General features: G+C 57.7%; 102 protein-coding genes and 1 tRNA gene (2 of these 103 running past the window's edge). 61 read left to right on the top strand and 42 right to left on the bottom strand.

The genetic code is table 11. The features are described 5' to 3' along the window. The 4 genes from pcrA to sucD all read left to right on the top strand — a co-directional run. Window positions 1-1,988, top strand: the 3' portion of a protein-coding gene (pcrA, locus tag ACN085_RS05655) for a DNA helicase PcrA (protein ID WP_419110862.1). It extends 724 nt beyond the left edge of the window; only the last 1,988 of its 2,712 coding nucleotides appear in the window; its start codon lies beyond the left edge, outside the window; it ends in the stop codon at window positions 1,986-1,988. 73 nt (window positions 1,989-2,061) lie between these two features. After that, complete coding sequence (locus ACN085_RS05650) at window positions 2,062-2,670, top strand: hypothetical protein (RefSeq protein ID WP_419099128.1); 609 nt, start codon at window positions 2,062-2,064, stop codon at window positions 2,668-2,670. A gap of 209 nt (window positions 2,671-2,879) precedes the next feature. Next, window positions 2,880-4,046, top strand: coding sequence for an ADP-forming succinate--CoA ligase subunit beta (sucC, locus tag ACN085_RS05645; protein WP_419099129.1), 1,167 nt, complete (start codon window positions 2,880-2,882; stop codon window positions 4,044-4,046). Window positions 4,047-4,082: 36 nt separating this feature from the next. Further along, window positions 4,083-5,006: a succinate--CoA ligase subunit alpha gene (gene sucD, locus ACN085_RS05640; protein WP_419110861.1), complete on the top strand. Its 924-nt coding sequence runs from the start codon at window positions 4,083-4,085 to the stop codon at window positions 5,004-5,006. A 1,391-nt stretch (window positions 5,007-6,397) separates the two neighbouring features. On the opposite strand, the gene ACN085_RS05635 is transcribed toward sucD, so the two are convergent. Further along, on the bottom strand, window positions 6,398-7,519 hold the full coding sequence (locus ACN085_RS05635; protein ID WP_419110860.1) for a VIT1/CCC1 transporter family protein: 1,122 nt from the start codon (window positions 7,517-7,519) through the stop codon (window positions 6,398-6,400). 400 nt (window positions 7,520-7,919) lie between these two features. On the opposite strand from ACN085_RS05635, the gene ACN085_RS05630 reads away from it, so the two are divergent. The 7 genes from ACN085_RS05630 to ACN085_RS05600 all read left to right on the top strand — a co-directional run bounded on the left by ACN085_RS05630 (window position 7,920) and on the right by ACN085_RS05600 (window position 16,777). Continuing rightward, window positions 7,920-8,423 (top strand): Dps family protein, encoded by a 504-nt coding sequence (locus tag ACN085_RS05630; RefSeq protein WP_419099132.1) that lies wholly within the window; start codon window positions 7,920-7,922, stop codon window positions 8,421-8,423. A gap of 125 nt (window positions 8,424-8,548) precedes the next feature. Next, a complete protein-coding gene (locus ACN085_RS05625) occupies window positions 8,549-9,169 on the top strand; it encodes a hypothetical protein (protein WP_419110859.1) in 621 nt (206 codons plus the stop codon). Window positions 9,170-9,328: 159 nt separating this feature from the next. Continuing rightward, window positions 9,329-11,917: an ATP-dependent chaperone ClpB gene (gene clpB / locus ACN085_RS05620; protein WP_419110858.1), complete on the top strand. Its 2,589-nt coding sequence runs from the start codon at window positions 9,329-9,331 to the stop codon at window positions 11,915-11,917. 225 nt (window positions 11,918-12,142) lie between these two features. Then, complete coding sequence (locus ACN085_RS05615; RefSeq protein WP_419111048.1) at window positions 12,143-13,078, top strand: Sir2 family NAD-dependent protein deacetylase; 936 nt, start codon at window positions 12,143-12,145, stop codon at window positions 13,076-13,078. 240 nt (window positions 13,079-13,318) lie between these two features. Next, window positions 13,319-13,525, top strand: coding sequence for a DUF3073 domain-containing protein (locus ACN085_RS05610; RefSeq protein WP_419099135.1), 207 nt, complete (start codon window positions 13,319-13,321; stop codon window positions 13,523-13,525). Window positions 13,526-13,610: 85 nt separating this feature from the next. Beyond that, window positions 13,611-15,011 carry a glycosyltransferase family 4 protein gene (locus tag ACN085_RS05605; protein ID WP_419110857.1) on the top strand — a complete coding sequence of 467 codons (1,401 nt, stop codon included), beginning with the start codon at window positions 13,611-13,613 and terminating at the stop codon, window positions 15,009-15,011. Continuing rightward, window positions 15,008-16,777: a glycosyltransferase family 4 protein gene (locus ACN085_RS05600; protein WP_419099137.1), complete on the top strand. Its 1,770-nt coding sequence runs from the start codon at window positions 15,008-15,010 to the stop codon at window positions 16,775-16,777. The genes ACN085_RS05605 and ACN085_RS05600 overlap by 4 nt, the downstream gene beginning before the upstream one ends. 57 nt (window positions 16,778-16,834) lie before the next feature. Here the strand turns inward: ACN085_RS05600 and purM are convergent, their stop codons facing one another. From purM to ACN085_RS05575, 5 genes are all read right to left on the bottom strand, one after another. Further along, window positions 16,835-17,977: a phosphoribosylformylglycinamidine cyclo-ligase gene (gene purM / locus ACN085_RS05595; protein WP_419099138.1), complete on the bottom strand. Its 1,143-nt coding sequence runs from the start codon at window positions 17,975-17,977 to the stop codon at window positions 16,835-16,837. After that, a complete protein-coding gene (purF, locus tag ACN085_RS05590) occupies window positions 17,977-19,707 on the bottom strand; it encodes an amidophosphoribosyltransferase (RefSeq protein ID WP_419104784.1) in 1,731 nt (576 codons plus the stop codon). Before purF ends, purM begins: the two co-directional genes overlap by 1 nt. Before the next feature lie 146 nt (window positions 19,708-19,853). Continuing rightward, window positions 19,854-20,225 (bottom strand): hypothetical protein, encoded by a 372-nt coding sequence (locus tag ACN085_RS05585; protein WP_419099140.1) that lies wholly within the window; start codon window positions 20,223-20,225, stop codon window positions 19,854-19,856. Between the two features lie 41 nt (window positions 20,226-20,266). Next, window positions 20,267-20,662, bottom strand: a complete 396-nt coding sequence (locus tag ACN085_RS05580) for a sterol carrier family protein (protein WP_419110856.1) — start codon at window positions 20,660-20,662, stop codon at window positions 20,267-20,269. Then, window positions 20,662-21,660 carry an asparaginase gene (locus ACN085_RS05575; protein ID WP_419110855.1) on the bottom strand — a complete coding sequence of 333 codons (999 nt, stop codon included), beginning with the start codon at window positions 21,658-21,660 and terminating at the stop codon, window positions 20,662-20,664. Before ACN085_RS05575 ends, ACN085_RS05580 begins: the two co-directional genes overlap by 1 nt. A gap of 124 nt (window positions 21,661-21,784) precedes the next feature. On the opposite strand from ACN085_RS05575, the gene purD reads away from it, so the two are divergent. Continuing rightward, window positions 21,785-23,062, top strand: coding sequence for a phosphoribosylamine--glycine ligase (purD, locus tag ACN085_RS05570; protein WP_419110854.1), 1,278 nt, complete (start codon window positions 21,785-21,787; stop codon window positions 23,060-23,062). A gap of 93 nt (window positions 23,063-23,155) precedes the next feature. After that, window positions 23,156-24,082, top strand: a complete 927-nt coding sequence (locus ACN085_RS05565) for a phosphoribosylaminoimidazolesuccinocarboxamide synthase (protein ID WP_419110853.1) — start codon at window positions 23,156-23,158, stop codon at window positions 24,080-24,082. A 70-nt stretch (window positions 24,083-24,152) separates the two neighbouring features. Here the strand turns inward: ACN085_RS05565 and ACN085_RS05560 are convergent, their stop codons facing one another. Next, complete coding sequence (locus ACN085_RS05560; protein WP_419099145.1) at window positions 24,153-24,908, bottom strand: FadR/GntR family transcriptional regulator; 756 nt, start codon at window positions 24,906-24,908, stop codon at window positions 24,153-24,155. Window positions 24,909-25,035: 127 nt separating this feature from the next. Then, window positions 25,036-26,733 carry an L-lactate permease gene (locus ACN085_RS05555; protein ID WP_419110852.1) on the bottom strand — a complete coding sequence of 566 codons (1,698 nt, stop codon included), beginning with the start codon at window positions 26,731-26,733 and terminating at the stop codon, window positions 25,036-25,038. Between the two features lie 509 nt (window positions 26,734-27,242). Between ACN085_RS05555 and ACN085_RS05550 the strand changes: the two genes are divergently transcribed. Genes ACN085_RS05550 through ACN085_RS05540 form a run of 3 tightly spaced genes read left to right on the top strand, consistent with a single transcriptional unit; the run spans window position 27,243 to window position 30,310 of the window. Beyond that, entirely contained in the window at window positions 27,243-28,040 is a 798-nt protein-coding gene (locus tag ACN085_RS05550; RefSeq protein ID WP_419104778.1) for a (Fe-S)-binding protein, read from the top strand. A gap of 3 nt (window positions 28,041-28,043) precedes the next feature. Beyond that, entirely contained in the window at window positions 28,044-29,669 is a 1,626-nt protein-coding gene (locus tag ACN085_RS05545; protein ID WP_419099148.1) for a LutB/LldF family L-lactate oxidation iron-sulfur protein, read from the top strand. After that, entirely contained in the window at window positions 29,669-30,310 is a 642-nt protein-coding gene (locus ACN085_RS05540; protein ID WP_419099149.1) for a LutC/YkgG family protein, read from the top strand. Before ACN085_RS05545 ends, ACN085_RS05540 begins: the two co-directional genes overlap by 1 nt. A gap of 49 nt (window positions 30,311-30,359) precedes the next feature. Here the strand turns inward: ACN085_RS05540 and ACN085_RS05535 are convergent, their stop codons facing one another. After that, entirely contained in the window at window positions 30,360-31,718 is a 1,359-nt protein-coding gene (locus tag ACN085_RS05535; RefSeq protein ID WP_419104776.1) for a cation:proton antiporter, read from the bottom strand. Between the two features lie 106 nt (window positions 31,719-31,824). On the opposite strand from ACN085_RS05535, the gene ACN085_RS05530 reads away from it, so the two are divergent. Together ACN085_RS05530 and ACN085_RS05525 are read left to right on the top strand one after the other, a co-directional pair. Beyond that, window positions 31,825-32,838 (top strand): hypothetical protein, encoded by a 1,014-nt coding sequence (locus ACN085_RS05530; RefSeq protein WP_419104775.1) that lies wholly within the window; start codon window positions 31,825-31,827, stop codon window positions 32,836-32,838. Window positions 32,839-32,955: 117 nt separating this feature from the next. Then, window positions 32,956-35,121: an MMPL family transporter gene (locus ACN085_RS05525; RefSeq protein WP_419110851.1), complete on the top strand. Its 2,166-nt coding sequence runs from the start codon at window positions 32,956-32,958 to the stop codon at window positions 35,119-35,121. A gap of 116 nt (window positions 35,122-35,237) precedes the next feature. Here ACN085_RS05525 and ACN085_RS05520 read toward each other — a convergent pair whose 3' ends face one another. Continuing rightward, a complete protein-coding gene (locus ACN085_RS05520) occupies window positions 35,238-35,801 on the bottom strand; it encodes an NADPH-dependent FMN reductase (protein ID WP_419110850.1) in 564 nt (187 codons plus the stop codon). 174 nt (window positions 35,802-35,975) lie between these two features. On the opposite strand from ACN085_RS05520, the gene ACN085_RS05515 reads away from it, so the two are divergent. Beyond that, window positions 35,976-36,587 (top strand): DNA-3-methyladenine glycosylase I, encoded by a 612-nt coding sequence (locus ACN085_RS05515; protein WP_419110849.1) that lies wholly within the window; start codon window positions 35,976-35,978, stop codon window positions 36,585-36,587. A 3-nt stretch (window positions 36,588-36,590) separates the two neighbouring features. Here ACN085_RS05515 and ACN085_RS05510 read toward each other — a convergent pair. From ACN085_RS05510 to ACN085_RS05485, 6 genes are all read right to left on the bottom strand, one after another. After that, a tRNA-Pro gene (locus tag ACN085_RS05510) sits at window positions 36,591-36,664 on the bottom strand. An 84-nt stretch (window positions 36,665-36,748) separates the two neighbouring features. After that, window positions 36,749-39,631, bottom strand: a complete 2,883-nt coding sequence (locus ACN085_RS05505; protein ID WP_419110848.1) for an FAD-binding and (Fe-S)-binding domain-containing protein — start codon at window positions 39,629-39,631, stop codon at window positions 36,749-36,751. Window positions 39,632-39,866: 235 nt separating this feature from the next. After that, a complete protein-coding gene (locus ACN085_RS05500; RefSeq protein WP_419110847.1) occupies window positions 39,867-41,687 on the bottom strand; it encodes an ABC transporter ATP-binding protein in 1,821 nt (606 codons plus the stop codon). Beyond that, complete coding sequence (locus tag ACN085_RS05495; RefSeq protein ID WP_419110846.1) at window positions 41,684-43,516, bottom strand: ABC transporter ATP-binding protein; 1,833 nt, start codon at window positions 43,514-43,516, stop codon at window positions 41,684-41,686. Before ACN085_RS05495 ends, ACN085_RS05500 begins: the two co-directional genes overlap by 4 nt. 54 nt (window positions 43,517-43,570) lie before the next feature. Next, on the bottom strand, window positions 43,571-44,500 hold the full coding sequence (locus tag ACN085_RS05490; RefSeq protein WP_419111047.1) for a metallophosphoesterase: 930 nt from the start codon (window positions 44,498-44,500) through the stop codon (window positions 43,571-43,573). Between the two features lie 32 nt (window positions 44,501-44,532). Further along, window positions 44,533-46,662, bottom strand: a complete 2,130-nt coding sequence (locus ACN085_RS05485; protein ID WP_419110845.1) for a transglycosylase domain-containing protein — start codon at window positions 46,660-46,662, stop codon at window positions 44,533-44,535. A gap of 244 nt (window positions 46,663-46,906) precedes the next feature. Here ACN085_RS05485 and ACN085_RS05480 point away from each other — a divergent pair, with 244 nt between their 5' ends. From ACN085_RS05480 to ACN085_RS05470, 3 genes are all read left to right on the top strand, one after another. Beyond that, the gene (locus ACN085_RS05480) at window positions 46,907-47,110 is read left to right on the top strand and encodes a hypothetical protein (protein ID WP_419110844.1); all 204 of its coding nucleotides are present in this window, start codon (window positions 46,907-46,909) and stop codon (window positions 47,108-47,110) included. 83 nt (window positions 47,111-47,193) lie between these two features. Next, window positions 47,194-47,670 carry a RidA family protein gene (locus ACN085_RS05475; RefSeq protein ID WP_419104768.1) on the top strand — a complete coding sequence of 159 codons (477 nt, stop codon included), beginning with the start codon at window positions 47,194-47,196 and terminating at the stop codon, window positions 47,668-47,670. Continuing rightward, entirely contained in the window at window positions 47,663-48,637 is a 975-nt protein-coding gene (locus tag ACN085_RS05470) for an NUDIX hydrolase (RefSeq protein WP_419110843.1), read from the top strand. Before ACN085_RS05475 ends, ACN085_RS05470 begins: the two co-directional genes overlap by 8 nt. A gap of 326 nt (window positions 48,638-48,963) precedes the next feature. Here ACN085_RS05470 and ACN085_RS05465 read toward each other — a convergent pair whose 3' ends face one another. Then, window positions 48,964-49,641 carry a Crp/Fnr family transcriptional regulator gene (locus ACN085_RS05465; RefSeq protein ID WP_083091991.1) on the bottom strand — a complete coding sequence of 226 codons (678 nt, stop codon included), beginning with the start codon at window positions 49,639-49,641 and terminating at the stop codon, window positions 48,964-48,966. A gap of 328 nt (window positions 49,642-49,969) precedes the next feature. On the opposite strand from ACN085_RS05465, the gene ACN085_RS05460 reads away from it, so the two are divergent. Beyond that, complete coding sequence (locus ACN085_RS05460; RefSeq protein WP_419104766.1) at window positions 49,970-51,139, top strand: MarP family serine protease; 1,170 nt, start codon at window positions 49,970-49,972, stop codon at window positions 51,137-51,139. A gap of 54 nt (window positions 51,140-51,193) precedes the next feature. On the opposite strand, the gene aroQ is transcribed toward ACN085_RS05460, so the two are convergent. Beyond that, window positions 51,194-51,652, bottom strand: a complete 459-nt coding sequence (gene aroQ, locus ACN085_RS05455) for a type II 3-dehydroquinate dehydratase (protein WP_419110842.1) — start codon at window positions 51,650-51,652, stop codon at window positions 51,194-51,196. 162 nt (window positions 51,653-51,814) lie between these two features. Next, complete coding sequence (gene acs, locus ACN085_RS05450) at window positions 51,815-53,752, bottom strand: acetate--CoA ligase (RefSeq protein ID WP_419110841.1); 1,938 nt, start codon at window positions 53,750-53,752, stop codon at window positions 51,815-51,817. Window positions 53,753-53,912: 160 nt separating this feature from the next. Here acs and nth point away from each other — a divergent pair, with 160 nt between their 5' ends. Beyond that, complete coding sequence (gene nth, locus ACN085_RS05445; protein WP_419110840.1) at window positions 53,913-54,851, top strand: endonuclease III; 939 nt, start codon at window positions 53,913-53,915, stop codon at window positions 54,849-54,851. Further along, entirely contained in the window at window positions 54,844-55,614 is a 771-nt protein-coding gene (locus ACN085_RS05440; RefSeq protein ID WP_419110839.1) for an NUDIX hydrolase, read from the top strand. The genes nth and ACN085_RS05440 overlap by 8 nt, the downstream gene beginning before the upstream one ends. A gap of 321 nt (window positions 55,615-55,935) precedes the next feature. On the opposite strand, the gene ACN085_RS05435 is transcribed toward ACN085_RS05440, so the two are convergent. After that, complete coding sequence (locus tag ACN085_RS05435) at window positions 55,936-57,708, bottom strand: bifunctional 3'-5' exonuclease/DNA polymerase (RefSeq protein ID WP_419110838.1); 1,773 nt, start codon at window positions 57,706-57,708, stop codon at window positions 55,936-55,938. 339 nt (window positions 57,709-58,047) lie between these two features. Here ACN085_RS05435 and ACN085_RS05430 point away from each other — a divergent pair, with 339 nt between their 5' ends. The 6 genes from ACN085_RS05430 (at window position 58,048) to ACN085_RS05405 (ending at window position 62,166) form a co-directional block, all read left to right on the top strand. Further along, on the top strand, window positions 58,048-59,442 hold the full coding sequence (locus ACN085_RS05430) for a TadA family conjugal transfer-associated ATPase (RefSeq protein ID WP_419110837.1): 1,395 nt from the start codon (window positions 58,048-58,050) through the stop codon (window positions 59,440-59,442). Next, the gene (locus ACN085_RS05425) at window positions 59,439-60,200 is read left to right on the top strand and encodes a type II secretion system F family protein (protein WP_419110836.1); all 762 of its coding nucleotides are present in this window, start codon (window positions 59,439-59,441) and stop codon (window positions 60,198-60,200) included. The genes ACN085_RS05430 and ACN085_RS05425 overlap by 4 nt, the downstream gene beginning before the upstream one ends. Then, window positions 60,200-60,775 carry a type II secretion system F family protein gene (locus ACN085_RS05420; protein WP_419110835.1) on the top strand — a complete coding sequence of 192 codons (576 nt, stop codon included), beginning with the start codon at window positions 60,200-60,202 and terminating at the stop codon, window positions 60,773-60,775. The genes ACN085_RS05425 and ACN085_RS05420 overlap by 1 nt, the downstream gene beginning before the upstream one ends. A 332-nt stretch (window positions 60,776-61,107) precedes the next feature. Further along, window positions 61,108-61,371 (top strand): DUF4244 domain-containing protein, encoded by a 264-nt coding sequence (locus ACN085_RS05415; RefSeq protein WP_419110834.1) that lies wholly within the window; start codon window positions 61,108-61,110, stop codon window positions 61,369-61,371. 4 nt (window positions 61,372-61,375) lie between these two features. Further along, the gene (locus tag ACN085_RS05410) at window positions 61,376-61,756 is read left to right on the top strand and encodes a TadE family type IV pilus minor pilin (protein ID WP_419099173.1); all 381 of its coding nucleotides are present in this window, start codon (window positions 61,376-61,378) and stop codon (window positions 61,754-61,756) included. Continuing rightward, window positions 61,753-62,166 carry an Rv3654c family TadE-like protein gene (locus ACN085_RS05405; protein ID WP_419110833.1) on the top strand — a complete coding sequence of 138 codons (414 nt, stop codon included), beginning with the start codon at window positions 61,753-61,755 and terminating at the stop codon, window positions 62,164-62,166. Before ACN085_RS05410 ends, ACN085_RS05405 begins: the two co-directional genes overlap by 4 nt. Window positions 62,167-62,205: 39 nt before the next feature. Here the strand turns inward: ACN085_RS05405 and ACN085_RS05400 are convergent, their stop codons facing one another. Then, window positions 62,206-64,833: a DEAD/DEAH box helicase gene (locus tag ACN085_RS05400; protein WP_419111046.1), complete on the bottom strand. Its 2,628-nt coding sequence runs from the start codon at window positions 64,831-64,833 to the stop codon at window positions 62,206-62,208. A 305-nt stretch (window positions 64,834-65,138) separates the two neighbouring features. On the opposite strand from ACN085_RS05400, the gene ACN085_RS05395 reads away from it, so the two are divergent. The 3 genes from ACN085_RS05395 to ACN085_RS05385 all read left to right on the top strand — a co-directional run bounded on the left by ACN085_RS05395 (window position 65,139) and on the right by ACN085_RS05385 (window position 67,173). Next, window positions 65,139-65,582: a pyridoxamine 5'-phosphate oxidase family protein gene (locus ACN085_RS05395; RefSeq protein ID WP_419110832.1), complete on the top strand. Its 444-nt coding sequence runs from the start codon at window positions 65,139-65,141 to the stop codon at window positions 65,580-65,582. Window positions 65,583-65,651: 69 nt separating this feature from the next. Next, entirely contained in the window at window positions 65,652-66,530 is an 879-nt protein-coding gene (locus ACN085_RS05390) for a rhodanese-related sulfurtransferase (RefSeq protein WP_419099177.1), read from the top strand. Between the two features lie 106 nt (window positions 66,531-66,636). Beyond that, a complete protein-coding gene (locus tag ACN085_RS05385) occupies window positions 66,637-67,173 on the top strand; it encodes a GyrI-like domain-containing protein (RefSeq protein WP_419110831.1) in 537 nt (178 codons plus the stop codon). 144 nt (window positions 67,174-67,317) lie between these two features. Here ACN085_RS05385 and ACN085_RS05380 read toward each other — a convergent pair whose 3' ends face one another. Genes ACN085_RS05380 through ACN085_RS05370 form a run of 3 tightly spaced genes read right to left on the bottom strand, consistent with a single transcriptional unit; the run spans window position 67,318 to window position 68,264 of the window. Continuing rightward, window positions 67,318-67,458 (bottom strand): hypothetical protein, encoded by a 141-nt coding sequence (locus ACN085_RS05380; RefSeq protein ID WP_419099179.1) that lies wholly within the window; start codon window positions 67,456-67,458, stop codon window positions 67,318-67,320. A 15-nt stretch (window positions 67,459-67,473) separates the two neighbouring features. Continuing rightward, on the bottom strand, window positions 67,474-67,944 hold the full coding sequence (locus ACN085_RS05375) for a pyrimidine dimer DNA glycosylase/endonuclease V (RefSeq protein ID WP_419104754.1): 471 nt from the start codon (window positions 67,942-67,944) through the stop codon (window positions 67,474-67,476). 2 nt (window positions 67,945-67,946) lie between these two features. Next, on the bottom strand, window positions 67,947-68,264 hold the full coding sequence (locus ACN085_RS05370) for a thiamine-binding protein (protein ID WP_419099181.1): 318 nt from the start codon (window positions 68,262-68,264) through the stop codon (window positions 67,947-67,949). A 137-nt stretch (window positions 68,265-68,401) separates the two neighbouring features. Between ACN085_RS05370 and ACN085_RS05365 the strand changes: the two genes are divergently transcribed. The 6 genes from ACN085_RS05365 to proC all read left to right on the top strand — a co-directional run bounded on the left by ACN085_RS05365 (window position 68,402) and on the right by proC (window position 76,410). Continuing rightward, the gene (locus ACN085_RS05365) at window positions 68,402-70,042 is read left to right on the top strand and encodes a DUF7059 domain-containing protein (protein WP_419110830.1); all 1,641 of its coding nucleotides are present in this window, start codon (window positions 68,402-68,404) and stop codon (window positions 70,040-70,042) included. Between the two features lie 9 nt (window positions 70,043-70,051). Beyond that, window positions 70,052-70,471 (top strand): pyridoxamine 5'-phosphate oxidase family protein, encoded by a 420-nt coding sequence (locus tag ACN085_RS05360; RefSeq protein ID WP_419099183.1) that lies wholly within the window; start codon window positions 70,052-70,054, stop codon window positions 70,469-70,471. A 150-nt stretch (window positions 70,472-70,621) separates the two neighbouring features. Continuing rightward, complete coding sequence (gene topA / locus ACN085_RS05355) at window positions 70,622-73,441, top strand: type I DNA topoisomerase (RefSeq protein WP_419110829.1); 2,820 nt, start codon at window positions 70,622-70,624, stop codon at window positions 73,439-73,441. 146 nt (window positions 73,442-73,587) lie between these two features. Continuing rightward, window positions 73,588-74,574, top strand: a complete 987-nt coding sequence (locus ACN085_RS05350) for a Ppx/GppA family phosphatase (protein ID WP_419099185.1) — start codon at window positions 73,588-73,590, stop codon at window positions 74,572-74,574. 73 nt (window positions 74,575-74,647) lie between these two features. Further along, window positions 74,648-75,499: a sugar phosphate isomerase/epimerase family protein gene (locus ACN085_RS05345; RefSeq protein ID WP_419110828.1), complete on the top strand. Its 852-nt coding sequence runs from the start codon at window positions 74,648-74,650 to the stop codon at window positions 75,497-75,499. Window positions 75,500-75,552: 53 nt separating this feature from the next. Continuing rightward, window positions 75,553-76,410 (top strand): pyrroline-5-carboxylate reductase, encoded by an 858-nt coding sequence (proC, locus tag ACN085_RS05340; RefSeq protein WP_419110827.1) that lies wholly within the window; start codon window positions 75,553-75,555, stop codon window positions 76,408-76,410. Between the two features lie 423 nt (window positions 76,411-76,833). Here proC and ACN085_RS05335 read toward each other — a convergent pair whose 3' ends face one another. After that, on the bottom strand, window positions 76,834-77,511 hold the full coding sequence (locus tag ACN085_RS05335) for a potassium channel family protein (protein WP_419099188.1): 678 nt from the start codon (window positions 77,509-77,511) through the stop codon (window positions 76,834-76,836). Continuing rightward, window positions 77,504-78,979 (bottom strand): TrkH family potassium uptake protein, encoded by a 1,476-nt coding sequence (locus ACN085_RS05330; RefSeq protein WP_419110826.1) that lies wholly within the window; start codon window positions 78,977-78,979, stop codon window positions 77,504-77,506. Before ACN085_RS05330 ends, ACN085_RS05335 begins: the two co-directional genes overlap by 8 nt. A gap of 174 nt (window positions 78,980-79,153) precedes the next feature. Between ACN085_RS05330 and ACN085_RS05325 the strand changes: the two genes are divergently transcribed. From ACN085_RS05325 to ACN085_RS05270, 12 genes are all read left to right on the top strand, one after another. Continuing rightward, window positions 79,154-80,305, top strand: coding sequence for an acetoin utilization protein AcuC (locus ACN085_RS05325; protein WP_419099190.1), 1,152 nt, complete (start codon window positions 79,154-79,156; stop codon window positions 80,303-80,305). A gap of 149 nt (window positions 80,306-80,454) precedes the next feature. After that, a complete protein-coding gene (locus ACN085_RS05320; protein WP_419110825.1) occupies window positions 80,455-81,393 on the top strand; it encodes an ArsR/SmtB family transcription factor in 939 nt (312 codons plus the stop codon). A 41-nt stretch (window positions 81,394-81,434) separates the two neighbouring features. Then, complete coding sequence (locus ACN085_RS05315) at window positions 81,435-83,492, top strand: FCD domain-containing protein (protein WP_419110824.1); 2,058 nt, start codon at window positions 81,435-81,437, stop codon at window positions 83,490-83,492. Between the two features lie 248 nt (window positions 83,493-83,740). Further along, window positions 83,741-83,839, top strand: coding sequence for a 30S ribosomal protein bS22 (locus ACN085_RS05310; RefSeq protein WP_005504750.1), 99 nt, complete (start codon window positions 83,741-83,743; stop codon window positions 83,837-83,839). A gap of 89 nt (window positions 83,840-83,928) precedes the next feature. Further along, window positions 83,929-84,183: a glutaredoxin family protein gene (locus tag ACN085_RS05305; protein ID WP_419099193.1), complete on the top strand. Its 255-nt coding sequence runs from the start codon at window positions 83,929-83,931 to the stop codon at window positions 84,181-84,183. 108 nt (window positions 84,184-84,291) lie between these two features. Then, a complete protein-coding gene (locus tag ACN085_RS05300; RefSeq protein WP_419099194.1) occupies window positions 84,292-84,981 on the top strand; it encodes a histidine phosphatase family protein in 690 nt (229 codons plus the stop codon). Window positions 84,982-85,028: 47 nt separating this feature from the next. Next, window positions 85,029-85,637 carry a TlpA family protein disulfide reductase gene (locus tag ACN085_RS05295; protein WP_419104745.1) on the top strand — a complete coding sequence of 203 codons (609 nt, stop codon included), beginning with the start codon at window positions 85,029-85,031 and terminating at the stop codon, window positions 85,635-85,637. Beyond that, window positions 85,630-86,382, top strand: coding sequence for a cytochrome c biogenesis CcdA family protein (locus ACN085_RS05290; protein ID WP_419099196.1), 753 nt, complete (start codon window positions 85,630-85,632; stop codon window positions 86,380-86,382). Before ACN085_RS05295 ends, ACN085_RS05290 begins: the two co-directional genes overlap by 8 nt. 52 nt (window positions 86,383-86,434) lie before the next feature. After that, window positions 86,435-88,036 carry a cytochrome c biogenesis protein ResB gene (resB, locus tag ACN085_RS05285; protein ID WP_419104744.1) on the top strand — a complete coding sequence of 534 codons (1,602 nt, stop codon included), beginning with the start codon at window positions 86,435-86,437 and terminating at the stop codon, window positions 88,034-88,036. A 92-nt stretch (window positions 88,037-88,128) separates the two neighbouring features. After that, window positions 88,129-89,220 carry a c-type cytochrome biogenesis protein CcsB gene (ccsB, locus tag ACN085_RS05280; RefSeq protein ID WP_419110823.1) on the top strand — a complete coding sequence of 364 codons (1,092 nt, stop codon included), beginning with the start codon at window positions 88,129-88,131 and terminating at the stop codon, window positions 89,218-89,220. Window positions 89,221-89,362: 142 nt separating this feature from the next. Continuing rightward, complete coding sequence (locus tag ACN085_RS05275; RefSeq protein ID WP_419110822.1) at window positions 89,363-89,707, top strand: PadR family transcriptional regulator; 345 nt, start codon at window positions 89,363-89,365, stop codon at window positions 89,705-89,707. A 19-nt stretch (window positions 89,708-89,726) separates the two neighbouring features. Continuing rightward, the gene (locus ACN085_RS05270; RefSeq protein WP_419110821.1) at window positions 89,727-90,791 is read left to right on the top strand and encodes a hypothetical protein; all 1,065 of its coding nucleotides are present in this window, start codon (window positions 89,727-89,729) and stop codon (window positions 90,789-90,791) included. A gap of 64 nt (window positions 90,792-90,855) precedes the next feature. Here the strand turns inward: ACN085_RS05270 and ACN085_RS05265 are convergent, their stop codons facing one another. Beyond that, on the bottom strand, window positions 90,856-91,260 hold the full coding sequence (locus ACN085_RS05265) for a PLD nuclease N-terminal domain-containing protein (protein ID WP_419110820.1): 405 nt from the start codon (window positions 91,258-91,260) through the stop codon (window positions 90,856-90,858). An 87-nt stretch (window positions 91,261-91,347) separates the two neighbouring features. Between ACN085_RS05265 and ACN085_RS05260 the strand changes: the two genes are divergently transcribed. Then, window positions 91,348-91,629, top strand: coding sequence for a hypothetical protein (locus ACN085_RS05260; protein WP_419104740.1), 282 nt, complete (start codon window positions 91,348-91,350; stop codon window positions 91,627-91,629). A gap of 86 nt (window positions 91,630-91,715) precedes the next feature. Here the strand turns inward: ACN085_RS05260 and ACN085_RS05255 are convergent, their stop codons facing one another. Further along, window positions 91,716-92,633: a 1,4-dihydroxy-2-naphthoate polyprenyltransferase gene (locus tag ACN085_RS05255; protein ID WP_419104739.1), complete on the bottom strand. Its 918-nt coding sequence runs from the start codon at window positions 92,631-92,633 to the stop codon at window positions 91,716-91,718. Window positions 92,634-92,720: 87 nt separating this feature from the next. Then, a complete protein-coding gene (locus ACN085_RS05250) occupies window positions 92,721-93,974 on the bottom strand; it encodes an AMP-binding protein (protein WP_419110819.1) in 1,254 nt (417 codons plus the stop codon). A 112-nt stretch (window positions 93,975-94,086) separates the two neighbouring features. Here ACN085_RS05250 and ACN085_RS05245 point away from each other — a divergent pair, with 112 nt between their 5' ends. Next, window positions 94,087-94,257: a hypothetical protein gene (locus tag ACN085_RS05245; protein WP_419104737.1), complete on the top strand. Its 171-nt coding sequence runs from the start codon at window positions 94,087-94,089 to the stop codon at window positions 94,255-94,257. Between the two features lie 2 nt (window positions 94,258-94,259). Then, a complete protein-coding gene (locus tag ACN085_RS05240) occupies window positions 94,260-94,490 on the top strand; it encodes a hypothetical protein (protein ID WP_419110818.1) in 231 nt (76 codons plus the stop codon). A gap of 960 nt (window positions 94,491-95,450) precedes the next feature. Here the strand turns inward: ACN085_RS05240 and ACN085_RS05235 are convergent. The 6 genes from ACN085_RS05235 to gluQRS form a co-directional block, all read right to left on the bottom strand. Continuing rightward, window positions 95,451-95,708, bottom strand: a complete 258-nt coding sequence (locus tag ACN085_RS05235; RefSeq protein WP_419104735.1) for a Txe/YoeB family addiction module toxin — start codon at window positions 95,706-95,708, stop codon at window positions 95,451-95,453. Between the two features lie 7 nt (window positions 95,709-95,715). After that, window positions 95,716-95,970, bottom strand: coding sequence for a type II toxin-antitoxin system Phd/YefM family antitoxin (locus ACN085_RS05230; protein ID WP_419099209.1), 255 nt, complete (start codon window positions 95,968-95,970; stop codon window positions 95,716-95,718). A gap of 154 nt (window positions 95,971-96,124) precedes the next feature. Next, window positions 96,125-97,078, bottom strand: coding sequence for a 1,4-dihydroxy-2-naphthoyl-CoA synthase (locus tag ACN085_RS05225; protein WP_419110817.1), 954 nt, complete (start codon window positions 97,076-97,078; stop codon window positions 96,125-96,127). Between the two features lie 216 nt (window positions 97,079-97,294). Then, window positions 97,295-98,794: a sodium/proline symporter PutP gene (putP, locus tag ACN085_RS05220; protein ID WP_419099211.1), complete on the bottom strand. Its 1,500-nt coding sequence runs from the start codon at window positions 98,792-98,794 to the stop codon at window positions 97,295-97,297. Between the two features lie 261 nt (window positions 98,795-99,055). Then, window positions 99,056-99,997 carry an EamA family transporter gene (locus tag ACN085_RS05215; RefSeq protein WP_419104731.1) on the bottom strand — a complete coding sequence of 314 codons (942 nt, stop codon included), beginning with the start codon at window positions 99,995-99,997 and terminating at the stop codon, window positions 99,056-99,058. Window positions 99,998-100,002: 5 nt separating this feature from the next. Beyond that, complete coding sequence (gene gluQRS / locus ACN085_RS05210; RefSeq protein WP_419110816.1) at window positions 100,003-100,974, bottom strand: tRNA glutamyl-Q(34) synthetase GluQRS; 972 nt, start codon at window positions 100,972-100,974, stop codon at window positions 100,003-100,005. 227 nt (window positions 100,975-101,201) lie between these two features. Between gluQRS and ACN085_RS05205 the strand changes: the two genes are divergently transcribed. Beyond that, window positions 101,202-102,116: an MBL fold metallo-hydrolase gene (locus ACN085_RS05205; RefSeq protein ID WP_419099214.1), complete on the top strand. Its 915-nt coding sequence runs from the start codon at window positions 101,202-101,204 to the stop codon at window positions 102,114-102,116. Between the two features lie 101 nt (window positions 102,117-102,217). On the opposite strand, the gene ACN085_RS05200 is transcribed toward ACN085_RS05205, so the two are convergent. After that, a complete protein-coding gene (locus ACN085_RS05200; protein WP_419110815.1) occupies window positions 102,218-103,816 on the bottom strand; it encodes a phosphatase PAP2 family protein in 1,599 nt (532 codons plus the stop codon). 249 nt (window positions 103,817-104,065) lie between these two features. Between ACN085_RS05200 and ACN085_RS05195 the strand changes: the two genes are divergently transcribed. Continuing rightward, window positions 104,066-105,106 (top strand): o-succinylbenzoate synthase, encoded by a 1,041-nt coding sequence (locus ACN085_RS05195; protein ID WP_419110814.1) that lies wholly within the window; start codon window positions 104,066-104,068, stop codon window positions 105,104-105,106. A 29-nt stretch (window positions 105,107-105,135) separates the two neighbouring features. Next, on the top strand, window positions 105,136-106,812 hold the full coding sequence (menD, locus tag ACN085_RS05190) for a 2-succinyl-5-enolpyruvyl-6-hydroxy-3-cyclohexene-1-carboxylic-acid synthase (RefSeq protein ID WP_419110813.1): 1,677 nt from the start codon (window positions 105,136-105,138) through the stop codon (window positions 106,810-106,812). An 84-nt stretch (window positions 106,813-106,896) separates the two neighbouring features. On the opposite strand, the gene ACN085_RS05185 is transcribed toward menD, so the two are convergent. The 4 genes from ACN085_RS05185 to ACN085_RS05170 all read right to left on the bottom strand — a co-directional run bounded on the left by ACN085_RS05185 (window position 106,897) and on the right by ACN085_RS05170 (window position 110,837). Further along, window positions 106,897-107,052 (bottom strand): methionine/alanine import family NSS transporter small subunit, encoded by a 156-nt coding sequence (locus tag ACN085_RS05185; RefSeq protein WP_419099218.1) that lies wholly within the window; start codon window positions 107,050-107,052, stop codon window positions 106,897-106,899. Between the two features lie 2 nt (window positions 107,053-107,054). After that, window positions 107,055-108,659 carry a sodium-dependent transporter gene (locus tag ACN085_RS05180; protein ID WP_419110812.1) on the bottom strand — a complete coding sequence of 535 codons (1,605 nt, stop codon included), beginning with the start codon at window positions 108,657-108,659 and terminating at the stop codon, window positions 107,055-107,057. Window positions 108,660-108,962: 303 nt separating this feature from the next. Further along, window positions 108,963-109,985, bottom strand: coding sequence for a polyprenyl synthetase family protein (locus ACN085_RS05175; protein WP_419099448.1), 1,023 nt, complete (start codon window positions 109,983-109,985; stop codon window positions 108,963-108,965). A gap of 117 nt (window positions 109,986-110,102) precedes the next feature. After that, window positions 110,103-110,837, bottom strand: coding sequence for a demethylmenaquinone methyltransferase (locus ACN085_RS05170; RefSeq protein WP_419104874.1), 735 nt, complete (start codon window positions 110,835-110,837; stop codon window positions 110,103-110,105). 123 nt (window positions 110,838-110,960) lie between these two features. On the opposite strand from ACN085_RS05170, the gene ACN085_RS05165 reads away from it, so the two are divergent. The 3 genes from ACN085_RS05165 (at window position 110,961) to ACN085_RS05155 (ending at window position 113,408) form a co-directional block, all read left to right on the top strand. After that, window positions 110,961-111,731, top strand: coding sequence for an ABC transporter substrate-binding protein (locus ACN085_RS05165; protein ID WP_419099220.1), 771 nt, complete (start codon window positions 110,961-110,963; stop codon window positions 111,729-111,731). Between the two features lie 88 nt (window positions 111,732-111,819). Beyond that, the gene (locus ACN085_RS05160; protein WP_419104815.1) at window positions 111,820-112,614 is read left to right on the top strand and encodes an amino acid ABC transporter permease; all 795 of its coding nucleotides are present in this window, start codon (window positions 111,820-111,822) and stop codon (window positions 112,612-112,614) included. Between the two features lie 29 nt (window positions 112,615-112,643). Further along, entirely contained in the window at window positions 112,644-113,408 is a 765-nt protein-coding gene (locus ACN085_RS05155) for an amino acid ABC transporter ATP-binding protein (protein WP_419110811.1), read from the top strand. Window positions 113,409-113,411: 3 nt separating this feature from the next. Here ACN085_RS05155 and rarD read toward each other — a convergent pair whose 3' ends face one another. Both rarD and ACN085_RS05145 read right to left on the bottom strand, forming a co-directional pair. Then, the gene (gene rarD, locus ACN085_RS05150) at window positions 113,412-114,308 is read right to left on the bottom strand and encodes an EamA family transporter RarD (RefSeq protein ID WP_419104817.1); all 897 of its coding nucleotides are present in this window, start codon (window positions 114,306-114,308) and stop codon (window positions 113,412-113,414) included. A gap of 174 nt (window positions 114,309-114,482) precedes the next feature. Continuing rightward, window positions 114,483-115,343 carry the 3' portion of a DUF6882 domain-containing protein gene (locus ACN085_RS05145; RefSeq protein WP_419104818.1) on the bottom strand. The gene runs 444 nt beyond the window's last position, so 861 of the gene's 1,305 nt are visible here — the last part of the coding sequence; its start codon lies off the right edge, out of view; its stop codon occupies window positions 114,483-114,485.

Raw genomic sequence — 115,343 nt, 5'->3', positions numbered from 1 at the left:
TTGCCCAGGAAACCTCCCCCAGCGACCCCTGGGAAGCTGCCATCTCTAAGGTTTACAGCATCTATACCGAACGTCTCAAAGCGGCCCACTCACTTGACTTTGATGACCTGATCTTGGAAACCGTCAACCTGCTTCGGAATCACCCGCAGGTAGCCGAATACTACCGCCGCCGCTTCCGCCATATCCTGGTGGATGAGTACCAGGACACCAACCATGCCCAGTATCAGCTCGTTCGCCAGCTGGTGGGGGCTCCCGCTCAAGGCCCGGAACCCGGTGCGCCAGGGCCCTACCCCGATGCCTACCCTCCGGCAGAGCTGACCGTTGTGGGCGACTCTGACCAGTCCATCTATGCCTTCCGCGGTGCTGATATTCGCAATATCACCGATTTTGAGCAGGATTACCCCACTGCTCGCACCATTTTGCTGGAACAGAACTACCGCTCAACCCAGAACATCCTGAGCGCGGCTAATGCCGTGATTGAACGCAACCCCGGCCGCAGGCCCAAGAAACTCTGGACAGCCAGCGGTGATGGCGCAAAAATTACCGGCTATGTGGCCGAATCTGAGCAGGCCGAAGCACGGTATATCGCCCAGGAGATTGACCGCCTGCGTGACGAGTACGGAACCGCGCCGGGTGATATTGCGGTCTTCTACCGGACCAACGCCCAATCCCGTACCCTGGAAGAAATGCTCATGCGAGTTGGTCTGCCCTACCGGGTGGTGGGCGGCACTCGCTTCTACGAACGCAAAGAAATTAAAGACGCCCTGAGCTACCTGCGAGTTCTCGTCAACCCCGATGATGATATCAACCTGCGCCGGATTCTCAACGAGCCTAAGCGCGGTATCGGAACTAAATCGGAGAGTGTGGTTGCCGACTACGCACGAGTCAACCGCATCTCTTTCATGGCAGCCCTGCGCCAGGGTACCGAAGTTCCGGGGCTGGGCTCTGCCGCGGTTAAGAAGCTGGCCGTTTTTTCCCAGCTCATCGACGACCTGGCCCAGATCGCACAGACCGAGTCTGCCGCTACCTGCCTAGAAGCCGTCCTGGAACAGAGCGGCTACCTGGCTGCCCTGCGTGAATCCAAGGATATTCAGGACGAGTCCCGGGTAGAAAACCTATCGGAACTGGTAGATGCTGTCCGCGAGTTTGAGATTGATAACCCCGGTGCAAGCCTCGAGGACTTCTTGGAGCACGTTGCCCTGGTCGCTGACGCTGACCAGATTCCCAACAAGCCAAAGCAGGACCAGGAAGGCGGCCCCAGCGCTGCTCAGATTGCGGCAGAGGTTGCCGAGGCTCGTTCTCAGGGCGTAGTTACCCTCATGACCCTACACACGGCTAAGGGCCTAGAGTTTCCGGTGGTCTTCCTCACCGGTATGGAGCACGGACTCTTCCCTCACCAGCGTGCCCTGACCGATGACTCGGAGATGAGTGAGGAACGCCGACTGGCTTACGTTGGCCTGACTCGCGCGATGGAACGGCTTTACCTGACTCGTGCCGAGAACCGGTCTATGTGGGGCCAGAGCCAGTTCAACCCACCCTCTCCTTTCCTTGAAGAGATTCCCGAGGAACTTATCGAATGGAAACGTACCGGCTCCACTTATTCGATGGGTGGCCTTAGCTACGGCGGTGCCTACGCTGGCGGCAGGGGCGCTTGGCGGTCAGAAACTGGCACACCGGCTTACGGAAGTTCTAGCTACTCTGCTCGCTTCGATCAACCTCAGCGCAGGTCTTCCCCCTCGATAGCTGAAGTGAACGGTTCTGCCTCCTACGGCTATGCCGCCGCAGCAGGCAAGGTCTCGCGGGTACAGCAGAATAAGGAAATTCCCCTACTCTCCGTCGGCGATACTGTAGAGCACACAACTTTCGGTGAGGGTAAGGTTCTGGCACTTGAAGGGGCAGGAGACAAAACGGTGGCTAAAGTTCGTTTTGCCCGTGAAGAAAAGCGACTGCTTCTGCGCTATGCGCCATTGACCAAGAAAGATAGCTAATCGTGGCCGCTAGCGCCCTAAGGGGGTATCATGCCTTTGCCGGTTCTCTATCATGCCACAATGAGGTAGCTCGATGAACAATGACAGTAGTTTGCCCTCGGTTGCTGAGGAGTTCGCTCATGCCATGGACGAGGTCACCGATACCCGTATCCAGCTTCAGGAAATATCTGACCTGTCGCTCTTCCGGCTTGAAGTGGACCCTGCTAGCTCCGCCGCTCACCGTTTAGAAAAGGTACTGGGAGTTTCCCTCCCCGAATTACCCGGCCAGGTCAGCGGTGACGCATTAGCCCGCTACATGCTCTACGGTACCCGACAGGTCGTAGCCTGCCTTTATGTCGAAGCAGGGGTCTACCTGGTCGTGACCCGCGTTGATCCGGTGAAACTAGGGCGAGCTTTAGCTACTGCCCTAGGGAATGATGAGGGTCTGGTTCTTGATGTATCAGTTAACCGCACCGTCCTTAACCTTAGCGGGCAAGCAGCTGCGCAGGTGATTGACCAAGTTGTAGCTTTTGACTTCCCACCCGATGTCTTTAAACCGGGGCAGGCCATGAGCTGCCGGGTTTCTGAAGCCAGGATTATGCTATGGCGTATTGATGAGATGGAGTACCTCATGGTTCCGAGGGCTTCAGACACAGCACCGTTCTTGGTCAATATCTTGGATGCCTGTGCCCTCCTTAAGTAGCTGAGCCTAGCTCTGCTAACTCGATCGTACTTAACTGGGTCGCTCAATATAACTTGATAAGTTAGCTCCCTTGCTGTGAAGTGCGCTAAAGTTGCTCATGGAGAGGCTTCTGTGTGCTCTGGCTCTCGCTGGGGGCACGTGGAGGCTTCGCATTTGTAAAGGCCTGGCCCACACGGCCCGGCACGACTTCGACGAAGAAGGACACTCCTGTGGACCTGTTTGAATACCAGGCACGAGATCTCTTTGAGAAGCACGGTGTACCCGTGCTCCAGGGCATCGTAGCTACCACCCCAGAAGAAGCAAAAGCCGCTGCCGAAAAAATTGGTGGCGTCACCGTTGTCAAAGCACAGGTCAAGGTAGGCGGCCGCGGTAAAGCGGGCGGCGTTAAGGTTGCTAAGACCGCCGATGAAGCCTACGAGTATGCTCAGCAGATTCTGGGCATGGACATTAAAGGCCACACCGTTCACCGCGTGATGATTGCTCAGGGCGCTGACATTGCCGAAGAGTACTATTTCTCTATGCTGCTTGACCGGGCTAACCGCTCCTACCTGGCTATGTGTTCGGTGGAAGGCGGCGTGGATATTGAAACTCTGGCCGTTGAGCGCCCCGAGGCTCTGGCCAAGGTAGACATCAACCCCATTGAGGGAATTAGCCCCGCTAAGGCCGCTGAAATCGTTGAGACAGCTGGCTTTGCCGAGGACACCCGCCAGGCTGTAGCCGCTGTACTGGTCAAGCTGGGCGAGGTCTACAAGAAGGAAGATGCCACCCTGGTGGAGGTCAACCCGCTGGTCAAGACCGGTGACGGCAAGATTCTGGCACTGGATGGCAAGGTCTCCCTGGACGATAACGCAGAGTTCCGCCAGCCCGATCACGAGGCCCTGGTCGATAAGAGCGCAGAGAACCCCCTCGAAGCCAAGGCCAAGGAAAACGAACTGAACTACGTCAAGCTCGATGGTCAGGTCGGCATCATCGGTAACGGTGCGGGCCTGGTTATGTCCACCCTGGACGTTGTAGCCTACGCTGGCGAGAACCACGGCAAGGTCAAGCCCGCTAACTTCCTGGATATCGGTGGCGGCGCTTCTGCTGAGGTTATGGCCGCTGGTCTGGATATCATCCTCAACGATGAGCAGGTCAAGTCTGTCTTCGTCAATGTCTTTGGTGGTATTACCTCCTGTGACGCTGTTGCTAACGGTATTGTTCAGGCTCTTGAGATCCTGGGCGATAAGGCAACCAAGCCCCTGGTCGTTCGCCTTGACGGTAACAACGTGGAAGAAGGCCGCCGCATTCTTTCTGAGGCCAACCACCCGCTTGTACACCTGGCCGAGACCATGGACTCCGGTGCCGATAAGGCCGCCGAGCTGGCTTACAACGCTTAATTCACCGCGAAAACACAGATTTAGAAGGTTTTTATTATGTCTATCTTTTTGAACAAGGACTCTAAGGTCATCGTTCAGGGCATCACCGGCGGTGAAGGTACTAAGCACACCGCCCGTATGCTGGCCGCTGGTACCCAGATTGTGGGCGGCGTTAACGCCCGCAAGGCTGGCACCACCGTTACTCACAAGGACGCTTCGGGCCAGGACATCGAGCTGAAGGTTTTTGGCTCTGTGGCTGAAGCTATCCAGGAGACCGGCGCAGACGTTTCAATCGTCTTTGTACCCCCGGCCTTTACCAAGGACGCTGTTATTGAAGCGATTGACGCTGAGGTTCCCCTGGTGGTTGTCATCACCGAGGGCGTGCCCGTAGGTGATACTGCCGAATTCTGGGCCTACGCCAAGAGCAAGGTCAATGCTGAGGGCAAGCAGGTCACCCGCATCATTGGCCCCAACTGCCCCGGTATCATTACCCCCGGTGAATCCCTGGTGGGTATTACCCCCGCCAACATCACCGGCAAGGGCAAAATCGGTCTGGTATCTAAGTCAGGCACCCTGACCTACCAGATGATGTTTGAGCTGCGCGATATTGGCTTTACCACCGCTATCGGTATTGGCGGTGATCCCATTATTGGCACCACCCACATTGACGCTCTGGAGGCTTTTGAAGCTGACCCTGAGACCGAAGCGATTGTGATGATTGGTGAGATTGGTGGTGACGCTGAGGAGCGTGCCGCTGAGTTTATCAAGGCTCATGTGACCAAGCCTGTTGTTGGCTATGTGGCTGGTTTTACCGCTCCTGAGGGTAAGACTATGGGCCATGCTGGTGCGATTGTCTCCGGTTCTTCGGGTACCGCTCAGGCTAAGAAGGAGGCCTTGGAAGCTGCTGGTGTGAAGGTGGGTAAGACTCCTTCTGAGGCTGCTCAGCTCATGCGTGAGATTTTTGCCCGAGGGAATCTGTAAATATTCAGTTTCTAGGGTAAAACTTTACCGCCTGCTATTTCTCGCAGGCAAACCACGGGCGGAGTCTCAAGATATTTTGAGCCTCCGCCTCTTTTTCGCACCCTAATATTTTTTCTTTAAGCACAAAAGCTAGCCTTAGGGCTATCGGTGCCTAGCCATTAAGGTGAGGGTTATTTTCAATTGCCAGGAAACTTTTGGTGCAAATTATCCGCTTAATTAATCTCACTCAGGTGGACCTGGTAAAATCTTTCATTTGGTGCTAGATTGAAATTCTAGCACCAATATGAAAGTATTTAGGGGAAATGTATTATGAGTCAGCCTATATCTCGACGTTCTCTCACAAAGGGTACTGCATGGGCAGCGCCAGTAGCTCTTGCAACCTCGACTATTCCTGCTTATGCAGCATCGACTTCAACGCTTAATTACCAGCTCACTGCATCTTGGTTTGCAAATTACAGATACTTTACTTCCTGGTCATGCCCTTCATCCGAGGGGATACTTACGGGGTTTAGCTTTTACACTAACAAGAGCTACCGGGGTGCTTCGCCCGGTTTTGGGGTCATTGAGCGTGATGGATCACCTGCAACTGAGGTGACCTTAAATGGCCTTCAGTTAAGGGTGGCTTTCCCCGTTGGGGCCATTAGGAGCATAACTGTAACGGGGGGTGCCTACATTGTTTCTGGTCCCGTGGCGATGAGTGTTCCCGGTGGGCGGGAGTCTCAGTACGATGTATTTACTTTTACCTATATTGGTGTAAATAGAGGTAGGACTGCTTCCACTGAACTGGCAAGCACTTGGCCCAATTCTCAGATTACTACCAGGGTCAATTACAACAGCAACATTTGTGTGCCCCGGGATCTAGGAAGTTACTATGTTAGCTTCAAGGGTAGTTTTACCACTGCCAATGGGTATACTAAAGATTTCGCTGACTACGGCTGGATGCAGACCCGATACATGTAGGATCCCACGTAAAGTATAATTTTCCGGGAGGGCACTCAAGCATTAGTAGGTATATGTAGAACAGGTATAGCCCCCCTTATGCCCCGTAAGTACTTGTGGCTCACTGTGTATTATTACTGTTAGGTATATTGAGTCGTTCAAACTACTGTATGGCCTTGCTTTGGTTCTCAGGGTGGAGCGAGATGATTTGTCAGTGTAGCTTCTTCGGGTATTATTGGCCTATCAAGTCCAGGAATGAGTTATTCCAGTTATCACAAGTCCAAATCGGGTGGGCGCCCAGGGACAGAAATATACATCTGGAATGAATTTTTAATAATTCTTTGGTTGATACAAAATTACGGTTTGAATTTAAGGCACAAAACATCAGGCACAGTTAATAACTGTGAGATTAAATTAAATTCATCAAGGAACTTGGGCTGCAATATTTTCGATTATACGATTGTTGCGTTAAATAAAGCACCCAGCAAGTAGGTAGCCAGGGCAGCTCCGTAGCCAATAGCTAGCTGACGTAAGCCACGTTTGAAAGGTGAAGCACCGGAGAGTAGGCCCACCACGCCACCGGTTAGCATGAGGGCAAGGCCTACCAGCAACATGGCTAGCAACATAGCGAATGGACCCTGTACCCCAAAGATGTAGGGCAGGATCGGAATGAGAGCGCCGGAGGCAAAGAAGCAGAAGCTTGAGGCGGCAGCTCCCACATCGCTACCCAGCGCACCGTGTTCTACCCCCGCTTCCTGATCCTCCTCAAGGTCGCGGAAAGAGAGTGAGGGGTCGCAGTCGCAGGTGAAGTGCCCAAAGCGTTCCATGGCACGGTGGCGGGCTGCCTCCTCGCTCATACCGCGGGCCTTGTAAATCAGCTCTAACTCATTCTGGTTAATATCGAGCTGGTGGGCTACATCGAGGGTGACCTGGGTGGGGCGGGAGGCGTCGAGTAGCTCGCGCTGGGAACGGACCGATACAAACTCACCGGCAGCCATAGAAAGCGCGCCTGCCAACAGGCCTGCGACACCAGAAAGAAGAATCATAGAGTTGCTGACCCCGCTAGCGCCAACACCCATGATGAGCGCAGCATTAGAGACAAGGCCGTCATTTGCGCCAAAGACAGCGGCGCGGAAGTTGCCAGAAAGCTTTTCTCGGCCAGCGGTAGAAAGGGCTCGAATGATTTCCTCATGGATAGCCTCATCGGCTGCCATAGCCTCAGTTGCATCGGGATCCTCCGCGTAGGGGGAGCGTCCCTCGGCTCTTTGGGCTAGGGCAAGAACGAAGACTGAGCCAAAATTTTTGGCTAGAAGTTCAAGAATACGGGCCGAGACCGAAGGTTTGGGCTCAGGAAAAGCGTGTTCTCCAAGAAGCTGGCGCCAGTGATTCTGGTGGCGGTATTCGGCCTGGGCTACTTGGCCTAAGATTTCTGCCTCTTTACCGTGGGTGCGTTCAGCCAGCGCAGCGTAAATGCGAGCTTCGGAGATTTCTTCTGCTAAATAACGCCGCCAGCGGCGAATTTGGGCCTTGCTGGGTATTGTGCAGGGGGCAGTATATGGGGTGGGTGCTGTCACGATCTTTTACTCTTAGGTCTGGAGCTGGTAGCGCTGGGGCGAGCCCCCTGTGGCTGACTCTTACTCTAGTCATAGACTGGGACCGGTGGCAACGGTCAGCTAGAGCCCCGGGGGATATGTTGTAAATCACATAAATGGTTTATGGTCTTTGGTGGGTAGAGCAGGGGCTGGCTAAGATCCCTTTGGGGGGAGTGTTGTACCCAGTCAGTTGCGCTGAGGTTAGCCTTGCTTACCTTCTGTTTTAGGCAGAATACCTTGTCAAATCAGGGTTTCCTTATTATGATTTACTCAGAATAAGCCTTGAAATGGCGGCAGGGACAGCGTAAGGTTGGAACTACACAGCAGGCCGAAACCCACAGCTTGGGATCGACCTGATTACCTAACAGGAAGTTTAAGAATCATGAGCAAATACGCATCATTTACCGTACCGGGCCTCACCGAAGAGTCTGGCCACCACGTAGCTGACGTCCTCCAGCTCCGCCTGCACGCCCTCAATGACCTGCACCTGGTCCTCAAGCATGCTCACTGGAATGTCGTTGGCCCCAACTTCATCGCAGTCCATGAAATGCTGGACCCCCAGGTAGACCAGGTGCGCGGCTTTGTTGATGCCATCGCAGAGCGCATGGCTACCATGGGTGTTTCCCCCAACGGTCTCTCAGGCGACCTGGTAGAAAAGCGCACCTGGGCCGGATATGATGTTGACCGTGCTGACGCTATGACCCATATTCGTGCTCTTAATGACGTCTATAGCGCTGTTATCGAAGACCACCGTGCTGCTATTGCTAAGGTGGGCGATATTGACCCTATTACCGAAGATTTGCTGATCGGTCAGACTGCCGAACTGGAGCTCTTCCAGTGGTTCCTGCGCAGTCACCTCGAAGATGGGCAGGGTAACCTCAGCTAGCAGGTAACCCTCGCAACTCAAAAGCCGGGGTGGCTCACCGTCAAGAGGTGGGCCACCCCGGCTTTGTGGTACCTGCTTCTTGTGAGGACTAAGAAGGGTGGGCCTAAAATGGGGGAGTGAGCCAAATGCAAAAAACCTCAGCCAATCACCTACCTCCGCAGGGCCCTCAGTCGGGTGCTCCTGGTGAGGCCCGGTCACACCCCTACTTGATGAGACAGGGCGGGCTCCTGACCAGGGCTATTTTCTACCTGGCTGTTCCCTGGGCACTTCTCTCGGCCCTGTGGGTGGTTGCTGGGCGCTCCCTGTTTGGTGCCGGTGGTAGCCTGCTGCCAATTTTCGCCATCTCACTAGGGCCGATCCTGGCGGGTCTGATGCTAGCGGCAGCCTACTTCTCGGGCAAAGAAATGAAATTACAAAAAGCTGGTAAACGGGCAGGTCTACCGCCGACGACCGCGCTTGTCTGGGGTGCCACCTGGCTGATGGCCCTCATCTTCGGTTTTTTGGTCCCCGACCGCCTGGATGGAACTGTTGTTTCGGCGGCATCGTCACTACTGGGGGGTGACTTTATTGGGCTCTCAGCCGGTTTCGGCAACCCAGCCGGTATCCTCACTTACGCCTTTGCAACTGCCTCCCTGCTCCTTTCCCTGAGCAACTGGCGGCGAGCTGAATCGGTCTCCCGCGGTGTCGATGATGCTGTCAAGGAAGAATTGGAGCGGGCAGAATCCATATATGATTTCTTGGATTGAGCTAGCCTGACTCGGTGGGTTGGCCTTCTTGCTCGGTGGGTCAAGGGTGGGGAAGGCCTCAGCTACCTGGTGTATATAAGTTGAGTGTAGTAGACTCAATTATGAGTTGAGTGAAGTACACTCAACCTTAAGGAAAAGACCTACTAGCTCAGGAGAAAAATGTCAGCTCAATTCACCAGTAAAAGCCAAGAGGCCTTATCGGCCGCCAACCTTAACGCCCAAACCGCAGGCAACCCCACCCTCGATACACCCCACCTGCTCAAAGCCTTGCTTGACCAGCGCCAGGGCGTAGCGGTTGCGGTCCTCAAAGCCGCAGGGATCGATGTTGATGCACTCTCAGTTGCGGCATCCACTGAAATCTCCAAGCTCCCCAAAGCATCAGGAGAATCCACCGCCCAAGCACAGCCCTCACGGGCCCTGCTGAGCGCCATTCAAACAGCCCAGGCTAAAGCCGGAACATTCGGGGACACCTACATCTCCACCGAAATCCTCCTGCTCGCCCTAGCTGCAGGTAACGACGCAACCGCCCGTGCCCTCACCGCCGCAGGTGCCAGCGAAAAAACCCTAGAAGAAACCATCCCCCCAGTCCGAGGAGACCGCACCGTGAGCACCCCCGACCCTGAAGGCACTTTCGGTGCCCTCGAACAGTACGGCACCGACCTCACTGCCATCGCCCGCGAAGGCAAACTCGATCCCGTCATCGGCCGAGACAGCGAGATCCGCCGCGTCATACAGGTACTTTCCCGCCGCACCAAGAACAACCCCGTACTGATCGGGCAACCCGGTGTCGGTAAGACCGCCGTCGTCGAAGGCCTAGCCCAACGCATGGTCTCCGGCGACGTACCTGAAACCCTGCGCGGCAAAACCCTTATTTCCCTGGATCTGGGTGCCATGGTCGCCGGTGCCAAATACCGTGGTGAATTCGAAGAACGCCTTAAAACCGTACTCGAAGACATCAAAAAATCCGAAGGCCAAATCGTCACCTTCATTGACGAAATCCACACCGTCGTCGGTGCCGGTGCCAGTGAGGGCTCCATGGATGCGGGCAATATGCTCAAGCCCATGCTAGCCCGCGGCGAACTACGCCTGATCGGTGCCACCACCCTGGACGAATACCGCGAAAACATCGAAAAAGACGCCGCCCTGGAACGCCGCTTCCAGCAAGTCTTTGTCGGTGAGCCTTCTGTGGAAGACACCATCGGCATTCTACGCGGCCTCAAAGAACGCTACGAAGCCCACCACAAGGTAGCCATCGCAGACTCCGCCCTGGTTGCCGCCGCCAACCTTTCTAACCGTTACATTCCCTCCCGCCAGCTCCCCGACAAGGCCATCGACCTGATCGACGAGGCCGCCTCGCGCCTGCGCATGGAAATCGACTCGGCACCCGAAGAAATCGACGTCCTCCGCCGTGCCGTAGACCGCCTCACCATGGAAGAACTGGCGCTCGCCAACGAAACCGACCCCGCTTCCCTCGAACGCCTAGATGCCCTACGTGCAGATATGGCCGACAAGAAGGAAGAACTCGACGCCCTCAACGCCCGCTGGGAAGCTGAGAAAGCCGGACTCAACCGAGTGGGCGACCTCAAAACCCAAATCGACGAGCTGCGTTCCAAAGCAGAAGTAGCCCAACGCGAAGGCAACCTGGCAGAAGCCTCCCGGATCCTTTACGGCGAAATCCCCGCCCTTGAAGCGCAACTGGCCGAAGCTCAGCGGGCAGAGAGCAGCGCCCAGCAAGAATCCATGGTCTCCGAAGAAGTCACAGCTGACGAAATCGCCGAAGTTATCTCCGCCTGGACCGGTATCCCCGCTGGTCGTATGCTCCAAGGCGAATCCGAAAAGCTCCTGCACATGGAAGAAGAACTCGGCAAACGGCTGATCGGCCAGAAGAAAGCTGTCGCCGCCGTAGCCGATGCCGTGCGCCGCTCCCGCGCCGGTATCTCCGACCCCGACCGGCCCATCGGTTCCTTCCTCTTCCTGGGCCCCACCGGTGTCGGTAAAACCGAGCTGGCCAAGGCTCTGGCTGAGTTCCAGTTCGACGATGAGCGTGCCCTCGTCCGTATTGACATGAGCGAATACGCCGAAAAGCACGCCGTCGCCCGCCTAGTCGGGGCCCCTCCCGGATACGTCGGCTACGAAGAAGGCGGTCAGCTCACCGAAGCAGTCCGCCGCCGCCCCTACTCCGTCCTTCTACTCGACGAGGTCGAAAAAGCCCACCCCGAAGTCTTCGATATCCTGCTCCAGGTTCTTGACGACGGCCGCCTCACTGACGGCCAGGGCCGCACCGTTGACTTCCGTAACGTCATCCTCATCCTGACCTCCAACCTGGGCTCTCAGTTCCTGATTGACCAGAACCTGGACGATGAGAGCCGCAAGAGCGCAGTTATGAACACGGTCAACGCCGCCTTCAAACCGGAGTTCCTCAACCGCCTGGACGAGCTCATCATCTTTGAGCCACTGAGCGCAGAGGACCTGTCCTCCATCGTGGCCTTGCAAATCAAGTCCATGGCCCGCCGCTTGGAGGACCGCCGACTGACCCTGGATGTCACCCCCGCCGCCACCGAGTGGCTGGGACTAGCAGGCTACGACCCCGCCTACGGCGCCCGTCCCCTGCGCCGCCTGGTTCAGCGAGAAATCGGTGACCGCCTGGCACGAGGAATCCTTGCAGGGACTATCAAGGACGGCGACACCGTCCGGGTGGATATTAACCCCGATGTAGCCGTGGAAGGCCTGGTCCTTACAGCCAGCTAACCCTCCTTCACCGCAGGTGCAAGGTCGGTCGGCAAGCTTCCTTCCTGCCCGGCTCGCTGGCGCTCGCTGAACAATTCATGTCAGCCCCAGCCAGCTTGCCTCCCCCTTGCACCTGCCAGGGCTGATGCTGCGGAGATACTCACCTACACTGGAAGAGTGAGAGAGAACCAACCGCATCACCGGGGAGAAGGATTCGATACCCGCTACGCGGGCGAGCCCACCCACCTGACCGAGCAGGCTCACATCGCTGCCACCCACGCCGCCGCCCTGCGCTCTATCGAACGGGTCGTCCACGAAACTACCCCGCCCACCGACCCCGAAGTTGCCTGCCTGGGCATCCAGGAACTCCTTACCGACGGGGCAGTGCTGGCCCTGACCGGGGCAGGCATATCTACCGGCTCAGGAATACCCGACTACCGGGGCCCCGCCGGATCACTGCGCAACCACCGGCCCATGACCTACCAAGAATTTCTCTACGACCCCCAAGCCCGCCACCGCTACTGGGCCCGCTCCTTCGTCGGCTGGCGGCAGATGAGCCGCGCCCACCCCAACACCGCCCACTACCTACTGGCCGAGCTCGAAAACAGCGGGCACCTCACCGGCATCATCACCCAAAACGTAGACGGCCTGCACACCGCTGCCGGGAGCCGCACCGTGCTCCCGCTCCACGGAGACCTCTCCACCATCCAATGCCTCGAATGCGGCGCCCAAGAAGCCCGCACCAGCCTTGATGTTCGCATTAACGACGCTAACCCAGGCTACCTTGAGCGGGTCACCGGCCCTTCCCTACAGGTCAACCCCGACGGTGATGTAGACCTAGACGCTACCTTTATCCGCGACTTTCAGATGGTCGGCTGCCTTGCCTGCGGCTCTACCCGCCTCAAACCTGCCGTGGTCTACTTTGGCGAACCCGTCCCCGCCACCAGAAAAACCCGTGTCCAAGACCTCCTAGAGCAATCCCGCTCCCTGCTCGTACTCGGATCGTCCCTGGCTGTCATGAGTAGCTACAAGATAGCCCTCGATGCCGTCCGCGCAGGAAAGCCCCTGGCCATCATTAACCGCGGACCGGGCCGCGCTGATCGCCGCGCAACCTATCTTTGGCGCGAAGACCTTGCAGAAGCGCTTTATCTGCTCAGGGGCAATTCCTCAAGACTCACTTAACTCTGGAGACTAAATCTCTGAATCTAGAGCGTAAAAGGGTGAGCTTCCTGGGTGGAAGTAGCTCGTAATATGAGGGCTCTTCCCTATTTTTTATGCTTCTTACATCTCACTGGGCGAACAGACAAGCAAATATGCTTAAAACAAGGTACCCTTGTATACGGAAAAGACTGAAAGATTTTCTGGTTCTCCCTTGAGCACGGATGGGTAGCCAGATACGAGCGATAAAGAGGGGGTCTCGCCATGGGGCGCGGCCGTCAAAAGGCTAAAGCAACTCGGCAGGCTCGGGAGATGAAATATTTCAGCCCCGATACTGATTACACGGCACTCGAACGTGAACTGAGAACAAGTGGCAAATCCAAGCCTAAGGCGTCTGCTCATCACTACGATGATGAGGACGACTACTCGGATTATGTGGATAAGTACGCCGATGAATACCTGGAGAAGTAAGACCGCCTCCTTATGATGCGGGTTCTTACCTCACCCAGCCCTAAAGGGCCTGCTGGCAGCAAATGCTAGCAGGCCCTTTTATTTTATGCCCCCAGGAATACTGTCCCAAGGAGAAGAGGCAAGACGAGGGTTTTTGACAGGCATAGGAGGGCTTAAAAGGGGTACAGTTGAGGTAGTTACAGACCCAATAATCGCCCTTGGCCAACCACACCCAGCACACATCATCTCAATGAAAATACTTGTCGTTACGCACTACTATCCGCCCGAAATTGGTGCGCCTCAGCGCCGTTGGTCGGCTCTGGTAAAACGCTGGCAGAAATCAGGACACCAGGTGACCGTTTTCTGTCCGCCGCCCCACTACCCGGATGCGGAGGCCAGCCGATTCCTGCGTGAAAAGCACCGGGATACTCCGCGTATTCACCGGGGTAAGTATGGGGAGCGCGTCTTACGTCTTCCCTATCTTCTCCACGGTCCTTCCGGAGTAACCCGGTTGGCTGATCAGATTATTACCGCTACCAGCTCGGTGGGTAAAGCCTTGATCCTGGCTCTCGGCGGGGATCGCTTCGATGTTGTTGTTGCAACCGTCCCGGGGCTGCCTTCGGCCTACGCCGGTATCGCTATTAAAAAGCTTCTGCGTGTGCCCCTGGTTCTTGAACTGCGCGATGCCTGGCCCGATATTGTGGCCAGACCCAGCCAAGAAATCAGTGGTATCGCCCTGCGTGAGCGGGTAAAGCGCCGCTTCTCACGGTCCTTTACCCGAGCGCAGCGGCAGGCCGACGTACTGGTTACCGTTACTCACCGCTTCGCCCGAAAACTGCGTGGGCGCAACATGCAGGAGGTCGTAACTATCACTAACGGGGTCACCCCAACTATGTTTCACAGCAGGATAGATCCGGCCCCCCAACGCCCAGGGCAACTCCGTCTGCTCTATTCTGGGACGGTTGGTCGTTCCCAGGGGCTTATCACCCTCTTGCAGGCTCTAGAACTGGCCCAAAAAGCCCAACCCGAGACCCGCTTTAAACTCCGTATTGTGGGGGAGGGAGCAGAACGGCAGATGCTCCAGGACTACGCCAGGGCAAGGAACCTACCCGTCAAGTTCCAGCCTTTACAGCCCCGCTCGCAGGTCCGTAAAAACTATAAATGGTGTGATGCCACGATTGTTTCGCTCAAAAATACCCCGGCTTTTGAACGCACCGTACCCTCCAAACTGTATGAACTGCTGACCGTGCCCCGTTTTCCCATAGCCCTGGTCACCGGCGAAGCTGCTGACATTATGCAAGCGGCGGGGGTAGGTGCCCTGGTAGAGCCTGAGAACCCTCAGGAACTGGCCGACCTGTGGTGCCGCCTGGCAACCGATCGTTCACTGCTCCAGGTGGGTCATGCAGGTCGTGACTTTATCTTCAAGAACTATAACTACGACCAGCTAGCCCAGCGCTACCTCACGGTGCTCGAAAAGGCGGTAGAGACAGGCAGGACACACTCATGAGCCTGCCACAAGGAGCATCACAGCTAGCCTACCTGGCAAAGAATGCGACTCTTGCCGTCCGTATTAGTGTGGGTGCCCTGGGCACAGACCCCGCCGTTTTTGCGGTTCAAGCCTCGCGGCGGCTCCCCGCTGGCCCCCGTCAGCTTCTGGGTACCGGTCTGAGCCGTACACCCTGGGTAGGAACCCAAGCCATGGGCGCACTGATGACCGGGGATAAGGAAGCACTGGCGCTTTCAGAACAGCGCCTTCGGGCAGGGCAAAGACGCGCAGATAGTATCAGCACCCGGCTGGGTTGGGAGGTACTGGCTGCTGCCAACCTGGTTGACCTGGAACACGACAAGAACCTGCCCCCGGTTACCCTGGCGCGGGCGCTGTGGTCGGCTGGTCGCCTGACCGAAGCATGCGCGATAGCAAACACCAGCGGAAAGAAAAGACTGGCTAAAAAACTCGCAGCTGAGGCCACCCTCCTGCAAGAAACATGGTTTCCCCAGCTGAACGAAAACTCACCGGCTACCGGCGCCGCTCGGCCCGGTCGTAGACCCTTTGCCCTGCACCTGATTACTAACTCTCTACCTGCAACCCAGTCTGGCTACACCCTACGAACCCACCGCCTACTGACCGCCCTGGCTCAGCGCGGGGTAAACCTGCGGGCAGAGACCCGCACCGGCTACCCCGTGACCGTCGGTAAGCTCGATGCCCTCCCCACCGCAAGGGTCGAAGGTATTACCTACCGGCGTCACCTACCCTGGAAACTGGCGTCGTATCAGCCCCAGAAAATCGAGCAGTGGGTCAGGCACCTAGCTTACAGCTACGCGGATAACCCGCCAGCCCTCATCCATACCACCACCCATTTCCATAACGGGCTGGTGGCTCGATCCCTGGCCCGGTACTGGAATATCCCCTGGGTCTACGAGGTACGCGGTATCTTGGAAGAAACCTGGCTTTCCCACCAGCCTGAGGCGCGCCGCGAGAGCGCCGCCGCCAGCGAACGGTTCGCTCTCACCCGCGCCCGGGAAACCCAGATCATGCAGGCCGCTGACCACCTCATTACTCTCTCCGAGACCATGAAGCGTACCCTGGTGGAACGGGGCCTGGAGCCTCAAAAAATCACGGTGGTTCCCAACAGCGTTGATGAGAGCCTCTTTGACCTTGACCTGACCCCGGCTCAGGCCCGCCAGAAACTGGGGCTGAGCGCTGAGGGCTTCTGGTACGGCTCGGTTAGCTCACTGGTGCCTTATGAGGGCTTCGATACCCTCATCCGGGCGCTAGCGGTGGTGCGCCAGCAGGGTATTGACGCGCGGCTGATGCTGGCCGGTGACGGTAGTGACCGGGTGCGTCTTGAAGCTCTGACCCGCTCCCTGGGCCTAGAAGAATACACCGTCTTTTTGGGTAAAGTAGACCCACACACCGCCTACACAGCCCACCAGGCTCTCGACGTTTTTACTGTGCCCCGAACCCGCGATAGGGTCTGCCAGAGTGTCACCCCGCTCAAACCCATTGAAGCTATGGCGCTGAACCGGCCTCTGCTTGTGAGCGACCTAGCCCCGCTGACCGAACTTGTTGAGAACCGGGTGACCGGACCCACCGGCCTAATCGCCAGTGCAGGGGACCCCGGCTCTTTTGCCCGGCAACTGTGCGCTCTGGCAACTGATGAGGACCTGCGCCGGGGTATGTCCCAGCAGGGGCGTATTTTTGCTCGAACCCGCACCTGGGCACAGAACGCCCGTACCGTCCAAGGAATCTATAATCGGCTGACTGACTCCTAAAAATGCTCACAATGGCCCGGAGGTTGAACACAAGCTCCGGGCCATTTCATTCTGTGTTTAGCGGTAGGAACCAAGGAGCACGGCGGCACCGCCGTCTACGCCCTTAGCGCCCTGCACATAGTCGGGGTTATCCCTGTGCTGGCCGGTGTCGGCCTCAACGGTGCCCAGCACCCAGCTAGGCAGACCCCGCTGGTTGAGTCGGGCAAGAGCGGCATCAGCCACCGAGGGGTCAACCACGGCAATCATGCCCACACCCAGGTTGAGGGTGCGCTCAAGGTCGGCCCGGGGCACAGATCCTAGTTCCCCGATCAGGCGGAAGATAGCCGGAATCTCCCAGGTGGAGCGGTCTACCATACCCACGGTACCTACCGGCAGAACGCGTGCCAGGTTAGCGGCTAAGCCGCCACCGGTCACATGCGAGAAACCACGGATACCGGAACCGGTCTGGCCGTCCTCACCGTTGACGGGGAAAGCCTCAATCAGATCCAGGCAGTCAGCAGTGTAAATGCGGGTAGGCTCCAGAAGTTCCTCACCTAGGGTACGGCCCAGCTCGGGGACCTGCCGCTGGTACTCCCAGCCCGCAAGAGAGAGCACCTTACGCACCAGTGAATAGCCGTTGGAGTGAATACCGGAAGACGCCATAGCAATCAGGACGTCGCCCTCGCGCACCCGGTCGGGGCCCAAGAGCTCATCGGCTTCAAGGATGCCGGTCGCAGCACCGGCAAGATCGTATTCGTCCTCAGCCAGCAAGCCGGGGTGCTCAGCGGTTTCACCACCTACCAGGGCAGTACCCGCCAAAGAACAGCCCTCAGCCACACCGCGCACAATATCGGCAATACGCTCGGGCACAACCTTGCCGGTTGCGATGTAGTCGGTCATAAAGAGCGGCCTGGCACCGGTTACCACGATGTCATCAACCACCATGCCCACCAGGTCATGCCCAATGGTGTGGTGGATATCGAGCTTCTGCGCAATAGCAACCTTGGTACCCACACCGTCGGTGGAGGTTGCCAGATAGGGCTTCTTATAGCCCTTGAGCACCGAGAGATCGAACAGGCCAGCAAAGCCACCCACTCCGCCTACTACACCGGCACCGTGGGTTGCTTTAACAGCGTCTTTCATGAGTTCAACGGCGCGGTCACCCGCTTCAACATCAACCCCCGCCGAAGCGTAGGTAACTGCGTTCTGGTTTTGGCTCATCAGCCTGCCTCTCGGTCGGTGCCGCACTCAGCGGCAGGGCGTGTGTCTTGGGGGAGTACCAAATCTTCAAGCTCAGCGTCGGGGCCGGGCTCGCAGCCTGGCCGTGCAGGTTGCGACTGCTGGGCCGGTTCCTCAAATTTTTTTTCCAGTGAACGGGACCCGGCCCGAGTCTCAAGAGAAATAGCCTGGGCGTGGTCAGGCTTATGGGCTACTGGGCGTTCTACCGTCACCTCAGCAGCAGTTCCTGCTAGGGGGCCACCGGCGACCTTGTCCAGAATAGATTTACCGCGTCGGTCCTCATGCGGAAGCTCAATAGGATACTTACCGGTAAAGCAGGCAGTGCACAGGCGTTCGCGGGGCTGCTCGGTTGCTGCAATCATGCCATCTTCGGAGATATAACCCAGGGAATCAGCACTCAGCGACTGACGAATCTCATCAATGGTCAGCCCGTTAGCAATGAGTTCAGAGCGAGAAGCGAAATCAATACCGTAGAAGCAGGGCCACTTGACCGGAGGCGAAGAAATTCGAATGTGAACCTCCTTGGCTCCTGCCTCACGGAGCATCCGTACCAGGGCGCGCTGGGTATTGCCACGAACAATCGAGTCATCAATAACAACCAGGCGCTTACCCTCAACCACCGAACGCAGAGGGTTCAGCTTAAGGCGGATACCCAGCTGCCGGATAGTTTGAGAGGGCTGAATAAAGGTACGGCCAACGTAGGCATTTTTGACCAGGCCGTTACCGAAAGGAATACCAGACTCCTGGGCATAGCCAATAGCCGCAGGCGTTCCGGACTCCGGTGTGGGCATGACCAGGTCAGCTTCAACCTTGTGTTCACGGGCAAGTTGGCGGCCCATTTCCACCCGGGATTCGTAGACGCTTCGACCGGCAATCGTAGTATCGGGGCGGGCCAGATAGACATACTCAAAGACGCAACCGGCGGCTTGAGCTGAAGCAAACCGCTGGGAACGTAAACCGTCCTCGTCAATGGTGATGAACTCACCGGGTTCGACTTCTCGTACCAGGGAGGCGCCCACAATATCGAGGGCGGCAGTTTCAGAGGCAATGACCCAGCCTCGATCCAACCTACCCAAGACCAGAGGACGGACCCCCTGCGGGTCACGCGCGGCATATAGGGCCTGTTCGTCCATGAAAACCAGGCAGAAGGCCCCCGACAGGGTGGGCAGTAAGTCCAGTGCCGCTTCTTCTAAGCTCTCGAAGCTGTGTTCTTTCAGGAGCGCCGTAACAAGCGCAGTATCGGTGGTGTTACCCTGGGCCAGTTCACCACGTTCGGGGCGTTTACCCCCATTTTTTGCCAGGAGTCGGTCGTAGAGATCAGCCGAATTTACCAGGTTACCGTTGTGGGCCAGGGCCAGGGTCCCGTGCGGGGTATCCCCTAGAGTGGGCTGGGCGTTCTGCCAGATATTGCCACCGGTAGTGGAGTAACGGCAGTGCCCGATGGATAGATGCCCCTGCATAGCATTGAGGGTGGTCTCATCGAATACCTGGGATACCAGACCAATATCTTTATACACGCTGAGGTGCTTGCCGTCGCTGGTTGCGATACCGGCAGATTCCTGGCCTCGGTGTTGGAGGGCATATAGGCCGTAGTAGGTAAGTTTTGCGACATCTTCGCCGGGAGCCCATACACCAAAGACACCACATTCATCTTTGGGGCCGTGGTCTACAGGGTCCAGGTCGAAGGAGAGCTTTCCGTCAGGACGAGCCAAGGTGGATTTTCCATCTCTTCTGTGGTGGTTATCTCGCCTTCACGCCTGGGATAAACGTGAGCGAGCGAACATTCCTAGTGTACCTGTCTGCGACCTAGGTGATAACAGGTATCCACATCTATGAAGAGAGTGTCGCCAAGAAACCCTTAGTCTTTGGTACTGATAGCTTTGTAGGTGGTGGTATGCCGGATTGAACGACGCTCCAGCAAGAGAGCCAGGCCGATGGCTGCTGCGGTACAGAGGGTGCCAAAGATAACGGCCATGACCCCGAAGACCGCTGCAAAGGTGTAGCTAGGGTTCTCCGGGCCCAGCGCGGTAACCACAAAAGCAACAACCAGGCCAATGAGCAGACCGGTGATAGCGAAGGCAGGCAAGGAGGGAGCTCTACGCACAGTAAGCTGGGCGCGCTCAGGTGCTGTGGCCGGTGAGAAGTGCTGGCCGGGGGCGGCCTGCTTATCCTGCTCAGTAAGGGGAGCCTGCGGCTCGGTGGGCTGACGGAATTTAGATAGAAGACTCATAGACACCAACGATACCAAGGTTTATCTTTCCGGGAGCGCGGCTAGAAGAGGGGCAGGCGCTCGCTGAGGTCTGATCGTAAACCCGAAGCAGAAATTTTAGAAAGAACCTGCTCCCAGCGGACCAGCCCCAGAGCAAGGCAACACCAGGTGTAGGCATCTGTTTCGACCACGTTGGGCGGAGTGCCGCGGGTGTGCCGTGGCCCGGCAATGCACTGGGTAACCCCGTAGGGGGGAACGCGTACCTCAACCGAATTTCCCGGTGCCAGGGTGGCCAGTTCCTCTAGGGAATAGCGGACAGCGGTGGCCCGCACCGACCGGGGTAGGGCGGCAAAGGCCTGAGTTCTTTCACCGTCGCTTGTGCCTGTGGTGAGCGCTAACCTTACCTGGGCCAGGGCGGCGGCACCGTTTTGCTCCGATATTTTGCGGCGGATAGCCACTAGAGCAGTCCCTCAAAAGCCCTGCCCGGTTCGATGGCTCCCACGGCAGCGCCACCACCGGTAATGGGGAAAGTTGTTGCGGCCACAGCCCGGTCCGCAAGTTCCCGGTCGATATAGCCTGCCGCTTGGAGGGCCCGGACAGCGGCCAGGGGAGCGGCACGGTTGGAACCGTCCAAGATTTTCAGAGCAACAGAGGCCCCGGACCGCAGGCCAATAGCCAGTACGCCTTCGGCACCGCGCTTGACCACGGCATCGAGCGCCTGACTCAAAAGGGTATCGGAGCTGTTATGGCCGTGGACGTACTCGGGGTAGTCCACCATTGCGGTGGCAACGGTGGCGGCGCGGGCATCGGCCTTAATGTTCTCCACCGCTGAACCCAGAGCGCTGTAGGCGCGTGCTAGGCCAGTGAGAGAAGTTGCACCGAGCGGGGCACCGCACCCGTCCACGGTAATGTGCTGGGGTTCCTCGCCGGTGAACTGCTCAATGGTGCGCATTACCAGCTCTTGGAGGGGGTGATCGGGGGAAAGATAGTCTTCGGTAGGCCAGCCCGACTTGACACAGCCCCACAGGAAGGCGGCGTGTTTACCGGAACAGTTAAAGGCCAGGCGCTGTTTGCCGTGACCCGCTTTCAGGAGGGCCTGGTAGCTGGGCTCATCGGTGGGCCAGGCCTGCGGGCAGAGCAGGTCATCTGCGCTCAGGCCGGCCTCGGCCAAGATGCCCTGGGCGACCGTCATGTGCTCAAAGGAGCCGGTGTGGGAGCCTGAAGCTAGGGCAATCTGTGCGCCCTGAAGCTCAGCGCCGGCGTTCATTGAGGCAATAGCCTGAAAGGGTTTGAGGGCAGACCGCGCGTAGATGAGCTCCTCCGGTGCCCCCAAGGTCAGGGCTGTATCACCGCTGGGGGAGAGCACCACCAGGGAGCCCACATGCCTGGACTCTATAAAGTTGCCTCGGGTAATGACTGCGAGTTCTGCTGCGCTACCGGCCTGAAAAGTGTGCATGGTTCAAGTGTAGCGGGCAGTCCTAGCGAGCGGTGAGGTCAGGATATGAAAAAACCCGCTCAATATGTGGTAGGAAAGCCCTGAAAGGTATATAAAAACGTGACCTAGCCGGTAGCCTAAAAGAATGAAGGTTTTGGTCTTGGGCCCTGGCGGTCGCGAACACGCAATTATCCGAGCTCTCCTACGAGATTCTGCTGTCACTGAGATTCACTCAGCCCCCGGTAACGCCGGGATTGCAGCCGATGTCCCCGTTCACGCAATTGATGCTAATGACCCCCGGGCAGCTGTCGCACTTGCGACCGATCTGGCCGTTGATTTAGTGGTTATTGGTCCCGAAGCGCCCCTGGTCGCCGGTGTCTCCGATGCTCTGCGCGAGCAGGGCTTCCCCGTTTTTGGCCCCTCCAAAGCTGCTGCTCTGCTTGAAGGCTCTAAAGCTTTCGCTAAAGAAGTCATGGCAAGTGCCGGTGTGCCGACCGCTATGGCTCACATTGCAACTAACCGGGCAGAAGCCGAATCAGCGCTGACCTCTTTTGGTGCCCCTTACGTTGTGAAAGATGACGGCCTGGCCGCAGGTAAGGGCGTTGTGGTCACCGATGACTACGATACTGCGCTGGCTCATGCCGAATCCTGCTTTGCCGCCGGAGGTGGCGTAGTCATTGAAGAGTTCCTGGACGGCCCCGAAGTCTCCCTGTTTGTCATTTCAGACGGTACTACCTGCCTGCCCCTGTCCCCAGCCCAAGATTTCAAGCGAATCTTTGACGGCGACCGTGGCCCCAACACCGGTGGCATGGGTGCCTACACCCCACTGCCCTGGCTCGCCGAAGGCTTTGTTGAAGATGTTATTGAACGGGTCGCCCAGCCCACCGTCGATGAGATGGCTCGTCGCGGAACCCCCTTTGTGGGCCTACTCTACTGCGGTCTAGCCGCTACCAGCCGCGGTATCAGGGTCATTGAGTTTAACGCCCGCTTTGGCGACCCCGAAACCCAGGTCGTTCTGGCCCGTCTGCGCACCCCGCTCGGTGCTCTACTTCTTGCCGCCGCTAAGGGTGAGCTACCCGCTGACCTCGCGCTTGACTGGGACCCCCGGAGCGCCGTGGACGTTGTTATTGCCTCCCAGAACTACCCCGATACCCCGCGCAAGGGTGACCCCATTAGCGGCCTTGCAAGGGCCGCCGCCCTGGAGAACGTGCACATAGACCACGCGGGCACAGCCAGCGTGAACGGCGAGACCGTGACTGCCGGTGGCCGCGTCTTAGCCGTGGTTGGCCTGGGCCAAACCCTTGATCAAGCACGCCAGGCCGCCTACGCTGGGGTCCAAGAGATTTCGTGGGAAGGCGCTCAATACCGTACCGATATTGCCCTGGCCGCTGTCAAAAACCGGATCACCATTCCCACCCCCTAAACTGCTGTGAGTGACTGCCCACCGTACCCACCGGCGGGCAGTCACTCCTTTATAGCTTCATTTACCCCTCATGCTCACCCACAGGAGAACGCGATGAACCATACCCCTCTTGATATTCCAGGCTGGAAGCACGTTTACTCTGGCAAGGTACGCGACCTATATATCCCCGCCGAAGATACCCAGGATGTCACAGGTATCAACCTTAAAGACGATGCTGAATTACGTGCCGGTGCCGTGATGGTGGTTGCCTCCGACCGCATCAGCGCTTTTGACCAGGTACTGCCTACCGAGATCCCTGACAAGGGGAAGATTCTCACCCAGATATCCCTCTGGTGGTTTGACCAGCTTAAGGGGGTACCTAACCACGTGCTTTCCACCGATGTCCCCGAGATTGTTGCTGGTCGCGCTATGATCTGTAAGTCACTGAACATGTTCCCGGTAGAGTGCATCGTGCGTGGATACCTGACCGGCTCCGGGCTGGCCTCCTACCAGAAGACCGGCAAGGTCAATGAGTACGAGCTACCTAGCGGACTGGTCGATGGCTCCCGTCTCGAACCGGCCCTGTTTACCCCCACCGGCAAAGCCGAAGTAGGGGAGCACGATGAACCCATCACCCGCCAGGAACTCGATGAAGAGGTGGGGGAGGCTATCGCTGACCGCCTGCAGGAGCTGACCCTCTACGTCTACGAAACCGCCGAGAAAATTGCCCGTCAACGGGGCATCATTCTGGCCGATACCAAGATTGAATTTGGCACAGACTCCTACCGGGGCGAAATTACCCTGGGTGATGAGGTCCTGACCCCCGACTCATCGAGGTTTTGGGATGCCACAGACTACGAGCCCGGCCGCCCACAGGCATCTTTCGACAAACAGTATGTGCGCGACTGGCTCAAGAGCGAAGAATCCGGCTGGGATGGCCTTGGCCCCGTGCCGGAGCTACCCGCCGATGTTGTGGAAAAGACCCGTGCCCGCTACATTGAAGCCTTCGAACGGCTGACCGGGCAGGAGTTTGTAGCCTAGCGGCTCGGCTTACAGGGGGAGGGAGTGCTCTAGGCTCCCTCCCCTTTGCTGTGACATAGGTGTTGCGGGCTTAGGCCAGGTCACGGACCTTGCGATGATAGTCGGCGTGGGTAGCGCCAATCTCGGAGAGCGCATAGAACCAGCGGATATGTTCTGTCACGTGCATTTGTGCAGCTTGGGCATTGCCTGCTGCTACGGCCTTGTAGATGGCCCGGTGCTGTTCTTGGAGCCTGGATTTGGTGCTAGCCCAGTCCTCCAGGTAGGGCACGGCCTCCTGCACGTAGCTGACGGTGGCCAGATGAAGTGAGTCGATAACGGTATCCATAACGATGTTGCTCCCCAGCGAGGAAATCTCGTAGTGGAAACGCGTATCGCAGAAGTGGAAACGCTCATCGGAGATGTCGTCTCTATCCATCTCTTCGAGGTAGCGGCGGGCTGTTGCTAAAGACTCGGCGTGCTCGGGCAGGTGGGCCTGGGTGGCGGCTTTAGCCGCCGCCTCACCTTCGAGCAGAACACGGGTGCTGACAATATCTGCCACCGGTAGGGTGCGGGTGGCGATATGCATGCGTAGAGCCCAGCCCAGCGCGTCGGAAGGCTGAGAAACGACGACAGCACCGGATTTAGGGCCTGAGCCAACACCGGAACGGATTAGACCCACAGCGCTGAGAATACGCAGGGCTTCACGGACTGAGGCGCGGGAGATGCCGTACTCTTCGGCCAAGCTCCGTTCACCGGGGAGCCGGTCACCTAGGCGGAGCTGGCCGTGGCGTAGCCGGTTTTCAATGGATTCAAGCAGAGCAGTGTAAGTGGGTTCTTTGTCTTTCACGCGCTGACTTTCGGTTTGGGAAGGGCCTGGGGTAAGGGAAAGGGCGGGCAGTACAGGCTCTTGATGCCGGTACTGCTCCGCCCTTATGGGGTTACTGAGTGCTACCTCAGCGGTGGGCTACTAAAACTTAGTGGCCACCGGTGATGTAAGGCTCAACAAGAACCCCGCTGAGAACGGTTGCCTGCAGGAAGACCAGAAGGCAAACCGCCAGGAGCAAGGTAATAGACCAGCCAAGAACTGCCTTGAAGATTTCGGACTCCCGGCCTTCCATATCAACCGAGGTAGCGGCGATAGCAAGGGACTGGGGCGAAATCATCTTACCGACAACACCGCCGGTGGTGTTAGCAGCCAGCATGAGCTCGGGGTGAGCACCGGTCATACCGTTAGCCTGCAGATGTTCAGCCGCGGTGACCTGGAGCTTGGAGAAGAGGGCGTTAGCTGAGGTATCTGAACCGGTTACAGCGGTGCCGACCCAGCCCAGCATGGGAGCCAGGAAGGCGTAGGCAACACCCAGTGAGGCAACGTACTGACCGATAGCGACGGTCTGGCCGGAGTAGTTCATGACATAGGCCAGAGCCAGAACCAAGGCGATGGTTACTGCTGACCAGCGCATCTTGTAGGCAACAGCACCGATTTCCTTGAAAGCATCACCCAGGGAGATCTTGTACTTGCCGTTTTCGTTGAAAATGGAGTAGAGAACCGCAACGATGATGCCCGAGATCAGCAGGTAGGTACCGGGGTTGCTCAACCAGGGCCAGGCGTAAACGGTCTTGACGGGCTCGCCTGAGGCGGTGAGCAGACGGTCTTTGAGCAGGGGCATATCGAAAGTGATCGCGGTGCTCTTGAGCCACTTGGCAACATCATCGATCAGGTTGGCCAGACCAAAGATGATCACAACAACCAGGTAGGGCATAAGCGCCATCCAGATACGACGACCGGGCAGGTGCTCAGCTTCGATGGGACCGGTGATACCGTAGCGCTCCCGGACGCCCTCAACACCGCGGGGCTTGACGAAGCGTAGGAAGACAACAGCCGTAGCGATGGAGACGATGCAGGCGATAACATCGGTTAGCTGGTAGACGAAGTAGGTTGCGGCCCACCACTGAGCGATAGCGAAGGAAGCGCCGATAACCGCTGCGTGCATCCAGGCATCCTTGAGACCCTGAACGCCGTCCAGGATCCAGAGCAGGATGAAGGGTACGAAGAAAGCGATGAAGGGAGCCTGGTGGCCAACGATTGCTGCGATATCGGCTGCTGACTTACCGCCAACATCACCTGCGGTGGTAATCGGGATAGCGACAGCACCGAAGGCAACGGGTGCGGTGTTAGCAATCAGAACGGTGGTAGCTGCCTTGAGGGGCTTGACACCCAGGGCCAGAATCATGGTTGCGGTAATTGCAACGGGGGCACCGAAGCCAGCCAGAGCTTCGAGTAGGCCGCCGAAGCAGAAAGCAATCAGGATGGCCTGGATACGTAGGTCGCCGCCGCCGATCAGGTCGAAGGTACGGCGCAGGTCTTCAAAGCGGCCTGAGAGCACGGTGATCTGGTAGAACCAGATAGCCATGAGAATAACCCAGACGATGGGGAAGATGCCGTAGATACCGCCACGGAAAGCGGACATGCCGGCCAAATCCCAGGGCATACCGAAGCCGAAGACGGCAACGAGGATAGCAACGAGAAGTGAGACCAAGCCTGAGACGTGGGCACGAGCCTTGACGCCTAGGAGCATGATAAAGAATGCAAGTAGCGGCAGGGCTGAGACCAGGGCGCTCAGCGCGAGGCTACCACCGACTGCGTCGGTTACAGCGGTATAGGTATTTTCCACTGCGTCCTCCTTATGTGATGTGTGGTGAGTGCTCCTGCCCTAAGCTGCGGGGAGAAGCCAAAAAAATTTGTGGTCTAACCGCATGTGGTCAGACCATTGTTTTCGGGCTCTACGATACATGAGACTTCTCACGCTCACCAACTTTTGAGGGAATAAATTTTTGTCACCTTCCGTTCCTGTGGCTTTCTACTCCCTTGGCCGCCTCCAGGCTTCTTGCTTTGTTGTTTCAGGTGAGATTGTGTGTTCTATGGGGGTGGGTAGCCTCCTAGCCTCCGCCCCTGACTTCTGGCAGGAGAGGGCAGGGCAAGGTTATCTTATTTTGCACAAGAAAATATGACCTATTTAAAGTATTAAAATCTCTTATTTATCGTGTTAAATGAAGGATAAAGAAGCCAATCGAACGGGCATCTGCCTGTCTAGCCTTTCCCATCACGAAGTCCGTGTTTTTCACCTGCCCGTGTTAGGCCTCAGGCAGGCTCACTGCCACACTGAAGAAGAGAGAAATTAAGATGCGTGTCGCACTGTTTTCAACGTGCATCGTCGACGCAATGTACCCCAGGGTGGCTCAGGCTACTGTAGACATTCTGGAAGGTCTCGGTCACGAGGTTGTTTTTCCGCAGGGTCAGACCTGCTGTTCCCAGATGCATGTCAACTCGGGCTACTTTGACGATGCTTATCCCATCGTCAAGAACCACGTAAAGTCCTTTGAAGAATGGGATTTTGATGCGATTGTAGCGCCCTCTGGCTCCTGCGTTGCCTCTCTGGGGCACCAGCAACCCATGATTGCTGAGCGTGCAGGCGATACCGCCACCGCTCAGGCCGCTACTTCATTGGCCGCTCGTTCCTTTGAGCTCTCCCAATTCCTGATTGATGTCTGCGGTATTACCAATGCTGCCGAGCAGCTGGGCTCCTACTTCCCCGAGAAAGTCACCTACCACTCATCCTGCCACGGCATGCGTCTGCTGGGTCTGGGCACCCGCCAAGAAGACCTCATCCGCACCGTCGAAGGCTTGGAGTACACCCAGATTGAAGGCCTGGATCAGTGCTGTGGCTTCGGTGGCACTTTCTCCTTTAAGAATGCTGACACCTCCGGCGCAATGGTTGCCGACAAGGTCGAAAACATTGAAAAGACCGGTGCTTCAGTTTGCACCGGTGGCGACGCCTCCTGCTTGATGAACATTGGCGGCGCCCTCTCCCGCAAGGACTCAGCTGTGCGCACCGTACACTACGCCGAGATCCTAGCATCCACCAAGGACAACCCGCTCAAGGTCGATGGCCCCGTTGCTGTCACCGCAGGAGGTAAATAAACCATGTCAAGCACCGCACTCGGTATGCCCAAAGTTCGTCACGGCGTGGGCAATATCTTCGAATTTGAGCCCTTCCCTGAATACGCAGAACGTGAGCTTCAGAACGAGCAGCTGCGCTCCAACCTGGGTTTTGCCACCCATAAGATTCGCAACAAGCGTGCCGCTGTTATCTCGGAGCTATCAGACTGGCAGGACCTACGCACCGCCGGTTCCATGATCAAGCAGAAGGTCATGGCCAACCTAGACACCTACCTGGAAGAATTTGAGCGTAACTTTACCGCCAAGGGCGGTCATGTCCACTGGGCACGCGATGCCCATGAGGCCAACGAGATTGCCCTCAAACTGATCCAGGCTGAAGGCGTCACCGAGGTCAACAAGATCAAGTCCATGGCGACCGCAGAAACCGGCCTCAACGAGTTCCTCGAAGAGCACGGTATCTCAGCCATCGAGACCGACCTGGCAGAAGAAATCGTCCAGCTGGGCGATAACGACCGCCCCTCACACATTCTGGTACCCGCCATTCACCGCAACCGTACCGAAATCCGTGACATCTTCCTCAAGAAGATTGAGGGCGTCAACCCCGACCTGAGCAACGACCCTGCTGAACTGGCCGAGGCCTCACGTTTCCGTTTGCGCGAAAAGTTCCTGACCAATAAGGTCGCTATCTCCGGTGTAAACTTTGGTATCGCCGATACCGGCACCATGACCATCGTGGAGTCCGAAGGTAACGGCCGTATGTGCCTGACCCTGCCTGAAACCCTGATTACTTTCATGGGTATCGAGAAGATTCTGCCCACCGTTCAGGACTACGAGGTCTTCCTCCAGCTCCTGCCCCGCTCTTCTACCGGTGAGCGCATGAACCCCTATACCTCCATGTGGACCGGTGTCACACCGGGTGACGGCCCCCAGAACCTGCACGTTATCCTTATGGACAACGGCCGTACCGCAGCGCTGGCTGACCAGGTAGGCCGCCAGGCTCTGCACTGCATCCGCTGTTCAGCCTGTATGAACGTCTGCCCCGTCTACGAACGGGCAGGTGGCCACGCCTACGGGTCCACCTACCCCGGTCCCATTGGTGCTATCCTTTCACCCCAGCTGGGCGGCATTGAGAACGAACATAACGCGACCCTGCCTTTCGCCTCATCGCTGTGCGGTGCCTGCTATGACGCTTGCCCCGTCAAAATCAACATCCCCGAAGTGCTGGTTCACCTGCGCGGTAAGGCTGTGGACGCCGAAAAGGCTCAGGGCGAATTTGCCGGTGGCAAGAAAGACCGCCACCTGCAGATGGATGCCATGATGTTTGGCGCTAAGAAGCTCTTCTCCTCGGGCAAGATGATGGCACTGGCAACCAAGGGTCTGCCTGCCTCCAAGCTGATTACCGGCAAGAATCACAAGATCACCAAGCTCCCCGGTATTGTGGGCGGCTGGACCGACTACCGTGACATTCCTGAACCCCCCAAGACCTCCTTCCGTAACCAGTGGAAGAAGGAACGCGGGCAGGCTCCCCAGCGTGTAGCTGGCGAGCGTGTTGATGTTCAGGCACTTATAGCCGCTAACCAGGCAAAGATCGCTGAGGCCCACGCTAACGCCGCGGCCGCTAACCCCATTGCCCCCAAGGAGGCTAACTAATGTCTGATGCAAAAGCAGAAATCCTGGGTCGCATCCGCGCCTCCCTATGGGACAGCCCTCAGCCCGCTGAACCTATCCGCAACTACCGCCGCGAGAGCGACAAAGGTATTGAGGAGATCACCGAGATTCTGATTGACCGCCTGGTTGATTACAAGGCCAATGTCTACCAGGAAACCGAGGAAACCATTGCCGAGCGTATCGCTGAGCTGCTGGGCAAGTCAGCTCGCTACGTGGTCCCCTCTGGCCTGAAGAGTCAGTGGCTGCCTGAAGACACCGCCGCCCGTTCCCGCATGGTGGATTCGGGCAACGCTAACAAGCCCGGTGCTCTGTCTGTGCGTGAACTCGACGCCGTTGACGCTGTGGTGACTTCATCCACCGTCTCCTGCGCGGAGACCGGCACTATTGCGCTCAACAGTACCGATCAGGAAGGCCGCCGCGCGATCTCGCTGGTGCCCGACCACCACATCTGCGTGGTTCCCCTGGATACTGTTGTGGAGCTGATTCCCGAGACTGTCTCCCGCCTGGATTTCTCCCGGCCTGTGACCTGGATTTCGGGGCCGTCAGCAACCAGCGATATTGAGCTGATTCGCGTGGAGGGCGTACACGGCCCTCGCACCCTGGATGTCATTATCCTCAAATAGGCCTTTTGGTTAGGCCCTGGGGGAGTAGCTACCACTGATGATCTGGTAGCTACTCCCCTTTCTCTTTAACGAGGGGCATAACGCCGGTTGCTGCCTGCACAGCAGCCGAACGCTCTTGCTTCTTGGCGCTCCGGAGTTCTCTTGAGTCCTTGGAGACTTCCGGAGTGGGGGCGGGGCTACCCTTAGCAACTGCTCCGATAGCGGATGCCCATAAGGGGAAGAGAAGAACTGTTAGGGCACCGCCGGTTACGAGCAGAGAAGCATTGTGCTCAGTGAGGAGGTTATGAGCTAGCGCTACCTCTGTGACCGCCACAATCATGGGCAGGCCAGCTGAGGCGTAGAGACCCAGTTGGAGCCGCTCCTGAGGAGTCTGCAAGCCTGAGCCGGTGTCTAAGAACCGTTCAGCTAGAACTACCGGTAGCCCGCGTACTAAGAGAATACCCAGGATTAAGGCTGCTAGGGTCAGGGGCTGTTCCCAGATAACTGAGACCGTGATTCCCATGCCGGAGCACACGAAGAAAAGGGGAATCAGGAAGGAAAAGCCCAGGGCCTCTAGGCGTTTGGAGAATGGTTCGAAGGCTCCATCTGGGGTCAGCGAGCGTAAGATAACACCTGCGGCGAAGGCTCCTAGCACCACATCGAGATTAAAGACAGCAGCTACCATCATCAAGGTAGCCAGCAACAACATGGCTAGGCGGAGCATGGTTTGGCTAGTGGTGTTAGCCTCGGCGGCCATGGTTCTGCTTAAGCCAGGAATTTTTTCAAAAAGACGATGAGGCAGAATTGCTGAGAACAGGGCAACAAGCATGAAGGCCACCAAAATCAGAGCAGCCAGCCAAGGAGAATGCGATGAAAGGAGCAAGGACATAGCAAAGATGGGCAGAACCTCACCGATAGCCCCGTGAACCATGACGCTTTCACCTACCGTAGTTCCCGTTTTGCCGTGGCTTTTCAGTAAGGGAAGGAGGGTGCCCAAGGCTGTGGAGCTCATGGCGATACCAATGACCGCATAGACCGACAGATCCCCTTTGAAACCGGTCAAAACCATGGCAAGAAGCGAGCCCAGAGTGAAGCTCACAGCCCATGCGCCCGCGGCAAATCCACCCTGTCGACCGCGTAGTGAGGCTGTGTTGACCTCATAACCGGCTAGCAGGAAGAGTAAACCCAGCCCTAGGTCCTTGAGGAGGGAAACCCCTTCGTCACCGCTGGCAAGCCCTAAGACATGAGGGCCGATCAGGGTGCCAAATATGATGAGGAAAACAACGTCTGGAATCTTTTTGCGGACCAGGTTGCTGGCTAGAGGAGCCAGGAGTGCTACCAGCGAGATCCAAAAAATGGAGATATATTCGCTGGTTGTTGAGGAACCAGCGGCAAGAAGAGTTGTCGTTTCGCTCGCTCCAAAGGGCATAGAACGTCCTCTCATATGTCGTTTGTAAAAGACTAGTGACCAGCGACTACCCTACCGCCTTATGAGTCGGTGTTAGGCTATCTCTGAGTAAATGTGAGGGAGGACTATGCCAGACCATTCCGGAGCGGGCAGAATTATTGGTATCGATCTGGCGCGCTGTATCGCCCTGATTAGCATGTTTGTTGCCCACACTGCCCCGACGGGTGGCCCCGCTGGGCTACTTAACCTCAGTGAGTTCCTGACTGCGCCCCTATTCGCTCTGCTTCTGGGGGCCTCAGCTTTTTACTCATCCCAGCGCATGGGTTTCCCAAGTCTCTTTGCTAGCTCTGTTGTCCGTGCAATTGCCCTGATCGCTCTGGGGCTCTATATCAGTAGCTGGGGGGCTCAGGTGGATATTGTGCTCCAGTACCTGGGCTTGCTCAGCCTCATCATGGCACCCCTGGTCTTTTTGCCAGCTTGGGCTTTGGGTGCCCTGGCGGTGGCCTGCTGGTGGTGGGCGGCCCCGGCTCGCACCTACTTTGCCGCAGATGCCGCTCAGGCTACCCTCAACGGTAGCTACACCGCCTACCTCTACGACTGGGCCTTTACCGGCCACAGCTACCAGGTGCTCACCCTGCTGACCTATGCCTGCCTGGGCGCTATCTTGGCCGCTGGCCTGGAAAGCTGGGGAGCTGTGGGAGATGCCGCAGTTGCGGTTGCCGGAACCGGTCTGACAGGCCTGCTGTTCTGGTACTCCCGAACTGCCGTTCCAGAATTCCTGCCCTACACCTCCAGCCGCCTAGAAATTGGGTTTAGCCTCAGTGCCTGCCTCGCGGTGGTGGGCTGGTCTTGTCTGCTGGCCCGAGTATTGAGCCAAGGTGAAGGGTTTCTGGCTCCCCTGGTGGCGGCCGGTCGTATGACCCTTTCTCTCTATGTTCTTCAGATCGCGGTTCTAGCTGCCTATTCGGTCTATGCCGTGGGCTACGGGCTACCTGCCCGTGATGACTCCTGGCCCATGATGTTCGGCCTGATTGTTCTGGCTCTACTCTTCGCCTGGGCTTGGCAACGGTTCTTGGGGCACACCTTCTTGAGACGTGGCCCCCTCGAAACAGCTCTGGCCTGGGTATCGGGTCGCGGCTAGCGGCCCATGAACCAGAAGCTACGGTTTGGGCCGTACGGGGTTAGCCTTGAGTGCTACTGAGCCGATGAGTAGTAGAGTAGGGGCCAAGGCACTATGAAGTAAGGAATCATCACCCCTATGCCACAGCTAACTCGCACGGCTCCCTGGAAACAGGATCCCACAAAAGAGCAGAAACCCCGACATACCTGGCTTAGGGTTCTGATCGCCCTGACCCTCGCCCTGGTCTGGTTGGGGGTTGCCGGAGTGGGTGGCCCCTACTTCGGTAAAATTTCTGAGGTCTCCACTAACTCACAAACTGACTTCCTGCCTGCCTCGGCTGAATCAACCCGGGTCGTTCAAGAACAGGGCGACTTCTTGGGAACCGATGCCATTCCCGCAATTCTGGTATTTGAGGCCCAAGGCCAGCTGACCGACGCTCAGCGCACCTACCTGGAAGGTCTTACCGACCGGCTGGCCCAGAACGACACTTTCACCGGTGAGGCTTCACCCGTTATCTACTCAGAGGATGGACGGGCTGCCGAAATCATTCTGCCTATCAGCACCGAGGGTAAAACCGGTGACACTGTAAAAGCAATCCGGGAAGATATCAGCCAGGTCCCCGATGGACTGACCGGCTATGTGACCGGACCGGCTGGCTTTACCGCGGATCTGACGGAAGCCTTTGGCGGCATTGACGGCCTGCTTCTGATAGTGGCTTTGGTTGTTGTCTTTATTATTTTGTTGGTGGTTTACCGCTCACCACTACTACCCATTTTGGTGCTGACATCATCGGTGGTTGCGCTCTCGGGAGCTATCTTCGTGATTTGGCATATGGCTAATGCTGGTTGGGTCATGATTAACGGCCAGGTTCAGGGCATCTTGCTCATTCTTGTGGTGGGTGCGGCCACTGACTATTCCTTGCTCTATGTGGCCCGCTACCGTGAAGCCCTAACCCAGTACAGCTCCCGCTTCCAGGCCACTACCGTAGCCTGGAAAGGCTCCCTAGAACCAATCCTGGCTTCCGGTGGAACCGTGATCGCCGGTCTACTCTGTCTCTTACTTTCAGAACTTGCATCGAACAAGGCACTGGGCCCGGTGGCCGCAACCGGTATTGCGCTCGCTATGCTGGCGTCGCTGACCTTCCTGCCCGCCGTACTGGCTCTCTTTGGCCGTGTTGCCTTCTGGCCTGCCCGCCCCAAGTATGCAGGCCAGGTGCGCGAGGCCTCTACCGGTCTGTGGTCGCGCATCGCTTCCTTCGTGGCGGCTAAACCCCGTAAGGTTTGGTTGGCTACCGCACTTCTGCTGGCGGTCTTTGCGGGCTTCTCCACCACTTTCCAGGCAGAGGGCGTACGCCAGTCCGACCTGGTACTGGGTGCCTCCCAGGCTCGGGACGGCCAAAATGTGCTGGCTGAACACTTCCCAGGTGGCACTGGCTCCCCGGCCAACATTATCGTGCCCCTAGCGCAGAAAGATGCGGCTATTGCTGCTCTTGATCACCTTGAGGGTGTCAGCTCGGTTTCCGCTATTTCTGCTGATTCCCCGGCAGGAACCGTGCCGGTAGGGGCTTCTGCTGAGAGTCTGCCCCCCATCTTTGCTGCTGCCAGCCCCACCGAGGTAAAGGGCCGCGTGATGCTCCAAGCAACCCTTGCTGATCCGGCTGATTCCACGCAGGCAGAAGCAACCATTCTGGAGATCCGTCAAGCCTTTGAGAGCCAGGCTCCTGAGGCCCTAGTGGGCGGTGCTAGCGCATCGGATCTGGATACTATCACCAGTGCCCAGCATGACCGGGCACTGATTATCCCGGTGGTGCTGGCAGTTATTTCGCTGATTCTAATGCTGCTCCTGCGCTCGATTCTAGCTCCGCTCATTCTGGTGGCCGCCACGGTACTGTCCTACCTGACTGCGCTGGGAGTCTCAGCCCTGGTCTTTAACCATATTTTCAAGTTCCCCGGCGCAGACCCCACCGTGCCTCTCTTCGGGTTCGTATTCCTGGTGGCTCTGGGCATTGATTACACCATCTTCCTGATGACACGGGTACGCGAAGAAACCCTGCTCACGGATACCAGGCAAGGCTTGCGCACCGCCCTGGTTGCAACCGGCGGGGTGATTACCTCAGCGGGTATCGTACTGGCTGCGACCTTTGCTGCCCTGGGCGTTATCCCGCTCATCTTCCTGGCTCAGCTGGCCTTTATCGTTGCCTTTGGTGTGCTTTTGGACGCTACCGTTGTGCGGGCTCTGCTGATACCGGCCCTGGTAGAGGACTTCGGTAAGAAAATCTGGTGGCCCTCTAAACTCTCAGGCTAGGAAGGTAAACCCAAGGCGATAATCGTAATTACAAGAGCACTCCGGTGACCGGAGTGCTCTTGTAATTTTTTGCCCGCTGCCTTTGCAGTCCTTAGCTCCTAGAAGCTGGTAAAAATTTATCCTTGGTGGATAAAGGCCAGGTAGTTAGCTATGAAGGTATCTGCTTTCTGCTGTTGCTCCCAATCAAGAATCAGTTTGCCTTCTGCACGGGCCTCTCGCGGTATGCGGATACCGAGACCCTGGCTGTCCATCAGGTCAGCACCTACAAAGTTAATAAGATGCTCCAGGCTTTTGAGAGCAAATTTGCCGTAGCTGGAGTTGGCAACCGAGGCAATACCCACCTTCTTACCGGCTAGGACAGTGGGAGTTCCTGGGGCTTCAGCAGGATCGGGCCGTGAGGCCCAGTCGATCAGGTTTTTGAGGCGAGCGGGGTAAGCGCCGTTGTATTCGGGAGAGACAATAAGTAGCCCGTCTGCCTGCTTAATATCGGCGCGGAGCTGGGCAATAATAGCTCGGGTGGGGAACTCATCATTCTGACTGAGTAAGGGTATATGGGAGTAGTTGTAGACTTCTGCCTCAAGGCCCCTAGCCTGGGCGGTTTGAGCGAACTGCTCGGCGAGCTGGGTGTTGAAGGAACCTGTCCGGTCTGAGCCGGAGATGATAAGAATTTTTACTGACATGGTGCTACCCTTTCACACGAAGCCCAAAGCATTTACCCCTAGCTAACGTATTGTATCTATCAAGTAAATCTTGGTGGCCTTGTTGCTGCTGCCCCTAGACGTCTTGCTGCGGGACTACTCTTCGGTCAAGTCTACCCGGCAGCGCATCAGGGAAAAGTTCGAAAGGGAGTTTTTATGCTGGACAGGCAGAGATGCCCCTGGGCTCTCCAGAGCGAAATTGAGCGTGATTATCACGACAGGGTATGGGGCAGACCCCAACACAATGACAGGGCCCTCTTGGCCATGCTTAATCTGGAAGGGCAACAGGCAGGCCTCAGCTGGTATACCGTGCTTTCCAAAATAGAGTCACTCTACCGGGCCTATGCGGACTTTGACCCCGAAGTTTTAGTGACCTATGGGGACCAGCAGGTCGCTAGTCTCATGCAGACAGAGGGGATTATTAGGAATCAACTCAAAATAAGGTCGGTTCTGGCTAATGCACATGCTTATGTTGAGGTCTGCCATGAGTTTGGATCTTTTGATAATTACCTCTGGAGTTTTGTGAACTATCAGCCCATCATTAACTTCTGGAAGAGCTCAGAACAGGTACCGGCTCGAACCGACCTATCCGAGTCTATGAGTAAGGACCTCAAGGCTAGGGGTTTTAAGTTTGTGGGGCCCACAACTGTCTATGCCTTTATGCAGGCAACAGGTATGGTCAATGACCACCTGCTGACCTGCCCTATCAGGGAACAAACTTTAGGCACAAGAAAAGCCCCTGCTTCCTTGTTAAGAAACTGGGGCTAGCTGTCGGGATGACAGGATTTGAACCTGCGGCCTCGTCGTCCCGAACGACGCGCGCTACCAAGCTGCGCCACATCCCGATGTTGTTAGAACAACTGTTCAATCATAACTCCTGCCCCGGCCCACCGCAAACCGGTGTTCCGGGGCTAAGGCGGTATAGCGGCCTAGCGGGTGGCCTTTTCGAGCAGTTGAAGAATGTTCTGGTAGGTATGGCCGGTGGCCTCGGTCATGCCCTGCTCGCAGGTGCGGTTGGTGGAGGCGTAGGCCTCAAAGCTGCGGGAATTGACCTCAGCGGCTTCTGCGGCGGTGGCGCTGGCGGTCAGCTCGGGGTGGAGCATACCCCGGTCCCCAGCATAGGCGCAGCAACCCCAGGCCTGGGGCACTACAGCATCGGGTGAAATAGCCTGCGCCACTTGCACAAACTTACTGGCAATGCCCAGATGGGTCACGGAACAGGTGGGGTGCAGAGCAAGCGAGGCAATGGGGCCAGTGACGGTGAGCGCGGTGAGCAGGCGGTCAGCGGCAAACTCCACCGAGTCAATGAAGGTCAGCTGGGAGTAATCGCGCCCAGATGCTCCGGGGCCTGACGCGGCAGCTTTTTCTTTCATGACCTGGAGGCCCTCGGTACAGGAGGAAGCATCACAGACAATCGGGAGGCGCCCACCCTGGCTGGCCGCCCAAAGAATGTCGAGAACACGGTCGGCCATGTGCTGGTAGCCGTCGGTGTACCCCTTTGACTTCCACGGGGTTCCACAGCACAGGGACTTGATGCCCTCGGGCACGGTGAACTCTACACCGGCCCGCTGGCAGAGAGTTGTGAAAGCTTCGGTAGCGCTGGGAGCCGGTGCGCCGGTGGAATCTACACCGCCAAACATGGCACCCACGCAGGCGGGGAAGAAGACAATCTCGGCGCGGGGATTGGGCTGGGGTGCGCGAGACTTGCCGCCTGCGGGCAGGTCTTTCTTGTAGGAGGGGACCAGATCTGTACCCAGGAGTTTGCGCCCGATATCGGTGGCAGTTTTGGGCAGGGGGAAAGGCAGAGCCTTAGCGGTAGTCAGCGCGAGCCCGGCTGTTGAATCAACCGCCGCCCAGTTCTTGGCCGCCAGGTCCCACCCCTTAGCGGCAGCCTTGTTCTGCTGTTCGGAACGGAGTCTGCGCACCAGGTCGCCGGTATTGATCTGCACCGGGCAGCGGGTTAGGCACATACCATCTACCGCGCAGGTTTGCACACCGTGGTAGGTGTACTCGGTGGCAAGCTGGTCAGCCAAAGCGGTATTGCCCTCAGCCTGGGCTGCCTGAATTTCCCGGCGAATAACAATGCGCTGGCGTGGGGTCAGCGTCAGGTCCTTAGAGGGGCAGACCGGCTCGCAGTAGCCGCATTCGACACAGCGGTCCACTTCTTCTTCCACCGGTTCAGCGACCTTAAGGTTTTGGATGTAGCTGGCCGGGTCATCCGAGAGCACCACCCCGGGGTTAAAGACATTATTGGGGTCAATCAGGGCTTTGAGCTCGCACATGATGCGGTAAAGCTCATCACCAAACTGGCGGCGCACATAGGGGGCCATAATACGGCCGGTGCCATGCTCAGCTTTCAGGGAGCCGTCCGCATCGAGAATGAGCTGCACCATGTCCTCGGTGAAGGCCTCATAGCGTTTGAGCAGCTTGGCATCGCGGAACTGCTCGTTGAGCATGAAGTGGATATTGCCGTCCTTGGCGTGTCCGAATATGACGGAGTCTTGGTAGCCGTGGGCATCGAAGAGTTCTGAGAGGCTCTGGCAGGTAGTTCCCAGTTTTTCAACGGGCACCACGACGTCTTCGAGCAGGGCGTTTGTGCCGCTGGGTCGGGCGCCTGCCACCGTGGTGTAGAGGCCACGGCGGGCTGCCCAGAGCTTGTTGCGCTCGGCGGCATCGGAGGTCATACGCACCGGCAGGACAGTCGGTAAACCGGCCAGCATGGGGGCCGCCTGATCTTGCTGGTGGGTGATTTCCTCGGCGCTATTGCCCGAGAACTCAACCAGGAGAGTCGCATGATCAATGACCTCAATAGCGGCTAGAGATTCGGGGACCTGCCCGGTGCGCTGGGCTACCCGAATAGAGGTCGCATCCAGCAGCTCGGCGGTTGCTGTGCCAGCTTCAACGAGCTGGGGGATAGCCTTGGTGGCATCAATAAGATTGCTGAAGGTGAGTAGGCCGGTTGTGACGTGGGAAAGTACCGGCAGGGTGCGGTAGGTGGCTGAGGCGACGAAACCCAGGGTACCCTCAGAACCGATCATCAGGTGTTCCAGAATCTTGACGGGTAGTTCGTAGTCCACAAAAGAGTTGAGCCCGTAGCCCATGGTGTTCTTCATGGAGAACTGCTGCTGAATTTTTGCCACCGAAGCTGGGTTATCCAGAATCTGGCGGCGCAGGCGGGTCAGACCCTCGTGCAGGGCGGGCTCCTGGGCGGCCAGTTGGGCATCGGCATCGGGCTCTGCGGTATCAATGACAGTGCCCGAGGGCAAGATAAAGACCATAGAGTCCAGGGTCTTGTAGGTGTTGAATTCCGTGCCCGATGACATACCAGATGAGTTGTTGGCAACCACACCACCGATGGTGCAGGCGCTGATGGAGGCCGGGTCGGGGCCCAGCTTGCGGCCGTAGGGTGCGAGGGCGGTATTGACTGCCTGCACTGTGGCGCCCGGCTGAACCCGAACGCGCTGACCGCCGTCGAGTACCTCGATGCCGCGGAAATGGCGGCGGGTATCTATGAGCAGGCCCTCGGTACCGGCCTGACCCGAGAGGGAGGTACCGCCAGAACGGAAGGTCAGTGGTAGGTTGTGCCGGTCAGCGGCCGCGAAAATCTTACCCATATCGGTGGCTGACTGCGGGCGGACTACCGCACCGGGCACCAGCAGGTAGTGGGAGGCATCGTGAGCCATAGCCAGCCGGTCGAGCGACGAATTGGAGAAGAAGTCGGAGTGGGTGATATCCCTTAGCTCAGCTGCGAAAGCGGCGATTGAATCTGTGGCAGATCGGGAGAGGGCTTGGCTTGCAGAAGCGACACTCATCGGTGATTTTCCTTGGCTGGGGCGGCGCAGACATTTGAAGAGCAGTGCTGGGCGCCGATGACCAGCCGTGCACATCCTCAATCTATCGGCCTGTGGTGTAGCCCGCAAACGATGGGTCTTGTCTGCTTGAAATAGAGCGGGGGTAAGAACTGCGCCAACAGTGCCTTGGGGCGGATAAGGGAAGGTTTCTCTTGCTTAACACAGCCTCAAAATCGCCTACTGGGTTGCGCTCTACTTAGGTTTCTTGGTCAGTTCCTTGGTTCTGTTCCCAGGCTTCAACCATCCGAGCAAACCGCCCGCCGCGAGCTACCAGGGTGCTGGGGGAGCCGTCCTCAACCACCCGCCCGTCATCCATCACCAGGATCCGGTCGGCCGTGAGCACCGTGGAGAGCCGGTGGGCTATGACCAGGGAGGTGCGCCCCGCCAGCAGGGTACCAAGGCCGTGCTGAACCAGCCGCTCGGTGGGGATATCAAGGGAGGCTGTTGCCTCATCAAGAATGAGCACGGCGGGATCAGCCAGGAAGGCGCGGGCAAAGGAAATGAGCTGGCCTTGCCCGGCGGAGACACGACCACCGCGCTTGGCCAGGTGGGTGTTAAAACCCTGGGGTAGGGCGGTGATGAAATCGTAGGCCCCCACCCTACGGGCGGCCTCATGAACCTGCTCGTCGGTGGCCTGCGGGTTGCCCAGCCGAATGTTATCGGCAACGGTGCCCTCAAACAGGTAGGCCTCCTGGGTCACCATCACAACCTCGCGGCGGAGCTGATGGTCGCTGAGCTCTCGCAGGTCTAGGCCGTCCAAGCGGATAGAGCCCTGGGTGACGTCGTAAAAGCGGGCTACCAGCTTTGCCAGGGTAGATTTACCGGCGCCGGTCGCTCCTACCAGCGCAAGGTGCTGGCCCGCAGCTACCTCTAGGTTAAGTCGGTGGAGAGCAGGTCTGCCGGGTAGGTACTCAAATTCGGCCTCATCAAAGACCAAATACCCCTGGGCCGGCCTGCTTCTTTGAGCCGGGTGCTCGGGTTCGGCAACATCAGGTTCTTCCGCCAGAAAGCCGGACACCTTTTCAAGGGCAGAAACTGCCGACTGGAAGAGGTTGTAGAAATCAGAGAGCATAAAGATCGGTTCAAAGACCCGGTTGGCATAGATCACTAGAGCCAGGAGTGTGCCGGCCTGCATGGAGCCGCCCAAAATGGAGTAGCCACCAATCACCAGGACCGTGGCAACAAAGGTATTGCCCAGAGCCTGCAGGGTGGGCATGTAGATGCCGTGGAGCTTAACGGACTGCATAACCCGCATCCGGTACTCTTCGGCGGCCTGCCCATACTGTTCGCGGGCGGTCGCCTCTGCCCGGAAGGCTTTGACTGCGCGGATGCCGGTAAAGGTCTCCGAAAAACGGCCAATGATTCGCGCTGATGCCACACGCTGGGCCCGGTAGGCCAGAGTCGAATTGCGGCGGAACCAGAGGGTAAGTAGGGCAACCGGAAGGCCGATACAGGCCAGGGCCACACCGGCCCGCCAGTCCATCAGGCAGAGCGCTAGTACCGTGAACACAATACTGAGGAGCATGGAGGCAAGTTCCGAGAGCCCAGAATCCAAGAACTGCCGGAGCGTGTCGAGGTCACTGGTCAGGCGGGAGATAACTCGCCCGGAGGTGTAGGTTTCGTGAAAGCTCACCGAGAGTTTCTGCGAGTGCGCAAACATGCGTTGCCGCAGTTCAAAGAGCGCGTTCTGCGAGATTTTATAGGTCAGCAGAATGTTGGTGTAAAGGCAGATACCCGAGATAAGACCGGCTCCCGCGTAGAGCAGGACAACCCGGGTAGCTGGCCCCGGATCCCCACCCCTGAGCGGTTCTATGGTGGTGTTAATTGCCTGTGAGATGAGCCAGGGCATGGCCGTGTTGAGCCCCATGGCGATGACCACCAGTATCAGGGTTAACAGCAGGTGGCCGCGCACGGGTCTTAGGATTTCTACCAGCAGGTTCAGGGAACGGCGGCGTACCAGGCCTGCTTCTTCTGCGCTGAGTTCTACCCGGTCTTCGCGGGGCGGTACAGGGTTCATGCCAGGCCCTCCTGTGCTGGGGCTTCGGGTGCCATGAGCTCCCGGTAGTCAGCTCGGGCCAGTAGCTCGGTGTGACTTCCTACTGCGGCAACCTGCCCGTCCTGGAGTAGCACTACCCGGTCGGCCAGCGCCACCGTTGAGGGCCGGTGCGCGGTGAGCAGGGTGGTGGTTTTGGTGAGCTCTTGTTTGAGCTGGTCAATGACGCGTTCTTCGGTGGTGACATCGAGTGCCGAGAGCGGATCATCGAGCAGGAGCACCGCTGGATTGGTCGCAATAGCGCGGGCAAGGGAGAGCCGCTGACGTTGACCGCCCGAAAGACTCATCCCCTCTTCACCGATCACCGTTTCTGCCCCCTCCGGCAGGTGGGCAACAAAATCTGCGGCAGCAACCTTAAGGGCATTCTCTAGCCGTCGGGTCAGTTCTGCCTCGGTGAGGCCCTGGTCTTGAACCCCCAGGAGGACGTTCTCACGGACGCTGGTGGAAAAGAGAACGGGTTCCTCAAAAGCGATAGCTACGGAGGAACGAAGCTCCGGCAGGGGGAGGGAAGCAATATCGTGACCGTCCAGGTAAAGGGCCCCGGAATTGGGTTGGTACAACCGCTGGACCAAGTGTAAGACGGTCGATTTACCAGAGCCGGTGGAACCGACCAGGGCAATAATCTCGCCGGGGCCAATATCCAGGCTGAAGCCCCTTAGGACCGGGCGCTCAGCCGGGCCGTAGCTAAAGTCCACCCGGTCAAACCGAAGGGCTGCGGCCTGAGTTGTTGAGGGGCTAAGGGGTGAGCCAGCCACAAGTTCCACCTCTTCACCGGGTGCACCGACCATGACAGCGCGGTGGCGGTCCATGGAAACCTTGGCAGCCAGGTACATGGAAAGCAGCATACCGCTGCGCTCCACCTGCCCCGTCAGCATGACTACCGTAGCAAAATACCCTGTTAGCCTACCAACACTCAATGAGCCTGCCGCGACAAGCTGAAGACCAACAATCAAAGCAAGCGCCAGTGATAGGCCGCTGGTCATAGCTGTTTGCATACGCATGGCTCCCGTAGCCCGACCGCGCCGGATTTCAAGGTCTTTGAGTTCTGCAGAGCTGGTCGCAAAGCCAGCTAAGGCATGATCGCCCCTTCCTAAGGCTTTGAGCACACGAATACCCTGCACAGATTCTTCAACAGAGGTTGCTAGGTCACCTGCCTTCTCCTGGGAAGCACGGGTGAGCTGGCGGAAAGTACGTACAAACCGCCAGATAAAGAAAACAGTAACTGGAAGACTGGCTAGGAAAATGAGGGCTAGCTGCCAGGAACCGGCAAACATATAGAGCGTTCCCACCAGTACCTGGATAGCGGTGGTGATGAGCTGAATCAGGCCGAAGGCCGTCCAGCGACGCACCGTGCCCAAATCGGACATGGTACGGGTCAGTAGCTGGCCCGATGGCCAGCGGTCGTGGAAAGTAACGGGTGAACGCAAGAGCCGGTCAAAGATTCTGACCCGCATGGTATTCTCCACCTCCGAAGCCGGCTCAACGACCAGCTGGCGGCGTAAGAGGAAAAGCCCCGACTGGAGCAGACCTAAGGCTAAGACTATGCCACCACCGACCCAGATAGCCTGTACGGTGGGCTGATCGGTGAGGAGCGAATCAACAATCCACCCCAAGACCTGCGGTATCGAGATTGCCACAATAGCACTGGTGATAGCCACCAGCAGACCGGCAAACCAGCGCCCCCGGATAGGGCCTGAGTAACGCCAGAGTGTAAGGTCGTGTTCGTTTGTGTCAACAAAAGGCGCTGGCTCAGGTGTGGGTAGAGGCTTAACCCGCAAGAGGCGCAATGACATGTTTACCTTTTCTTCCGGTCTGTGGTTGAGGAAGAGAACCGTTAGTGTGCGTGCTTAGGGAGCGGTCAAAGTGACCAGTACGGCCTCTGGCGGGCAGAAGAGCCGCACCTGGGCAAACCGGGAGGTACCCAGTCCGGCAGAAACTTGTACCGGAATATTACCTTGTAGGGAGACTCCCTTGGCGCGTTCCGGGGGCAGGTCGCAGTTAGAAACCAGTGCCCGGCCACCGGGTAGGCAGACCTGCCCGCCGTGGGTGTGTCCGGCAAAAATTGCTTGGGCGCCGTCCGCTACAAAACGATTGAGGGTACGCAGGTAGGGGGCGTGACAGATACCAAGGCGCAGGCTTGGTGCCGGTTGCCGCTCAAAGGCGGTGGGGGAGAACCCGGGGTGCCGGTCATAGTCCAGGTGAGGGTCATCGACCCCGGAGAACTCCAAGCGCAGACCCTTGAGAGTGAGCGTGTCATAGCGGTTAATGAGCCCCAACCAGCCGCGAGCATCGAAAGCATCGTGCATGTCCTGGGTCGGTAGGGGTGCGCGGGTTTCTTGGCTGGCTTCGTCCCCGGTGTTCTTTTTCCACAGGTAGCGGGCCGGGTTCTTGGCGACCGGCGCGAAATAGCAGTTGGAGCCGGGAACGTAGACTCCGGGGAAGTCCAGGAGTGGGTCCAGCGCATCGAGCAGGGCGGGTAGCCCACTGATATGGGAGAGGTTATCCCCGGTATTAATAACCAGGTCCGGTTTCAGCTCGGCCAGCGAATGCATGAAATCCCGCTTAGGCCGCTGGCCGGGAATCATGTGCATATCCGAAATATGCAGAACCTTAAAGTCGGGGCTACCGGCGGGAAGTACCGGTAGAGTCTCGGTGCGAATCGTGAAGTTATTGAGCTCAATAAAGTGGGCATAAGCGGCCGTGGCGGCCCCAGCTAGAGCACCTGCGCCAAGAACCGCTGCTGCGGATCGTGCCAGAGTGCCAGCCGAAGCCGCCACATGAGCAGAATTCAGAGAATTCACATCATTCCTTACTGGTTGGTGCCAAGCACCTTAGCCGAAGGTGTAGTGAAAGCGTCAGTCTTGTAGTTCTTAGCTACAGCGCGCATATAGCGTTGCCACTGAGCACCGGCGTAGGTGGCACCGTCCACGTAGCTAAGTCGCTGCCCGTTGATGGATAGGCCGTTGAGGGAGCGGGAACCCTTATCTACGTTACCTACCCAGGAGGCGGTGGCAATGCCACGAGTGTAACCAATCATCCAGGTCTGGGTGGAGTCGTTGGTAGTACCGGTCTTAGCTGCAGAGGCACCGGCTAGCCCGATGCCGCGCTGGTAGCCGGAGCCACTGACTAGCACCTGTTCAAGGACGTAGTTAACGCCATTGGCAACGTCTTCATCGAGTACACGCTCACAGGTAGATTTATAGCCTTTGACCTCTTTGCCGTTCTTGGAGACCTTGGTGAGGGAGCGGGGCTCACAGTAGGTGCCACCGCTGGCAAAGGTAGCGTAGGCCGAAGCCATGGTGAGGGGCGTAGTACCCTTTTCCCAGCCACCTAGCATGTAGGAAGGGCGGGTGATCTCGTAGGGGTCCTCGCCGGCCCCGTCGGTGATGCGGAGCTTGGCCCGCAGGTCGTTAATGGCGCAGGCATCGGTAGTCGATACCATCTTGGCAGTGAAGGAGTTAATAGAGTTCTTAATGCCGTAGGCCACCGTGTTCCAGGTTCGTAGGCCCCCTTCTGCGTTGCTGAAGGAGAAACCCTCGGCATCCTCAGAAATAATGTACCCGTTGGGCTGGCAGGAGGCCGGCCAGCGGAAGGACTTGGGGTAGTTCAGGGAGGTGCCGTCAATGGTGGCGTTAACGCCCTTACCGTCCTTGATCCACTGGGCAAGAAACACGGGTTTGAAGGTTGAACCGGGCTGGAAACCTGCAGTACCGCCGTGGGCAATATCAACGTTGAAGTTGTAGAAGTTGTCCTCGAAATTGGTTTTGACGGAGTCACCGTAGCCGGAGTTCTGCGCCATGGCAAGAATCTTTCCGCTACCGGGCTCTACAGAAACCAGAGCCGCTGATACCTTATCGGGGTTGTTGGTGGAAGGTTGGGTAGCTTCTACCTGGGCCTTGGCTTCCTTCTGGGCCTTAACGTCAACGGTGGTAATGATCTTGTAACCGCCCCGGTAGAGGGCATTCTTACGGTCATCTTCGGTTGCGCCGTAGGTTTCATCATTCAAGAAATCCGTAACAGCGTAAACACAGAAATGGGCGAAATCTCCAGCCGTAGAACAGCCTGAGGGGGTGGTGTGAATATCGAGGTTGACGTCCTCGTTGAGCGCCTCAGAGTATTCATCCTCAGTGATTTTGCCGTCACGGAGCATGGTGCCCAGTACGATGTCCCGACGCTTTTTGGCAAGTTCGGGATTCTCATCGGGGCGGTACATGTTGGGAGAGACCACCATACCCGCAAGAATGGCTGACTGGGAGATATCCAGCTCAGAGGCCGAAATACCCCAGTAGTAGTAGGCGGCGGCTTCCACGCCGTAGTTAGAGCCACCCAGGTTAATGATGTTCAGGTACCCTTCAAGGATCTGGTCCTTGCTCAGGTTCTGTTCCATGGAAATGGCCAGCTTCATTTCCTTGATTTTGTCTAGGTAGTCCTTGTTGGCACCCAGAGTGCCCGCTTCTTCCCCAGACTGCTCGGCAGCATCAATCAGCAGGTTATTGACGTACTGCTGGGTCAGGGTAGATGCACCCTGGCGGTTACCGGGGTTAATCACGTTGTTAACTACAGCGCGTGCAATACCCAGGGGTGAGACAGCCCCGTGCTCGTAGAACTTACGGTCCTCTGAGGAAAGAATGGCATCTTTCATATGCTGTGAAATTTTATCCAGAGAAACCTCTGTGCGGTTCTGAGCATAGTAAGAAGCAAGTTCGGTCTTGCCATCGCTTGCGTAAATAACAGAGGGCTTCGAGAGCGGCCCGTTGCTCATGCTGACAGGCAGAGCCTTAAACCAGTTCATGGATGCGTTGATAGTTGCGCTCATCGCGGTAGTTGGTGGTATCAGAATCAGAGCAACTACGAAGCCGGAGATAATGCTCAGTGCAATAAACTGAATGAAATCGCCCGGAGTGCGGCGCCGTGTACGAACGTTCTTAGAGGAAGCCATTTAACCAGTTTATCGGCTCCCCGGCCAAAGCGCACCACAGGGCCGGGGGACTAGCCCGGAAAAGTCCCTCAAAATCTACCGGCTCGCCTCCGTGTGGAGCTCCCTTTTAGCACCCCACAAGACGCTGTCCCGGCTCCACTCTGTAGTGCACAGTAGGCGCACCGAAGGCTTTGGTTGTTTCAAAACCTACTCTTGAGGCCCGGCCTCTTCGTCTTTTAGGCCCGGGTGGTCTAGGCTTGGTGCTATGGAAAAATGGGAATACGCAACAGTGCCCCTGATGATTCACGCAACCAAGCAGATCCTCGATAACTGGGGTGAAGACGGCTGGGAGCTTGTGGCAATTCTGCCCGGTGCCGCGCCCAGCGGTGCAACCCCGGCAGGGAACATGGTTGCCCCCACTCAGGGCAATCCGATCGCCTACTTTAAGCGCAAGAAGGCAACTAACTAAACATCGCACCAGAACCGGGTTCGGGCCATAAGGCCTGTAGCCCGGTTTTATGCCCCCGGACACCCTGTGAGAAAGGGCTTACCGTGTCAAAGATTGAAGACCGCATTAAAGAGCTTGGTTTTGAGCTCCCCGAACTGGCAGCTCCCGTGGCCGCTTACGTTCCCGCTGTAACCAGTGGCAACTATGTTTACACATCGGGCCAGCTTCCCTTCGTGCAAGGCCAGCTTCCGGCTACTGGCAAGGTAGCCGACAAGGGTCAGGAAGGGTTCGTTGACCCTGAGACCGCCCAGAAACTTGCTAGCCTCTCTGCACTCAACGCTTTGGCCGCAGTGAAGTCTGTGATCGGTGACCTTGACCGCGTGACCCGGGTGGTGAAGGTCCTTGGTTTCGTCTCTTCTGACCCCTCTTTCACCGCTCAGCCTGCTGTCATCAACGGCGCTTCTCTGCTGCTAGGCGACATATTCGGTGATGCCGGTGTGCACGCCCGTTCAGCTGTCGGCGTGCCAGTACTCCCGCTCGATTCACCGGTTGAAGTCGAAATTATCGTGGAATATGCCTAACCAGTCCATGTACACAGGTGCCCTTAAGCAGGTAGCCCCTGCCTCCGCCTCGCGCCCCTACTCCGCGGGAACGGGGGCCGTCCCGCGCGTGCCGGTAGCTAAAACCCACCCGATTCCTCCCAGTCAGCAGGACTGCGCCCGCGCCTGGCTTGACCAGGGTGCCTGTGACCAAGCCCCGGCTAAACCTGCCGCCGCAGTGGTCTTTGTGCGAGATGGTGCCAACGGCGTGGAAACCTTTATGACCTACCGGGTTAAATCCCCCATGGGTAGGGTAGCTTTCCCCGGCGGTCTGGGGGTTCGTCAAGACTACGCTCCCCTAGGCTGGGTTGGGCCCGGTGGCGAATACTGGGCTAAGAGTTTTGCCCAGGAAGACCTGGGAGCTACAAGCGCTGTTGTAGTGACCGCTATCCGTGAACTTTTTGAAGAGACCGGTGTTCTGCTGGCCGGTGATAATGAGCTGTCCACCATCGAACTGACCAGCGGCCATGAATGCATGACTTCACGTCAGTCGGTAGCCCAGCAGGAGAAAATTTTCGCGGACTACCTTGAACGCAGGGGCCTAAAAATTAGGGCTGACCTGCTCAAACCTCTGGCCCGCTGGCAGTCCCCGGGTTTCTTTCACAAACGCTATGACGTGCACTATTTCACCTGCGCTGTCCCCGTAGGGCAGAGCCCCTCTCTCCTTGCTGGAAAGGGCATTTGGGGGCGCTGGGTGAGCGCTCGCGACCTGACCGCGGCTCCCTCAAGTACTGCCCTGGGCGATGAAATCGGTCAGCCGGACACCGTGGGGGTACCCTTCCAGGAGCTCGTTACCCCGGGCGTTATGTACCTGCTTGAACAGCTCGCGGGGGCTTCTGGTGCGGTGGCTTTTCTCTCAAAACGCCGCCAGGTTAGCCTCTATCTACCCGAGGTTAAACGGGACGTCACAGGTACCTGCTACCTGTCAGTAGAGGAAAAGAAAGTTTAGTTTTTTATGACTAGCTTTATTCAGGCAAAACAAGAGCAGAATGTGCTCTACTAAGAAGTCCCTGGCTTTTATCAAAGAACTTTAAAGCGGTGGGGTGTTTACTGTTCTGACTGTGTGCTTTAAGGCCAGAAATTTTCTATACGTAGGGCTATCTGCGGGTGTTCAGGTCGGGGGCGCATTTGAAGAAGTCTTTATAATCCTTTGGCTGTGCTAGGTCCCAGCTCTTGTTCTCCTCAAGAGCTAAGGCCTAGAAACGAAAACCGGGTGAGACAGTAACTGTCTCACCCGGTTTTTATGTTTCTACCCCTCCTTGAGGGGAGCTTGCCTTAGCGTGAACGCTGGCGCAGGCGCTGCAGGTCAAGAATGACCACTGCGCGAGCTTCCAGACGGATCCAGCCACGGGAAACGAATTCAGCCAGAGCCTTGTTAACGGTCTCGCGGGAAGCACCAACCAGCTGAGCCAGCTCTTCCTGAGTCAGTTCGTGGGCAACCAGAACACCGTCGGTTGCGGGGCGACCAAAGCGGTCAGCCAGATCCAGCAGAGCCTTAGCAACGCGACCGGGAACATCGGAGAAGACCAGGTCAGCCAGGTTTTCGTTGGTGCGGCGCAGGCGGCGGGCCAGTGCCTGAAGAACCTGAGCGGAGATATTCGGTGACTTCTCCATAGCCTTACGCAGGGACTCATGCTTGACACCTGCCAGGCGAGTCTCGGAAACAGCGGTTGCGCTGGTAGAACGGGGTGAAGGGTCAAACAGGGCCATCTCACCGAAGATTTCTCCGGGACCCATGATAGCTACCAGGTTTTCACGACCATCAGAGGCGGTGCGGCCCAGCTTCATCTTGCCTGAGATAACGAAGTAGAGCTGGTCCCCCTGATCGCCTTCGTAGAAGAGGGTGGCACCGCGGGAAAGGTCTACCTCGGTGATGTCTTCGGTGAGAGCGGCGAATGCCTCATCGTCGAGAGAAGCGAAGAGTGGCGCGCGGCGTAGTACTTCAATATCCATGGTTCTTTTGTTACTCCTAGGGGGATGATTGGTTAGTTTAAGCGCGAACCCTGTTCCTGAGGGCTACGGACTACCTAAGCATAGTCTTTGCCTAGTTCATCACACAGCACTTTTAACTGTGACTTATTCAACTACTTTAGAGCCTACATGATATTCGTGGCTTTGGACACCCATTAAGATTGCTGTTCCGAGCACTACCAGAGTTTTTTTAACCGTCCTTTCCCGCTATTTTCAGGTTGAGCCGGTAGGCTGTGAAACCCTTACGGGTAGCCGTGCAGATTACCTGGTTAAATACTTGAGTCTGCCTCCCTCTTTCTTAAGGAGATATATGACCATCCTTGACTGGGTAATTCTTGCCATTATCGGCATCTACTTTCTTGCCGGTTTACGCCAAGGACTTTTTGTTACTCTGGGGACCTTCGTCGGCTTCATCGCCGGTGCCCTAGCTGCCCTCTACGCAACCCCGTGGGCTATCAACCAGGTGAGTTCTCACTGGTATCTGTTAGTGGGGCTGGGCACTGCCTTAGGATGTTTGATTCTTGGCCAAACCCTTGGGATGACCGTAGGTAACCTGATTCGCCGCGCTAGCGATAAGACACCCTTGCGCGGTTTGGAGCGCCTTGCAGGTGGCCTGCTCAACATCTTTTTGAGCGCTCTGGTCATCGTTACCCTTGTTCTGGTGGTCCGACCGCTCGGTATTCCCACCGTTACCGCCCTGACCTCTGAATCTAAGGTGGTTAGCTGGCTGCTCCAGGTAACACCGCCTGCCGCCCAGGAAAAGGTGACAGAGATTAAGGGTCAGCTCGTCCAGGCCGCCGGCCTTCCTGAGGTATCGCATCTTCTCTACCCCGAGCAGGAAGCCCCCAGCGACCCGCTGGAAACAGATGCACTTGAAACTGCTAGCCAGTCGGTTGTGCAGGTGGTGGGTTCCGCAAACGCCTGCAACTACGTATCAGAAGGCTCAGGCTTTGCGGTGGACGGTGGGCTGGTGGTAACAAACGCCCACGTTGTTGCCGGTGTCAGTACCCCCTCCCTACTGGGCCGTAACGGGCAGGCAGCTACCGGCCAGGTGGTTTACTTCGATGCAGAGCAGGATGTTGCTATTATCAGTGCCCCTGACTTGGCTCTTGCCCCCCTGCCTATCCAAGGTGCTGAGGTGGCCGCAGGAACCACCGTTGCCTTTATGGGTTACCCCGGCGGAGGGCCTTTTGCCAGCCGTTCAGCAACCGTCCAGGGCCTAGGCTATACGCAGACCATTAATGCAAGTACAGGCCAAACGAATCCCTCCCGCTTGGTCTACCAGATAGCGGCCCATGTCCAGCAGGGGAACTCTGGTGGGCCGGTGCTCACCGAAGATGGTCAGGTCATGGCCATGATTTTTGCTAAATCCACCCAGGGCCAGACCGGTTACGCTATTCCTTCATCGATTCTGCTGGAGGCGCTCAGCCAGGTGCACTCTGGCTCTCTTGCGGTCGCAACCGGCCAGTGTGCCGTCTAGGTAGGCTAGCCTGTGCCAAAAGCGGGTAAGAGGTAGCGCCCAGGGCATATGAGGCTACTTCCTCAACTGCCGTTCTAAAAAGGTCAAGGCCAGTTCGTAGCCCTGGGCACCGGCACCGGTAATTACAGCGGTTGCTTGCGGAGAAACAAAAGAACGGTGGCGGAAAGGCTCTCGCTTATGCACATTGGACAGGTGAACCTCCACCACCGGTAGCTCGGCGGCCTCCAAGGCATCGTGCAGGGCAAGAGAGGTGTGAGTGTAGGCTGCCGGGTTAATGATGATCCCGGCCGCTTGGGTGCCTGCTGCCTGGATAGCGTCCACCAGGTCGCCCTCATGGTTGGACTGCATAAAGCTCAGCTCAAAACCCAGCTCCGCAGCCTGCTGGCGCAAGGTGGCCTCAATATCCGCCAGGGTGGTGTGCCCGTAGACCTCGGGCTTACGCGCTCCCAAGAGGTTGAGATTGGGTCCGTTGATAACGGAAATGAGCTTGGATGCGGTCTGTCTATGTGCCATAGGTTCTAGTTTTTCACATAAAAGGGCCCGCCCCCTGTTTATCTGCTCGGTTGCAGGTAAACAAGAGGCGGACCTAGAGTAAATATTTTTTCTGGGTTTCACCGGGCTACGGTAGTCGCCCCAGCCATGAGCCTTGGAAACAGGCTCAGGGGATTAGCCGGGCTAGCTCTTCTTAAAGTTAGCCTCAATGGACTCCATGACCGTGGGATCAGCCAGGGTGGTGGTGTCACCGACCGGGCGGTCCTCGGCTACGTCCTTGAGCAGGCGGCGCATAATCTTACCCGACCGGGTCTTGGGCAGGTCCTCCACGATGAGCACTCGCTTGGGCTTGGCGATGGGTGAAATCTCCACACCCACATGGGCGCGAATCTGCTCGGCCAGCTCAGCATCGTCGTAGCCTGCTGCCTTAGCCTCGTCGTTGAGAATGACGAAGGCCATGACGGCCTGGCCTGTGGTTTCGTCGCTAGCGCCGACAACGGCGGCCTCGGCAACAGCCGGGTGTGAAACCAGGGCCGACTCAATCTCGGGGGTGGAGAGGCGGTGGCCCGATACGTTCATGACATCGTCCACACGGCCCAGTACCCACAGGTCACCGTCAGTGTCGCGCTTAGCGCCGTCACCGGCAAAGTACATGCTCTCAAAACGAGACCAGTAGGTATCGACAAAACGGTCATCATCGCCCCAGATAGTGCGGAGCATAGAAGGCCAGGGCTCCCGAATGGTTAGAAAGCCGGACTGTTCGTTGGGCAGGGACTCGCCCAGATCATCGACCACGTCAATGGTAATACCGGGGATAGGCTGCTGGGCGCTACCGGGCTTAGCCACGGTAATACCGGGGAGCTGGGAGACCATGATGGCCCCGGTCTCAGTCTGCCACCAGGTATCAACGATGGGGCAGTTGCCCCCACCAATGACCCGGTGGAACCAGCGCCAGGCCTCGGGGTTAATAGCCTCACCCACGGTACCCAGTACGCGCAGGGAGCTCAGGTCGTACTTGGCGGGAATGTCCTCACCCCACTTCATCATGGTGCGGATAGCGGTGGGGGAGGTATACATGATGCTCACACCGTACTTTTGCACAATCTCCCAGAAGCGGCCACGGTGCGGGGCATCGGGAGTGCCCTCGTAAATGACCTGGGTGGCGCCGTTGACCAGAGGAGCGTAGGCAACATAGGAGTGGCCGGTTACCCAACCAACATCTGCGGTGCACCAGTAGACATCTGTCTCAGGCTTGAGGTCAAAGATGTTCCTGTGGGTAAAAGCGCCCTGGGTCAGGTAGCCACCGGTGGTGTGCAGAATACCCTTGGGCTTACCTGTGGTACCGGAGGTGTAGAGGATAAAGAGGGGGTCCTCGGCGTTCTGGCGTGAGGGAGTGTGCTCGGTTGACTGCTCAGCGGTCAGCTCGTGCCACCAGACATCGCGGCCTTGCACCCAGCTGATCTCCTCACCGTTGCGTTGAACAACAAGGACGTGCTCGACGCTGGAGCCCCCCTTTTCTAGGGCGGCATCGACGGCGGGTTTGAGCATAGAAGGCTTACCACGGCGGTAGGAGCCGTCGGCAGTGATAACCAGCTTGGCCTCTCCGTCTTCGATACGGGAACGCAAGGCATCCGCCGAGAAGCCGCCAAATACTACCGAATGGACGGCACCGATGCGGGCGCAGGCCAGCATAGCAATCACAGCTTCGGCAATCATGGGCAGGTAGATGGCTACACGGTCACCCTTGGTCACGCCAAGAGATTCTAGGCCGTTGGCTACGCGGGATACCTGGTCTTTGAGCTGGGCGTAGGTGTAGGAGGCGGTGTCGCCGGGCTCGCCCTCAAAGAGCAGGGCGGTGCGCTCGCCCAGGCCGTTTTCAACGTGGCGGTCTACGGCGTTGTAGCAGGCGTTGAGCTCGCCGTCGCCAAACCACTTGGCGAAGGGAGGGTTGGACCAGTCGAGGGTTTGGGTGAAGGGCTTGTACCAGGTCAGCAGGTCACGAGCCTGTTCCGCCCAGAATTCGGGGCCTTTTTCCGTGGCTTCTTGGTAGATGCCGGGCTGGGCGTTGGCCTGGGCTGAGAATTCGGGGCTGGGTGCAAAGACGTCCTGGGTGTCGGTCATCAATATGCCTTCCTCTGTGTGTGGCGTCATAGACTTAGGCCACATTGTGGTTTTCTCCCCAACAATAGCGCATCTGTAGTTTATGTCACAAATTTAGGGTTCGTGTTGAGCGAACTGACACCGAACATCAGCTTGTCGCTTCTACGGGTAATCTCTAGGTATGCCCCAGTCCAAGAAGACACCAGCATCCGCAACAGCTATAGACCAGGAACCCACACCCCTCACCGATACTGAGCGCCAGCTCCTAGAAATCCGCACCGTTCCCACCCCAGTCGCCGAGGCCGCCGCCCGCAAACGCGCCCGCGCCACCGCCACAAATCAGGCAGAAAGCCCCCTAGCCCGCACCCGCCGCGCCCGCAAAATCAACCGCATCCTGGGCCAAACCTACCCCTACGCCGTCGCAGAACTAGACTTCGATAACCCCTACCAGCTCCTGATCGCCACCGTACTCTCAGCCCAAACCACCGACGTGCGCGTCAACGCCACCACCCCCGAACTCTTCGCCCGCTACCCCGACGCCCAGGCCCTAGCAACCGCCCGACTCGAAGACATCGAAGACATGGTGCGACCCCTAGGCTTCTACCGCTCCAAAGCCAAATCAATCGTCAACCTGGCCGCCCAACTTGTAGCTGAACACAAAGGGGAAGTGCCGGGCAAGCTCGAAGACCTGGTCAAACTCCCCGGCGTGGGCCGAAAAACCGCTTTCGTAGTGCTCGGCAACGCCTTTGGCAAGCCAGGCATCACCGTAGACACCCACTTTGGCAGGCTCTCCCGCAGGCTCGGATTCACCGACCAAGAAGACCCCACCAAAGTAGAGCAGGCGGTAGCAGAACTCTTTGAACCCAAAGACTGGACCCAGCTCTCCCACAGGCTGGTCTACCACGGGCGGCGCATCTGCCACTCCCAAAAACCAGCCTGCGGAGCCTGCCCCGTAGCTGACCTCTGCCCCGCCTACGGCACCGGCGAAACAGACCAAACCAAAGCCGCCAAACTCCTCAAATACGAGATGGCACCGGGCCGTGAGCGCCTACACCTACGTTTCCTCCAGGGAGCCACCCGCCGCCAGCTGCGAGCAGAAGGGTACTCACTCAGTGCCTAAAAACCCGCAAGCTCCCAACCAGATTCCTGCGTCAGAAGCGGGAGAACACCCCGCCCTCACCCAGCTCACAGACCTGGCCTACAGGGCCCCCGCCCTTGTCAAACAGAGGGAAAACTGGAACATCGGCGCAATTGACCCCCACACCATCAAACCCGCCGCCGTACTCGTACTCTTTGGCTTGCTCGACACCGCGCCAGCCCACCACCGCACCTGCCCCACCGTCACCAGCGACCTGGACCTGCTGCTACTAGTACGCTCCGACGGGCTACGCCATCACGCCGGGCAACCAGCCCTACCCGGTGGGCGCATCGACCCCGAAGACTACGACCAGGCGAAGAAAACCGGCCAGACAGTAGAACAGGTAGCAGCCCTCCGTGAAGCCGTCGAAGAAACCGGGCTAGATGCCAGCGGAGTGCGCCTGCTCGGGCAACTCCCACCCATCGACCTACCAGTCAGCAACTACCGGGTCACACCTGTACTGGGCTGGTGGGATTTACCCACCCCCGTGCAAGCAGTCGACAGGGAAGAATCAGCCCTAGTGGTGCGTGTGCCGGTGGCTGACCTGCTCGACCCAGCTAACCGCCACACCGCCACTGTGCGCCGGGGCAGAACCACCCATAAGTCACCGGCCTTTGACGTAACCAGCGCGGACCAGAACTTCACCATCTGGGGCTTTACCGGGATTTTGCTCTCCCGGGTCTTTGAAGAACTGGGCTGGGAAGAACCCTGGGACAGGGAACAGACGCGGGAAGACCACACCTAGAAGATCGGTAATTTATAACCCCGCAGACGGTGTTCCCGTTAGCACCCTTAAACGCCAGCCCCGAGCCAGCTAACGGGAACACCGTCTGCCGGCTTTGATATCATGCGCCGCGTTAGCGCCCTTAAAGGCCAGCCCCGAGCCAGCTAACGGGAACACCGTCTGCTGGCTTTGATATCATGCGCCGCGTTAGCGCCCTTAAACGCCAGCCCCGAGCCAGCTAACGGGAACACCATCTGCTGGCTTTGATACCATGTGCCGCGTTAGCGCCCTTAAACGCCAGCCCCAAGCCAGCTAACAGTCATACCAGCTACGACGACCGAGCTACTTGGCGGTGGAATAGTCATCCGTGGTCACAACCGTTACCGGGAACTCCACATCCGTCTTCCCAAAAATCAGTTCGGCAGCGGTCTGCGCCGACTCCCGCACAATTTTCGTGCAGAGAGCCGCCTCACCCACCGGGCCGTAAAGCATAATCTCATCGTGCAAAAAATAGACCAGGCGCGACTGCAAACGCCGCCCAAAACGGCGTTCGGTACGTAGACGCCGGCGAATCTGTGCCATCCAGATAAGAGCCCACTCAGCGGCAGTACCCTGAATAAGGAAGTTGCGGGTAAACCGGCTCTGCGCGCGGGCCGCAGAGAGAGCGGCACGCTCATCGGCAGCGGTACCCTGACTGCGCTGAGCCTGAAACCAGGTGGCCGAAGGCGCAGGGGAAGTACGCCCCAAATAAGTGCTCACCTGCCCACCGCGCATACCAAGAGCGGCGGCCCGCTCTGTCAAAGCTATAGCCTGCGGGAACATCTTTTTCAGGTGCGGCATGAGCTGGCCCGCCTCACCGCTAGTAGCCCCGTACATAGCGCCCAGTAAGGCAACCTTAGCGTGGGGGCGGTCATTCAGCACACTACCGGTGCGCTCACCAATCTGAGCTATCCCCAGGTACAGGTCCCTACCCCGCCCCGCAAGAGCCAGCGCACGATCCCCGCTCATCACCGCCAAGATACGCGGCTCAATCTGCGCGGCATCGGCCACCGTAAGGATCATGCCCTCCTCAGTACGAACAGCAGGACGCACGTCCTTAGGGATCTGCATGGCACCCCCGCCATGCCCACCCCAACGACCCGTAGCCGCCGAACCCACCTCATAGCTAGGGTAAAAGCGGTTGTCACTGACCCAGGCATCAAGCCAATTCCAGCCATTAGCCGTGTAAAGCCGAGCCAACCGCTTATAAGCCAGCAAAGGCCGCACCACCTGCCAGCGATCCTCACGCAGGTGCGGCACCGCATTAGCCCACTCAGTCAGCTCCCACTTACGGGTAGTCGTGACCGAATGCCCAGCGGCCTGCAAAGCCTTGAGCACATCCTGGGGCGAATCAGGGTTCAGATGGGGCGCCCCCAGCTCCTCACGGATACGGGCGGCAAGAGCCTCCATCTTAGAGGGCCGGTCATACCCCGCCGGGCGGGGGCCCAACTCGTGCTCCAGAATCTTCTCGTGGATAGCACGGTTCCAGGGCATACCCCAGTGCTTCATCTCAGCGGCAATCAGCGCCCCCTGAGACTCAGCGGCCAACAGCAGAGCCAAACGCGAAGGGTGAGGGGAAGTCGCCACAGCCGCACGCTGGGCCGTCAGCTCAGCGACCAAAGCCTGGGCACTCGGCTCCTGCGGAGCCTTACTGGACAGAGAAGAACCGGCCAACTCATCATCAAACAGGGAACCCTGCCCCTCCATGGGCTGACGCGCAGGCATCACCCCAGCAGGCTCAGGGACCAGCCGCTCCACATCAAGAGTAGGGGTATAGCTCATCGCGTTCTGCGCATTAGAAGCCGCCGTAACAAGAATCCGCTGAGCCAGCCGCAGATCATGACAGGACGCCGGCGACACCCCCGCAGTCAAGAGCTGAGGCATCACCAGACGCGAATCAGCCCACGTCCAACGAATAGTCCGGTGCGGGTTCTGGTCCTCCACCGCCCTAATAAAATCAGGGAGCTTAGCGCGGGGGAAAGTGCGGCGGCTACCGGCACCGGTATCGCTGAGAGTTATAGCCTCCCAGCTATCCCCCCGATTCGGGGTAGCTACGGGGCCGAGCACTATATACATTCTTCTATTATGGGGTCTGCCCAAAACACGGCTCAACCCTGGCTCAGCGCCAGACCCGAACACACCGTACGTTTGGGTAGGTAGACCGGCAAGCCTTCCCTCTTGCCCGGTTAGCTAGCGCTCACAGCGCAATTCAAGCCACCCACCTGACCCCAGTGCTGTCTCTGCCAACACCGCTTAAACACCAGCCCCAAGCCAGTTGGCAGACACAGCACTGAACTCTGGGCATCGCCCCCGGTTTATCCACAGCCTGCCAGGCGGGGCTAGACCTGGCGCTTTATCTGTGGCATAAAGAGGGCAGGAAAAGAAGCGGGTAGGGCTGAACCCCAGAGGTAAATCATGCCTTCACAAGCTAAAACTACAGATGAACGGGTGGGTGCTGACACCGCCCCTGACGACCAGATCCAAATCCTTGTCCGCAAAGCACGCAGCCGCTTCTTTGACCTAGAGCCCCAAGACATGGCCCAACTACCCGGCCCAAAGCAGGAAAATCCCGGGGAAGAACCCAAAGCGCGGAACCAGTCCCCGGTGGAACAAAACGCAGATAAACCGGGTGAACAGCTCACCGCCGACAGCCTGAGCCTAGAGGCCATGACCGACCCCGCCCGCTTACAGGGCCTCATTGATACGGTCCTGGACGAACAAGAAAAAGCCGAAAAAACCACCTCAGCAGGTGAACCCCAGCGCGAGATAGCACCCCAAGCAGGTGCCCGCCTCAAAGCCGAACTCACCGGGCTAGGGCCCCTCGAAGAGCTCCTGAACATTGACGAACTCACCGATATTTTTGTCAACGGCCCGCACCGGGTCTGGTACGAAGCAGCAGGCAGCCTACACCGCTCAAACATCACCTTTGAGCACGACAAGGACGTGCGGGCACTGGCCACCCGCCTCATTCTGGCCGCAGGAGGCCGCCTAGATGATGCCTACCCCGCCGCCGACGTCCAGACCGCTCAGGGTGCACGCGTCCACGCGATTCTGCCACCGCTCAGCCAAAGCGGGACCCTACTTTCTATCCGTCTTCAAGGCGAGCGCCGCTACGAACTGCGCCAGCTCCGTGAGAAAGGCATGATGGGTAAGGACCTGGAACAGCTCTTGCGCTACCTGGTGAAAAGTCGTGCCAACCTGGTGGTGAGCGGGGGAACCGGCAGCGGTAAGACCACGCTTCTGCGGGCCCTCTTGCAGGAGGCCCCTGACCATGAGCGGCTGGTGCTGGTGGAGGACACTGCCGAACTACATCTGGAGCACCCCCATACGGTGAGCCTGCAAGCGCGGGTAGCTAATGCCGAAGGGCGCGGTGCCGTGGGGCTGGACGAGCTGATTCGCCAGGCCCTGCGTATGCGCCCGAGTCGCCTGGTGGTGGGGGAATGCCGTGGGGCTGAGGTCATGGACATGCTGACCGCCATGAACACCGGCCACTCCGGGAGCGGGAGCACCCTACACGCCAACTCTGCCGACGCTGTACCTGCCCGCCTCTATGCCATGGGGGCTTTAGCGGGGGTGAGCCAGGAGGCTGTGGCCCTGCAAGCCCAGACTGCTCTGGACTATCTTATTCACCTGGAGCGGGATGAAGGGCAACGGTTCGTGCGCGGTGTCTACCGGCTGCGGGGGAGTGCAGGTGCCCTGCTGGTAGAGCCGGTGTGTACAGTGGAGGCTCGCCGCCGGGGCAGTTTTCTGCTGTGGCACCCCGAGGCGAGCGGCCTTAAAGCCGCCTCCGGCCTGGGGGAATACCGATGAAAACAGGACCGGCCAGCACCCTGCCCGGCCCTCTAGGAGGGCTGGAAACCCGCTTAACTCACCTGGTTCTGAGGGCGCGCCGGGGAAACAAACCCTCTCTGGATGAGTTAGAGCTTTGGCCTGACGCTATCTGGCGAATGGCGGCCCTGCTTAAGGCAGGCTGTTCGCCGGCTTTTGCCTGCGCTATGGTAGGCCGGAACCTGGCTAGTTCATTAGAAGAAACCCGTACCCGAATAGCGAGCATGAGGCCAGTGGCGCGGTGGGGCACAGAGCGTTGGCAGGACGAGGATCTTGCCCGCGCCCTGGCCGATATGGTGGACCTCTTTGAGTGCTGTACCGAGGCCGCCCAGAAAGGGCTTCCGCTGGGCCCGGCATGCCTGCACCCTGGTACCGCTGACTACCGGGAATCTGTGCGGGATGGTGTGGTAGCTCTGGCCGCCTGCTGGCAGGTGGGGCAAACAACCGGCGCTTCTCTTGCTTCAGTTTTTGAGAGACTGGCCCGCTACTACGAGACGGAAATCGACCTACGTCAACAGCGAGAAACCGCTTTGAGCGGTCCCAAGGCAACGGGACGGATCCTGTCCTGGCTACCCGCTCTGGGGCTGGGCTTGGGCATCATCATGGGTACCGACCCTCTGGGTGTTCTACTCGGTTCCTTTGGCGGTGCCCTGGTGGGACTAACCGGTCTGGGCCTAGCCTACGCGGGGAGCCGGTGGACTTCCCGGCTGATTGGGCGTGCGGAAGGGGGTGAGCTCTAGTGGTGCTGCTGGTTTTCTGTCTGAGCCTGCTCTGCCTCCTGTCTGCTGGCCTGCTCTGGGTGCTCGGCGGCAGAAAGAAGACGGAGGCGCAAGAACAGGGAGGTCCGCGCCCGCCGGTTCCTGCAGGCAATACGGAGTCGGGTTTGCCTGCTCTTAGCCCCGCCCTCTACCTGGACCTGGCGGCCACGATGCTCACCGCGGGGCTCTCTGTACCCGCTGTGTTGGAACAGCTCAGCCAGCTTGAGCAGGGGCGGTACCGCACCGAACTAGCAGTGGTGGTTGCTAAGCTCTACGCCGGTGCCCACTGGGAGCAAGCCTGGGGCAAGAGTAGACCGGAGGGGCTGGCACCGGTGCGTGACTGTCTGGGTATGGCCCTAGAAACAGGTGCGCCCAGCGCCCAACTAGTGAGGGTGCTGGCCGACCGCCAGCGCAGGCACCGGCAACGGCAACACGAAAAATCTGCGGCCCGGCTAGCTGTCAAACTGGTGGTTCCCCTGGGGGCTTGTTCCCTGCCCGCTTTTATCTGTCTGGGGGTAATCCCCGTGCTGATAGCGCTTTTACCGACCCTCTTCTAAGAAACCGGTGGGGTTGGGGCGGTGTTCACAGGTGCCTGCTTAAGAGAAAAATGCGCGTTACACAGTGTCTTGGGAACACCAATTCGCCGGGCGAGTAGGAAGAACCCTTGAGAGCTAGGTGGGCAGAGCGACGCGCCGGGGGAGTAGTGGTCTATCCACAGGGGTGAATGAGCCTTTACCCGGTGCGTGAGCGGGAGCAGGCTAGAGGCACCCGGTCAGGACCTGCTTCTTTTCCAACGGTATCCGCACCCCTTGCCCCCGGGTTCTGATCGGGCAACAAAAACGCATGGTCTAGAGAATCTAGCCCACTGACTCTGACAAGGAGATAGAACATGTCACGTTTTTCTGCACCTCGGGACCGCGCTACGACGGAACAGCATCGGATGGAGCCTGCGGGCGCTGATGAAGCGCTTACCGGCGAGCTAGTTCATGCTGGCCTTGATAACCCTGAGGCTGGCGCCACCACTGCTGAATACGGCATCGTCATGTTAGCAGCCGTGGGCTTTGCCGGCCTGCTAGTGGTTATCCTCAAATCTGATGAAGTCCGGCAGATGCTCCTGAATATCGTTCAAACAGCACTCTCAACGGGGGCCTAGCCTCATGTCCGCCACCCTTGACCGCACCGAGGGCCAACGGGGCTCGACTACCGCAGAGTTCGCTGTGGCCTTGCCCGCTGTGGTTTTCATTCTTGCCCTGGTTCTGGGTGCTGCCGCCACCGGCATGATCCAGCTGCGGCTGGAAGAGGGGGCCCGCCTGGGTGCCCGTGCCGCCGCACGCGGTGAAGACTCACAGACGGTAATCCGCATTGTCCAGGATGTTGAGCCGGAGGCTAGGGTTACTATCGGCCAGCAGGATGGTATGACCCGTGTGAGCGTGAGTAGGCCAGCGCCGGGACTCATTGGAAAGATCAGTGGGTGGCAGCTGAATACCGATGCCTGGGCTCTTACCGAACCTAGAGCTCAGGGCGGTGAAACTCCGTGACCCGCCCCTGCGCAGGCAGTCATGGTTCCCGCCTGCTCGGGGATTCCCCCGAGCGGGGGAGCGGGAGCCTGTCGGTGGTGGGTATGGTGTGCGCCCTGCTCATAGTGGGGATTACCTGCGCCGGGCTCATAGGCGTCCTAGCGGCTAACCACCGGGCGGCCCAGGCCGCTGACCTGGCGGCTCTAGCCGCTGCCGATGCCGCTCGCGGGCTGACCTCGGGGGATCCCTGCGATAGAGCCCAGGAGGTAGCTCAGGCCAACCGGGTCAACCTGGTGGCCTGCGCCCTTCCACCGGGCCTGGCCGGTACAGCGGATATCCGCACCTCGGTCGATATTGCTGGCCCCTTCGCCTTTCTGGGGCCAGCCCAGGGTATTTCTAGGGCTGGCCCACCCGGGCTAAGTGGTTCTTAGGTACCGGTCACCGCGATTAGCTCAGTACCGGTAAACCCTTTAGAAGGGGTCACCACTATCCTTGTGGCCGGTCAGAGACTCCGTGACGGTGAGCTCTCGGTGACTTTGCTCAAGCGGAGGTAGCTGATCTGGTGTGCTTGCCTGAGAGAGCGCGCTTGCTCGACCCGGTGCTGTAGTTCGGTTCGGGGCCGTAGTCCGGTTCGGGGCCGTAGTCCGGTTCGGGTTGCTGCTTCTGCCAGGTTCGTCAGTACCGGGTTGAGCCACTGCACCCAGTAGATCGGCACCTTGCTGTTCGGTGAGTTCCCCGGCTTCTACTAGCAGGGAAGCTAATAACTGTGCGGCTCCCTTCTTGTGGAGCGGTTCATTGCGGTTACCGCATTTGGGGGACTGCACGCAGGAGGGGCAGCCCAGCTCACACTCGCAGGCCAGAATGGTGTCCAGGGTTGCGCGGAGCCAGTGGGTTACCCGCTCAAAACCACGCTCGGCAAAACCCGCCCCTCCGGGGTGGCCGTCGTAGACGAAAATGGTGGGCAACTCAGTGTCTATGTGGAAGGCTGTTGAAAGCCCGCCGATATCCCACCGGTCACAGGTTGCCACCAGGGGGAGCAGGCCAATAGCGGCATGCTCGGCTGCGTGAAGCACGCCGGGGATATCCTTCTCATGGATACCCGCTGCCTGGAGTAGCGAAGCGGGCATGGACCACCAGATGGCGCGGGTCTGGAGGAGCTGGGGCTCTAGTTCCAAAGGCTCGTCCCCTAAAACCTGTTGCCCCACCAGGCTTTTCTTCTGGTAGCTCACCACCTGAGAACGTACCCGCACCTGGCCAAAGTTCAGGCTCACCTGCCCCTGCTGGAGAGACTTTTCTGTTGCCAGTACGGCGACCTCGGTGACGTCCCGGGCCTGGGTGTAGTAGTCGGGGTTGGCCGCTGTTACGGTGATAACCCCCTTCTCTTCATCTAAATCTTCTACCAGGAAAGTTTTACCCTGGTGCGTGTAAATCGCACCGGGGTGGCCCTGGGAATGGGATTGTGCCCGGTCCATGGTGCCAATAACACTTCCGGTGTCGCTCTCCACGATATGCAGGGGAGCGCCACCACCGCGCAGATTTACCAGGTCGCTGGCCTGCTCTGGGTGGGTCCAGAACCAGCCGGTAGCCCGCTGGCGCAGGTAGCCTCGGGAGACCAGGCTTTCCAAAAGCCGCTCGGTGCTAGTCCCAAAGATGGGTAGTTCTTCCCTGCGCAGGGGAATCTCGGCGGCTGCCGCACACAGATGGGGACTCAGGACGTAGGGGTTGTGCGGGTCAAAGACAGTCTTTTCAACACCCTGGTCAAAGATGTCCTCGGGGTGGTGGACCAGGTAGGTATCTAGGGGGTCTTCGCTGGCGATGAGCACTGCAAAGCTGTCCTGCCCGGCTCGTCCTGCCCGCCCGATCTGCTGGTAGAAGGAAGCCCGGGTCCCCGGCCAGCCGGCTACGAGCACGGCATCCAGCCCGGCAATATCTATGCCCAGCTCCAGGGCAGAAGTGCTGGCAATACCCAGTATGTGCCCCCGCCTCAGACCGATTTCCAGTGCACGACGTTCCTCGGGCAGGTAGCCTGCCCGGTAGGCGGCTATGCGTTCGGAGAGACCCGGCTCTACCTCATCGAGGTAGTGCCCGGCCGTTTGCGCTATGGCTTCTGCCCCGCGCCGGGACTTAATAAAGGCGATGGTTCGGGTGCGACTGACCGCCAGGTCAGCCATCATCTCTGCTACCTGACTGATAACTGATTTGCGGACCGGGGCACCGTTTTCGCCCGCACCCGCCGGTTGTCTAGTTGGAGCCGCTAGCCGGTCACGAACCGTGTCAGGCTCGGTAAACTCAGGCTCCCACAGAAGCACCTGTGTGGATCCTCTGGGTGCGGCGCTCCGGGTAATTGCAGTGACCGCCTGAGGGCGCGACCCAATGAGGCGGGCAAAAGACTCGGCAGGTTCCGCACTGGTAGCAGAAGCCCCAATAAAAACGGGAGTAGCACCGTAATGACGGCAGATTCGGCGCAGCCGCCGCACCACAAGAGAGACGTGCGCCCCAAAAACACCCCGGTAGCCGTGCGCCTCATCAACCACCACATATTTGAGCTTGCGCAGAAAAGTTGCCCACCGGGCATGGTTAGGCAAAATAGCGTGATGAAGCATATCCGGATTAGCCAGGACCAGATGGGCGCGCTCGCGGATAAAGCGGCGGTCTTCGCGTGGGGTGTCCCCGTCGTAGGCCTCCACCGCAATCCCTGGCAGGTTAAGAGCTCGTAAGGAAGAGAGCTGGTCGGCAGCTAGCGCCTTGGTGGGCGAGAGATAGAGGGCTGTTGCCCTGCCGGTATCAAAGCCGGTTCCCTGATATTCGTGTTCGCCCCGGTAGAGGGCATCGAGCACGGGGAGCTGATAGGCCAGTGACTTGCCGGAGGCTGTGCCCGTTGCAAGAATGACGTGCCTGCTACCGGAGGAATCGTGGGCAAGGGTGGCTGCCTGGACTTGGTGCAGGTAGGGCTCATCCACGCCCAAAGATTGGAAGGCCTCAACGACAGCGGGGTGGGCCCAGCTCGGCCAGGGGCTGGTCTGTGCCTCTTGGGCTGGCAGGGTGCGCACATGCCTGACCTGTGCAGGGAGCTCGGTCAGACCAAGCTGTTCCAGCACGAGTAAGAGCTCTTGGGGGGCGGGTGCCCGTGAGCCGGGGCTTTCCTGCGGGGTTTGGGTAGGCACATCCCTATTATGGCACCGCTTAGTCGGTGGTTTATTGCCTGGCCTGTTGCTGCTGTTTCCCAGACCTGTCCTGTCTGCCTGTACTGTGTTCCTACCTCTTGTTGAGGGCAGAGGTGACTGGCGCTGAGCATGGTGGGGAGCTGCCCAGGGCAAACCAAGAGCCCCTGTGCCTGACCTTTATCCCGCCAACCGGGCGTAAAGGCTGTGAGCTATGCTATAGAACTGGAATAATGGGAGTTATGAGTATTCCAATGAACATTAAGGGTCAGCAGTCAGCTCCTGAGGAGCCTGTGGTTACCGTGCTCACCGATGAGCAGGTGTGGGATTTGATCCAAGGCACTCGTTTTGCTCGTTTGGGCACAGTAGGCGAGGAGGGCTTCGTGCACATTACCCCGCTGAATATTGTGACGGACGGGGTTAAGATTTTCTTCCGCACGGCAGCCGGTAGCAAGCTTACCCAGCTCTTACTTGATGAAAAAGTGACCCTACAGTTTGACCGGGTTGAGGGCAAGAGCGCGCACTCAGTGAATGTGTTTGCCCGGGCCCGCCTCCTGACTGATAGCCGCGAGATTGACTACGTCGGCAAGCTCAACCTGGAACCCTGGCTTGATAGCCAGAAGCTGGAACTGGTGGAGCTAACTCCGGTGTCCATGACGGGGCGGCGCTTCCGCCTGGGGGCCTAGCTCATCTTTTATGGCTTATCTGCCCGGTGGTATCGGGCAGACTAGGCCAAGAAGAACTAGAATGGGTGCGTGGCTCAAGAACGAATTATCCTCTATTACTGCTTTGCACCCGTAACCGACCCCAAGGCTGTCATGCTGTGGCAGCGCGCCCTGTGCGAGAAGCTTGGCCTAACCGGCCGTATCCTCATCTCCAAGCACGGCATTAATGGGACTTTGGGCGGCGATGTTAACGCCCTCAAACAGTACGGTAAGACGACCCGCCAGTACCCCGGCTTTGAGAAGCTGGAACTGAAGTGGTCCGATGGTGGTTCCGCTGATTTCCCCCGCCTGTCGGTCAAGGCCCGCAAGGAGATTGTTGCTTTCGGTGCCCCCGATGAACTTGTGGTTGACGAGAACGGTGTAGTGGGTGGCGGTGTCCACCTGAAGCCCGAAGAGGTTAACCAGCTGGTTGAAGAACGTGGCGATGAGGTTGTCTTCTTCGATGGGCGTAATGCCTTTGAAGCTAAGATTGGCAAGTTTAAGAACGCTGTGGTGCCCGATGTGCGGACCACCCACGACTTTATCCAGGAGATTGAGTCGGGTAAGTACGATCATCTCAAGGACAAGCCGGTTGTTACTTACTGCACCGGCGGTATTCGCTGTGAGATTCTCTCCGCCCTCATGAAGAACCGGGGTTTCAAGGAGATTTACCAGATTGACGGCGGCATCGTGCGCTACGGCGAAAAGTTTGGTGACTCGGGGCTATGGGAAGGCTCTCTGTACGTCTTTGACAAGCGTCAGCGCGTGGAGTTCTCGCCCGATACCGTAACTATTGGTGAGTGCGAGCACTGCCAGGCTCCTGCTAATAGTTTTGTCAACCTCGATGTGGACGGTAACCGCGACCTGGTTCTGCTGTGCCCCGAGTGTGAGACCAAGGCACTGGCCCAGTTTGAGAGCGTGAGCGGCTAAGACTTTTACCTATTCAAGCGTGGGCTAGGGGCTGGGTGAAGAGGCATCGACCTTTTGCCCGGCCCCTTTTGTGTGCTCTGGTGCCGGGGTATTAGAGTAGTGAGCCATGACAGCAGAGCAGACATATGAGACAGCCCTGATTGAGTATGGGACCTTTATGGTGGCGGGCGTGACCGAGCCGGCTAGGCAGACGAGCGATTTTTCGCTGTGGTGGAAGAAACTCTATGATCATTTGGGTGCCGGCGAGACAGAGGCTGAGGCTCAGCTGGCTGCCCAGCGGTTGGCGGCTGTGGAGAAGCTTCAGCGGGTGGGCGTGCTCATGCCAGATGCCGACGATTCTGGGGTGACCTATACTGCCGGGTTTATTGTTCCCGGGGGTATTAAAGATGTTGCGGCTTTGGGGCTGACGGGTGTGGTGGTCCCCGGTGCCATGTACGCTACGGTACTGGTGGAGGGGCCCCTGGTGCCCGGTCTTCCGCCTGCCCATATTAAGGCCGGTTTTGACTATCTGGCTCAGACCTTTATCCCCTCTAAAAACCTGACCCCTACCGGTGTGTGTCTAGAGGTGTACGGGCCGGGTGATATACAGGGGCAGAACTATCGCATGTACCTGTGGCAGGCGGTGACCGGACTCTCTGCATAGTCGCAGTTCTGAGTCTTAGCCTAAGGTAGTTGCCCTGAGAGAACAGAACCTAGAAAGAGAAATACCTTCCGGTGCGCTAGCACGGAAGGTATTTCTATGAGGTCTTACCGGTGCCCTGATGGGGCGGTAATGCCGTGGGTTATCTTACGAGTTGCGTTCCTCTGCCAGCTGTTCTTCGAGCCGGGCAATAATCTCTTCGATGAAAGCGGGGCCGCCGTTGGCTGCTTTTTGCTTCCAGTCGGTAATGGATTTTTCGAGTTCGGCAATTTTTTCTACATTAGCCATAAGAAAGACTTTAGCTTACTTGTCGGTAAAAGAAGGCGAAGTTCCCTCTTTAACTTTTTCCCAGGTTTCTATACCGCCCGGTACGGCCTTGAAAAGAGGGTGGGGTAATGCTGGCGGTGGCGTGGAGAAATGCTGGGCGAACCAGTCGGGGGAGCGCCCTTTGACTTTGTGGGTAAGGAAAGCAAGCTCATATTCTAGCTGTCCCTCGGTGACCTCTAGCTCTTCCAGCTTATTATCTCTGGGCAGTACCAGGAGTGACCGGTTAAAGGAGTAGCCGCGCGTGTCAGCTTCGTCGGCAAGGCCGTGCAGGTAGGCGCAGATATAGGCCAGCGGATCATTGCTTGCTTTGAAGCGGTCTAGCTGGGGGTGCTGAGTATAGCCGCGTGTTTTTCCTTGGAGGACTTTTTGGGCCAAGAGTGTTTCACGCCAGCAAGCGACTAGGCCTTTGGCATCGAGCAGGGCAGGGGTGATGGACCAGATACGCACTGTTAGCTCCTGGCCCGCTGGTCAATGGCTGCTTCGAGCCGGTCGAGTTTTCCGGTGATTTCACCGGAGTCGTGGCCGGGGCGGATATCCGCCTTGAGCACGAGGGAAACCCTGTTGCCGTAGCGGGTCATGGCTTCGGTGGCGGCTTTGATGACGGCCATACATTGGTCCCAGTCACCTTCGATGGTGGTGAACATGGCATCGGTGCGGTGGGGTAGGCCTGAGTCGCGCACAATCTGGACGGCTTCGGCAACGGCGTCGTGGACGGAGCCGCTGGGGTCGCCGCCTCCGGTGGGGGCTACAGAGAAAGCAAATAACATACCTCTACGTTAGCCTGTGCTAGCTGTTTGTGGTAGGTTCTGCCCCATCAATGGAGGCCTAGTTTGGCGGTGCGGTGGCTAGGGGCCGGATCTGTGCGTGCGGCTGGGGTTTCTCTACGGTTAACATGGGTAGGGTGATGACTACTGATTTTTCTCGTGTTCCTGGTGCTCCGGTAAGCGCCGATATCTCTTCTTTGGTCAGGCTCCATACTGCCTTGCGAGCGGTCAACTATACCTATGAGGGGGTTGCCTCCCTCCTGGGTGACCGCGCTTTTGAGGCCATGACCCGGGACCAGCTCACACCTGGTATCTACAGGCTGAACCAGGTGCTGGGGTACGAGAAAACAGCCTCTACTTTTAGCCTTGGTGAAAAGTCGCTGGCGCAGGTAGTGCGTTTCTTCCTGATGGGGCAGGTGCTTGAGTCTGCTGAGCTTGAAGCCGCTCTGGGGGCCGGTTTATGCGATCTTCTCGTAGAGCTTGGCCTGGCTGAAAGCGCTGCCTCAGGTTCCCTTCAGGCTTCGGTTGACCTGCGCCCCCACGCCGCTGACGACGGCACTGAACTCTATGTTGCTAGCGATCTGGGTGCGCACCAGCGCCCCGGCGTTCTGCGGAAGGACCATGTACTGGGTATCGGTCATGCTTCCCTGACCCTGGCACAGTTCACCGAGCGCACTCCCCTTGAACGGGCGCTCGATCTGGGCACCGGGTGCGGCATCCAGACCTTCCATCTGCTGGCCCACGCCCGTCACGTCACCGCAACGGATATTTCGGAGCGGGCATTGGCTTTTACCCGCTTTAACCTTCTGCTTAATGCTCCTGCCCTAGAGATTGACCCGCAGAAGCTGGAGGACCGGGTGAGCTTGCTCCACGGTTCTTTGCTGGAACCGGTAGCCGGGCAGAGCTTTGACCTGGTGGTTTCTAACCCGCCCTTTGTCATTACACCGCGTAGCTCTGGGGAGACCCCGGCAGACCAGTTCACCTACCGCGACGGTGGTATGGCAGGGGATGGCATCGTGTCAACCTTGGTGCGCCAGCTCCCTGAGGTCTTGAACCCCGGTGGGCGTGCCCAGATGCTGGGTAACTGGGAAATTCCCGTGGCTGGCCCCGGTGAGCAGGCCGACTGGTCGGCCCGCCCCCGCGACTGGGTAGGTCAAGAAGCGGAGGCCTGGTTTATTCAGCGTGAAGTCCTTGCCCCGGAGCAGTATGCTGAGACTTGGTTGCGTGATGCCAGCGAAAACCGCGACCCCGCCCACTACGAGCAGGCCTATACTGACTATCTGCGCGACTTTGCCGCGCGAGGCGTGGACGCTATCGGCTTTGGCATGATCTGGTTGCGCCGACCCAACTTGCAGGCGGCAGGGGAGCGCCTGCACCGTTTTGAGGAAATTACCTACCCGATCCAACAACCCATTGCCTCCTTTATCACTGAGGCCGTTGCCCACTATGATGCGGTGACTGCCCTGGATGATGAAGCCCTCCTAGCCCAGCATCTGGTGGTAGCTGGGGATGTGACCGAGGAGCGCCACTTGTCACCCGGTTCTGAGCATCCGTCCCTTATTTTGCTCCGCGCCGGTGCCGGTTTACGCCGCACCATTTTAGAAACCACAGAAACAAGCGGGTTCGTCTCGGCCTGCGATGGGGAACTCAGCGTGGGCCAGATTGTCAATGCCCTAGCCACTCTGCTGGACTGGCAGGACGCTTCACCCCAGCAGGAATTGATAAGTAACATTCGTGAACTGTTGGAGAAGAGTTTTCTGCGCCTTGAGCAGGGTGACTAGACTGGGGCTATGGTAGAGAACCCGATTAAAGCCCTGACCGAAGACCGCTGCTGGGAGCTTTTAAGCTCGCATGAGTTTGGGCGTCTTGCCCTAGCCGTGAGCGGCGAAGTCGATATTTACCCCGTCAATTTTGTGGTGCACCAGAAGAAAATCTACTTCCGTACCGCAGCTGGGCAGAAGCTGTCCGAGGTCGTTATTAGCCGTAAGGCCGCCTTTGAGATTGATGAAGTCAAAGATGGTATGGCCCGCTCCGTGGTAGTACACGGGAATGCCCAGTGGCTGACCAGCGAAGCTGACCTTGCCGCCATTGAATCGTTGGGGCTACGCGCCTACGCACCGACCTACAAGACCAACTGGGTTGAGGTTGAGCCGGTGAGCATTAGCGGCCGCGAATTTGAGATCGGTGAAGAACCGACCGACGAGCTCTAAGCCAGCCCCAGAACCCCGTACACCATAGGTCGGCCAGCATGATGGGTGCCAAGAGCCCTCTAAGGTCACATGACCCTAAGTGGACAGGAAGTGCTGTCTGTCGGCTATTGTTGTGCTTACACGCCTATTGTCAACCTCAAGGAGCCACCAGTGCCCACCAAGGCAACCCCCCTGCACGGCAAGTCACTGCTGATTGTAGAGTCCCCCTCTAAAGTCAAAACAATCAGCGGTTACCTGGGAGATGCCTTTATTGTCGAGTCCTCGATGGGCCACATCCGTGACCTGCCTCAGCCCTCTGAACTGCCCGATGAGCTGAAAAAGAGCCCTGTGGGTAAGTTCGCTGTTGACGTGGAGAACGGCTTTGAACCCTACTATGTGGTCAATTCTGATAAGAAGAAGAAAGTCACCGAGCTCAAGCGCCTGCTCAAAGAGTCTGATGCGCTTTATCTGGCAACCGATGGGGACCGTGAGGGCGAAGCGATTGCCTGGCACCTGCTTGAGGTGCTCAAGCCCAAGGTACCCGTCTACCGTCTGACTTTCCCAGAAATCACCAAGGAAGCCATTGAACGTGGCTTCAAGGATTTGCGTGAGATCGATGAGAACCTGGTGGATGCTCAGGAAACCCGCCGTGTTCTTGACCGTATCTACGGCTATGAGCTCTCTCCCGTGCTCTGGCGCAAGGTGTCGCGTGGCCTCTCTGCGGGCCGCGTGCAGTCTGTTGCCACCCGCCTGGTTGTTGAGCGTGAACGCGAGCGCATGGCTTTCCGCTCTGCCAGCTACTGGGATTTGACCGGCACCTTTACGACCGCATCGGCTGAGAGCTTTAGCGCTAAGCTATCTGCTGTGGATGGTGCCCGTGTTGCTACGGGCAAGGATTTTGCCGATAACGGCGCTTTAAAGGCTTCTGCGGCTTCTAAGGTTTCCCATCTCGATGAGGCCGCCGCTAGTTCGCTGGCTACCGCTCTGGCCTCTGCTGATTTTGCGGTTCGCTCGGTCGAGACCAAGCCCTACACCCGCCGTCCTGCTGCCCCTTTCACGACCTCCACCCTGCAGCAGGAGGCAGCCCGTAAGCTCCGTTTCTCGTCACGCTCGACCATGCAGGTTGCCCAGCGACTCTACGAAAACGGTTACATTACCTACATGCGAACCGACTCCGTTGCCCTGTCAGATCAGGCAATCCGGGCCGCTCGCGCCCAGGCCAAGGAACTTTACGGTGCCGAGTTTGTACCTGCCTCACCGCGCGTCTACGCTTCTAAGTCTAAGAACGCCCAGGAAGCTCACGAAGCAATCCGCCCTGCCGGTGATACCTTCCGCACCCCTGCTGCCGTCAAATCAGCCTTGAGCCCCGATGAGTTCCGTCTCTACGAACTGATTTGGAAGCGTACCGTTGCCTCTCAGATGGCTGATGCTAAGGGTTCAACCGCCTCCGTCCGCTTGGGCGCTATCGCCAGTGATGGGCGCGATGCCGAGTTTGCCGCCTCCGGTACTGTCATTACCTTCCGAGGCTTTTTAGCTGCCTATGAGGAGGGCAAAGATGCCCTGCGCAACGAGGAAGACAAGGCCGCCGAGGCGAAGAGTGAGAAACGTCTGCCCCAGCTTGCCCAGGGCGATAGGCTGAACGCCAGCGATATTGAGGCTGCCCGGCACGAGACCTCGCCTCCGCCCCGCTACACCGAAGCCTCCCTGGTCAAGGCCATGGACGAGCTGGGTATTGGTCGCCCTTCAACCTATGCTGCCGTTATCTCCACCATCATGGACCGGGGTTATGTTCATCACCGGGCTGGTTCCCTGGTACCTTCCTGGACGGCTTTTTCGGTGGTACGCCTGCTTGAAGAGCACTTTGCCAAGTATGTGGACTACGAGTTCACCGCTGAGATGGAAGAGGATCTGGACCGCATTGCACGCGGCGAAGAAGCCCGCACCCAGTGGTTGGGCAACTTCTACTTTGGTGGTGAGGCCCAGCGCGGCCTCAAGCCTATGGTCGATAACCTGGGTGATATCGACGCTAGAGCTATTAACTCCATTGAGGTTGCCCCCGGAGTCAATCTGCGCGTGGGTAAGTTTGGCCCCTACCTTGAGATGGGCGGCGAAATTGACACCGAGACCGGCGAGATTAAGGACCCGGTCCGCGCTAATGTGCCTGATGATCTGGCTCCCGATGAGCTGACCGAGGAGAAGGTCGCAGAGCTGATCTCCCAGGGCAAACAGGACGGTCGTGAACTGGGTGTAGACCCGGTGACCGGGCGCACTATTGTAGCCCGGGACGGCCGCTACGGCCCCTACGTCACCGAGCTGATCCCTGAGATGAGCGAAGAAGAAATCGCCGCCTGGATGGAGGCCCAGCCCACCGAGTACTACAAGAACGGTAGGCCCAAGCCCAAGAAGAAGCCTAAGCCTGAAAAGCCCCGTACCGGATCCCTCTTCAAGAGTATGGATCTGGCAACTATCACCCTTGAGGACGCGCTCAAACTCATGAGTCTGCCCCGCGTGGTGGGAAGCGATGCTGAGGGCCTTGAGATTACCGCCCAGAACGGACGTTTTGGCCCCTACCTGAAGAAGGGTACGGATTCGCGCTCGCTGGAAAACGAGGAGCAGATTTTCTCGATTACCTTGGAGCAGGCCCTTGAGATTTATTCTCAGCCTAAGCAGCGTGGGCGGGCGGCGGCTAAGCCCCCCTTGGCTGAGCTGGGTGTTGACCCGGTGTCTGAGAAGAAGATTGTGGTTAAGGACGGCCGCTTTGGCCCCTACATCACCGACGGTGTCACCAATATTACGGTGCCTAGGAGCGAGACAATTGAGTCACTGACTCATACCCGTGCGGTTGAGCTTTTGGCTGAGAAGCGCGCCAAGGGCCCGGTTAAGCGTAAGACTACCGCTAAGAAGACCACCGCTAAGAAGAGCCCTGCCAAGAAGGCACCTGCAAAGAAGACAACAGCCAAGAAGACAACAGCTACAGAAGCCGCTGAGTAGGGGCTAAGCCCTGCCAGCGGGTGATGGGGGCAGGAGCTAGGCTCCTGCCCCAGCTGTTTGCGGGATCGAGCTGGCCGGCCGCGCGGGGTGCGTCCTTTAGACTGGTAGGCAGGAACCTTATTCTTTTCACCTATCCTGGGGGAACCATGCGACTCGGCGTGCTTGATATCGGCTCAAATACCGGCCACCTGCTCTTGATTGAGGGGCAGCTGGGTTCGCGCCCCGAAGCCTATACCGATGCCCATAAGGAGCCCCTCCAACTGGTGCGCTACATTGATGCGGATGGGAAGATCACCGACGAGGGCCGCGACCGGCTGACAGCCTTTGTCAAGAGCGCTGTGCTTTATGCTATCGAGCAGGGAGCTGAGGACCTTTTAGCTTTTGCTACCAGCGCTATTCGTGAGTCCAAAAACGGCCCTGCGGTCCTTCAGCACGTGCAGAATGCCACCGGGGTGAACCTGACCGAGATTACCGGTGACCAGGAAGCTGCGATTACCTATCACGCGGTGCGCCACTGGCAGGGGTGGGGTGCTGGCCGTATCCTCAACTTTGATATTGGCGGTGGCTCCTTTGAGTTCTCTACCGGCATGGATGCCTACCCCGATGACGCTATCTCGGTGCCCCTGGGCGCTACCCGCCTAACCGGGGACTGGTTTAGCTCGGAGATCCCTTCACCCAAGGAAATTAAGAAACTCCGTAAGTATGTGCGTGAAACCCTAGAGCCTGTTGCCACCCAGCTCCTTGCCTACGGTGAGCCCAACATGGTGGTGGGTACCTCCAAGACTTTCCGCTCCCTGGCCCGTATTTGCGGTGCTGCCCCGTATTCTGCTGGCCCCTATGTTAAGCGTGAAATGCGTTTAGAAGATCTGCGCTTGTGGACCCGTCGTATGGAGGCCATGGCACCGTCTGAGCGGGTGGACTTGCCGGGGGTGTCTGAGGTGCGCGCTGAGCAGATGCTTGCCGGCGCTATTGCAGCTGAGACGGCTATGGATGTTTTTGGCGTAGGAGTTATGCGGGTCAGCCCCTGGGCTTTGCGTGAGGGCCTGATCCTGCGCCGCATGAACTACCTAGCCCAGCAGGGTTCTTACTCCATGCTTGACCCCCGCTCACTTGAAGAATTCGTCCGTAATTAGACTCTGATATCCTGCTGACCGGTAGAAACTTTCCTTTCTAGGTAAGCCGGTTTGTAGATGAACGGTGCTTGTTATGACTGACTCCCAGCTCAACCCAGCTTCTGCTGAGCCTGCTATTGTTACTACGGGAACAGAAGGGCCGCGACCTCAGATTCCTGTGGCGCTTTCGACCTCCTGCCTTTTTCCTCTGGGGGTGCACGAGACCTTTTCAACGGCTGTAGATCTTGGCTACGACAGTGTAGAGGTCATGATTACTCACACCGCTCTGAGTCAGGAGCCCTACGACCTGCTGAACCTGGTGCAGGAGTACCAGATTCCAATTTCTGCTATTCATGCACCGACTCTCTTGCTGACCCAGCAGGTGTGGGGCCGGGCCTGGAACAAGATGCAGATGGCTGCCAAAATGACCAAGGCTGTAGGAGCTGACGTGATTGTTGCGCACCCACCTTTCCGATGGCAGAAGACCTACGCCAAGAACTTTGTGGCCGGTGTCCGCGAAATCTCTGAACATGAGGGCGTTAAAATCGCGGTAGAAAACATGTACCCCTGGTCATTCAAAGGGAAAGCGATCGAGATGTACGCCCCGCACTGGGAGCCCTCTCGCTTTGACTATGACTGGATTACCTGGGACTTCTCCCATGCGGCAGCTGCCAATGATGACTCCTTAGAGGCCGTTAAACGGATTGGCTCTCGCCTGGGGCACCTTCATTTGACCGATGGTTCTGGCGATAAGCTCATGGATGAGCACTTGGTGCCGGGGCACGGTAGTCAGCCTGTTGCTGAGACGCTACAGTACCTTGCGACGACCGACTTTGCGGGCGTGGTGTGTGCCGAGGTATCGACCCGCAAGGCCAAGGGCGCGGCTGAGCGTGACGGGTGGCTCTACGAGACGCTTCAGTTTGCGCGCACCCACCTGGCCCGCTAACCTGCCTCGTGCAGGCTTTCTCTTTGATCCCTACCGATAGGACAACATCTACCATGACTACTGTAGCTTTTTTGGGAACGGGTTCCATGAACGGGGCAATTGCCTCAGGCTTGCTTGCCGGTGGAGCTGATCCTGCAACACTTCGCGCTACTGTCGGCTCCGTAGCTAGCATCGAGCCCCTTAAGAAGAAGCTGGGGGAGCGAGGCTCAGAAGTCCTGGTACTGGCAAACGAGACAGAGCCCGAAGCAAACCTGCGGGCTGTCCAGGGGGCAGACCTTGTGCTCTTGGGCGTCAAACCCTACGCTATTCTTGACCTTGCCCGGCAGATCGCCCCGGTACTGGACCCCAGCACCCTTGTGGTATCGGTGGCCGCAGGTATCACCCTCGATGCCCTGACAGCAGCACTGCCTGAGGGACAACCTGTTATCCGTTGCATGCCAAACACTCCTTCACGTGTGGGCAAGGGGGTTCTTGCTATCTCGGTGGGTGCGTCAGTAAGTGCTAGCCAGCAGGAGGTAGCGGCCAATATCTTGGCGGCAGCAGGGCAGGTCTTTGAGGTTGGAGAGGAACAGATGGGTGCTGTCACCGCTGTGTCTGGTTCTGGGCCTGCCTATGCTTTCTTACTAGCCGAGACAATGGCCGCCGCCGGTGTGAAGTTAGGCCTTGATGAGCAAACAGCCACAGCGCTAGCCGCGGCAACCGTGGCGGGTGCGGGCTATCTCTTGGAGGCTGACCCTGATCCCGAGTCACTGCGCCAGGCCGTCACCAGTCCCAAGGGGACCACAGACAGGGCTATCCGGACCTTTACTGAGGGTGGTCTCTTTGAACTAACTGAGGCGGCTATGCGGGCTTGTGTTCAGCGCAATGATGAGATGACTGCTGAATTCTGCGGCGGTAGCAAGGATCACTAGCACCTAAAGACTGTTTGAGCATAAGAGCATACTGTGCTACCAAGTTCTATAACAAGATTTCAGCCTTGAGGGTAGCGAAACTTCTTGGGGGCAAACTAAAAGGCCAGTCCGTAGGGAACCGGACTGGCCTTTAGCTCTCTACCCACCAGTAGGGATCTGGCGGATGGAGAATGCCTTCAACCTGAACTCGGTGGCATTAGGGGGAACCACCATAGAGATCAGGTCTCTGGCTACTTGAACGGGTTCGCGGACCGTTCAGTAATCACTCGCACCTTTAGAGGTATTTATAACTATAGGCTAGTTCGTAGGATTATGCACCTTGTTGTCCTAGAAAAAACAGAAAAATTTTCAGAAATTAGCTCAATATACATATTAGGTTGAGGTTTATTGAATCCTAGTCAGGGCAACCTTTGGGTGGAGAATTTAGGGCCTTGAGGCAAAACGCTGAATAAGATCTACTTGCCCAGAGACAATAAGTAAATCTCGTGAAGAGACTTTTGTTGTGGGGGTTGCATGGGTAATCTCTTCGCCGGGGGATTTTACACCCACGATTGTTACACCGTATTTGGACCTAACGTCTGATTCTGCCAGGGTGAAGCCGTGGGTTTCTTTAGGTGGGTACATTTTGACGATGGCGAAATCATCGTCAAACTCAATAAAATCAAGCAAACGACCGGAGACCAGATGGGCGGCGCGGACGCCGGCGTCTGACTCTGGGTAAACAACCCGGTGTGCTCCAATACGGGATAGAATTTTGCCGTGGGAGGGCGTAATCGCCTTGGCCCAGATGCGTTCAATCCCTAGGTCCACTAGGTTAGCTGTGATGAGCACAGAGGCCTCAACCGAGGTCCCTACGCCAACCACAGCAGAGCTAAAGTCCTGAGCGCCTAGCTGGCGTAAGGCGTTGATATCTGTTGCATCTGCTTCGACCACATGGGTCAGCTCCCCTGCCCACTTCTGAACTAGTGCGGAATCCTTTTCAACAGCCAGAACCTCCTTATTCTGGTGGACGAGCTGTGCCGCGGTAGCTGACCCAAAGCGGCCAAGCCCGATTACTAGAACCGGGGCGCTGTGGGTTGTGCGAGACTCTTTCTTAGCCAATGATGGGCCTTTCTTCGGGGAACTTGTATAGACGGCGGCGGGAACGTAGAGCCAGGCCCGTTGCCACGGTGACGGTACCGACTCTGCCAATCAGCATCAGCAGGGAAAGGACGTAGGCCCCTGCCGCTGGCAAATCAGGTGAGAGCCCGCTTGAAAGACCACAGGTGGCGTAAGCGGAGATAACCTCAAAGAGTGACTTATCCAGGCTGGCTCCGCTGATCAGCATAATAGCGGCAGTCCCCAGGAGTACAAAGACAGAACTCATCATGATGACCGTAATTGCGATGCGTAGTACAGCGTCAGGGATGGTTCTTCTGAAAGCTACAACGAACTGGTCACCACGGGCCTCGGCCAAAATGGCTAGGAAAACTACGGCCAGGGTGGTGACCTTGATACCACCAGCGGTTGATGCTGAGCCTCCGCCGACAAACATCAGTACATCGGTCAGCAGCATTGTCACCGGGTTCATGTCTGACATCTCTACGAGGTTGAAGCCTCCAGAGCGGGTCATGACAGAAGCAAATATTCCGTTCAGTAGCTTATCGGCCAGGGTCATGCTCCCGATAGTTTTGGGGTTGTTCCATTCAAGAACCAGCCAGGCTAGGGAACCCATCATAAAGAGCAGGAAGGTACCCAGCAGGGTGAGCTTGGCGTTGAGGTTCCACCCCCGGTAGTGCAGATTCTTGCGCAGGGCCAGGATGACTGGGAAGCCCAGGGAGCCGATAAAGACCCCTAAGGCTATGGGGGTAATGACCCACAGATCATGGCTATAGGGTACAAGGCCATCTGTGTGAGGGGTGAAGCCTGCATTGTTAAAGGCCGAGATCGCGTAGAAGACTCCGTGCCAGGTGGCTTGGCTCAGGGGCTCGCCCAAAAATATGAAGCGGGGAATAAGGGTTGCGGCAATAAAGGCTTCGATGGTGATAGAGGTGAAGGCTACTGTGCGTAGGACTGAGCCTACTTCACCCAAACGGCCAATGTTGAGGGTTTCCTGAGCGATGATTTTTGAGCGTAATCCAAGTTTCTTGCCAACGATCAGAGCCAGGATAGAGGTGAATGTGAGGGTCCCCAGGCCCCCGACCTGTGCGCCGACGAGAATAACGAGGTGCCCAAAAGTGCTCCATTGGTCAGCCGTGGAGACAGTGGTAAGACCGGTAACGGTCACAGCACTAGTTGCCGTGAAAACCGCATCATGGAGGGCTACTGAGTGGCCGTCCTGGGAGGCCCAGGGGGTGTAAAGGAGCGAGGATAAGGCGGAGATGACCAGGACAAAGGCTGCAATAGCTATGCGGGAGGAGGAATTTCCCACACTTTGATCTACTAGCTCGCGAAATCTATATAAGAGAGTTTGGAGAGGGTGGGCATCTTGGTCAGCCTCTTTCATGACTGTTTGAGGGACTCTTTCCTTGATTTTGAAGAGGGTGCTATGGTCCTCGGGTTTCGGGGGCTGGCGCACGATTTTGTTCATTGGTTCACCTCTCTTTCTAGCCTAGTGTGCGTGTCATATCGGTAGGCTCCGCTGTCGATGGGGTTTAGAGTGTTTAATGAGAAATGTGACTTAAATAACCTTTAGGGGGTAGTGCTCGTGGCAGCAACCGATAGTCTGACGCCAACTGACCTGCGAGTCTTGTGGAGTCCCCACATGGCTAACTACTATTTTGGCGACTATCACCCTATGCACCCTTCCAGGCTCGATGCCACGGCATCCCTAGCTCGCGCATTGGGAATCTTTGACCTGCCGCAAATCCAGCTCGAAGAGCCAGAGATGGCTAACGTTCACCAGCTCATGTTAGCGCATGATTACTCCTATATTGATGCGGTTCAGAAGATTAGTGCTGACCCGAGTCTTACCATTGCAAACTGTGGTTTGGGGACGGAAGATACCCCTGGTTTTGAGGGGGTGCACGAAGCAAGTGCCCGACTGGCTGGTGGAACTTTTCAGGCGGCAGAGGCCATCTTGACTGGTGCTGTAAAACATGCGGTTAATTTTGGTGGCGGTATGCACCACGCTTCGCGGGATCAGGCGAGCGGGTTCTGCATCTATAACGACTGCGCTGTAGGTATCGGCCACCTGCTGGAACAGGGTGTTTCAAAAGTTGCCTACATCGATGTGGATGCCCACCACGGGGACGGTACTCAGAGCATCTTTTGGGATAATCCCAACGTTATGACTATCTCTCTGCATGAGAGTGGCATGACGCTCTTTCCCGGCACCGGGTTTGCAAACGAGGTGGGGCCGGAGGGCCTTGCGGCGGGAACCTCGGTAAATATTGCCCTACCCGAAGGAACTGCTGATTCTGGTTGGCTCCGAGCCTTCGACGCAATCGTCCCCAGCGTCTTACGGGAGTTTCAGCCAGAGGTCATTGTTAGCCAACACGGCTGCGACTCACACATGGACGATGACATGTCGCACCTGAAGGTCAGCATTAACGGTCAGCGTGAGATTGCCGCCCATATTTCTTTGCTTGCCGATGAGCTGTGTGAGGGCCGATGGATAGCTACCGGGGGAGGGGGCTACTCGATTTATAACGCTGTACCCCGTTCCTGGAGTCACCTTATTGCTGTTGCCGCGGGTCAGCCTCTCGATGTGAATATACCCACTCCGAAAGCCTGGCAAAAATATATGTTGGAGCGCTACGGGACGAAAGTGCCCACTATCTTGGGGGACCCAGTGGATTTGTGGTGGTCTTCGTGGGAGGTCGGGTTTGACCCTGCAAGCGGTATCGACCGCTCAATTATGGCCACCCGCAAGGAGGTTTTTCCACTGTGGGGTCTGGATCCCTGGTATGACTAGTCAATATTTCTGGTGTGGCAGGGTAAGCTAGAATATCTAAGTATTACCCTTTGGGTAAAAGTCCCTCCGCTTCAATAAGGTGCAGGCATGTCCCCCCTTCTGTTGGTAAAACATGCAATTGTGGGTATATATACGTATATGATGTCAGTATGAAAGACGACGTTTTTGCTGTTATCGCTGACTCGACCCGGCGACACATTCTTCAGGCACTTGCTGTCGAGCGATTGGCTGTGGGTGAACTGGTCGAGGAGCTTGGCGTTAGCCAACCAACTGTTTCTAAACACCTTAAAGTCCTACGAACTGCCGGTCTTGTCGAAACCGAGGCCGTAGGTCAGAAGCGTTTCTATTCAATTACCCCAGCGCCCCTCCTTACTATCACTGATTGGGCTCAGACCCTCATCGATGCCCCTGCTCTCCAAACAGGAGAGTCCCAAACTGTTCCCACCCCCCAGGACGAAAGGGCTCACCCTGCCGACCAGCAGGTCAGCACGGCCAGCCCCCCATCCCTCGAAAAAAAGGTTAGCCCGCTTGCTACAAGTAGCGAGCCAGAAGAAACCGAAGAAGAGCCCCCCGTGACTGCTGAAGTTACCCAGGAACAGGTTGATACCCCCCTTGTTCCTCACCCTAGGAATGCCGGTATTTTGATTACTCCTTTGACTGCTTTCACCCCGGTCCTTGACCGGTACACCGGTGAGCAAGCTGACGGGATTATTGATAAGGAACAGGTATTCCCCAGGCAGAAAGCAGAAAGTACCAAGGCTCTATCTGCAACATTAGATAACACATTTGCTGCAGAAGACCTTGAAACTGAGGCAACTCTTCAGCTTAAGCTGATGGCTCGGAACCTCACCTTAGATTCTGAAGACGAACAGGTTTCTCCAGGCGAGAATCCGCTTGTTCCCCAAGGCCTCTCCCAAGCTCAGCCTGCTCTTTCAAAGCTTGAGACTGATATTGATGCCCAGGCTGAGGCTGCTGTTGCGGAATCGCAGGAACGCGCATCTATCACAGAGGCGCAGGCAGCAGAAGCCGCTGAAGAAGGCGGTCTGCTGTCAAAGCTGGCTCGCTGGGGCCGTCGCAGCGCGCGCTAATCACTCCATAGACCCCTATCTGAGAGAAAACACAACCCTATATGGCACACCATCAGCAGTTTCTCGACTGGATTGAGAATGAACTGATTAACCAAAACCTGCATCTGGGAGATGAACTACCCGATGACAGAGTGCTGGCCCGCGAGGTGGGTCTCAGCCAAAATCTGATGCGTGAAAGCCTTAAGCACTGCGAAGAAATCGGGGTGCTAAGGCTTTATGAGGGGCGCAAGAAGAGCATCATCAGCGTTCTCTTGCGTGAGCCGGCATCATCGGCTGGCCCTGCCATCGGCCTCTACTTGGCCAGTTCACGAGCCCCGCGCCAGGACCTGTTAAACACCTGCCTGCTCCTGGAAAGCTACGCCTTGGCCGGGCCGTCTTTTGACCAGTCTGCCTTCCCCGAACTTGACCGGATTGTCGGGGCCATGCAGGATGCCGCTACCAGTCTCAGCGATTTCCACGACCTTGAGGCTGATTTTCATATTCAGCTGGGTCGTTTGTCGGGTAACGCCCTGGTCTCTGCCCTGTTGGCTACGCTGCGCGATGCCATGATTGAAGCACGGTTTGAGCTTGTTAACCGGGTTCCTCTGTGGAGTGCGACATCGGCTCGTTTGCGTATGGAGTACCGTGCCATTGTCGATGCGGCTCGTTCTGGTGATCCTGCACTTGCTCAGACCCTTTTGCGAGCTAACCTGCATGAGCGTTTTGCTGAGGCAGGTCACCGGCTTGATCTGCCAGAGGACATGGGGCAGGAGGATGAGGATCCTCAGTTCACTCTGGAACCCGTGGATATTGATGCCAAGGGGCTCCTGCCGGAGCAGTGGGGTGGTGCAATTGAGCCAGACCTCTTTGAGGCTCTGGCAACGATTCAGCCCATTAAGTCTTCTGTTTCGCCTGCGCGGTCTGTCCTAGAGAAGAGCAAAGAACAGCCTGCGCCCGAACCGGTTACCGCCTCGCCTGTGCAAACCGCGCCGGAAGCTCCGCTGGAGGAGGCCCCTGTAGAAGATGCTCCCGAAGTAGCCGAAGCTGTGACTGCACAGGAGGTCCTGGCTGATGCGACCCCTCAAGCTAGCGAAGATACTGCTGAAGCTGAGAGCGCCCAGGCTCTTGTAGAGCCCAAGGGCCAAGAACCGGCAGAGCGTTCGGAAAAGGAGCCGCAAGCTAAGGCCGCAGAAACTCCTGAGCCTGATCTTGTGCTGGATAGCGAGGAAGAGAAGTCCCGTGAACCTGCTGTATCTGAACAGCCTGACCAGCAGCCCGATCGTCCTGAGCCCATCGCGCTGGCAGAAGAGCGGGCTGTACCAACCGGTAGCGCTACGCGTAAGCGTCGCGGTACCGTCAGCCCCGTTGTTCGCGCAACGGTGATTCCACCGCGCCAGACCTCGCCCAAGCCGGTCCCGGTCCGGCGCCTCATTGACTGGCAACCGGTCGGCCAAGAAGACAAACCTCTTGTAGTTGCTGAGCAGGTATCGGCTCCGGTCCAGAGGGTTCCGGTAGAAGACCTTGAAGAGAAGCTCAAAAACGAAGAAGCTCGTCTGGCTGCTGCCAAGAAGCTAGCTCGTCGTACTGAGGCCAACCCTAGGGAATCAGGGGCCGCACCTGCTTGTGAGACTGGGCAGGTCGCTCATGCACCTGAAGCTCAGGTCATGGAGTCACCTGCGCCTGCAAGAGAAATCGCCGCATCTGAGCCGAAGCGCCCCAGCAGGGTAGCTTCTAAGAAGCTCTTCGATATCGTTAACTACTTTGGTTTTAAGCAGATGAAATCTCCGGTCAGGTCGGCTGTGCCCGCAGAGCCTTCCCGCGATGTGGACGATACCCTGCATATATCTGATGAGCCTGAAACCAATTCGTTTGAGGGGTATGAGTACATCGACCCCCTTGCCGAGGATGACGGTGCAGCCGACTACTCTGATTGGGAGGATGAGGACCTGCACAAGAGTGCTCCCTGGCAGGATGAGACCTCGCAGGTTAAGAACGGCCAGGCCGAGGAGCCCCTACCGGCACAGACTGGCCAACCTACTGAGCCGGGTACTGCTGCGTCTGCCGGGAGTATCCTGAGCCAGAAAAAGGGTAAAAAGAAATCTAAGAAAAACCGCCGCTAAAGGCTCAGTGTGGGAAATGCAACGAGAAAATGTTCTCACTTGAGGGTGAACGGGCCTCGGAACGTCCTGTTTACCTGTACTCTTGACAGAGAGCGTTTTTTCACGCGGAGGGTATTTTTGTGCCCAAAAGCGTGTGTAAGGGAGCGTTTATACCGGTATAACCCCCGGATAGCTACCGTACACACCTGAACTATCAGGTGGTGTCGGCCGGGTATCAACCACTCTATTTAATAAGTGAGGTGAATCCTATGGGTTCAGTTATCAAGAAGCGCCGCAAGCGTATGTCGAAGAAGAAGCACCGCAAGCTTCTCCGTAAGACTCGCCACCAGCGCCGCAATAAGAAGTAAATTCTTCACCGTGAGCCTCGCACCTTTGGGTGCGGGGCTCACGCTCTTTAAAGTGTGGCGAGAGGCGCTGGCGCGATAGAGTAAAGACTATGGCCACACCGCTTATTGAACTTCTGACCAAGCCAGGGTGCCACCTGTGCGAATCTGCCCGGCAGGCAACCCAGGAGGTTGTCTCAGGCTTTGACCTGAGTTTTACCGAGATTAACGTTGAGGATGACCCCGACCTTTTGGAGCGGTACCGTACCGAGATTCCGGTCTTGCGGGTGGACGGGGAGGTTAAGGACTTCTGGCAAATCAACACCAAGCGTCTTGCTCGCCTGCTGGAGAAAAAACTGGCTGGCTAAAAACGTTGGGCCAGGCAAAGCCCTGACAGACCACAGTGGTGGCCAAGAGATACCCGGGCTCTTCAGGTCGGGTTAGCGCTTGTTGGCCGCGTCTGAGAGACTAGGTATATGAGCACACCACAACAGGCTACTGTTACTGTCCACCTGATGCGCCACGGCGAAGTGCACAATCCGGATCGTATTGTGTACGGGCGCCTACCCAACTACCACCTGTCCGAGACCGGGCAGAAAATGGTGGGTCTGAGCGCTGAAGAGTTTAAGCGCCGCTCCGATGCCGGGGCCAATATCGTGCACCTGGTCTGTTCGCCGCTCACCCGCACCCGGGAATCTGCCGCACCGATTGAAGAGCTCCTGGGCCTGACCGCTCAGCCCGATGAACGTGTGATTGAAGCCGATAACTACTTTGAGGGCCTGCATGTCAATAAGCAGGAGCTGCTGGGGAACCCCTCACACTGGAAGCACCTGGTGAACCCCCTGCGTCCTTCCTGGGGTGAGCCCTACAGGGAACAGGTTGCCCGTATGGCAGAGGCCATTAAGGACGCCGCACGCACAGCCTATGAGCTGGGGGGTGATGGCGCCGAGGCAATCATTGTGTCCCACCAGCTCCCCATCTGGATGGCCCGCACCTCGGTGGAGGGTGGTCTGCTACCGCATGACCCCCGCGCACGCCAGTGTAATTTGGCTTCCATTACCAGCCTTAAGTTCAAGAATATTTTTGCTCCTGGCAAGCCAAAACTCTCTTATGTTGAGCCTGCTGCGGAGCTGTACTCAGGTGTTATTCAGTTACCCGGGTCATAATAGCCCAGTTGCATCCTCACACCCTCTGACTCGAAAGACCCCTTTTTATGTTGACTCCTTCTGACCTACGAGTGAGCCGTAAGCAGGCTCTGGGGCTCTTTGCTCTGGGCACTGTGGGGCTTCTATCTGCCTGCTCGCAAGGCCAAGATTCTCTGGCATCCCAGGCTGATGCGGGGGACGCTAAGGGATATATTGCCGGTGATGGTAGCGTCACCGAATACGCGCAGGGGGAGCGGGGGCAACCCGTTGAATTTGAGGGTGAGCTGTTTGATGGTTCGGTTGTTCGAGCATCAGAACTGCGCGGTAAGCCGGTCCTGATCAATTTCTGGTACGCAGGGTGTGCGCCCTGCCGCGCTGAAGCTCCCTGGCTCAACGAGCTTCATGAGAGCTATGGCCAGAAAGTTATCTTCTACGGTGCTAACGTGCGCGATGAAAAAGGCACCGCTGAAGCCTTCGAGAAAAAATTCGGGGTTGCCTATCCCTCCTTTAGGGATCTGAACGGCAAGGTGCTCCTTGCCATGAGCAAGTATGTTCCTGCTCAGGCCGTGCCCACTACTGTTGTGCTCGATGCCGAAGGGCGTGTAGCCGCCCGCATCTTAGGGCAGATTGATAAATCGGTTCTCAAAACCCTGCTCGAAGACCAAATCAGTGCCTAACTACGGCCAAATAGTTCTTGATGGCTCACTATGGCTGGCTCTGCCCCTGGCGGCTTTAGCCGGCCTGGTGTCCTTTGCCTCGCCCTGTGTGCTACCGCTGGTACCCGGCTATGTTGGCTACGTTACGGGCCTATCGGGTGGCCAGATGAGTGCCCGCCACCGAACCATCCGCATGTTGGTTGGGATTAGCCTATTCGTGTTCGGCTTCTCTCTGATTTTCGTGCTGATGTCGGTGGTACTCGCTCAACTGGGTGCCGCCCCCTGGCTACGCGGTCAGCGCTGGGTTGATGTGCTCCTGGGAGCCCTGGTCATTCTGATGGGCCTGATTTTTATGGGGCGCTTCAACTTTTTCCAGAAGGACCGAAAAATCGAGGCAAAACCACCGGCAGGGCTGTGGGGAGCACCGATTCTGGGGATGACTTTTGGCCTGGGGTGGGCTCCCTGCATCGGCCCCACCTTTGCCGCCGTCCAAACCCTTGTCTACACCGGCGGGTCAGGTAATACTAAAGCTATTCTTCTGACGCTGGCCTACTGCCTAGGGCTGGGTATTCCCTTCCTGCTGGTAGCCCTGGGGATCAGCAGGGGTGTTAACACCCTGGGGTGGGCACGCCGCCACCGCCTACTCCTGCAGAAACTGGGCGGGGCCATGCTGATTCTTATCGGTATTCTGCTAGCCACGGGGGCCTGGACCTCCATGATGTCCTGGTTCCAAGCTACGGTTCCGGTCTACCAGCTCCCTATCTAAGTATCGGTACTCACCACCACACAAATACCCGCACTCATTACTCAAGGAAATCATGGCTGAGACTCAAGACGCGGCGGCACTCGGGCCGCTAGAAATGCTCCGCTGGGCCTGGACGCAGCTCACCAAGATGAACACCGCGCTCTTCTTGCTGCTCATGCTGGCTGTTGCCGCTGTGCCCGGCTCGGTCTTTCCCCAGCGTATTCAGGACCCTGCAAAGGTCAATGACTACATCAAAGCGCACGAGACGTGGGGCCCTATTGCCGATAAGCTCCAGCTCTTCGATGTCTTTTCTTCAGTCTGGTTCGCCTCTATCTACATTCTGCTCTTTATCTCGCTGATTGGGTGCGTTATCCCTCGCGCTCTCAAACACTTCCGCTCGATGCGCTCTGCTCCTGCGCGCACGCCCAAGAACTTTAACCGCCTACCCCAGCACCGTACCCTCATGATTCCCCTGGGCGAGGGCACCGAAGGGCTCACAGCCCAGCAAGCCATTGAAGACGCTGCTGCTATCCTCAGGAAGCGCCGCTACCGGGTAGAGATCCGCCAGGAAGCAGACGCTGTCAATGTAGCGGCTGAACGTGGCTATCTACGCGAACTTGGCAATATCCTCTTCCACCTGGCCATGATGGGGGTGCTGGTCGCCGTTGCTGTTGGCTCCCTCTTTGGCTACAGCGGCCAAAAGATTGTTGCGGAAGACGAAACTTTTGTGAACTCCCTGATGAGCTATGACTCATTCAGCCCCGGTACAAACTACAACCCCGACTGGCTGGTCCCCTACGCCGCGACCATGGATACCATGACGGTAGAGTACGACCGGCAGAAAGGTTCCCCCACCTACGGGGACGATATTGACTACTCTGCCGAGTTCACTCTCACTGATTCCAAGGGGGAAAGCCGCCAGCAGACCCTCAAGGTCAATGAACCTATCTACTTTGAGGGCACCAGCATCTACCTGCTGGGAAACGGCTATGCTCCCGTCATCAAAATAAGCAATGACGACGGTACCGTAGCTTTTGAAGGCCCCGTGGTAGGCCTACCGGCGGGTAAGAGCTACCTGTCATCGGTGGTTCTTAAGGTTCCCGACGCGAGCCCCGACCAGCTGGGCTTTGTGGGTATGTTCCTGCCTACCGGCGAACGAACTACCGGGGCCGCACCGACCTCAATCGACTCAGACCTCTATAACCCCATGCTGGTTCTTCAAAGCTACACCGGTGACCTGGGGCTCGATAAGGGGGTGCCCCAGAATGTCTATGTGCTTGACCTTGAAAGCCTAACCGGGCTGAATACCATGGCCCAGGGCAACGGTATCGTCCTTGATGCAAGCAATACCAAAGCCACCATGCCCGACGGACACGGCACTGTCGAGTTCCTGGGTGTCAAGCGGTACGCTGGCTTAGAAATCCGCTCGGATCCGGGCCGCCCGCTAGCACTGGCATCCTTTATCCTGCTCTTTGCGGGCCTGATTATTTCGCTCTTTGTGGCTCGCCGCCGTGTTTGGGTGCGGGCCCGTGAAACAGGGGAGGGCGCGGAGCGCGCACTCACGGTCGAGTATGCCCTGCTGGCTCGTGGTGAAGACCCCCGTCTAAGCCTAGAAGCAGATAAGCTCACGGACTTGCTCGCTGAGCGATGGGGACTAGAATTTGATGAAGCATAACCACCCGTGCACACCGGCTCAGCAGGTGCGCCGCCCCATACAGGCCTCGGCCTCCTAACCCTGCTTGTAGCACCTTTTGAATCGAGAAGCCTATGCCAGAAATTAACGAAACGTTCGCCCGCTGGAGTGAACTCTTTATGTACCTTGCGGCGCTTACCTACATGTTTGCTTTCATTGCCTTCAGCTGGGATGTTGCCGCTAACTCGCGCATTACCAAACGGCTTGAAGCCGCCCAGGAGTCCAAGAAGGAACTTGTGGGAGCAGGCGTGGGCGGCAAGTCCGCTTCGGTGCCTGCTGCAGTTATCAGCAGTACCGAGCAAGGAACCGGTGCTCGTGGCATGGGCTACCAGCGTGTGGCCACCGCTAAGATTTCCGCCCATGTGGCAGATTCGGATATGCGCTATGGTAGCGGTGAGCGTCGTCCGGCTGCGCGTGCTGCGGTAGCTATCATGGTGCTGGGCTGCCTTGTTCACGCTGCTGGTGTGGTGACCCGTGGTTTGGCTGCTCACCGGGTTCCCTGGGGCAACATGTACGAGTTTTGCACTACCGGTGCTTTCCTGGTGACTGCTGTGTTCCTGGTGTTCCTGGTTTTCCGTGACCTACGTTTTGTGGGCACTCTGGTTTCGGGGCTGGCCCTCGTGATGATGACAGCGGCCACTATGGGCTTTAATACACCGGTGGGCCAGCTTAAGCCCGCCCTGCAAAGCTACTGGCTGGTTATTCACGTTTCCATTGCGGTGCTGGCCTCTGCGGTCTTTACCATCACTTTTGCCATGGCAGTTCTTCAGCTTGTGCAGACGGCCCGTGAGCGTCAGATTTTGGCCGACCAGGACACCTCATTGACCCGTATGGGCTTTATGCGGTTGATTCCCTCGGCTACCGCGCTGGAAAACTTTGCTTTCCGCTTGAATACCGTGGGTTTTGCGATGTGGACCTTTACTCTAGCTGCTGGTGCTATCTGGGCTGAAAAGGCCTGGGGCCGTTACTGGGGCTGGGACACCAAGGAAGTCTGGACCTTTATTATTTGGGTTGTTTACGCGGCCTACCTGCACGCCCGTGCAACCCGGGGTTGGTCTGGCCCGCCGTCCGCCTGGCTCTCTATTGCTGGCTATCTCTGCATTATCTTCAACTTCACCGTGGTGAACGTCTTCTTCTCTGGCCTGCACTCTTACTCGGGTCTGTAAGCGTTCCTAGGGCTAGGTGCTCAGCGCCGGTCTCTTCTCTGCTGATGGGCAGGGAAGAGGCCGGCTTTTTTTGTGGGTTCCCAGGGTAACTCTTGAAATCTATCTAGGTACATGTTCTACTTAGTGATGAAAGGAGCGGACTATGGCAAACAGCATGTACCCCCAGGCTCTGATCAGAGCCACCCTGCCCCTGGCCATCCTGGCCTGCCTTGAAGCCGCACCAGCCCATGGTTACGGCCTGGCCCAACACCTCGAGCAGTGGGGGTACGGCAAGCTTAAGGGCGGTTCCCTCTACCCAGCTCTCTCCAAATTAGAAGACGCAGGCTTTGTCACTACTAGCTGGACTCAGGGCGAGAAGGGGCCCGCCCGCAGGCTCTACGCCATTACGGGTGCCGGTCACCACCATCTAGAAGCCCAACGCAGCCGGCTGGCGGAACTGGCCCAGCAACTGGGTGCTCTGCCTGTCGCTCTTGCCACCACTGGCTGAAAGATTTTAAGGAGGAGCTATGACAAGGACCCCCTACGAAAGACTGACCGAAGAGATCAGGCAGATTAGTGATCTGTCTGAAGATACCGACTGGGTACAGGCCGCCTTCGCCACCCTAGCCACCAACTCCGTCAAAGCCGTAACCAGCGAAAGCGCAGTGCGGGGCGTTATCCGGCAGGTAGAGGCAACCGGGCAAAGCCCAGCCCAACTTTACGGCCCGCCGCAGGAATGGGCCGCCCACAAAATTGCGCTCTGGCGCGACAAGGGAACCCAGGTCTTTCTTGAAGACACACCCCTAGGCCTGAAAGAATTTATTGGCTTAGGTTTGTGCCTGGGGGCCTTCTACTCTCTTCTCTTCCTGCTGGTCTTAGCGCTACCGAGCGACCGCCAGGCCGACCCCAAAATAGGGATGCTAGCGGCCCCCCTGCTTCTGGCTTTCCTTACCCTAGGGGTAGGTGCCCTCTACCAGCGGGCCAATAGGCGCTGGGGGTTTGTCAAGGCTCTTACAGCCTGTGCCCTCTTCACGCTCCTTGGCTCTGGGGCAACGGCGGGCGTCTTTGGGTTGCTCGGTGCTACCAGCACCCGCTATTCCCCCTGGTGGCTCCTACTGATTGCAGCTGTTCTCGGTCTACTGGGAGCCTTAGCCTTCAAACACCTCCCAGAGCCCTCACCGCACAAAGCACAGGAGTTGGTGCCCGGTGATGAAGCTGCCTGGCTATCCGTTTTCATCCAGGAACTGCGATCCCGGGGCGATATGACCGAAGCCCGTGCCCGCGAAGAAGCCTACCGCGTGAGAGAACACCTAGCCTTCAGCCAAAGTAGTGCCCTAGAAGAGTTTGGTGATCCCGTTACCTATGCCCGCTCACTGGCCGGGCAAGGCAAGGTCCCGCCCTACCGCAACCTCCTGAGAGCCTCGCTTAGCCTAGGGGCCTGCTGCTTTTGGGCCTACAGCGCTTTTGCCGTCAATGACCCACAGGCTCTTAGCTGGAAACTACCCATCCTATTCCTGCTCGTGATACTGCTGGTCACGGAGGCCCGTAAAAGCTGGTGCGCCTACCATAAGGCCCAGAAGCCCCTGGCCTAGAAAATCAAGCCTAGAAAACCGGCAAAAATGAGGCCCCCGTAGCAACTGCTACGGGGGCTCAGGTTTATGAGGGACTGCCATCTTCTGGCTTATGGTCGGGGTCCTCGGGATCTTGAGGGTCAGCCCGCTCAGCGTCAGCAGGGTTCTTCAGCCCTTTGCGCTCGCGGTCCTGCTTCTCTCGTCTGGCCCTAGCCTCAAGAAAACGAAGATACTCGGGGTCGTCATCGGGGGCTACCACCGGTTTCTCAACAGGCGTGCCGAAAGAGCCGTACCGTGATTTAGGCGGCCTGCCCAACCAGAACCAGAGCACAGACCCCAGTAAGGGGAACAGAATCAAAACAACCAGCCAGGCCCCCTTAGGTAGGGTCCTTACCAGGCCCCGGTCGCTCTGAGCGGCATCCAGAACAGAAAAAATCCACACACCCACTAGCAGTGCGGCACCGCCAATAATCAAAATAGCTCTACCCATACCCTCTAGTGTGGCACGTTCCAGCCCGCTAGATGAGCTTGTGCGCTGATAGCGAGGTAAACCGACCGGGCAGGGTAGACTGGGGGAGTGAATTTTTTCAAGTACTCCTTGCTCCGACTCAGTCTTGCGGCTTTAGCTTTCTTCGCCGCCTACTATATTGGGGCGGGCCTTTACCTCTCCGCTATCTGCGGTGTCATCATTGGGTTCGCAATCTGCTACCTTGCCTTCCCCCGCCTGCATGTTGCCGCCGCTGGCGATTTTAACCGTCTGCTCAAGCGCAAGCCCCATGAGAAGACTACTATCGCTGAAGAAGATCAGGCCGTCGAAGACCAAATCGACGAGGCCAACCGCTCACATCAGAGCCTCTAAAACACTATCAGGGACGCCCCACCGGGGCGTCCCTGATGCGTTGATGGGGTACTTATCTTATGCGGGCTCTGAATCACCAGCTGGCTTTAGTAACCGGTAAAGACCGTAGCCCGCTCCGCGAAGATCTCTAAGGGGTGGAGTATCACCGCTAGGGCAATAAAAATTGAGTAGCAGAGGGCTATAAAGCCCGCCTGCTTGAGCACGGGAATGAGCTGCAGCCCCAGGGCACCGGAGAGCACTACCAGGCAGGAATGAACGACCGGGCCAATCAAAATAAAGGTGAGAACAAACCAGGGATTACTGGGGACCAGCAGAACAGTTAAACCTAAGCCCAGGGCCATCTCTACGGTGTAGGTCAAGCGTGAAACCCTGTCCCCCAGGCGGACAGCCAGGGTCCTCTTGCCGGCCTCAATGTCGGTGGGTATATCACGGACATTATTGGCCATGAGCAGGGCGCAGGAGAAGAGCCCCATAGCCACGGCACAAACCCAGGCGGTGAGAGTAAGCTGGGCAGTTTGGGTGAACATCGTACCCAGGGTAGCGACCAAACCAAAGTAGATAAAGACAAAGATATCGCCTAGACCCAGGTAGCCGTAGGGGTGCTTGCCGCCGGTATAACCCCAGGCCGCCAGCACCGCAGAAGCACCGATGGCCAGGAACCACCACTGCTGGGAGAGCATGATCAGCCCCAGGCCGCTCAGCCCGGCAAGACCGAAGCAGAGGAAGGCAGCTAGCTTGACCTGGTAGGGCTTGGCAACTCCCGATCCGACCAGGCGCAGGGGGCCAACGCGCACCTCGTCTGTTCCTTTAACGCCGTCGGAGTAGTCGTTGGCGTAGTTGACCCCCACCTGCAAGAAAAAGGCCACCAGAAAGGCCAGTAGAGCCCGTTCTGGCCTGAACTCCTTGACTTCGTAGGCGGCGGCGGAGCCAGCAATGATAGGTGCGGCGGCCAGAGGGAGGGTGCGTAGGCGCGCTCCTTCAATCCACTGTGCAACTGTTGCCACTGCTTGCTCCTTGTACTTTATCGGGGTAATTGGCGGGGATAACCCACATAAACACCCTATTATCCCACTTTTTACTGGGCTAGGGGTTTAGCCGGTGCGTGAGGCCCACCGCGTGGCCAGGTTGTCCTTGACTGTTTTCCGGTCGGATTTGCCCGTGCTGAGGATAGGGAAGCCTTGCGGGAAGAAGTCAATGAGCTTGGGTGCTGAGGCCGGGCCCAGCTGGTGGGCAACCCACTCCATCAGTTCGCTGTCCAGGTTTTCAGGCCGGTGGTTGGCGGCTGCATCGTTTGCTCCGGCTAGGGTCACGGCGGCGGAAATAACCTGACCCCACCGAGGATCGGGGAGCCCAAAGACCAGGGCCTCCTGAACGAGCGGGTGGCTTTCGAGAGCGGCGGCCACCTGCCGGGCACTTGTCTTGATACCACCGGAGATGAGCACATCGTCGCTTCGCCCCTGCACGGTGAGCCTGCCGGTGGCGGCATCAAAACTACCGAGGTCGTCGGTGCGGTACCAGCGGGTGCCGCTGGGGTCGATGAAAAAGTGTGCGGCTGTGCGCTGGGGGTCCTGCGCGTAGCCGCTGGCAATGGTCGGCCCGCCCAACCAGATTCTGCCGGGTGCGCTGGTATCTTCCGCCGGCTCTATCTGCACGCACACACCGGGCAGGGGGGTAGCCTCGTAGACGCAGCCCCCGGCTGTTTCGGCTGAACCGTAGGTTCTGATAACGGGCAGATGTAGTTGCCGGGCCGTCGCGATCAGCTGGGCGCTGGAGGGGGCACCACCGAGCAGAACAGCCGAGAAGGAACGCAGGGCGTCCACTGCGGCCTGGCGCAGGGCGACATCCGGTGTTTCAAGCAGCCGGTGGAGCTGGGTCGGCACGAGGGATACCAGCCGCTCGCGGGCAGTGAGCCGCTCTGCACTGTCTACAAAGTCGCGGGCACTAAAGCTGGTTCCCTCAGCAATGGAACGGGTGAGTACGGGCCGGGTACCTGCCAGCACTGAGCGGGCTAGCACCTGGGCACCGGCAACATAGTGGACCGGTAGAGCTAGGAGCCACTGGGCTGAACTGCAGTCGGTTACCCTGCTGGTTGCGTCGGCAGAAGCACGGAGGGCACCTGCGCAGAGCACAATCTTTTTAGGCCGACCGGTAGAGCCGCTGGTGGCTACGACAAGCGCCGGAGTGGTGGGGTTTTCATCAACCTGCCTAAAGGCCCTACCAAAGAGGGCCAGGGAACGCTCCACCTGTTCCTCTACTGCACCGATTGGTGCCCCATCCACCATGACGGCGGAGCCCGGGCTGGGCAGGGGCGGTGCAGGTAGGGGGGTGAGCTGGTGTCTGTGCATGATGTTCTCCAGTTTACGCCTGGGCGGTGAGTGGCTCTTAGCCCAATCCGCTTGATAGTGTTGTGGGTAACAGTAATGCTAGGGGTGGCCCCTGGTAGAAGAAAGGAAAATAGTGTTTTCTATTGGTGCTGGTGGGGTCTTTGCCTTGCTAATCCAGCTAGCGTTCTTTGGGTTGGTCTTTTGGGCCATGCTGGTTTTCCACAAGAAGAACAAAGCTGAGATCCGGGTAATTCGTAAGCGCCTGGGCTTGGGACAGGACCTTGATGCTAGGGGAGGCAAGTAGCCATGAGCCTGATTCTTGCAGACGGGGCTAACCCGCTGGCACCCACTACTGGTGAACTGGTTATCACTATTGTTGGCCTGGTCTACCTGGTGGCAGTGCTGACTCTTTTTGTTTTCTCCATTGTGGTGCTCTTGACTTGGGTGCGCAAGAATAAGCTGCGCGTCATTGAGCTGGAATTTGAAGAACAGGCCATCGACCGCCGCCGCGCTCAGGGTGGGCAAGAGGCAGAGTAGCTGTTGCCTCTTGCGCACCGACATGCGGAGGCCCCCTTTCAGTTGCGCGAGAGAAACCGCGCAGGTGGAAGGAATACAGCGAAAATACGTGAGCGCATTCTTGATGATAAGGGAATAATCCTTGCTCGGGAGCCTCAAAACATAAGCAAAGGGCATCCCTGCACCCGATAGATGCTTGTACCCCAACTCTGTGCTCCTAAGAAAAGGAGCCTGGGCCAACAGCAAATACTGCTTTATCTCCAGGGGTTTAATGGTTTGAATTTATATCACATAATTATTGAACGCCGGTATTTCTAGGAGGGCCTGGTGGGAAATGAAATTGATAATCGAATTGTGTTTCTGGTTGGAAACGGTTTTGATATATTTGCTCTTAAACATGTAGGGAGTAAGTGTGCCACCTCTTTTGAGTCATTCTATTATTTTTTTAAAAATGAGTAATTTTAATGAAGAAAATTTACTTCTTGAAAAATGGAGGGCTTGAAAGACGATGGTACACCAAATTGGAGTGACTTCGAATCGGCACTAGAAACTGTATATAAAGGACTTCCTGTGTTGGACGGCTTGAGGAAGGCCTGAATGAAATACAGATTCAGTTTTCAAATTTTTTAAACTTCGTTGTTAATGACCATGTTTTAGAGTCGATAAACAAGCTAGCTGGAGATAATCAATGTGAATCTTAAACTTACGGAGGTTTTTGGGCGACCTAAGCTGTATCAAGCTTGATTCTCTGGGTTTTACCAGGAGCACAGGTAATCATCAGAAATTAAAGTTTGATATTTTTAACTTTAACTATACTTCGTTGCTCGATAATTTCCTGTACCTGGGAAAAGCAATTTGACCCTCATCCCTTTGCCACTGTCGAAAATAACTTCAAGTTCTCCCCGAATCCTAGAGGTTTGAATCTATCCACTGCCTTGTAAAAGCCGAGTTTTGGTGCGTCCATCTGATTTTTCGTTGAGGCTATTCGTAGTGGTACCTGACTGCCGCGATTCTGATGGTGTCGTCAACGATTTTATAAACCAGCCTGTGCTCCTCTGTTATTCTGCGGGACCAGTACCCCGAAAGATTATTGCGCAGAGCTTCCGGCTTGCCAATGCCCTCATTGCCATTGCCCTGAATATCTTTGAGCAAGGCGTTGATCCGTTTAAGCACCCTACGGTCCTGGGCCTGCCACCACAAGTAATCTTCCCAGGCGCTCTCACTCCACAACAGTTTCATAGGCTCGCTAACCTTCTGCAAGGGTATGAGTTTTGCCCTGACCAGACTCAAGCTCCTCAATTGAGTTAAGTAAGCGGCGTGCATTGGCGGGGGAACGCAAAAGATAAGCTGTTTCCTTGAGAGACTCGTACTCGGCCAGGGAAAGAATTACGGCAGGTTCGCGCCCAGCGCGGGTAATGATTACTTCTTCACGGTCATCAACCACAGAATCAAGTACCTGGGCGTATCTAGAACGTGATTCTGTGTAGGTCATAGTTTTCATAAAATCCTCCTGTACAGGAAACTGTACCTATGCTGAACCTATTCGACAAGGTAAAGTGCGCAAAGAAATACGGGGTTTCCTTCCAATTGCGCGAGAAAGCCGCGCATTCGACAGGAAACCCCGCATCTGGGTAAAACCGGTGGGGAAGAGAATCCTAGAAGTAGTAGGGGTAGCTTTCCCAGTCAGGATCGCGCTTCTCTAAGAAGGCGTCGCGGCCCTCTACCGCCTCATCGGTCATGTAAGCCATACGGGTTGCCTCACCGGCAAAGACCTGCTGGCCCACCATGCCGTCATCGGGCAGGTTAAAGGCGAACTTGAGCATACGGATAGCCTGCGGCGACTGGCGGGCAATATGCGCCGCGTACTCCAGGCCCTTCTTCTCTAAGTCAGCGTGCGGCACTACCTCGTTCACCGCACCCATTTCGTACATACGCTGGGCATCGTACTCCTTGGCCAGGAAGAAAATCTCGCGCGCAAACTTCTGGCCCACCTGCCGCGCCAATAGTGCCGAGCCGTAACCCGCATCAAAAGAGCCCACGGTTGCGTCGGTCTGCTTGAACTTACCGTACTCCTCAGAGGCAATGGTCAGGTCCGCGACCACGTGCAGGGAGTGTCCGCCACCTGCCGCCCAGCCGGAGACCAGGGCAATGACCACCTTGGGCATGGTACGAATCAGGCGCTGGACCTCCAGAATATGCAGGCGGCCCGCGCGGGCAGGGTCGATGGAGTCGCGAGTCTCGCCCTCGGCGTAGCGGTAGCCATCGCGGCCGCGAATACGCTGGTCCCCGCCGGAGCAGAAGGCCCAGCCGCCGTCCTTGGGTGAGGGGCCGTTACCGGTCAAAAGTACGGTGCCCACGGTGGAGGTCATGCGGGCGTGATCCAGTACCCGGTAGAGCTCATCAACGGTGTGTGGGCGGAAGGCGTTGCGGACCTCGGGGCGGTCAAAGGCGATCCGTACGGTGGGAAGGTCCCGCACAATTTCGCCGGTAGTCTTGCGTTCTACCTGCCGGTGGTAGGTGATGTCTGTAAGGTCTTCAAAGCCCTCGACCAGTCGCCAGGAGTGGGGGTCAAAAATATCGGAAACTTGTGCGGGAAGTTGGTTAGTCATGCCACCAGTTTACCCAGGCAAGTACAGAAGCAGGCGCACGGGGGCAGGCAAGCTGGTTGGGGGCTGGAATACATTGCCCAGCGGGTGTGAGCGAGCCGGGCAAGAGGGGCGCTTGCCACTGCTGTACCTGCTGTTAGGAATGGACATAAAACCGCCCCGCTATCCTTGCCTTGGGGCAGATAGCGGGGCGGTCTTATCTCTTGGCTGAGGCGCTTGTTAGCGAGTAAGTTCCACGGCGCGGTCGAACTCTTGGTTGATTTCCTGGGCCTGAACGGAGTCACCCTTGTAGGTGGCTATCGAGATCAGGTAGGCCACGAGCAGGTTAATCAGGAAGCCGGGGACAATCTCATACATGTAACCGGAGAGGGTGTCGTTGTAACCCCAGATGAAGACGGTTGCTGTACCTGCCAGCATACCGGCAACCGCACCGGCGACAGTCAGCTTACGCCAGTAGAGGCAAAGCAGGACGATGGGGCCAAAGGCGGCACCGAAGCCGGCCCAGGCGAAGGACACCAGGGACAGGACCGACGAATCCGGGTTCCAGGCCAGGGCGGCCGCAATGAGAGCAACAGCTAAAACAGCACCGCGGCCCAGCCACAGCCCCTTGGAGGCGGAGAGCTCCTTGCCCTTGCTGGTGAGCTTGTAGAGGTCCTCGGCCAGCGCTGAGGAGCAGACAACTAGCTGGGAAGACAGGGTAGACATGATGGCAGCGAGAACGGCGGCCAAAACAAAACCTGCGAGCAGGGGGTGCAGGAGATACTGGGACATATCCAAAAAGACTGATTCAGCGTTTTTGGTGTCGGTTAGCTGAGCCTCAGGGTGACGGGCAAAGTAGGCGATACCGATCAGACCGGCGCTCATAGCGCCGATAATTGTCGCTAGCATCCAGGAGATTCCGATACGGCGGCCGGCGCGGGCATCAGCTACGGTGCGCAGACCCATAAAGCGCACGATAATGTGGGGCTGCCCGAAGTAGCCCAGGCCCCAGGCCATGGAGGAGAGAATACCCAGCAGACTGGTGCCGGCAAAGAGCGAAAGAGCCGTGGGATTGACGGACTCGATGGTGGTTTCTAGGCCCGAGAAGCCGCCCACATAGAAGAGCGCCATGATAGGTAGAACAATGAGCGCTACGAGCATGAGCAGACCCTGAACCATGTCGGTGTAGGTGGCACCCAGGAAGCCACCAAAGAGCGTGTAGAGCATGGTAATGCCTGCCACCAGCACCATGCCGGTGTGGTAGTTGCCCCCAAAGGTGGACTGGAAGAAAACACCACCGGCCACCATGCCAGAGGACACGTAGAAAGTGAAGAAGATAAGGATAACCACTGCAGAGAAGATGCGGATGGCCCCGTAGGGGTCGCGCAGACGGTTATGGAAGAAGCTGGGGACGGTCACGGAGTTCCGCGATACTTCGGTGTAGCTCCGCAGACGGGGAGCAACAAATTTCCAGTTGAGCCAGGCACCTATGGTCAGGCCGACTGCAATCCAGGCTTCTGCCAGGCCAGTGATGTAGAGCGCGCCGGGCAGTCCCATGAGTAGCCAGCCGGACATGTCTGAGGCTCCGGCTGAGAGAGCGGCGGCTGTTGGGGAGAGGGAGCGACCGCCGAGAACATAGTCATCGAGGTTGTTGTTTTTGGTTTTGGCCCAGATGCCGATGCCAATCATGGCGGCAAAGTAGATGGCCAGGGCCACCAACTGGTAGGTGGTGTTGCTCATGAGCTCCTCTTGGATGTTACGCGCTCCCATAGAGGCCAGCCATAGTTACGGCGGCGGTGGGGCACTGGTGTGGGTATGGTCAGGTGGCAAGTACCCTTGTGAGGTTACTTGAAGCTAGGTCAAACCTAAGATTTTAGCCTGTGGGTTAGCTTACACCTTATAGGTCATTTTGACACTTTCTCCTGGAAGTTCCCATGCTTTCGAATCTGTGATGACCAGCCTTGAGCTGGGCTTAGCAATTCCTCATTTTTCTACCCACCCTTAGGATGTGCTATGTCCGTTGACGGCGGCGCTAAGGGCGATCGCCAAGCGGTTGGTGCGCCATACAATGTAGGCCCCGGAGGCCGCCACCAGCAGAATCCCCAGGTAGGACCAGGGGGTGAGTATCTCACCGAGCAAAACAGTTCCTACTGCGGCTCCGACTACCGGGTCGATAGAGAAGAGGACGCCAATAACGGCGGCACTGGTTAGCTGGCCGGCGATATTATCGGCTGAGTAGGCCAGCGCCACACCTATAATGGCGGAGAGCGCCAGCTTGAACCAGGTGCCACTGTCGAGTTCTGGCACAGCGGGAAGCGAGAGGGGGAGCATGAGCATGGCAGATAAAGCTAGGGACAGAGCCGTGCCCTTGAGTCCGCTGGTGGCTGGTGATGCGGAACCCAACCGTGCCGAATAGAGAGTGTAGCCTGCCATGGCAGTTGCCGCTCCTAGCGCCCAGATAAAGCCCAGGGGGTGATAGCCACCTGCTAGCGTGGGACCGGCAATCAGGACTACACCGACTAGGGCTACCAGGGCAAAGACCCCGTCGCGGAGCCTCCTTACTCCTAGAAGAGCTACCGTGAAAGCACCTAGGTACTCAAAAGTGACAGCAACCCCTAAAGGGATGTAGTGCACAGCATTATAAAAGCAGACGCTCATGAGGCTTAGGACTAGAGCGTATACCAGTACCTGACAGGCGTCCTTTTTACCCAGGGCCAGGGGATTAGGGCGCACCAAGACCCAGAGAACAACCGCCGCAATGAGGGTACGGAGGGCCGCCACCCTGCTGGCCCCCAGGCTCTCAAAGAGAGGGGATACGATAGCTGCCGATATTTGGATTCCCAACGAGCCGGTCAAAATCAGCAGGAAGGCAGCCGTACCCCGGTGTTCGGCGGGGATACGCTCACGCAGGCTTTTGGGGTTCTGAACTATTGGGTTACTCATAGGCTTTATAGGCAGCAGGTACTTTCCAGGAGGGGATCAACCACGATCCAGGGGGCCCGGCCAATCTTGTCCGGTGAAAAGACGCTGAGCATTTCAGCGGCGCTTTCAGGCAGATGCGGGGTGCTGGTATTACCGCCTGAAGCAGTGATCGGGGGGAGCGGGATAGAGCCCGAAATCATCCGTAGAATCTCAGCCTGGCTTACCCTAGCTGCCTGTAACTGGGCAAGGGTGACAGCGCCATCCCGCTTAGCTAGCCTCTTGCCTTGGGTGTTTAGGGCTAGTGGCACATGCGCGTAGGTGGGCACCCCAAGGCCTAGCAGGGTTGCCAGGTAGGCCTGTCGGGGCGCACTGGAGAGCAGATCATCGCCTCGCACCACCTGGGTCACACCCTGATAGTCGTCATCGACAACGCAGACCAGGTTATAAGCGTAGGTGCCGTCATTACGCACCAGCACGAAATCGTCTACAGCGTCGGTATAACTCCCCGCGAAGTAATCGGTGACGGTGAAAGAATCAGTGTGCGCTCGCAGACGAAGGGCGGCCGGTCGTTGGGCGCGACGGGCGGTGCGTTCGCTTTCAGTCAGCTTGCGGCAGGTGCCGGGGTAAGCGCCCGGTGCACCGTGAGGAGCTGAGGAAGCCTCTTGGATTTCGCGGCGGGTGCAGAAACACTCATAGACCAGACCTTCCGCTAGTAGCTTCTCCACAGCGGCCCGGTAGGCCGGTAGTCGTGTGCTCTGGTAGAGGGTCTTACCGTCCCAGTCAATGCCTAGGGCAGTGAGGTCGGCAAGCTGGCCTTCAGCAGCCCCTGCCTTAACCCGGTCGAGGTCTTCAACGCGCATGACAAACCTGCCCCCGGCTGAGCGAGCGAATAACCAGGCCAGTAGGGCCGTGCGGAGGTTCCCCAGGTGCAGGTCACCCGATGGTGAGGGCGCATAGCGACCGCAGGGAGGGAGGGGGTCGGGGTGTGTTTGAGGCATGCAACCAGTGTAGCTGGGACAGGGCCATCCTGCGCCTCTAGGGGGAAATAGGGGCCTCTTAGGGTCTCATGTCTCAGAATCGGGCATAAATCACTGTGGTGAATATGTGACAAAAGATTGCGCTGACATGGCTAGGCAGTTTCACGTAGGGGAGTGTGTCAAGAAATAAGCCCCTCAGAAGCTAATAAAGGGGGAGCGACCTTCAGAATTCAAGTACCTTAGAGAGTATGGCTAGAACTATTGAAATTGCCGATGGTATCTATCAGATCTCAACGGACAACTACCGCCTGAACTCGGGGCTCATTGTGGGAACCGAGAAAGCACTCGTGGTTGAAACCGGTGCAGGCCCACGTCAGGGCGCGGAGATTCTGCGAGCGGTGCGCCGGGTGACTGACCTCCCTCTGGTAGTCGTTAACACCCATGCCCACTTCGACCGTTTTATGGGCAATGCTGTGTTTAAAGCCGACGGTGTGGACGATTTCTGGGCTCACCCCCGAGCGGCCCGCGCTATTGAGGCCTATGGTGATCGCCAGCGTCTTTATGTTGAGGTCCTGGAGCCGGAGATGGCGCACGATCAGGGCCCCAACACCGAACTTGTGACTCCCAACCGTTTGCTCCCCGGTGACGGTAACCGCCCGGCTTTTACCCGTGTTGAGCTCGGTGAGCGCGCGGTAACTCTTATGTATCTGGGTCTTGCCCACACCGACGGTGACGTGCTGGTGGGTGTGGACGATGTCCTCTTCACCGGTGATCTGGTAGAGCAGGGCTCTGATCCTGCCTTTGACGATTCTTACCCTCAACACTGGGTGCGCACGCTGAGAACCCTTGCTGGTTTGGACCGTTACCGGATTTTTGTTCCGGGTCACGGTAATCCCGTGGAGAGTTCCTTTATTGAGCGTATGGCTAGCACTATGGAAGATGCTATCCAAAGCATCGCTGACTCTGCCCTGAAAAAGGTTAAGGGTGCTACTACAGCTTCTATGTACCAGCTACCGTACTCGGGGGGCTCCACCCGTATTTTGCTGGATCGTCTGCTCAAACTTGAGGCTTTTGAGGCTCAGGGTCAGGGCCTTTCTGAGGCTACCTTCCAGGAGAATGTCGCTAGTGGTCTGACCGGACCTATTACTCTGGGCCGGGGTTAGGCTTTTAGCCTCAGAGACCGGAAGAACCTGCACAGAAATAGCTTGATAGACGGATGGCCGCCCAAAGGGCGGCCATCCGTCTTATTCAGGTATAGGAATTTTTAGTAGGCCCATACCCGCTTGTAGGCGCTACGTTGCTTATTCTGTGGGCGGAGCAGGGCAACCTGGATGCAGGTGGTAAAGGCTGCCACCGAAGCGATGAGGCAGAGCGCTGCCATAAAGGCTGAACCGGGAATCGGGTTGGTGTAGGTGACCCAATAGAGGGCGGCGGCGCAAAAACCAACAAAGAACCCTGAAATGGAGAGCAGCGGGACCAGGATGAGACCTGAACGCTGGGTGTTGCTCATGTCGAGTTCTTCGGAGCGCATGAACCGCAGTATCACAAGGCCGAGGACTCCCCAGAGCCCGGTCAGGGTGATAGCTGTTATGACATCACCGGGGCGGTGCCAGCCGTTGATGACGGTTGAATAACCTGCTGCTACGGTGAAGCACATGCTCAGGAGGGCAACAGTGGGCCGGAACCGTTTAGGCGAGGCCAGGAAGAGCGCTAGACCGGAGGCTGCCGCAAAGGTTGTGTGACCTGACGGGGCAGAGTTAATGAGGGCTTCCTGGATGCCTAGGTCAGGTTTGACGATGATGTAATTTTTGAGCACTTGGCTTGAGAGGTTAGCGCCCAAGGCCATGCCCAGGCCTACGAGCGCCGGGAGGAAACGGTGCTTCCAGACCAGTACAAAGAGGATGCCAACGGCCGCAATAATTCCCGCTGCGGCCGGGATGGAGTCGAGCAGGCTGGATGTCTGGTCGGTGTAGGTCATGAATTGGTAGGAGAACTCCTGGAAGGAGACTTCATCGAGTTCTTGGCCAATGGATGTCCCGACGAAGAAGAAGAAAGCGGCAACCATGAGGAAGAAGAGGGTTCCGGCGGCAAAGAAGTGCTGGATGAGGGTCCAGAGGGAGGGCCTGGTCTGCCTGATATGTGACGGGGTGAGCATCTGGAGTCGGCCGGAGGGTGAGTTCTCGCCTGCATGTGCTTCGACCGGCTGGCCGGGTACCCCCAGCATGTGGGGCGGTAGCGGCTGAGCCTGCTGGTAGGAGCGGGCGGGTGCAGTGTGAGCCGGGGCATAGAGGGGCCGGGGCTGGCGCTGGGCAGTCAAGGGGGCTTGCTGCGCCGTTGGAGTTTGCTGGGCTACCGGGCGTTCTTGGGCGTTACTTGCTGCGCGTGCTGCGCGTTCCTGCCTGACCCGCTCAGCTGTCTGCATTGCTTTTGCTTTTGCAGTGGCTAAACCAGTTTTGGCGGCGTTTATTCCCTGTAAACCGCTTTCTTGCAGTTTGGTTTTGAGCTCATCGCGTTTGAGTGGCACGGTAGGGTCAGCCATGGTGGGGGCTGCTGGGCGGCTTGAGGGAAGAACAAGGGTCGCATCGGGATCGGGATCAAAGGTTCCGAGAGGGGCGGTAGGTGCACTATCTTGGGAGCTCTGGGGCGCTGTTTGCTGGGCGGATACCGGTAGCACAACTGTCGCGTCTGCATCCTCTACGGCGGTAGGGCCCTTATGGGGGGTGGGGGCGGAAAGAAGCATGGTGGGGTCTTGGCCCTCTGGCTGGGGCACCACACGGGTGGTTACGGTGGGAGTAGCCAGCACCTCGGTAGCATCGTCGGGGACGCCTGAGATAGCCCGGGTGTCTCGCTCTTTAAAACTCACAGTAAACCCCAACTACCTTTCTGCCGCCTGTTAGGTACCTTCACGAGCCTATCAAGCAAAATACGCTGAAACGAGTCCAAATAAATAAATTCATTGAGTACTCGAGCTTGGGCTCGCTATATCATTCTGCCAAACTCAGATGGGACTTTCCTGGGAGAAAGCCTAAGGTTTGGGTGGCAATCTAACCCTCAAAATTTTAGCAGTCCTGGGTTGGAGCATGGAGCCAATGCTCGGAGTAGATTAGAGCCTATGACAGCATCGCTACAGCTTACCTCCTTGACCCTGCCCCCGATCAATGAGATTTTAGCCAACACCAGGGTCCTTGCCCTTCCTATGAAGGTAAGGTTCCGGGGGCTTGAGGTCCGTGAGACCGCTCTGATTCAGGGACCGGCGGGCTGGGGGGAGTTCGCTCCCTTCACGGAATACGAGCCTGCTGAGGCTGCCGCCTGGCTTGCCTCTGCACTTGAGGCTGCCTGGTTGCCCTACCCCGATGCCCGCCGAAATAGTATCCCTCTCAACGCTACGGTTCCTGCTGTTGATCCTCAGGCTGTTGAAAGTGTGCTGGCCCGCTATTGCGGGGAGGTTCGTGAGGTCAAAATTAAGGTGGCCGAAGCCGGCCTAGCCTTTGAAGAATCTCTAGCCCAAGACCTTAACCGGGTGAAAGCGGTTGGCCGGGTTCTGCCCCAGGCGCGCCTAAAAGTGGATGCAAACGGTGGGTGGACCGAGGCGCAGGCAGTTCACGCTCTCATGGAACTGGAGGATTATGACCTGCTGTACGCGGAGCAGCCAACGCCCGGCATCGAGAGTCTGGCCAGGGTGAGAGAAGAACTGCGACGGCGTGGAAATGGCGTGCGGATTGCCGCCGATGAGGCGGTCCGCAAAGCCGATGATCCGCTCACTGTAGCGCGACTAGGAGCTGCAGACCTGCTGGTCATTAAGGCCGCTCCTCTGGGTGGGGTTCGCCGTTCGCTGGAGATCGTGCGCCGGGCAGGCCTACCCGTTGTTGTCTCTTCGGCCCTGGAAAGTTCGGTGGGCATTCGTACTGGGGCGGCTCTGGCGGCGGCCCTGCCGGAGCTACCTTTTGGCTGCGGTTTGGGGACGGTGTCGCTGTTCAAGCAGGACGTTTCTGCTTTCCCCCTCGTGGCAGAGAACGGTAATCTTCCCTTACCTACTGTAGAACCCGATGCCGGTCTGCTCGATCAGCTTCTAGCACCACCGGATCGCCAGCGCTGGTGGCATGAACGTATTTTTGCCTGCTACCGACTTTTGGAAAGAGAGAGCCCAAGCTAAGTATTGGCACAAGTGAGTAAGATGGTGGGGTGACTTCCGCCCCAGCGCCCTCATTTATCACCGCAATCAGCGTGCTCGATACCCTGATCCGTTCAGGTATGCGGCATGTTCTTATCTGCCCAGGTTCTCGTTCTGCGCCTTTAGCCTATGCTGTGGGGGCGCTAGCCGATGCCGGAGTTCTTGAAGCCCATGTGCGAATCGATGAACGCTCAGCGGCCTTTACAGCCCTGGGCTTAGCAAAGGCCACCGGTCAACCTGTGGGACTAATAACCACCAGTGGTACTGCGGTAGGGGAGTGCCTACCCGCCCTCATGGAGGCCTACCATTCGGGCCTCCCCCTTGCTCTACTGTCGGCGGATCGACCCGCCCACCTCCAGGGCACAGGGGCCAACCAAACTACCCGACAAGCTGGGCTGGCACCGGCCCACACGCGTGCCAGTCTCACCCTGGAAAACTATTCGGCTGACCCTGCTGATCCCCAAAGCGGCGACCTTAATCGGGCGCTAGCGTCCTTGACCGGGCGGAGCGAAAGTAACTGGAATCTCCCAGCAGACCAACCCCGTGGGCCGGTGCAGATTAACCTGGCCTTTGATACTCCGCTCACCCCAGGCCCTACCGAGCAAGAGATGCTACGGCGTTGGGCGCACAGTCTCGTGCCGCTTGCACAGCAGGGAGTGCGGCTGCTCCCCGAAAACCCAGACCTTTCTGCCCAGAGCTGGCCCCGTTCAGCCCAACTGCCTGAATATAGTTACCCTACCGTTGTGATCGCCGGGGACGGGGCGGGGCCTCTGGCTCAAATTTTTGCTCAAAAATTGGGACTACCGCTTCTAGCCGAACCGTCCTCCCAGGCTAGGTTCTCGCCGGTTGCTGTACCCGCCTACCGCCAGCTACTAGCTGGAGAGCTGGCAGGTTCCATCGAGCGGGCTGTCATCTTTGGGCATCCCACACTCTCACGTCCTGTTGCCGCCCTGATGGCCAATTCAGGTCTTGAAAGAGCACTTTATGCTCCGGTTCCTGCACCCTGGCATGAGCCTGGAGCCCTTGATCTGCACCTGGTACCTACCCTCCAGGGTTTGGCAGAATTTGCTGGGCAAGCTCCCGCTGGCTGGTTAGAGGGCTGGCTAGAAAAGGGCAAAATACAGGAAGAAGAACTCCACCAGCGGGTAGCAGCTTACCGGGCAGGCACCTATAGAGGGGATTTAAGCGACTCGGCTGACCGCACAGCTGCTCTTTCTACGGCCCTTGATACCTGGGAGAAATGCCTTTCTGATGATGCCGTTCTGGTCTTAGGTTCCTCTAATCTGATTCGAGACCTAGACCTGATTGCTCCCTCTGCGGCTTCGAGCCCACTCGTTTTTGCTCAACGCGGGTTAGCGGGTATTGATGGCACTCTGGCAGTTGCTGCTGGTATTTCTTTGGGGCTGGGGCGGAAGGTGCGTGTGCTCTTGGGCGACCTGACCTTCCTGCACGATGTCGGCTCGCTTAACATTGGCCCCTTGGAACGTAAGCCCGATGTTGAGGTGCTGGTCTACGATGACCGGGGCGGCGGTATTTTCTCTACCCTGGAACATGGGACCCTTGCCGCAGATTCCCGCTACACTGCAACCGTTCAGCGGTTTTTTACGACTCCACACACCGCAAATCTGCAGGCGCTAGCCGGAGCCTGGGGAGATAACGGGTTTAGTCTACGGGTCGTTACCCCCTAGCCGCTCAGACAGCAGAGAAAAGCCGGGGTCCACACTGACTGGTGTGGACCCCGGCATTTGTTTCTACCGCTGGGTGAGCAGGAGTTAGGCTTCGTGGGCCCAGGGGGCTAAAGTATCAGCCTGTTCATCATCGGTGCCCGACTGATCGGGGTGGCGTGACAGGTGAACCAGAGCGGTAGCTAGCCCGCCCCAGATGAGTGCGATAGCAACAATGAGCATGATGATTGCTGATGAGCTCATAATTATTTACCTCCCTGGGCGGTTAGGTTCTTGACGGTAGCATCAACGTGGTCATGCACAACCTTGCCACCGGAGATCGGGGGAGCAGGGGGAGTGAGCGCCGCACGCGAGGTCTTTGACCAAGGCAACATCGACAGGATGACAGCTGCTACAAGAAGAGCAATGACCATGCCCCAGCCGAAGATGTTGAGCATCTGGTCAGGGTAGCCACCGTAGGGTTCCTTCATCAGGCCGATAAAGGTGTTGATCAGTGAGTAGCCCAAGATGATGGGTGTGATAACTGCCAGCAGTAGCATCCACAGGCGACCCATCTTCCAGGAGGAACGCTCATTGAGGTGATTGCGCAGAATGGGCAGGCCGCGGAGCAGGTAGGCCACTACAATGATGGAGACCAGGCCTGCTGCCAGAATACCGAACTGGTTGACAAAGTTATCGAGAATATCCAGAACGTAGAGGCCCGAGGTGGTTGCCATCAGCACCGTTGAAATAAGAGCGATAGGTGCAATCACAAACAGGGTGGAGCGGACACGGCCCAGATTGAACTTATCTTCAACGCCCGCAACAATAACCTCGATAATTGAAATCATGGAGGTAAAGCCTGCAAAGAGCAGGGAACCGAAGAAGAGCACACCAATGAAGGTACCACCGGGGGCCTGAGAGATGATGGTAGGGAAGGCGATAAAAGCCAGGCCGATGCCGGAGGTCGCCACCTCAGAGACTGAGGTTCCAGCTGCGGTTGCCATAAAACCAAGGGCTGCGAAAACGCCAATGCCTGCCAGGAGTTCGAAAGACGAGTTAGCAAAACCAACGACAGCACCGGTACCGGTCAGGTCGGTCTTGTTCTTGAGGTAGGAGGCGTAGGTAATCATGATGCCAAAGCCGATGGAGAGCGAGAAGAAGATCTGGCCGTAAGCTGCAACCCATACTTCGGGCTTGGTGAGGGCACCCCAATCCGGTGTGAAGAGAGCGTCCAGGCCGGTCATAGCGCCATTGAGGGTCAGTGAGTAGCCCACTAGCACGATAAACATAATAATTAGGACGGGGATAAAGAAGAGGTTAGCCAGACCGACACCTTTCTGCACGCCCAAGGACATAATGACTGCGAGCAGGACCCAAATCACCACAATGGGAATCAAGATCCCGGGTACGAAGTCAAAGGTGAGGCCGGCGGGGTCAGCTACCTGGAGGACCTCAGAGAAGAGGAAGGTCTGGGGGTCATCACCCCAGGCGTGATCAAAGGAGTAGAACAGGTAGCGGGCCGCCCATGCCAGAATCGCCGCGTAGTAGATAGCGATAATGAAGTTGATGCCCATGTGCCACCAGCCGATGAACTCAGTCTTGCGGTTCAGACGGCGGAAAGCCAGGGGGGAGGAGGCACGTGCCCGGTGGCCGATGACGTAGTCGAAGAAGAGGAAAGGTAGGCCTGCGGTCAGCAGAGCAACCAGGTAGGGGATCATGAAGGCACCGCCGCCGTTATCGTAGGCAACGTAGGGGAAGCGCCAGATGTTACCGAGGCCAACGGCGGAACCGATGGCGGCAAAGATAAAGACCTTACGGCTGGAGAAGCCTTCTCGTTTTTGAGGCGCTGAGGTCTTGGTCGTACTCATGTGAGTGTCCCTCGCTCATGGATAGAAACTAAAACTGCACCTGCTAGAGGCGCAACCGGTGGTGTGAACACTGGTGCCGGGGGTGGTGGCTGGTTCATAAGGAATCCGCTAAGAGGTGATGCGGTGGCCTCGGAGCGGGGTGGGCTCCTGGCAGAATCCTGTTAATCTTTCTTGTAGTATCTTCGAAGAGCGGACAAGTGCGCGAAAAAATCTCAGATAGTGGAAGTTTTCGGGCTATAAATTTAAGCCCGGCCATGTATCTTAGCCGGGCTTATAAAATTTTGCCGTGACGCGGCATAGCTTCTAGGAGTCTCGGTGCACAACGGCGTGAGCAAAGGACTTGAGTGCTTCCTTAATAACCGTATCGGGTAGCGGCTCGATAGCGGCGATTGCATCATCGGCCCACCGGTAGGCAATATCCCAGGCTTCTTGGGTGACCGGGTGGGCTGAGAGCGCGGCTACGGCCTGGGCTAGAGCCTCGTCGCTGGTAAGGTCTCCCTCAATTAATTGCTGGATACGCTGGGCTTCTTGGTCACCTGCTAATGCTGCCCGTTCAAGCAGAATGGTGGGTAGGGTTGGTACACCTTCACGCAAATCGGTGCCCGGGGTTTTGCCCGATGACTTACCCGAGCTGGTTACGTCGATGACATCGTCGGCAAGCTGGAAGGCTACGCCTACCAGTTCACCGTAGCGGGCCAGCATCTGGATAAGGGACTCGGGGGAGTCAGAAAGGATGGTGCCGTAGGAACCTGCGGCGGCAATCAGGGAGCCGGTCTTGCCCTCAATGACCTTGATGTAGTGGTTGAGGATATCCTCATGTTTCTCGGGGCCGGTGGTTTCAAAGAGCTGGCCGAGCACGAGGCGCTCAAAGGTCTGAGCCTGAACAGCTAGGGCGCGCCCGCCCAGTTCGGAAACTATGAGCGAAGCGCGGGAGAAAATGAGGTCACCGGTCAGAATAGCTACCGAGTTACCCCAGATATTCTGGGCGGTGTCTACCCCGCGGCGTTTGGGGGCATCGTCCATGACATCGTCGTGGTAGAGGGTAGCCAGGTGCGTTAGTTCAACAACCACGGCCGCATCCAGTACCCGGTCGTTGATGCCGCCGCCAGCTTCTGCTGCCAGAAGGGTCAGGAGGGGGCGAATCCGCTTGCCGCCGGCGGAGAGTAGGTGGCGGGAAGCAACATCTGCCAGGTGGTTTGTCTGATTTACCGAGCGTTCAAGCCGCTGCTCAATTTCGGTGAGAGCCTCAAGGATCTTGGGGCCCAGTTCAGCGTCCTGCGCGATGAGTTCAAAGCCTTTAGGCAGACTGAAATCAGCCTCTGGCATGAATGCTTCTGCGCTCACGGGGGAGCTGGTGGAGTCAGTCACGATGATTTTTCACACTTCTTGGGTCGTACACTATCGGCCGGGGGCCGTGCTCGGGCTGCTATTAGTCTACCTGGTCTAGGCTTGGGGCTTGTATGCACGGTGTAGAGCGACGATACCGCCGGTGAGGTTGCGGTAGCGAACATCCTGCCAACCGGCTTCGGCAAAGTGGCGGGCCAGTTCGTCCTGGTTGGGCCAGGCCAGAATTGACTCTGCTAGGTATTCGTAGCTTTCGGGGTTGGAGGATACCTTGCGCGCGATGGGCGGAATCAGTTTCATGATGTAGTTCCGGTAAAGGGTGCGGAAGGGGCCGAAGGTGGGGGTGGAGAATTCGTTGATGACGATTCGACCGCCGGGTTTGGTGACTCGGTAGAGTTCCCGCAGTGCCTTGGGGTAGTCGGCGACGTTGCGTAGACCGTAAGACATGGTGACGGCGTCAAACTCGTTATCAGTAAAGGGGAGGGCCGTGACATCAGCCTGCACGAATTCGATGTCGGGGCGGCGGCGCCTGCCTACGGCGAGCATGCCTTCGGAAAGGTCGGCGGCAATGACGGTTACGCCGGCATCGGCAAAAGGCTCAGATGAGGTGCCGGTACCTGCGGCTACGTCGAGGACTTTCTGGCCGGGGCGGGCATGGACAGCGGCCACGGTCTGCTTACGCCAGTAGAGGTGCTGCCCCAGTGACATAATGCCGTTCATGAGGTCGTAGCGTTCAGCCACCTGGTCGAACATGGAGGCGATATCGGTGGTCTTTTTGTTAAGGTCTGCTCGGTTCACCCTAGCTATTTTGTCACGTTTAGGGCAAAAGCTCATATTGGTGAGCGATGAAACACCATTATGAATAATCATGCATATGTTTGCATTTTTAATCATTCGGGGGCAGAATGAACTTCAACGCTAACCCACTTACACACCGTATGAATGAGGTAACCAACCATGAAGAAGGCGCCCTTGGCACTTGCCGCTACTGCCCTGCTCCTAACCGCCTGTGGCTCATCAGGTACTTCCGCCACAACTGAGTCCGGGGTATCCCTGATCTCTGAGGGTAAACTCACCGTCTGCACTAACCCTCCCTACGCCCCCTTCGAGTACGAAGAAAACGGCAAAATTGTTGGTCTTGACGCTGACATTGCCGCCGCTATCGCCTCAGACCTGGCTGTAGAAGCCGAAATGTACACCACCAGCTTCGAGGGGATCCAGTCAGGTGTTGCGCTCTCCTCCGGTCAGTGCGATATCGCGCTTTCCGGTATCACTGTGACCGATGAGCGCAAAACCGTCATGAACTTCACCTCCTCGTACGTCGATGACAATCTAGCAATCCTGGTGCCCGCCGATTCTTCTATCACCGGTGAAGCTGACCTGTCAGGCCGTAAGGTCGGCGTCCAGCAGGCCACCAGCGGTGAAAAGTACGCCAAGGACGCCGGCGCTGACACCGTCCAGTATGAGGACAACGGTCTGCTCCTTCAGGCCCTGCAGACCGGCCAGGTCGATGCCGTGGTCGGTAACATTACTGTTCTGTCTGAAATGCTGACCGCAGATAGCAGCCTCAAAGTAGCTCAGGAGATTGAGACCAACGAAAAGATTGCTGCCGCTGTCTCCACCGAAAACACTGCACTGCTGGACTCTGCCAATGCGACTCTGAAGAAGATGCAAGACGACGGCCGCCTAGCTGACTTGCGGGAAAAGTACCTGGGTCTTTCCCAGTAAGTAGCCGCTTTTGCGGTAGCTACCTTCTAAGAAACCGGGGGTGGGCTCAGAGGAGCCTGCCCCCAGCACGTAACCGAGGATGAGAACCATGGCACTGTCTACCCGGCAGAAACAGACCTATGCCCGCTACTCCCAGTATGCTCTTCTGGCAGTGATCGCCCTGATCATTGTTCTTGTTGCCGACTGGGCAACCCTGCGTGAGAAGGTCTTTAACCCTGAAATCATCGCCAAGCAGTTCCCCAACATCATCACTGTTGCCCTGAAGAACACCTTGATTTACACGGCTTTGGGTTTTGTGGTGGGTCTGTCAGGCGGTATTCTGCTTGCCCTCATGAAGATTTCTTCTATCGCACCCTACCGGTGGATTTCATCGCTTTACATTGAGCTTTTCCGCGGCCTGCCCGCGCTTCTTGTCTTTATCGCCTTTGGCTACGGTATTCCGCTGGCCTTTGGGCTACGCCTGAACAACTATGTGACCGTGATGCTTGCCCTGGGTATGGTAGCTGCGGCCTACATCGGTGAAGTTTTGCGGGCCGGTCTTGAGGCTGTGCCCAAGGGCCAGTATGAGGCCGCTCGATCACTGGGTATGAGCCATACCCGCGCCATGGTGACCGTTATTATTCCCCAGGCTTTCCGGATCGTTCTGCCCCCGCTGACCAACGAGATTATCTTGCTGACCAAGGACTCATCGCTGGTCTACCTACTCGGTATGTCTGTTGCCCAGTATGAGCTCACCAAATTTGGTCGCGAAGGAATTTCCGGCTCCGGTGCCGGGCTGACCCCGCTGGTTCTTGCCGGTGTCTGCTACCTGATTATCACTGTCCCGCTCGGTTTCCTTGCCCGCCACTTCGAGAAGCGTGCCCAGGCCCGCTCCCGCACGTAACCGCCACTACCGTTTCAAGGAATACAGCCATGACCGAAAATCCTGTACCTGCCTCAGTTACCATTACCGACCTGCATAAATCCTACGGTGAGGTGGAAGTCCTCAAAGGCATCAATATGTCCGTAGCTCCCGGCCAAGTTGTCTGCCTGATTGGCCCCTCCGGCTCGGGCAAATCAACTCTTCTGCGGTGCGTCAACCTGCTGGAGACACCTAACAGCGGAACTATTGAGGTAGCAGGGCATGCGGTGACCCACCCCGACGTCGATGTCGATGCTATGCGCCGCTCTGTGGGCATGGTCTTCCAGCAGTTCAACCTCTTCCCGCACCTGACCGTACTCCAAAACTGTACGGTAGCGCAGATTAAGGTGCTCAAACGTTCCCGGGCCGAGGCCCAGAAAATTGCCATGGCTAACCTGCAGAAGGTGGGGCTGGCCGATAAGGCTCAGCGGCACCCTGATCAGCTTTCTGGCGGTCAGCAACAGCGCGTAGCTATCGCTCGTGCCCTCTCTATGAACCCCCAGCTCATGCTCTTTGATGAGCCCACCAGTGCTTTGGACCCCGAGACGGTAGGTGATGTTCTGGGTATCATGCGCCAGCTGGCTACCGAGGGCATGACCATGGTGGTCGTAACCCATGAGATGGCTTTTGCCCGTGATGTGGCTGACCGCGTGGTCTTCATGGACGGCGGTGTTGTGGTAGAGGAAGGCCCCGCTGAACAGGTCATCGGCAACCCCCAACAGGAGCGCACCCAGCTCTTCCTCTCACGTGTGCTGAACCCCACCCAGCAATCGTAGACGCTAGGTCCTTAACCGTGGTTTCTGGGCTCTCCACGAGTCGGCTATAAAGAAAACTGCGGCTACCCAAATCAGGCCAAAACCTACCCACCTGCCAGCGGTGAGGGTCTCATGGGTAACAAAGAGAGCCAGCAGGAACTGCATGGTCGGGGTGAGGTACTGAATCATGCCGATCAGGGACAGCGGAACCCGCGAGGCCGCGCTCGCAAAGAGCAGGAGCGGAACCGCTGTGACTAGACCCGAGGCAGCCAGAATCCAAAAGTGAGCCTGACCCTCAGCAAACAGAGTAAGATCACCTCGGCGGGCAAAGTGAGCAAGTAGGACAGCTGCCATGGGTGCAAGAACCAGGGTCTCTACGCTCAGCGACACGACGGCGGGGACAGCTCCAGCGTACTTTTTGAGCAGACCGTAGAGGCCAAAGCTGAAAGCCAGGCCCAGGCCCAACCAAGGGATTGAGCCGTAAAAGAAACACATGACAAGCACTGCTAAGGCAGCTACCGCGATACCGGCCCACTGGAGTGGGCGGAGTTTTTCACCCAGGAAGAGAACGCCGAGCGCTACCGAAACAATGGGGTTGATGTAGTAGCCCAGTGACGCTTCCATCACATTGTGGCTTGTTGTGGCGATAACGTAGAGCAGCCAATTACAGAAAATGAGTAGGCCTGCGGCCCCGAGCACAAGGAGCTTTCTGGGGCGCTTAAGTACTGCCATGAGTGATTGAACCTGACGGGTTGCCGGTATCAGGAAAGCACAGAAAAGCAGGGTGAAGAGCACCCTCTCAGCCACAATTTCGAGGGGGCTAGCCGGTACCGTTAGCAGGAAATAGAGGGGGAAGAGGCCCCAGATAAGGTAGCAGAGGAAAGCTGCAAGAATACCCGAGTTTCTCTGGTTAGTAGGCACCTGTTTTTCTTTCTGTGCTGATTCATTAGGTCCCTGCAAGTATAGGTCAGTGCTTTCTATGGGCGGGGGAGTTCTAGCTCCTTGGGCGAATGCTCACCATAGAAAAGGCGGTGGCCCCCACCTATAGGGGGAGCCACCGCCAGAGACAACCCCTAGAGCAGGGGTATCTTGGTCTTACAGACCGAAGAAGCGGCTAAAGAAGCCCTTCTTATCTTCCTTGGGCTGGGGCTTCTTAGAGGCCTCAGCGCGTTCGGCCTCAAGGTCAGGTGCCTGACCTGCCAAACGAATCTCCCGTGCATCACGGGTGTCTTCAGCTGACTCGTAACCCGTGGGCGCCTGCTGGGCTTCGTCAGGCTCTTCGGCGCTCTGCACAGGGGCGGCAGGCTGGTCCTGCACAATGTTCTCTTCAGCAATAGTGCTGGTGGTAACACGGCCCGGGCGTACATCTTCGGCAGGGTCCTGGTCATAGGGCTGGTCCGCATTGGGGTAGACACGGTCTGTGGTGATAGTACCTTCGACTTCATCTTCGAGGGCACTCTGTTCTGCCACGGATTCCTGGGTAGGAGCTTCCGTAAAGGTCTGAGGCTCGGCTGCGGTAGCCTCTTCCTGCTCGGAACCTGCCTGCGCTTCAGCTTGCGCTTCTGCTTGTGCTGCTTCTTCAGCGGCTAGACGGGCGGCTTCTTCTCGTTGGGCCATTTGAGCTGCGGCCTCACGCGCGGCGAGGGTTTCAATACCCTGGCGTTCTGCTTCGAGCTGTTCACGCAGATCACGAGCTTGACTGGCAAGACGGGCTAGCTCATCGGCCCCGACCTGGGGCTCGGCTGCCTCAATGCCCGAAATCTTGCCCTTATCGAACCAAAGACGTAGCGCACCGTCTGCCGCAGTGATGACAGCGGTTGCTTCGGTGTCCCAGGCGATATGTGCGCCGCGGAGCTTGGCATAGGAGTCAACAGCGCGCAAGTGGTTAACAGCGGTGCCGGTCTGCAGGGCCTGAGCCATGACCTGACCCATGCGGTTAACGGTGGGGGCATCCAG

This window comes from Rothia sp. P4278, from assembly GCF_048512945.1.
Lineage (GTDB): Bacteria > Actinomycetota > Actinomycetes > Actinomycetales > Micrococcaceae > Rothia.
The sequence above is the reverse complement of the archived record's forward strand: the minus strand, read 5'-3'. Positions and strand labels throughout refer to the sequence as shown.

Coding starts and splice junctions, on each gene's coding strand:
- ACN085_RS05530 (WP_419104775.1), top strand. CDS start 31,825: ATGCCAGACCATTCCGGAGCGGGCAGAATTATTGGTATCGATCTGGCG.
- ACN085_RS05230 (WP_419099209.1), bottom strand. CDS start 95,970: ATGAAAACTATGACCTACACAGAATCACGTTCTAGATACGCCCAGGTA.
- ACN085_RS05495 (WP_419110846.1), bottom strand. CDS start 43,516: ATGTCATTGCGCCTCTTGCGGGTTAAGCCTCTACCCACACCTGAGCCA.
- ACN085_RS05235 (WP_419104735.1), bottom strand. CDS start 95,708: ATGAAACTGTTGTGGAGTGAGAGCGCCTGGGAAGATTACTTGTGGTGG.
- ACN085_RS05330 (WP_419110826.1), bottom strand. CDS start 78,979: ATGAACAAAATCGTGCGCCAGCCCCCGAAACCCGAGGACCATAGCACC.
- ACN085_RS05500 (WP_419110847.1), bottom strand. CDS start 41,687: ATGAACCCTGTACCGCCCCGCGAAGACCGGGTAGAACTCAGCGCAGAA.
- proC (WP_419110827.1), top strand. CDS start 75,553: ATGACTACTGTAGCTTTTTTGGGAACGGGTTCCATGAACGGGGCAATT.
- ACN085_RS05505 (WP_419110848.1), bottom strand. CDS start 39,631: ATGAGTGTCGCTTCTGCAAGCCAAGCCCTCTCCCGATCTGCCACAGAT.
- purD (WP_419110854.1), top strand. CDS start 21,785: ATGAAGGTTTTGGTCTTGGGCCCTGGCGGTCGCGAACACGCAATTATC.
- ACN085_RS05410 (WP_419099173.1), top strand. CDS start 61,376: ATGTCCGCCACCCTTGACCGCACCGAGGGCCAACGGGGCTCGACTACC.
- ACN085_RS05180 (WP_419110812.1), bottom strand. CDS start 108,659: ATGAGTACGACCAAGACCTCAGCGCCTCAAAAACGAGAAGGCTTCTCC.
- gluQRS (WP_419110816.1), bottom strand. CDS start 100,974: ATGCCTCAAACACACCCCGACCCCCTCCCTCCCTGCGGTCGCTATGCG.
- ACN085_RS05630 (WP_419099132.1), top strand. CDS start 7,920: ATGAGCAAATACGCATCATTTACCGTACCGGGCCTCACCGAAGAGTCT.
- ccsB (WP_419110823.1), top strand. CDS start 88,129: ATGCCAGAAATTAACGAAACGTTCGCCCGCTGGAGTGAACTCTTTATG.
- ACN085_RS05540 (WP_419099149.1), top strand. CDS start 29,669: ATGTCTGATGCAAAAGCAGAAATCCTGGGTCGCATCCGCGCCTCCCTA.
- aroQ (WP_419110842.1), bottom strand. CDS start 51,652: ATGGCACATAGACAGACCGCATCCAAGCTCATTTCCGTTATCAACGGA.
- ACN085_RS05315 (WP_419110824.1), top strand. CDS start 81,435: ATGGCACACCATCAGCAGTTTCTCGACTGGATTGAGAATGAACTGATT.
- ACN085_RS05610 (WP_419099135.1), top strand. CDS start 13,319: ATGGGGCGCGGCCGTCAAAAGGCTAAAGCAACTCGGCAGGCTCGGGAG.
- ACN085_RS05380 (WP_419099179.1), bottom strand. CDS start 67,458: ATGGCTAATGTAGAAAAAATTGCCGAACTCGAAAAATCCATTACCGAC.
- ACN085_RS05275 (WP_419110822.1), top strand. CDS start 89,363: ATGGCAAACAGCATGTACCCCCAGGCTCTGATCAGAGCCACCCTGCCC.
- ACN085_RS05585 (WP_419099140.1), bottom strand. CDS start 20,225: ATGAGTCTTCTATCTAAATTCCGTCAGCCCACCGAGCCGCAGGCTCCC.
- ACN085_RS05305 (WP_419099193.1), top strand. CDS start 83,929: ATGGCCACACCGCTTATTGAACTTCTGACCAAGCCAGGGTGCCACCTG.
- ACN085_RS05270 (WP_419110821.1), top strand. CDS start 89,727: ATGACAAGGACCCCCTACGAAAGACTGACCGAAGAGATCAGGCAGATT.
- ACN085_RS05250 (WP_419110819.1), bottom strand. CDS start 93,974: ATGCACAGACACCAGCTCACCCCCCTACCTGCACCGCCCCTGCCCAGC.
- ACN085_RS05165 (WP_419099220.1), top strand. CDS start 110,961: ATGAAGAAGGCGCCCTTGGCACTTGCCGCTACTGCCCTGCTCCTAACC.
- ACN085_RS05550 (WP_419104778.1), top strand. CDS start 27,243: ATGCGTGTCGCACTGTTTTCAACGTGCATCGTCGACGCAATGTACCCC.
- ACN085_RS05185 (WP_419099218.1), bottom strand. CDS start 107,052: ATGAGCTCATCAGCAATCATCATGCTCATTGTTGCTATCGCACTCATC.
- ACN085_RS05515 (WP_419110849.1), top strand. CDS start 35,976: ATGCTGGACAGGCAGAGATGCCCCTGGGCTCTCCAGAGCGAAATTGAG.
- ACN085_RS05520 (WP_419110850.1), bottom strand. CDS start 35,801: ATGTCAGTAAAAATTCTTATCATCTCCGGCTCAGACCGGACAGGTTCC.
- nth (WP_419110840.1), top strand. CDS start 53,913: ATGCCCCAGTCCAAGAAGACACCAGCATCCGCAACAGCTATAGACCAG.
- ACN085_RS05425 (WP_419110836.1), top strand. CDS start 59,439: ATGAAAACAGGACCGGCCAGCACCCTGCCCGGCCCTCTAGGAGGGCTG.
- ACN085_RS05565 (WP_419110853.1), top strand. CDS start 23,156: ATGAACCATACCCCTCTTGATATTCCAGGCTGGAAGCACGTTTACTCT.
- ACN085_RS05600 (WP_419099137.1), top strand. CDS start 15,008: ATGAGCCTGCCACAAGGAGCATCACAGCTAGCCTACCTGGCAAAGAAT.
- ACN085_RS05415 (WP_419110834.1), top strand. CDS start 61,108: ATGTCACGTTTTTCTGCACCTCGGGACCGCGCTACGACGGAACAGCAT.
- ACN085_RS05365 (WP_419110830.1), top strand. CDS start 68,402: ATGACTACTGATTTTTCTCGTGTTCCTGGTGCTCCGGTAAGCGCCGAT.
- sucD (WP_419110861.1), top strand. CDS start 4,083: ATGTCTATCTTTTTGAACAAGGACTCTAAGGTCATCGTTCAGGGCATC.
- ACN085_RS05345 (WP_419110828.1), top strand. CDS start 74,648: ATGACTGACTCCCAGCTCAACCCAGCTTCTGCTGAGCCTGCTATTGTT.
- ACN085_RS05160 (WP_419104815.1), top strand. CDS start 111,820: ATGGCACTGTCTACCCGGCAGAAACAGACCTATGCCCGCTACTCCCAG.
- purM (WP_419099138.1), bottom strand. CDS start 17,977: ATGAGCCAAAACCAGAACGCAGTTACCTACGCTTCGGCGGGGGTTGAT.
- ACN085_RS05385 (WP_419110831.1), top strand. CDS start 66,637: ATGACAGCAGAGCAGACATATGAGACAGCCCTGATTGAGTATGGGACC.
- ACN085_RS05350 (WP_419099185.1), top strand. CDS start 73,588: ATGCGACTCGGCGTGCTTGATATCGGCTCAAATACCGGCCACCTGCTC.
- ACN085_RS05205 (WP_419099214.1), top strand. CDS start 101,202: ATGGCTAGAACTATTGAAATTGCCGATGGTATCTATCAGATCTCAACG.
- ACN085_RS05650 (WP_419099128.1), top strand. CDS start 2,062: ATGAACAATGACAGTAGTTTGCCCTCGGTTGCTGAGGAGTTCGCTCAT.
- ACN085_RS05480 (WP_419110844.1), top strand. CDS start 46,907: ATGGAAAAATGGGAATACGCAACAGTGCCCCTGATGATTCACGCAACC.
- ACN085_RS05430 (WP_419110837.1), top strand. CDS start 58,048: ATGCCTTCACAAGCTAAAACTACAGATGAACGGGTGGGTGCTGACACC.
- putP (WP_419099211.1), bottom strand. CDS start 98,794: ATGAGCAACACCACCTACCAGTTGGTGGCCCTGGCCATCTACTTTGCC.
- ACN085_RS05175 (WP_419099448.1), bottom strand. CDS start 109,985: ATGCCAGAGGCTGATTTCAGTCTGCCTAAAGGCTTTGAACTCATCGCG.
- ACN085_RS05265 (WP_419110820.1), bottom strand. CDS start 91,260: ATGGGTAGAGCTATTTTGATTATTGGCGGTGCCGCACTGCTAGTGGGT.
- resB (WP_419104744.1), top strand. CDS start 86,435: ATGGCTGAGACTCAAGACGCGGCGGCACTCGGGCCGCTAGAAATGCTC.
- ACN085_RS05300 (WP_419099194.1), top strand. CDS start 84,292: ATGAGCACACCACAACAGGCTACTGTTACTGTCCACCTGATGCGCCAC.
- ACN085_RS05360 (WP_419099183.1), top strand. CDS start 70,052: ATGGTAGAGAACCCGATTAAAGCCCTGACCGAAGACCGCTGCTGGGAG.
- ACN085_RS05625 (WP_419110859.1), top strand. CDS start 8,549: ATGCAAAAAACCTCAGCCAATCACCTACCTCCGCAGGGCCCTCAGTCG.
- ACN085_RS05310 (WP_005504750.1), top strand. CDS start 83,741: ATGGGTTCAGTTATCAAGAAGCGCCGCAAGCGTATGTCGAAGAAGAAG.
- ACN085_RS05535 (WP_419104776.1), bottom strand. CDS start 31,718: ATGCCCTTTGGAGCGAGCGAAACGACAACTCTTCTTGCCGCTGGTTCC.
- ACN085_RS05465 (WP_083091991.1), bottom strand. CDS start 49,641: ATGGATATTGAAGTACTACGCCGCGCGCCACTCTTCGCTTCTCTCGAC.
- ACN085_RS05240 (WP_419110818.1), top strand. CDS start 94,260: ATGAGCCTGATTCTTGCAGACGGGGCTAACCCGCTGGCACCCACTACT.
- ACN085_RS05320 (WP_419110825.1), top strand. CDS start 80,455: ATGAAAGACGACGTTTTTGCTGTTATCGCTGACTCGACCCGGCGACAC.
- ACN085_RS05485 (WP_419110845.1), bottom strand. CDS start 46,662: ATGGCTTCCTCTAAGAACGTTCGTACACGGCGCCGCACTCCGGGCGAT.
- ACN085_RS05170 (WP_419104874.1), bottom strand. CDS start 110,837: ATGAGCTTTTGCCCTAAACGTGACAAAATAGCTAGGGTGAACCGAGCA.
- ACN085_RS05470 (WP_419110843.1), top strand. CDS start 47,663: ATGCCTAACCAGTCCATGTACACAGGTGCCCTTAAGCAGGTAGCCCCT.
- clpB (WP_419110858.1), top strand. CDS start 9,329: ATGTCAGCTCAATTCACCAGTAAAAGCCAAGAGGCCTTATCGGCCGCC.
- ACN085_RS05215 (WP_419104731.1), bottom strand. CDS start 99,997: ATGAGTAACCCAATAGTTCAGAACCCCAAAAGCCTGCGTGAGCGTATC.
- ACN085_RS05295 (WP_419104745.1), top strand. CDS start 85,029: ATGTTGACTCCTTCTGACCTACGAGTGAGCCGTAAGCAGGCTCTGGGG.
- ACN085_RS05370 (WP_419099181.1), bottom strand. CDS start 68,264: ATGTTATTTGCTTTCTCTGTAGCCCCCACCGGAGGCGGCGACCCCAGC.
- ACN085_RS05195 (WP_419110814.1), top strand. CDS start 104,066: ATGACAGCATCGCTACAGCTTACCTCCTTGACCCTGCCCCCGATCAAT.
- ACN085_RS05605 (WP_419110857.1), top strand. CDS start 13,611: ATGCCCCCAGGAATACTGTCCCAAGGAGAAGAGGCAAGACGAGGGTTT.
- ACN085_RS05545 (WP_419099148.1), top strand. CDS start 28,044: ATGTCAAGCACCGCACTCGGTATGCCCAAAGTTCGTCACGGCGTGGGC.
- ACN085_RS05575 (WP_419110855.1), bottom strand. CDS start 21,660: ATGCACACTTTTCAGGCCGGTAGCGCAGCAGAACTCGCAGTCATTACC.
- ACN085_RS05525 (WP_419110851.1), top strand. CDS start 32,956: ATGCCACAGCTAACTCGCACGGCTCCCTGGAAACAGGATCCCACAAAA.
- ACN085_RS05460 (WP_419104766.1), top strand. CDS start 49,970: ATGACCATCCTTGACTGGGTAATTCTTGCCATTATCGGCATCTACTTT.
- ACN085_RS05155 (WP_419110811.1), top strand. CDS start 112,644: ATGACCGAAAATCCTGTACCTGCCTCAGTTACCATTACCGACCTGCAT.
- acs (WP_419110841.1), bottom strand. CDS start 53,752: ATGACCGACACCCAGGACGTCTTTGCACCCAGCCCCGAATTCTCAGCC.
- ACN085_RS05225 (WP_419110817.1), bottom strand. CDS start 97,078: ATGACTAACCAACTTCCCGCACAAGTTTCCGATATTTTTGACCCCCAC.
- ACN085_RS05325 (WP_419099190.1), top strand. CDS start 79,154: ATGGCTAACTACTATTTTGGCGACTATCACCCTATGCACCCTTCCAGG.
- ACN085_RS05395 (WP_419110832.1), top strand. CDS start 65,139: ATGAGTATTCCAATGAACATTAAGGGTCAGCAGTCAGCTCCTGAGGAG.
- ACN085_RS05435 (WP_419110838.1), bottom strand. CDS start 57,708: ATGTATATAGTGCTCGGCCCCGTAGCTACCCCGAATCGGGGGGATAGC.